This is a genomic window from Peribacillus sp. GL_122, from assembly GCF_057835005.1.
The window spans coordinates 1,502,847-1,618,189 of the sequence record NZ_CM174415.1 but is presented as its reverse complement, the minus strand read 5'-3'; the positions used below and the strand labels follow the sequence as shown (position 1 = coordinate 1,618,189).

The following is a 115,343-nucleotide window of genomic DNA, read 5'->3' as shown; positions in this document are numbered from 1 at the left end:
CATCTCCTAAAATCGAGCGATGCAAACCGGGATTTTCCAAAAAATTTCTGCCGACTACTTTGCTCAGTACCATCTGGTGTCCGATATGTTCTGATAAAGTTACGATGGCGACCGGTACCATGATGGCAATGACTTCCCATGAGAAGGACGGTGTATAGGTTACATAGGGAAACATGAATTCAGGCATTTCCCACCATTGTGCTGACTTGATCGGTTCATAATCTATTATACCTGCAACAGCCGAACAGCCGTAGCCGACTATGATTCCCATTAAAATGGGGATCAAGTTAATGAATCCCTTAAAGAACACGTTGCAGATGATGGTTACCGCTAAAGTGATCAGCGCTATCACTATATATGTGACGCTGTATTTATCTTGTGGATCATACATTGCCATGTCCACGGCCGTTCCGGCTAGGCTTAATCCGATTACGATAATCACCGGACCCACCACAACCGGAGGAAGTATATTCATCAACCAGCGCAATCCGACTTTTTGGATAATCAAAGCTACTATCCCATATATGAACCCTGCTGCAAAACAGCCGATCATGGCCGCTTCCGGACCTCCTAGAGCCTTAGCCGCGATGATTGGCGAAATGAAAGCGAAAGATGAACCGAGATAAGCAGGTATCTTACCTTTGGTTATCAATAAGTATGAAAGTGTGCCCAATCCGCTTGAAACCAGTGCTACCGCCGGGCTCAATCCTACCAAGAATGGCACCAGCACCGTTGCACCGAACATGGCGAACAAATGCTGGATGCTTAACGTAATCCACTGGCCAGCCTTTGGCACGTCCTCGACATCCAGTACGATGTCCCTTTTAGTTTCTTCCATTTCCGTATCCCCCTCATGAAAATTCCATCAAAACTGCAAAAACCCTCTTTGCAATATACAAAGAGGGTTTCTCAGAAGGCGAATGCCTATGCGTAGGCACAGCTCTCCCGATTGACTCCCCTTTGCCAGCCTCTCTGGACTGTCTTTAAAAGGGTAATATGAAATTTTCATGTTGTTTAGTTTTCTAATATAGTAACTTGATCTACTTCATCTACTTCTGTTAAAGTAACTGTAATTTTTTCAGATTGAGAAGTCGGAACGTTTTTGCCGACAAAATCCGCGCGAATCGGCAATTCCCTATGTCCCCTATCCACTAATACGGCGAGCTGGATCTGCGAAGGTCTTCCCAAATCCACTAGAGCATCCATTGCCGCTCTAACGGTTCTGCCTGTGAAAAGAACATCATCCACTAAAATCACTTTCTTGTCAGTGATATTGACCGGAATGTCTGAGCCTTTTACGATGGGTTCCCCATCATTGGTCTTTTTCGAAAGGTCATCACGATAAAGTGTAATATCCAGTTCACCAAGTTCTATTTCCTTGCCTTCTATTTGATTGATGCGCTTTGCAAGTCGGTCAGCGAGGAAAATCCCGCGAGTACGTATCCCGATTAAGACGCAATTCTCAATACCCTTATTTTTCTCAATAATTTCATGGGCAATTCTCGTCAAGGCTCTGCTAATGGCCTGCTCATCAAGTACTATGGCTTTCTCATTCAACACGTCGGCCACCCCGATTCCTTTTTTCTGATAGGTTAATTTCAACAAAAAATCCTCATGCCAAGAAGGCATGAGGATTTTATCGCCATGGGCATGGTTATCCCACTTTGCGTATCCGTTTCCTTCTCAGTCTCTCTGAACTGTGTTAAAGGTTCTTATTAAGTTGTTATTATAATATATCAGAAAAACGAATTTGTCAATCCTTACTTCTACGTAATTGATTAATTAGATTTTCAAACTCTTCCGGAATCGGAGCTTCGAATTCCATATACTCATTTGTACGCGGATGAATGAAACCTAGAAGACCCGCGTGCAACGCTTGTCCATCTAATTTCAGTGTCTTTTTCGGACCATATTTCGGATCTCCCGCCAGTGGGAAGCCAATGTATTTCATGTGTACACGGATTTGATGTGTTCTTCCTGTTTCAAGCTGGCATTCCACCAAAGTGAAAGCTTTGAAGCGTTCGATGACACGGAAATGCGTGACAGCATTTTTGGAATTCGAATCTGTGACAGTCATACTTTGGCGATCTTTTTTATCGCGGCCGATCGGTGCATCGATCGTTCCGAAGTCATGAGGGATCACACCATGAACTACAGCTTGATACTTACGGGTAACCGTTTTATCAACAAGCTGCTGTACCAGTTTCTCATGTGCCATATCATTTTTGGCAACCATCAATAAACCTGATGTATCTTTGTCGATCCGATGGACGATTCCAGGCCGCATGACTCCGTTAATTCCAGAAAGATCCTTGCAGTGAGCCATCAATCCATTTACAAGCGTGCCAGATACATGTCCCGGTGCCGGATGGACGACCATGCCGCTCGGTTTATTAACAACGAGTACATCTTTATCTTCATAATAGATATCCAAATCCATTTCCTCTGCTACCGCATCCAATTCCTCAAGATCAGGAATCGTCACTTCGATTGTATCGCCAGGAATAGCTTTGTAATTCGTCTTTATCGCCGTGCCATTTACCAAAACATGATCATCCTTAATCCATTGCTGGACCTGAGTACGTGACCATTCCTCATTCAAAGTGGAAAGAGCCTTATCAATCCTAACTCCTTTTAGTGTTTCATCGATGCTGTATAACCTTTTATCCATTATCTTTCTCCTTAGCGTTTTTTTCTTCTAAAAACATATGAATCACGAGCAGTCCGACACCAATTGAAAGCGCAGCATCAGCAACATTAAATACCGGGAAACTGTAGCTGAAAATATAGGTATGAACGAAATCCACTACTTCCTGACGAGCAACACGATCGATGAAATTACCAATCGCACCGCCTAGCATGAGAGCAAGTGCAACTCCAAGCAAAATGCTTTCCTTCGCCATTTTCTGAATATAATAGACAAGTCCAATAATGACAGCGATGGTGATGATGTAGAAAAACCACATTTGACCTTGTAGAATTCCCCATGCTGCCCCACGATTACGATGCGAGGTGATATATAGAAGGTTTTCAATAATTTCAATGCTTTCTCCGTACTCCATTTTTTTCACAATCATCCATTTTGTCAGCTGATCGATAGCTATGACCAAAAGGGCAATCAAATAATAAAACACATTTTTTCCCCCAAACTAATCAAATCTTCACTTTTGAATTGTAGCATAAACTAGAAATAATGACTAATCCGAAAAGCATAAGTCTGCTAACTGTACCTGAAGAATATCAGGAAGATTGGATAAAGGTAGAATTCCCGATTTGGGTTTTAGCTTTTATTCCCGCAAAAAGCCGGCCCTTTATAAAGGGACCGGCTTTTTTTGTGGGAATTATTGATTCACGTAATGCTCTTTCACGACTGTAGCACAACGCGGGCAAAGTGTTGGATGTTCTTCCACTTGACCTACTTCCTTCGAAACATTCCAGCAACGTTCACACGTTTCACCTTCTGCTTTTGTAACAAGGATCGCTATATCCTCAAGTTTAACCGCTTCTGCTGGGGCACTTGCCACATCGCCAGCGATTTCGAATTCGGATACGATGAATAGCTGTTCAAAGCTTTCCTTGATGCCATCAAGCAGATTCTTCGTTTCTTCATTAACATATACCATCACTTTAGCGTTTAGTGATTTTCCGATGACCTTCTGGTTACGGGCTTCTTCTAATGCTTTTAGAACATTATCACGGACATCCATGAACGCCGTCCATTTTTCTTCAATGACTTCAGCATCATCAACGGAAATTTCTTCAGGCATCAATGTCAACTGTACACTTTCTTCCGTTACACCCGGAATGAACGCCCATACTTCATCAGCTGTATGAGAGAGGATCGGTGACACCAATTTGGTTAAGCTGACCAATGATTCGTAAAGGACCGTTTGAATGGCCAAACGCTCTTTACCATTTGGAGCTTCACAATAAAGAATGTCTTTTGCATAATCAAGGTAGAACGAACTTAAATCCTGTGTACAGAAATTATTGACCATATTATAAATTGTAGCAAACTCATAATTTTCATAACTTAGCTTCGAATGTTTGATCAGTTTATTCAATTTAACGAGCATGTATCGATCGACTTCAGGCAATTCTTGGACTGCCACTTTATCGGTTTTTGGATTGAATCCATCCAAGTTCCCTAACAGGAAGCGGAATGTATTACGGATTTTACGGTAAACTTCCGAAACTTGTTTTAAAATAGGATCGGAAACCCTGACATCCGATTGGTAATCCACCGAAGCTACCCAAAGGCGTAAGATATCTGCACCAAGTTGGTTCATGACCTTGGATGGCAGTACAACATTCCCAATCGACTTACTCATTTTACGGCCTTCGCCATCCAATGCGAAACCGTGGCTAAGTACACCTTTATATGGCGCTTTGCCTGTAACTGCAACACCTGTTGAAAGCGATGAGTTAAACCAGCCGCGATATTGATCGGACCCTTCTAAATAAAGGTCAGCAGGCCGTTGCAAGTCGTCTCTTTCTTCAAGTACCGCTTGATGAGAAGAACCGGAATCGAACCATACGTCCATGATATCCGTTTCTTTCGTGAAGATACCATTCGGGCTGCCTTCATGTGTATAGCCTTCAGGCAGAAGATCTTTCGCTTCACGCTCAAACCAGATGTTTGAACCGTGTTCGCGGAATAGATTTGAAATATGGTTGATTGTTTCATCCGTAATGATCGGCTCGCCATTTTCTGCATAAAACACAGGAATTGGCACTCCCCAAGCGCGTTGGCGGGAAATACACCAATCCCCGCGGTCACGGACCATATTGAATAGGCGCGTTTCGCCCCAAGCCGGTACCCATTTGGTTTCTTCAATCGCTTCCAGAAGTTCACTGCGGAAGTCTTTGATTGACGCGAACCATTGTGCTGTTGCACGGAAGATCGTTGGCTTCTTCGTCCTCCAGTCATGTGGGTAAGAGTGCGTAATGAACGTCAAGTTCAATAACGCGCCTACTTCAGTTAATTTTTCGGTAATAGGTTTATTCGCTTGATCATAAAATAATCCGGCAAATTCCCCTGCCTCTTCCGTCATGACTCCTTTTTCATCTACAGGACAAAGTACGTCCAAGCCGTATTTTTGCCCAATGATAAAGTCATCTTCACCATGGCCAGGCGCAGTATGAACACAACCCGTTCCAGCTTCAGTCGTTACGTGCTCACCTAACATCACTAAAGATTCGCGGTCATAAAGAGGATGTTTGGCAACAGCACGGTCCAACTCGCTTCCTTTAACTGTTTTCAGGATAGACGGGTTTTCCCAGCCTAATGTTTCCGTAACCGACTCAAGCAGTGCCTCAGCAAGTAAGTACTTTTCATTTTCGACAGCCACCACTACGTAATTTAATTGCGGGTGCAATGAAATACCAAGATTAGCCGGAATCGTCCATGGTGTTGTCGTCCAGATGATGATTTTGACGCCCTCTTCGATTACACCTTTGCCATCTGTGACTTCAAAAGCAACATAGATGGACGCAGAACGTTTGTCTTGATATTCAATTTCTGCTTCGGCAAGAGCTGATTCACTTGACGGGGACCAGTAAACAGGTTTTTTCCCTTTATAAATATAGCCTTTTTTCGCCATTTCACCGAATACCTTGATTTGCTGGGCTTCATATTCAGGCTTCAATGTGATATAAGGATTATCCCAATCACCACGGACCCCTATTCTCTTAAACTGCTCACGTTGATTGTTAATCTGACCATAAGCATACTCTTCACAAAGCTTTCTGAATTCGGCAACGCTCATTTCTTTCCGTTTCACGCCTTTTTTTGTCAATGCCGTTTCGATTGGAAGCCCATGCGTATCCCAGCCAGGTACATACGGAGCTTGAAAACCGCTCATAGATTTAAATCGGACAATGAAATCCTTTAAAACCTTGTTCATTGCATGGCCCATATGGATATCGCCGTTTGCATACGGAGGTCCATCATGCAAAATGAATAAAGGACGTCCTTCCGTTTGTTCTTGCACTTTTTTATAGATGTTCATTTCATTCCATTTTTCTTGGATTTCCGGTTCACGTTTCGGCAAATTCCCCCGCATTGGAAATTCAGTTTTAGGCATCAATAAGGTATCTTTGTATTCCATCATTAAATCCTCCATCCGTCTTTACATAAATTCATTCGAACCGATGACTTGATATCCGGCCAAAATAAAAAGCCCTCTCATCCCTAAAAAAGGGACGAGAAAGCTTAGCTTCCCGCGGTACCACCCTGGCTAGAAAGATTCACAAAGTGAATCCATCCTCTCGAGCATTCGTAACGTGAATGAAACGCTTCATTTACTTACTGCAAAAGCAGGTTCAACTCAGAACTCAAGGGTGATCTTCAATATCTTCGCTTATTCCGGGCTTTCACCATCCCCGGTTCGCTAAAAATAAGTGTGTGAAGAATTTACTTTCCCTGTCATCGTCTAATTTCATAATGAATAGTATTGTTAAAAAATTATATGCGAAAAAAGTGTTCAAAGTCAAGGAATCGTTTAAATTTCCTCTTCCACTCTCTCATTTAATTCTATTTCAGTCGCATCCACTTCATAATCCAGAAGATGATCCCAATCGTCATTGTCCAGCAAATCGAGCTGTGCACCGACAAGCATTTTGAAACGCGTCCGGAATACTTTGGATTGCTTTTTCAAATCCTCAATATCCATCGCTATTTTCCTTGCTTTCACGAGTGACTCATTGACGATCCTGTCCGCGTTTTTCTCTGCTTCCTTTATGATCAGTTTCGCTTCTTTTTGGGCATTGCGCCTTAATTCTTCAGCTGCTTCCTGAGCGACAATAATCGACTTGTTAAGTGTACCCTCAATTGTCGTAAAATGTCCCAAACGATCAAAAGTCTCGTTCAGTTTATCTTCAAGTTCTTTCTTCTCCCTCAAAATCAGTTCATAATCTTTAATGACCTGGTCGAGAAATTCATTAACTTCATCTTCATCATACCCACGAAATACTTTGTTAAATTCCTTGTTATGTATATCTATCGGGGTTAAGGGCATTACGGCACCTCCAGAACGGTTTCTACTCTAGTATGTTAAAACTCTATATTCGACAATAAATTTATAAATCCTGCTTTTTATTGAATTATTTTTGTCTGCCTAACGAGATTCTCCACTTATCCTTCTTGGTTTTCCCATCGATTGAAGCTATTTTACATCTGCCAAAACCTCTGATGGAAAGTGTATCACCTTCACGGCATTCTTCCGAGATGTTTTCCGTTTGCTTGAAATTCACCTTTACTTTACCTGACGTTATCAAGGCCTGCGTTTTTTGACGGGACATGTTCAGGACGGACGATAGCACACTGTCAAGCCTAAGAGAACTGACGGTGGTTACTTGCTCTTCCCATTTTTCTTTAACTTGGACGATATCCTCGATCGGAAGCCGTCTGATGGAAACAGAAGCATTACCTATTTTCTCCAGATTCCCTGTGAGATATGAATCCATCTCCTCGGCAGCTATAAACTGAGTATGCTCCTCCGTCACTATTATATCACCAAATTTTTCACGTTTTACCCCTAGTGACATCAAGGTTCCAAGTATTTGCCTATGTTCAAGCGTAACAAACTTTTTTGGATAGGAGATATCGTATAAGGAGATATTGAAATCCGATGATTCAGGAGAGTAATAATCAGGGTAAATGAGCACACGTTTTCGCTCTACGAAATCGCCCCCGCCATTGAATTGCAGTTTCGCATCCGGATCATTCCCCAATAAGGAAGTAAGGATTTCCTGCTGACGCGGATCAAGAAAATCAGATAGTTTCGGAGCGTAGGAATTTTTAACCTGATCGATCCAATTCATAGCCTGGTCAATAAAATCTTTTTCCTCCGGCCTGAAATGCTGATAAATACTCATGATTGAATAAATGCTCCTTAGTTATCAAATTAATGGACGATCATAAGTAGTTGATTAAACGGCTCTGCGTTGCTACTACACAGCGGAGAATCATCCGACTGTGTAGTAAGATCATGTCAGGTTAGTTGTTGATCATCCTATTAAAGTCTGTAAGTAATTGATTCCATAACCGCTGGCAAAATTAAGTACCAGCAAAGCCACAAGAGGTGAAAGATCGATCATGCCAAGTGGCGGGATGAACTTTCTGAACGGTTCTAAATACGGTTCGCAAATCTTTTCCAGAAATTGACCAATCGATGTCTCCCTTGCATTGGGGAACCATGACATCAATATGTAACCGATTAATGCCATTGAATAAATTTCAATTAAATAATATAAACCCTGAAGCACTAAACCCATTAACCATTACCACCTCGCTTCTTCGTACTCCTCTTCGGCGGCGAAGCCGGTAATATTACCGGAAACATCGACGTTGTCCGGGGTACATAAGAATATATCTGTTCCGATTTTTTGGATATCCCCGCTGATTGCATAAACAGTCCCACTTAGAAAATCAATGATTCGCTTTCCTTGGTCATGCTGGATTCGTTGAAGGTTCACGACTACAGCACGCCTGTTTTTTAAATGGTCAGCTACCTCCTGGGCTTCTGCATAAGCACGAGGCTCCAATAATACTACTTTAGAAGATTTCTGTACGCTTTGCAAACTTACGATATTCTGATTGGCATGATTCCCTGCAGAAGCGGACTGATGCTGTTTAGCTGACTTCACGACTTTTGGTTCAGCCTCCTCTTCTTCCATCATTTCATCCTTGTACTCATACTCATCATCCAGCGCGAAATAAGATTTAAATTTTGATACGAACGACATCTATAGGGTACCTCCTTAAAATTATTCGCCTACAAGTGCTGTACCAATCCTGATCATTGTAGCGCCTTCCTCAATGGCAATCATGAAATCATTGGACATCCCCATGGACAACTCAGTACAGGGGGCATGCTTCAACTCTAAATTTTGTATTTCAACCTGGATGCCTTTCAGTTTGCGGAAGCATTCCCGCAAAACCTGTTCATCATCGGTCAGTGGAGCCATTGTCATCAATCCTGCAACATTCACCTTATCAAACTTGGATAATCCTTTGATGAAATCCATCGTCTCCTCAGGACCCAGGCCATGTTTTGATTCCTCACCAGAAACATTCACCTGCACTAAACAGTTTATCGGCTCATTTGCACGTTTTTGAATTTCTTCTGCCAAAGAAATGCGATCCAATGAATGGATATACGAAATTTTATCGATGACATTCTTTACTTTGCGTGTTTGCATAGAACCGATATAATGCCAGTTGGGCTTGTCCTTCAGCACTTCATATTTAGTCAAAAGCCCTTCGTCACGGTTTTCACCCAAATCAAGTATTCCCGCTTCCAATGCTTCATTCGCTCTCTCGACCGAAACATATTTCGTCACTGCGATCAACTTTATCGCTTCACGGTCCCTTCCACTATTCTCACATGCTCTATTTATCTTTTCTTCGATGTTTTTTAAATTGTCCACTACTTTCACTGTTACTCTAAATCCTCCTTCCAACCGATAAAACTCATCAATCTGCCTGTCTTCCCGTTATCACGGCGATGTGAAAAAAACAATTCATGATCACAGCTTGTACAGTATGATGTAACGTCGATCTGACTTTTTGGAATTCCTGATTTTTGAAGAATCAATGCATTAAGTTGCTTAAGGTCTAACTGATATTGTCCTTCACTGATTAAATTATAGGGCTTTTCGTCAATATCTACCAGCATATTCTGCACTAAATCCATGACATAATCATCAACTACATAGCACTTCGAACAAATCGACGGTCCAATAACAGCAAATATCTCACTTGCTCTTATACCCTCACTCAGCCATGCCTCAACCATTTTTCGTGCAATTCCATTAACCGTACCCTTCCAGCCGGCATGTGCCACCCCAATCATACCATGTGCCGGAGCAAGAAAGTATAAGGGCACGCAGTCTGCATAGCAAAGGGTCAATAGAGCGTTTTGGTCCTTCGTATAGAATCCGTCAGTCGCTTTAAAGGCTGAATCATAATCCGTAGCACCTCTCCCGCCATCGCGGCTGGTAACTTGATGGATTTTCGTTTCATGTGTCTGCTCGGCGCCTATCCATTCATTAAGCGGAAACGTCAGCTTATCAGCTATAATCCTGCGGTTTCCCTGTACATCTTCAAGTTTATCACCGACATGAAAACCGGTATTCAATGTTTGAAAATCACCTGTACTGACTCCCCCATTTTTTGTGGTGAAGCCCGCTACGAGCTGGAGATTTTTTTGTCTCCAGCTGTCAATGAGCATATATTGGTCTTTTATTAAAACAAATGGCTCTTTCATGCTATAAACCTCTTTATTTTTAGTCTAGTGTATCATATATTTGTGCCACGCACCTTTAAAACCGTTCATCTTTCACTTCGGCTTGAAAAACAGTCTGATGCTCAACAAGTATGACATCTGCACCGATTTTTTTTATTTTACGCCATGGGATCACAATATCCTGTTCCCTGCCAAAAAAACCCATCAATCTAGTTCCATTTGAAACAATGATGGCCTCTATTTTCCCCGTGGCCGTATTGATTTCAAGATCTGACATATTACCTAATTTCTTACCATCCGCTATATTGACGATATCCTTAATTTGAAATTCGGAAATCCTGGTCACATCACTCAGCTCCTCAAAATTTCATCATAGATGAAGGTCCTATTCCTATGTATATGACATGATGCGCTCAAGGATGAAGAATACGATAAATAAACGTCCATTCGATCACGATCCCTTCCGGAAGGGATTTTCAACAAAATAAAAAAGCCGCTATGGATAAGTAGCTTTAAGCGGGTATTGACATTTTTGCCCTACCCGCTTAAAGCTAACTTTTTCTCATGCTCAGCTTCTACTGTTGGATATTTTTATTCATTTGTTTGATTGCCGCTTTTTCCAATCGGGAGACCTGTGCTTGTGAAATGCCGATTTCCTCGGCTACCTCCATTTGCGTCTTCCCTTGGAAAAACCGTTTGCGAAGGATCATTTTTTCCCGGTCATTCAACCGTCTCATGCCTTCATTTATAGCTATTTCATCAATCCAGGTACTATCTTTATTTTTTTCATCACTTAGTTGGTCGAGTACATAAATCGGATCCCCGCCATCATTATAAATCGGTTCAAAAAGTGAAACTGGATCTTGTATAGCATCTAGTGCAAAAACAATTTCTTCATGAGGTACTTCCAACACCTTGGCGATTTCTTCAGCTGTCGGCTCACGAAGGGTCTGGCTTATGAGCTTTTCTTTTACCTGCAAAGCTTTGTAAGCGATGTCTCTTAAAGAACGGGATACCCGAATCGGATTATTGTCACGAAGATATCTTCTGATTTCTCCAATAATCATCGGAACAGCATACGTTGAAAACTTAACATTTTGACCTAGGTCAAAGTTATCTATCGACTTCATCAACCCTATACAGCCTACCTGAAATAGATCATCTACATACTCTCCCCGATTGTTGAAGCGTTGAATGACGCTTAGAACGAGTCGAAGATTCCCGTTTACCAGTTTCTCTCTTGCTGAAATATCGCCATCTTGCAGTTCTTTAAAGAGTTTTCTCATTTCTTCATTCTTTAAAACCGGTAATTTTGATGTATCCACACCGCAGATTTCAACCTTATTACGAGACAAAATTATTCCCTCCTCACAGGAGCGCTGTACAAAAAACAGTATTTCCGCGGGAGGAAAAAATATGCACATGGCTAGAACAGAAAATCCCCATTATTTTTCAATATAGCTACCAAAGTATTGATTTGATTGACATTTAAGCACTTTATTTTTTTACACCATTTTATTAAATTCTTTACGAAGCCTCTTAATAATCCTTTTTTCCAAACGTGAAATGTAAGATTGGGAAATCCCCAGCATGTCGGCAACGTCCTTTTGGGTTTTTTCTTCTCCGCCTGCAAGCCCAAAACGGAGTTCCATTATCTGTTTTTCACGTTCGGATAACTGTGTAAGTGCTTTTGTCAGCAGCTTACGGTCAACATTTGCCTCAAGGTCTTTCGTGATAATGTCATCGTCCGTTCCAAGTACATCGGATAACAGAAGTTCATTTCCATCCCAATCAATATTCAGGGGTTCATCAAAAGAAACTTCAGAACGGATTTTGTTATTTCTGCGTAAATACATTAATATTTCATTCTCGATGCATCTCGAAGCATATGTAGCGAGTTTTATTTTCTTCTCAGGATTGAATGTATTCACAGCTTTGATCAAACCTATGGTTCCAATGCTGATTAAATCCTCAATATTGATGCCAGTATTTTCGAATTTCCTGGCAATATAAACCACCAGCCTTAAATTACGTTCAATCAAGATCGAGCGTGCAGCTTCATCACCATTCGGTAATTTATTGATCAGTATTGCCTCTTCTTCCTTCGAAAGGGGCGGGGGCAGTGCCTCACTCCCTCCTATATAAAATATTTCGTCCGTTTTCAATCCGAGCTTGAACAATAGTTTGTACCAAAAATAAGTGAGCCGAAGAATGAATTTCTTCAAAATAATTCTCCCTTCTAATAAACGGATTATGGGTCAAATTAAAGAGTGAATTGATGGTTCAGGAGGCATTTTGCACCGGTATCCCGGTTAACATTTTCGGGTGAACGATAGATTGATAGCTATTGTCGGGAGAGAGTTGCTGAAAGGTAAACGAAACGAGACCCTGCTTGACATGAAATTCTTTTTCTCCTTGAATGATTTTAATGTAATCCGGTTTGATTGCGGTTAACAGCTGATGTTCATGGCCCACGACTTTATAAGGGATGACACGCATTCTTCCTGTCCATGAATATTCGGGCTGCGTTTCCTGACTAATCAGGTTATCAGGATTTTTAAAGAGTTCTAGCATATCGTCCGGAATTCCTGTTTCCCCTCCTGAAAGAGAGATGATCATGACTGGGGAGCGTGTAATCGGATCATATAGTTGATTGCCGCTATCCACCAATCCATGAAATTCCCCTTCAAAGTCAGAGATTTTAACCGAGACCGAAACCATTTGTTCATGTGTAAGCTTGGTCATCTCCATCCCTTCTAGTGTTCGCTTGGAAAATTGCCATGCGAGCGGGAACCCGATCATTACGAATATCCAGCTGACAGGGTCGCCAAAACGGTTGATTCCTGCATATTGACCAGGGTCCTTGGACACGATTTGGAATTCAAATAAGTAGTGAAGTCCCAGAAGGATTCCTCCCGATAAAAACGTCACGAAATATAAAGTGGCCACCGATTTCATGAAAAGTTTCAACCTATTAAACCCAAAGGTTGCCAGCACCATGACAAGGGATACTAAAATCTTCATGTACACTCGGTCGGCAATTGCATAAAAAGGAGTGAATGCCAATACGATAATGAAGGAACCAATCAACCCGCCGATGCATACCCGCCAAAGAGCTACCCTTCGTTTAAGAATGATTGCGGTCCAATATAAAAGGAGGCAGTCAAATAACCAATTCAACAACCAGATCACATCTAAATATAAAGTCAAACACCCTCCCCTCCTTTTATTAACAAACCTTCCACTAGCAAAAAGTATAGCGTACCTGCCCTTAGAAAGTGTGTCACTTTTTGTACTGAAAACTTAAGAGTTTTTCAGTCATTTTTACCCTTTTTGTAGAAAAACAGCCATTGATATTTTCAATACCGTCTTAGAGACTATCCTGCTCCCTTTTACTTCTGTCGATTTATGTTATAAAAGTTTAATAATTTATCATTTCCCTCCAGAAGACTCCCTCTTCAAGCGTGTGAAGGGCGAGAGTCCAACGGTAAGGGGAGATGAATGGCGGTTGGCATAATCCAAAGTAATCTTTTGACAAACATACGTTCCCTGAATGATAATAACTATAAAGGGGTGAACCAATGGTCGTAAACAAGGCTTATAAATTTCGAATCTATCCAACGAAAGAACAACTAGTTCTCATCAATAAAACGATCGGCTGCTCCCGTTTTGTCTATAACTTCTTTTTAGGCAAGCAAAATGAGAAAGATGCCTACTGGTATATCTGTGAAGAAATGAAGCAAAACGGCCAATTACCCTCTAATGAATGGAAAGGTTCTTTTCTGAATAAATACGCAACAATCAAAGAACTTCCAGCTTTAAAGAAAGAGTATTCTTTCCTAAAAGAAGTAGACAGTATAGCCTTACAGAAATCAGTAGAAAATTTAGCAGATTCCTATAGTCGATATTATAAAAAACAAAACAAGTCTCCACGCTTCAAATCGAAAAAGAATCCGGTCCAATCCTACACGACTAAACATACGAATGGAAATATCGGAATGTTTGGAAACCAAATTAAATTGCCAAAACTCGGTTTAGTTCGTTTTGCTAAAAGCCGCGAGGTCGAAGGGCGAATCATCAATGCCACAATCAGGCGGAACCCTTCGGGTAAATATTTCATTTCTGTTTTAGCGGAAACCAATGTACAAGTACGTCCTAAAACGAATCGTTCGTGCGGTGTAGATGTTGGTTTGAAGAATTTTGCCATTCTTTCAGATGGTACGGTTTATCAAAACCCAAAGTTCTTCGGAACGGTCGAAAAAAAATTGGCCAAAGCACAACGAATTCTTTCAAGGCGACAAGAAATAGCCTTGAATCAAAATAAACCATTGGCTGAAGCCAAAAATTATCAAAAACAAAAAAGAAAAGTGGCCATCCTACACGAAAAAATTTCAAATGCCCGAATGGATTACTTACATAAAGTCTCAACCGAAATCATCAAAAACCACGATGTTATTGGAATGGAAGACTTGCAAGTGTCCAATATGATGAAAGATCACAAACTAGCTAAAGCGATTAGTGAAGTATCTTGGTACCAATTCAAACAAATGTTGGAATACAAAGCAAAATGGTATGGTAAACAAATCGTGTCCGTATCTAAAACGTTTGCTTCTAGCCAACTGTGTTCTAGCTGCGGGTACCAAAATAAAGACGTTAAACATCTTAATCTTCGTGAATGGGATTGTCCTTCTTGTTCTACTCACCACGATCGAGATATTAACGCAGGACTCAATCTAATGAACGAAGCCATAAGGCTTCTAACCGTAGGAACTTCGGGGATAGCCTAATTAAAATTTGGCCAATAGGCTAATGTTCTTAGGAATCCCCCACTTCAATCAGACCGTAAGGTCGGTAAGCGGCGGGTAGTTCAATGCTCTCTCATCTTTTCACATTAATGAATGAAAGTGAACAAATGATGGGGACTCCCTTCTGCCAAGGCATTCCACCCAGTACAATTCCGTCTTCCAGCTCACAGGACATCCAGAAAAGATCATGGATCCAATAATGCAGATTTCATTTATCACTTCGGTCCGAGTGATAAAGCTCGAGAAACGCCCCATTATTATAAGGTCAATTGACACCAATTGCTTTTAAGAGTTCACATTATTAACGACAAAAAACCGTCCCCAAATGGGAACGGCATATGACGTCGGTATTAACGGCGTCTATTACGGTTACGGAGGAAGGTTGGAATATCCAGGGCCTCATCACCTTGATTGGCATTACGTGCAGGCTGTTCATTGACTTCTTCTCTCTTCACTTCACGCTTCACGTTTGGCTGTGGCGTTTGTTGTGTCTGAGGTCTTGATTGCTGCTGTTGTCCGAGTGTTGGACGTCCCGTAGGCCGTATTGAAGCTTCAACCTCGTTAAAGCCTGTTGCAATTACCGTAACGACGATTTCATCTTTAAGGTTTTCATTGATAACAGAACCAAAAATCATGTTGACGTCTTGATCGGATGCAGTAGCCACGATATCGGCCGCTTCCTGGACTTCAAAAAGACTTAGGTTCGTGCCACCTGTAATATTCATCAGTACGCCTTGGGCACCATCAATCGATGTTTCAAGCAACGGACTGGAAATGGCTTTTTTCGCCGCTTCCGCCGCACGGTTTTCCCCTGAGGAAATCCCGATTCCCATAAGTGCGGAACCTTTGTTGGACATGATTGTCTTCACATCGGCAAAGTCCAAGTTAATAAGACCTGGAACAGCAATTAAATCTGAAATCCCTTGTACACCTTGACGAAGTACATTATCGGCTTCACGGAATGCTTCAAGCATCGGCGTGCTTTTATCGACGATTTCAAGGAGGCGGTCGTTCGGAATGACGATCAGTGTGTCAACCGATTCCTTCATGGATGAAATGCCGCCTTGTGCCTGTGTTGCACGTTTTCGGCCTTCGAAAGTAAATGGACGTGTAACTACACCCACTGTAAGAGCCCCTAGATCTTTAGCGATGCCCGCTATGACAGGAGCAGCCCCTGTTCCTGTACCGCCGCCCATTCCAGCAGTTACGAAAACCATATCGGCACCTTTAAGCGCTTCTTCAATCTGCTCTTTGCTTTCTTCAGCAGCTTTTTTTCCTACCTCGGGATTGGCACCTGCTCCCAAACCACGAGTAAGCTTTCCACCGATTTGCATTTTGATTTCTGCTTTTGATAGATTAAGAGCCTGTGCGTCAGTATTGACAGAAATAAACTCAACACCCTGTACACCATGCTCGATCATTCTGTTTACCGCATTGTTTCCGCCGCCGCCAACACCTATTACTTTTATCGTTGCTAATTGTTCTAGATTAGAATCAAACTCCAACATGACAATCCTCCTATTTTGACGAAATTCCCGATTCTTAATGATTGTTATTCAAAAAAGTAACCCAGGATTTTTTTGAATTTAGATTCACCTTTTTCACCTTGTTTTTTAGCCGTGTTCTCTTTGTTTTTCTGAGAAACCTTCTGGCTGCGCTGGTCGTTATCTTCTTGAGCTTGTCCAGCTGCTACAGGAGTTTTATTAGCGGTGTTTTTTTGCATTCTCTCTTTCTTGCATGCGTGTTTAATCAAACCAACAGCTGTCGTGTATTGGGGCTCCCTGACACCGATGTAATTCGGTTCAGCTGTCCTTACTCGGTTTTGGAACACATATTGAGCTAGCTCCAGGACTCCCGGCATCTTGACGACGCCCCCGGTCAACACGAAACCACCCGGTATATCCTGGAAGCCAAGTCTCTTCAAATCATCTTGAATCAACTCGAATATTTCGGTCACCCGCGCTTCAATGATATCCGAAAGCATTAACTGGTTGCAGGTCTGTTGCTGATCGCTGCCGATGATCGGTATTTGGAATACTTCATCTTCAGACGCGTCATCATAAAAGGCATGTCCATGCTTTACTTTTATTTTCTCAGCTTCCTCCATCGTTGTCCTTAGAACGATGGAAAGGTCCTTCGTAAGTGTTTCCCCGCCTATAGGTATCACAGACGTATATTGTAAATAGCCTTGTTCGAAAATTGCCAGAGTCGTGGAACCACCGCCAATATCGACAAGTGCCACACCAAGTTCTTTTTCATCCTTGGATAAAACAAGGGAACCTGCGGCTAACGGCTGAAGCGCGATATCGGTTATTTCCAACCCTGCCCTTTCCACACAGCGCAGTGTGTTATGTAAAATTGTCCGAAGACCTGTGATTAAAATCCCTCTCATTTCCAACCGGACACCTATCATGCCCCTTGGATCACTGATTTCATCAAGTTCATCAACTTTGTAGTGAATCGGCACCACGTCGATGATTTCCCTGTCGGATGGTATCGTTATTAACTCCGCTGCTTCCCTAACACGGAAAACGTCATGCTCGGTAATTTCTTTATTGTCACTGGATACCGCTACTACCCCATGGCATGGCTGAAGCGTCACGTGATTTCCGCTTATGCCGACGATTACATTCTTTATCTCCATCCCTATCATCCGTTCTGCTTGCTCTATAGCCTTTTGAATGGATTGGACGGTTTCATCTATACCGACGATCGAACCCTTTTTGAGCCCTTCTGATTTAACATTTCCTACGCCGATTATATTTAATGTGTCATTGACCATTTCCCCAATGATAACTTTTACACTGGATGTACCGATGTCAAGACTTACGTATATTTCGTTGCTGTTCATTCCATGGCACCTCCTTCAGTTTTATACATGTATTAGTAGAATAACATTTTTATATCGAAGACTTATACATTATAGAATAACAGAACTGATTACAACAACTCGCGAATTTCATAGAAATGCGGTTCATTTAGTATTTCCCGAACAAAACTCGTAGATTTCCCACCTTATGGTGCTTATTGTTCGCTTCTCAACGAGACTGATACACTTAATAAACTAGATACTGCCATAAACTATTCGTCATTTATAACTTAATTCCCTTTAAAATTATAGATTTTTTTTCTGCTTTTTCCGGGAAATGGACCATTTTTCAATTAGGATCCTTCTAATCAGGGCGATATTTTGAAAGAGCCTTACACCGAACACAAAGATTGCGGCTAAATATAAGTCTACACCAAGATGTACACCTAGAAAAGCCAAACCTGCGGCTAAAACAATATTAAAGAAGAATCCTGTTACAAATACAACTTCATCATAAAGATTTTGCAAATGGGCCCGTATGCCCCCAAATAAGGTATCAAAAGCAGCAAGCACAGCAATGGAAAGATAATTTGAATATTCATGTGGAATATCAAAATCCACCAAAAAACCAAGGGTGATTCCAATCAATAGTCCAAAAACTGGAAGCCACATTACGATTCACCCCCATCCATAATGGGTTCCATATGTTCCACATTAATAGCATTTTGGTAAGCCGGCAATGTCAACTCACCGGAAGGCACATTGATCTGCACTTCAAAATTATCTATAAAGAAATCATCCATAAGTTCGGAACCTTCAATGCGTTGCTTCAGTTTCTTTGGATTAACGGTTATTGCCTGTATTTCGACCGGGTAATGAACAAGAGGATACCCGTCCATTTTCGGCTGCCCATTAATATCACGAATAACCGATGTTGATATATACCTTTGTCCTGAAATGGAAATTTCGTCAGCGCCATACCTATACATTTCATTAATGAGCCGAATGATCAAAACAGGTGAAATATACTCGACCCTCTCACCAAGAAGGAGATCTGCTTTGATAGGCTGTATAGATACGATGACCCCATTACCTTTAATTTCGGTCAAACCTGCATCTGTCTTTAATTCGGTCAGGGTGTCACGCAATACTTCTTCTTTACTCTCATTTTTCTTTGTTTCATAGGATGCTATTTTTCCCTCAAGCTTCCCTATACCCTCTATTAGATCCGCCTGGGTCTGCTGTTCTTTCAATAAATCATTTTTCAGCTCCCACATATCCCTTGTATCGGAAACGACAGGCTGATTCACCAAATTGAATTGAATAGCGAGCATGAAGCCAGCAATCAACGTAACCAAACTAAAAGAAAGCTTTTTTTTCATTTCCAGTTTCTCACCAATCTTTCATCGAATCCGGCGGTCTGATCACCCTCCAATAATTGGATCAAAAATGATATTCTTTTGTTTTTCCACTGTAAAGATAATATTCTCATTAACCAGCTGTTCCTTGATGCCACCGGGTAAGTCCAGTGAAGCACCCAGGACATCCGGGTCCCCAATCGCAGATATGATGAAGGGAGCAGGATGCTGATGGCCATCGATTGTAATCACAGGCCCATTACAGATTATGTATGAATCATGATTTAACCTTTGACCGTTAATCGCAACAGCCTCTGCACCTGATATGTATAGTTCATTGACGACCTTGAAGACATGCTGTTCATGGACGAGGTAATTATTAACATTGGCTTCTGAATCCATATCCGTACCATCTTCAAGCGTCACCTGCAGGCCTGAGCCTTTCACTTTCACTTTCCCGAGAAACATACGGTATTTTTCCGTATCCTTTGCCAAATTGAAAAAAAGCTGCTTTTCCTGCGCTAAGTCTTTTTCTATTTGGGATACATTTTCTTGCTTCTGAAGGAGTTCCTTCTGAAGTTCCCGGTTCTGCTTCTCCTGTTCGATCAGCTTCTGCCTCAGCTCATATTCCTGATCCCAGGCTTTGTCCTTCCCTGCACCTTCACCTTCTTTGGTCAGATTGTAAGAGAAGGCTATCATGAATCCGAGCACCACGCAAACCAGGGGTAAAACCACCCGCTTGCCATTAATTTTCCTCATTAGTGTCTTCCTTTTGATCAGCGTCTTCATATGCCTTAAAATAAGAACCCACTTCCAGATCGATGACTCCCTTTACATTTGGATCCAACTGGCTGACAATTGATGGATAGTGAATCATTTTCTCGTATAAAGTCCGGCTTGTCGCACTTACTTCAAACCCATCGTTCATATACATGACGATATGGTAGACATCAGTTTTGGTTGGAGCGTAATGAATTTCTGAAATGGCATTCTGAATCTCGATTGGAAGCTTGTCCAGCTCTTCTAAAAGCAACTTTAATGCTTTACCCTCTTTGAAACCAATTAAAACAGGGGCAAATACTGGAATTTCGCCTGTTGCCAACTCCTCTAAAACGGACCCGTTTTCCAAAATGGGTGCAAACTTCCCATTATTGGACAGATATGCCATCCTATTATGTTCCGAAACCGTAATTTTAATGGAATTAGGAAATATCGGTGTCACCTTAACGCTTTTTATTTCTTGATTTTTTTTGATATTGGCTGCAGCTTCCCCTGTATCAACCTTCCAGATGCTTCGATCCTTCTTCACCTTACTCAATTTAATGATCTGTTTGGAAGTAATATAACGATTCCCCTCTACCTGCACGGATTTCACATAGCTTAACGGAGATAAGAAATATAGCACACAAGCAACCAGAATGAAGAAAAGGGAAAGCAAAAGAACAAGCCGCCTGTTTGCTTTGCTTTTTCTTAATTGTTTTAATTTCGGGATGCGGTCCTCAATGGAAACGATTTTCCCCTTTTCCATCCCCTTCACCTCTTCCTGAAAAAATGGATGGTTCTTGACAGTGCGAAATCAAGACAAACTCTATATTTGGTTATTAACAAACTTTAAAAGGTAACACATTATATCACAATATTTGGATATTATGAATCCTATTATTTTCTGCCGATAATTTCCACTTCTGTTTCCATTTCAACTTCAAATTTATCATACACAGTATCCTTCACATGCTGTATCAACGCTTGAACATCCGCTGCACTTCCATTACCTGTGTTAACGATAAAGTTCCCGTGCATCGGTGAAATCTGAGCTCCGCCAATAGAATGTCCCTTCAGGCCTGCATTCTCGACCAATTTACCAGCATGGAGTGGAAGTGGATTCCTAAATATGCTCCCGGCACATGGAAGATTATACGGCTGGGTATCTTTACGATAATTCTTGTTATTCTGCATTCTTTCAACGATTTCGGTTTTATCACCCTCTGTCAATTGAAAAATTGCTTCCAGTACGATACCAGGTCTTTTCTTCTGAAGCAGAGAAGTTCGATAAGAAAACTCCATTTCTTCTTTCGAAAGCCAAGCCAGGGTTCCATCTTCAAAAAGAACATGTGCCTCCTTGAGAATTTCACTCATATCTGAACCGTGTGCACCAGCGTTCATATAGACTGCTCCGCCGACGGAACCAGGAATCCCACTGGCAAATTCCAATCCTGCATATCCTTTTTTACTGATTTGTACGGACAGGCTGACAAGTGATACCCCAGCTCCTGCTTTTATCTCCGGCCCATTTATCTCGAGATGATCAAGTCCTTTACCCAATTTAAGCACGGCACCTTCAATTCCGCCATCACTCACAAGTAGGTTAGAGCCCCTGCCGATCACCGTCCATGGAATCCCATTTTCTTTGATGACCTTCATTGTTTTTTCTATATTCTCAATGGATAAAGGCACGATGAATAAATCTGCCGGCCCCCCAATTTTCATAGTTGTATGATTTGCAAGCGGTTCCTGTTCAAGAACTTTGCCGATTTTCATTTCAGTTAATTGCTTTATCACATTATCCATGATAAACCTCCTTGTTGTTCCAAAAATTCCAGGTTATAATTTTCATTTCCTCTTCCATGAGGTCACTTATATTACAAGTTTAATAACGCCTTTTTAGCAGAAAAATGAACAGAAGCAAGCCCCAGTACGGCCTAACCCTCTTATACTATAGTCTAAACAAAGACGTATTGCCAATATTTATTGTGGATTCCTCAACATTCATACATGGTAATATTTAAGCGGCATTTCATTTATTTCTAAATTTCGGCAAGGCACCATCCAAAATCGTTTTCCTGCAAGGGTTTTCAACATAAAAAAAGGAAGCCTGCGTTTAACAGAACTTCCCTTTTGCCAAACCATATATTTCACTTATTTTCAGAACCTTGAATAACGGCTAATATTCAGGAGCACCCCAATCGCCATCAACATGAGCGTCAGTGATGAACCACCATAACTTAAGAGGGGCAAGGTGATACCCGTAACTGGCATCAAACCCGTTACCACACCTATATTGATCATCACTTGAATGGCGACCATTGCAATGATTCCCACCGCTACAAGGCTCCCATATAAATCAGGGGCACCAAGTGCAATCCGAATGCCCCGCCAAAGCATAAGCGCAAATAATAAAATGACAAGAGAACCCCCGATGAAGCCAAGCTCCTCGGAAAGTATGGCAAAGATAAAATCAGTCTGCGGTTCTGGTAAATAGAAAAACTTTTGGCGGCTTTGCCCGAGTCCCAATCCGAACAATCCCCCTGGTCCGATTGCATAAAACGATTGAATCATTTGAAATCCACTGCCCAAAGGGTCCTCCCAAGGATCCAGAAAAGACGTGATCCTTTTTATCCGGTAGGGCGCTGACAAAATCAGTCCGATAAAACCTGCTACCCCGATTAGCCCCAAGCCAACAAAGTGACTGATTTTTGCCCCGGATATAAAAATCATAACGATGCACGTTCCAACCATCACCGTTCCCGTTCCAAGGTCCGGCTGTAACATGATCAATCCAAATGCCAAAAACACTAAACCCAAGGATGGAAGCATCCCTTTTTTAAAGGAGGTGATCAGCTTTTGCCGTTCTGATAAAAACTTAGCTAAAAAAGCGATCATCGCCAGCTTCATGAACTCAGAGGGCTGCACCGAAAAGGCACCCACACCAATCCAGCTCCTCGAACCATTTCTCGCCATCCCTATACCTGGTACAAGCACAGCCAGTAACATAATGAAACAAATGATGATAAGGATCTTGGCCCATGTCCGCCACGTCCAGTAATCCACATTCATGATGAAAAACATGGCTATGACACCAACGCAGGCAAACAGCAACTGCCTTTTAGCAAAATAAAACGAATCATCAAATTTATATGTTGCCCAAATGGCACTCGCGCTGTAAACCATGATTAATCCAACAGTCAAAAGACTTAAGGTGACGATAATGAGAATGAGATCAGGATTCGATTTTTTTAATGGCACGGACATCCACCTCTAGGAAGTTTTTCGAGCCTGCGAATATAAACATCAATGCTGATTGCTTGTCAGCACTTTAGTCAAAAAAAAAGCGATAACGGCTCATTATCGCTTTTTTCCATGGTGTCAACGTAGAAGCAAGTTCACTTCTCTCTGCGAAAGCTCTTACTTAAGTTTATGCACGGCCTCCATAAACATGTCTCCTCTTTGCTCAAAAGTTTTATATTGATCCCAGCTTGCACAAGCAGGGGAGAGAAGAATGCAGTCGCCTTCATCTGATAATTCAAATGCAGCCGGCACGGCCTTTTCTACATTATCGACACGTTTTATATTCGCTATTCCTAATTCTTTGGCTACCCGTTCAATTTTTTCTGCCGTTTCACCAAAAGTTATCACGGCTTTGACATTTTTCATCGCCGGTTTCAGCTCATCAAATTCATTTCCGCGATCCAAACCGCCCGCCAATAAGATGACAGGTTCCGTAAAGGAAGTTAGCGCTTTGGATGCTGCAAGAATGTTCGTCGCTTTCGAATCATTATAAAATTTACGGTTATCGATCGTTGCCACAAACTGCAGACGGTGCTCCACACCATAAAATGTTTTGAGTACAGTCTGTATGGCTTCGTTAGCTACACCCTTCAGTTTGGCCGCTGAGATGGCAGCGAGCACATTTTCCAAATTATGCTTCCCAGGAAGGGCTATCTCTGAAACTTCAATGATTTTTTCTCCTCGGAAACTGACGGCACCATCTTCCACATAGGCTCCATTCTCATGTTTCACTTCAGCTGAAAAAGGAACAAGTTCAGCCTTGGTCTTTTTCGCCATGGACAAAACAAGATCTTGATCTGCATTATAAATCATGAAATCTGAGTCTATTTGATTTTTCGTAATGGCAGCTTTTGCTTCGACATATTCCTGTTTTGAACTGTGATAATCCAAATGTGCATCATACAAATTTGTCACGATTGAGATTTCAGGGCGAAATTCGTCTATTCCCATTAGCTGAAACGATGATAATTCAATGACAATCGAGTCATCGGGTTTTGCATTTTCAGCAACACCAGAAGCCACTGTCCCGATATTACCGGCAACCAGCGGGGATTTTTCACCGGTCTTCAACATTTCGTATATCAATGTTGTCGTGGTCGTTTTCCCATTTGTACCAGTGATCCCTATGAAAGGTGCTTCACTTATCTGATAGGCCAGTTCAACTTCCGTGATAACAGGGATCCCTTTTTCCAATGCCCCTTTTACGATAGGGTTCCGATAAGGGATTCCCGGATTTTTCACGATCAGCTCGAAACCCTCATCAAGAAGCTCGATCGGATGACTGCCGCAGATGACTTTGATTCCCTGTTCAAGAAGTCCTTGAGCCTCAGGATTTTCCGATAATGGCTTCATGTCATTAACCGTCACGAAAGCACCTAATTTATGTAGAAGCGAAGCTGCAATCACTCCGCTTTTTGCCAAACCCAATACTAATATCTTTTTCTCTGAATACTTTGCAGTCTCTTTCAATTATATCCACACCTCTAAATAGATTCCAAGTACCGCACACAGCAGCCCCACTGTCCAGAAAGTCACGACGACGCGCCATTCCGACCAGCCGGAAAGCTCATAATGGTGGTGAAGCGGACTCATTTTAAAAATACGTTTACCAGTCGTTTTAAAAGATCCTACCTGCAGGATGACCGAGAGCGTCTCAATCACGAAGACTCCGCCAATGATTACCAGTAGGATTTCAAGCTTCGTTAACAAGGCGATGGTTGCGATTGCTCCCCCAAGGGCCAAGGAACCCGTATCCCCCATGAAAACCTTTGCTGGATGTGCATTGAATACCAAGAACCCGAGTACTGCACCGACAACCGCCACCGAAAAAATAGCGACATCATATTGTGACTGACTCCAGGCCAAAATGGCAAAAGCACCAAAGGCAATGGCTGATGTTCCTGAGACAAGTCCATCAAGCCCATCCGTCAAATTGACGGCATTCGAAAAACCTACCAGCCAGAAAATAACGATAAACAGATAAAACCAGCCAAAATCAAAAGCAAAGTCAGTACCTGGAATCGTCAATTCAGGATTAAAACGGTCTGTCTGCTTAAAGACGAAGTAAAAGATGACAGAAATCACAATTTGTCCAAGCAGTTTTTGCTTGGAAGTCAATCCTAGGTTTCGCTTCATGACCACTTTGATGAAATCATCCAGGAAACCTAATAAACCAAAACCTAAAGTAACGAATAATAATAAATACGTTTCGGTTGAAGGTGCCGAAAATTTCAAAGTCATGACTAGTGTAGCGATGGTGACAGATAATAAAATGACCAAACCGCCCATGGTGGGTGTTCCAGTTTTCTTCAGATGCGATTGTGGGCCTTCTTCCCTAATACTTTGCCCGAATTTCAATCTTCTTAAAAACGGGATGAAAATCGGCGAAAGAAGAACGGTTACTAAAAACGCCACCAAAATCGTATAAAAAATCACTTGTTCCAACATTCCTTACTCCCTCATTCCTAACACAATTCAAATATAAAATTCTGCTTGATGTCTTTTCTTATTTGTTGCATGGCAATTTCAGCTTTGTTCAAACTGAACCCAAACGACTTTGAATCGCCTTTTCCGCTTCTTCACGGTCATCGAAGTGAAGCACTTCGTCACCGACCAATTGATAGGTTTCATGACCTTTTCCGGCTATTAATATAACGTCGCCCTCTTCCGCCTTGGAAACAGCGTAAGCAATCGCCTGCCTGCGGTCTTCAATAACCGTATATTCTTTGCCTGCTACACCAGCTTCCATATCCCGGAGGATCTGGGCAGCATCTTCACTGCGCGGATTATCCGAAGTGAAGATCGGGTCAGTCGCCAAACTGCATGCTATTTCGGCCATGATGGGACGCTTTGTCTTGTCTCGGTCCCCGCCGCAGCCCACTATCACGAAAATTTTCTTTCTAGCAAACTCACCAACAGTCTTTAGAACATTTTCTAAACTATCCGGAGTATGGGCATAGTCAACAATGACAGGGAAGTCCTGATTCGCTGTAATGAGCTCAAAACGGCCTGCAACACCTTTTATATCCTCTATGGATCTAATTGTCTCATCTAGATCGTTACCGGCGCACAAAGCAGCTGAGATTGCAGAGAGCACATTATAAACACTGAATTTACCAATTAGCTTCAGCTGAATGTAACGCTCTTCTTTACCTGCTGTCAAGGTGAACGATGTGCCATTAGCATCAATTTGTATATCCTTGGCCCTGATATCTGCTTCTTTGTCTATGCCGTATGTTACAACTGTAGCAGCAGTCGCTTTAATGAAATCAGCTGTTGCCTCATCATCAGCATTAAGCACAGCATATTTAGGACGATTTTCTATGTAAGCATTGCCTAGCTGTGAGAAAAATAAGGATTTTGCCTGCCTGTATCTGTCCATGGTTTTATGAAAATCCAAATGATCCTGTGTGAGATTCGTAAAGACGGCAATATCATAATCACAGCCATGGACGCGTCCAAGCTCAAGTGCATGTGATGAAACTTCCATAATGGCAGTGGTAACGGATGCTTCGGCCATTTCATGAAAAGCCTTCTGCAGCGTAACGCTATCTGGCGTCGTATTCTTAGTTTCATATACCGTATCGGCAATTTTTGTATACATCGTGCCAATCAAGCCTGTTTTTTCTTGTCGATCCTCGAAAACCTTTTCCAATAAGTGACTGGTCGTCGTCTTTCCATTTGTACCTGTAATTCCGATCAAGCGCATCTTCTGAGTCGGATGGCCATAGAATGCATCGGCAAGCACCGCCATCGCCCTGCTCGAATCCCTGACTACGATCACGGGAACATCGAGGTCAAGCGGCCTTTCGGCAATGACTGCTGCAGCTCCATGTTCTACAGCAAGTCGGGCAAAATCATGACCATCGACTGTATAACCTTTTATACAAACAAATAAACTTCCGTCTATGACTTTACGGTTATCATTTTCAATGGAGGTGATTTCAGGATTTTCTCCTTCATACGTAAATAAGGAGTGTAAATAAGATAGTAATTTGTGAAGCTTCATTTTTCCATCCCTCTCAACTTAATTTGAGGATTCATTATATGTGATTAGCCTTGGCTTGTCGAGAAACCAATTTCAATTATACGGGGTTATCCCGACTCCGTAAACAAAGCGGCTGATGATTCTTCAGCCGCTTTAACTATTCATATATTATATTATACTTATTCTGTATTTTCGCCAAGATAAATTCTTATTGTGGAGCCTTGTTTTACTTTAACACCTGGATCCGGGGCTTGATTTATGACTTTATCCCCATTTCCGGCAATATCCAGCTTAAGGTCGATCAGCTGGGTTTGCAACTCTTTTTTGCTTAGACCCACAACGTCAGGTACCTCGACCATGACAGGATCCGTCCAGACCGTTTCCTTCTCAATCTGGTTTTTCCTTGGCTTGACGCCCATGGCCCTAAGTGAATCCTCCATGATATTCCCAACGATTGGTGCGGCAACGACCCCGCCGAACTGTACCGTTCCTTTCGGATTATCCACAGCGATATAAACGACGATTTGCGGATCATCCGCTGGTGCGACCCCAATGAATGAGAGAATATAATTATTTTCAAGGTATCTGCCATTTTCAGCTTTTTGGGCTGTACCCGTTTTCCCGCCGACTCGGTACGACTCCACGAATGCTCCTTTACCGCTACCTTGGGCGACAACGGATTCAAGTGCTTCACGGACTTTCTTCGAGGTTGCTTCTGAAATCACTTTTTTCTTCGCCTGTGGGGTCTTTCGCATCAGCACTTCCCCATTTTTTGGATTCACAAGTTCCTTCGCGATATAAGGTGTATACAAAGTTCCGCCATTCACAGCCGCCGATACCGCTGTCACCTGCTGAATGGGCGTTACGGCTACACCTTGTCCAAACGCTGTCGTTGCCTGCTCAACCGGACCCACTTGATCCATGTTGAACATGATTCCTTTTCCTTCTCCTGTTAAATCAATCCCCGTCTTTTGCCCAAACCCAAAATCATTTATATATTTAAACAGCTTGTCTTTACCAAGCCGGTTCCCTAATTCTACAAAACCAGGGTTACATGAGTTCTCGACGACTTCAAGAAAAGTTTGGTCCCCATGTCCTCCGCTTTTCCAGCAATGCAGTGTAGACCCTGACACTTCCACATGTCCGGAATCATAAAAATGTTCCTTTTGTAAGTCGACCTTCCCTTCCTCAAGCGCCGCAGCAAGCGTGATGATTTTAAAAGTCGAACCTGGTTCATATATACTCCAAACTGGTAAATTACGATTATACACTTCTGAAGGTACATTTTGAAAATTGGCCGGGTCGAAGGTTGGCCTGCTTGACATTGCCAATATTTCCCCTGTATTCGGGTCCATTGCAATGGCAATTAGACCATCGGGATCATATGTCGCCTCCGCATTATCGAGCTCCCTCTCCACAATTGTCTGGATTTTGCTATCGATGGTTAGCTTCAAGTTATCACCATCAACAGGGGGCTTATAGTCATCGGCCATATTCTCAAGCCTTTTCCCTTTCGCATCGGAGTAAAATTTAACGAATCCTTTTTCTCCGCTTAGTTCCTTATCATATGACAATTCAATACCCATCAACCCTTGATTGTCAGAGCCTGTAAAGCCAAGAACATGCGAAAGGTATTCACCAAATGGGTAATGGCGCTTTGAATCTTCAGCTATATAAACGCCCTTTATCCCTAATGCTTTTATTTCCTTCGCCTTTTCATGAGATATCTTTCTGCCTTCCGGAATTCTGACGCTCATCGCCTGTTTCGTTAACCATTGATAAGCCTTTTCCTTTGTCATATCCAATATTGAAGCAAGCTGTTCCGCCGTCTCCCCAGGATTCTCAATCTGTCTTGGGATGACATAGACTGTTGGAGCAGATATATTCGTTGCCAGCTCAACACCATTCCGATCGAGAATTTCTCCTCGTTTGGCTTCAAAAGGAATATTCCTGCTCCAGGAATCTTTAGCCAGCCCCGTCAACTTATCCCCTAGATAAAACTGTACAATTCCCAATCGGATATCAATGATAAAAAAAACAACGATACCGATCGCCAATGCGATTGCCAGCCGTTTTCGGACAGTAACATTCGAAACACGCAAAAACAGGCACCTCCATTTCATACATGCTTCAATATATGCTTGTCTACTCGATGCTAGACTAGAAACTTTGTAAGAATTAAAGAGGGGATCCATTTGGATCCCCTCTTTATCTTCACTCTGTTGTCTCTTTTGTCGGTATATCTTCACCAGCCCCTTCAGGCTGGGATAATTCAATATCGAAGGTCTCTCCTTCCTTCACTTTTTTCCCGGCCTCAAGACTTTGTTTACTCACATATCCAGTACCTTCAGTTTTTAGCTCCAGTTTTGCAACCTTAGCCAATTTCATAACATCGCGCAGGGACCATCCCTTCATGTCAGGAACTTTCATTTCTCCTTCCGTCCTCAGGATTATCCTTTCACCCTGTAAAAGTATACTCCCCGCTTTTGGGGATTGATCGAGCACTTTACGCCCACTGCCGATCGTACTTACATCATAGCCAAGTTCCTTCAGTTCTTTTACAGCTGAACTTTCGGTTTGATTCGTATAGTCAACGATTTTATTTGCTTTTTGTTTTTTAACCTCAGAAGGCTTTATGTTTAGATATTGCAGGCTATTTTGCATGACAGGATTAAATATCTCTGACAATGGATCAGCCCCAACATAAGATACACCTAACTTCGGCTGCTTGACCGCCACATACATGACCAACTGCGGATCATCTTTTGGAGCCATACCTAAAAAGGAGAATACATAGTTATTTTTCCCTTCTAAATATCTACCTGTCGGACCAGGAATTTGTGCAGTACCGGTTTTCCCCGCTACTTCATACCCATCAATGGCATATTTTTTCCCTGTTCCTTTTTTCGCGGAAATTACCGTTTCCAAATAATCACGTACTTGTTTTGCAGTTTCTGCCGAAATCGGTTGCCCTGTCACTTTTGGCTTTGTCGTTTTCAAAATTTTTCCGGTATCTTGATCGGAAATGCTTTTTATCACGTACGGCTGCATCATTTTTCCGTCATTGGCTATTGCGGATGCAGCTTGGATTTGTTGAATCGGTGTAACGGTCGAACCCTGTCCAAAGGAAGTAGTAACTTTTTCAAGCTTATACTTGTATTGAATTTTTCCAGTTATCTCGTTCGGCAGGTCAATTCCCGTTTTTTTATCAAATCCGAACTTAGTCAAATACTCACGGAAAGTATCCTCTCCTATCTTATCCATTGCAAGAGTGGCAAAAGCGACGTTGGAGGAACGTTGAACCCCTTCAAGAAATGTCATGCTCTTCCCTCTTTCGATTCCGCTATGATCTCCGATTTTCCCCGATCCGGCTTTGTAGGTTCCAGCGACAAAGCTTTCATTCGGATTAAAGACCCCTTCCTCAACAGCCGCGGCAAGGGTGAATGTTTTCATGGTTGATCCCGGTTCGAAGCTTTCTTCAATAGCCAGGTTACGCCAAGTATCCGTAAGCCCGACTTTCGTTGTCGGGTGGAAGGTAGGCCTTTGCCCCATCGCCACAATTTCCCCCGTTTTTGGATTGGAGACAATCGCTATGATTTGCTCGGGATCGTATTTTTCCTGCACTTTGCTCATCGAATCTTCCAGGAACGTTTGTATTTTCTTGTCGATCGTAAGCATGACATCATTGCCATTATCCGGGGCAACCACCTTTTCCTTCGTATCCGGTAAAAGAAAGCCCCATGAGTCACTGTCATATGTCAGCTCCCCGTTCGTTTCCTGTAGTTCTTTATTGAGGTACTTTTCAATGCCGAACTTACCAGCCATTTCTTCCGTTTCTTCATCCTTTTCTACATAGCCAATCAGATGGGAGGCGAAAATTCCATTAGGATAAAAACGTTTATTCGTACTTCCGAATGTAATTCCCGGCAGTTCCATTTTTTCTATTTTCTGCTTGACGACCTGAGTCAAATCCTTGCCCGCACTGCCAAACTCCACCTGGTATGCCTTTTTTTTCGTAAGTCTTTCATAAATGTCCTGTTCATCCATGTCGATATATTTAGCTAGCTTACTAGCGGTCATCTCCGGATCCTTGACATGCTCCGGCTCCTTTTCACTGAGTACAGCCCTTAAGATATAGGAGGGAGTATCCTCAGCGATGACTTCACCTTTAGTATCGAGTATGCTTCCCCTTTTGGCTTCTAGGACCTGTTTTTTTTCATATTTCTTGTCGATTTTCGAAGCCAGTACCTCCCCGCCTGCTGTACCTGTCACCTGAATATACAAAAAGCGGCAGACTAATACAAAAAAGAGCAGGCCGAATAAGAAGAATAATCCGGCTGCCCCATGCTTCATATTTTTTTGTTTCTGCATTATCACTGCACACCCTTCACATTATTCTCATTTAACTTGAAGCCTAGCGCTGCAGCTTTTTTCCAAATTCTTTCGTATGTACTAAGTTCAGCAACCTGTACTTTCAAATCTTCATTCACTTTACCCTGTTTTTCAATCGACGTTTCCACTAGCTGGATTTCTTTATTCGTTTCATAGATGGCCGCTTGATTAGAGACTATTTTCACTCCCATAAAGGTAACCATGATAGCAAGGGCACATAGTAAGAAAACTTCACCAATGGATATCTTCGCTTTACGGATGACCACTGTTTGATGCGTCTGTTGCTGCTGTTGGTCTTCATATTGCTGTTCTTGTATTTTTTTGGCTATGGAACTCATTCATGTTCCCCCTCTACTGATTTTTTTCTGTGATTATTGCTTTTCGGCGATTCTTAACTTAGCCGACCGGGAACGATTATTCCCTTCCAATTCTTCTTCAGAAGGTAAAATCGGTTTTCTCGTAATTATTTTCATAGTTGGTTTGAATTCATCCGGGATAACTGGAAGTCCAGGCGGAAGGTCCGGCATGCTACTGGCTTTTTTAAATACCGTTTTACAAATTCTATCTTCTAATGAATGGAATGTAATGACAGATATTCTTCCTTCTTTATCCAAAAGCGATATGGCTTGCTCCAAGGAATCTTCAAAGACACCAAGTTCGTCATTCACAGCGATTCTTATTGCTTGGAACACTCGTTTCGCAGGGTGTCCGCCTTTACGTCTTGCCGGGGCCGGTATTCCATCCTTAATTAACTCCACAAGCTCGAATGTCGTTTCAATCGGTTTTATTTCACGTGCCGCTTCAATTTTCCTGGCAATTTGTTTCGAAAACTTTTCTTCGCCATATTGGAAGAAAATTCTCAGCAAATCATGGAATGACCAAGTATTCACGACATCATAGGCAGAAATGGCAGCACTTTGGTCCATCCTCATATCCAAAGGTGCATCATGGTTATAGCTGAAACCACGCTCTGGTGTATCCAATTGTGGGGATGACACACCTAAATCATAAAGGATCCCGTCCACTTTCTCGATTCCCCGGGCATTCAACTCTTCTTTTAAGTATTTAAAATTATTAGGAACAAGAACAATACGTTCGCCATAGCTTTCCAATTTTTCCTTAGCATTCCGAATCGCCGTTTCGTCCTGATCAAAAGCATAAAGCCTACCCTTGTCAGAGAGCTGTGAAAGTAAGTATTCGCTGTGACCGGCTCCTCCTAAAGTACAATCCACATAAATTCCATCAGGTTTGATGTTCAATCCATCAACCGTCTCTTTTAATAACACTGTTGTATGTTGAAACATGCTAGACATCCTTCCAATCGGTTATTGAGTGACCCTATTTCTGGGGGCAGCCTTAAATATCAAAGCCAATCATATTTTCTGCTATCTCAGCGAAAGAATCCTCAGAAGCTGAAAAATAGTTTTCCCAAAGGGATTTGCTCCAAATCTCAATACGATTGGTAACACCAAGAATTACACATTCTTTTTCCAATTGGCCATATGAAGTAAGCGGCGTGGGGATATTAATTCGCCCTTGTTTATCAATTTCGCACTCTGTAGCTGCAGAAAAGAAAAAACGGGTAAAGGCTCGGGCATCTTTTTTTGTTAAAGGTAGGGCTTTCAGCTTTTCTTCAAGCAGCTTCCACTCTTCCATAGGGTAACCAAATAAACATTGATCGAGTCCGCGGGTAAGGACAAATTGCTCCCCGAGATTTTCCCTGAATTTCACTGGGACAATCAAACGGCCCTTTATATCGATGTTATGATGGTACTCTCCCATGAACATACCCACAACCCCCACATTCTAATCTCAATGTACCACATTCCCCCACCTTTCTCCACTTGTTTTTACTTTCTCCTTCTAAGTAAAAATTCCCTTCTTTTCTACTTAAGTTTATTTAGCCAAATTATTCACAGAAACGTGCAATTCCCTCGAATGGACTCAGACTAAGACGCAGTCCCACCATTACTGTCGAAGCACTACCTGACAATAGCCCAGAAAGCAGAAAAAAAAGACAGGCTTTAGCACCTGTCTTTTTTACACTTTTTAATCCCTCCGGCAGGATTGGTTTGTGGCAACCCTATTCAAATTGAAGTGTCCGCCACTTTTCCCCAAAACGGATGGATTTTCTAAATGAAAATCAATTTATGCTGATTATTGAACCGGTATTCCAGTTTCATCATATCCCGTACGAACTCTGGCCCGTATTGATTCAAGTAATAAAACACATTCCAAATCCTCTCCTGAGGTGATCCAAGAGGGTACAGTGAATTTGCAATCCGTTCATATTTTTTCAATATGACCGAATGCCGTTCCTTTGTACGGTCACCGATTTTGCCATACATGAAATTCAATTGCTTTTGAATGAATTCGATGTTTTTGTTCAACATCGGCTCAAGTCCTCTATCTAAAGAGACAGCGTGGGCAAATAGCTTTTCATGGTTCTCTTCAAGCTGTGATTTCAGTGTCCCGAACAGAGTGTCAATCGTCTCATCTTTCACCGAATCAAGGTAACTTTTCACAGCATTAGCGGTTCCTTCAGTCAGAACAGTTTCCAAACCGAGTTCCATTTCTTCAAGGTCGCTATGGATACTGCGCTCTACCAGCGTGATATTCAACCTAGGAATGATTGGCGGCATCTTCATGGAAAACAACTCAAATGCCTTTTTTAATTCTGCCCAATAAGCTATTTCCCCAGGTCCAGAAACGAAAGCCAATACAGGGAAAAGCATTTCCTGCATGAGCGGGCGTGTAATGACATTGTTGCTTAATCGTTCAGGATGATTTTTGGCAATCTGCAAGAGTTCCTGCCCGGTAAATGATACTTCACCGTTTTTTCCGCTGAAACCACCTTCTACACGTTCGAGTAAACATCGATCTTTTTTTTCTGGATCATAATAAAATAAATTAGCTGCCCGTTTATCCATTTCAATCATTTTTGCATACCCTTTCGCATGCATGAATGATTGCTGTTCCTCGACCACTTCAGCAATCCGTTCACTTTCATTGACCATCGATTCAAAGTATGCCTTCTCAATTCGCCTTAATTCCGGATCACCGGCATCGACTAGTAAAAGGCCATATTCTTTGAACCATTCATGAATCAGTCTGGCGAAGAAATCGACGAAAGTATTCGATTGCTTAATGGTTTCCTTCATATCAATCAGGAGTTTATTCGTAAAGGCCGTTTCGCCATAAGTTTCAATGATTTCCTCAAGCCATTTCTCAGCCTTATCCGTTTCCAGCTCTACATCAGAAACCATTGTTTTATACGGCTGATAGGAAGGATAGGTTTTTTTATCGGGTTTACCGTTTTTCATAACATAAACATGATTGACTTCAGCCAAATCATGATCTTCTCCAGCTATCCAAAAAACTGGAATGACTGGCTGCCCAAGTTCTTTTTCCTGTTCTTCCGCAAGCTTAATGATCGAAATCACTTTATGAATGGTATACAGCGGCCCTGATAATAACCCTGCCTGCTGCCCTCCAATTACCACCACGGAATCATCCCTGCGCAACCTTTCAATATTCCCCTTAACTGCCTCACTGATTGAAAAATGGGACATGTATTGTTGTATGTAATCCGACAATTCATCACGTAAAAAAGAGCGGTTCATCAATTCATTATATCTATTGAGATAAATGTCAGGCTTAGACAAGTCATAGTGAAAATAATCCTCCGTTTCAAGACGGTTTTGTAAATAGTCCGATGCAAAACGGTTTAAAGATGGTAACGCGAGATCTTTCATCTCCATTTCTGTTCTCCCTTTCTCTGCAACTACAATTCTTTTTAGAGTATAACATTCCGGTTTAAGAAAACAAAAGAAGTTGCCCAGCAGCAGAAAATTGATGCGATATTCTATGTTATGTAGTCAATATCTTCGTAATACTTGTAATTATGCCAATGGAAAATAATAGAAGGTAAGCTACAAAAAAGAAGGCGAAGTTCACTCTCCAAAAACCCTTTAATACCTTATGGAAAATGATTTCCTGTTTTACCTTGTAATGGACAAGGACCACCACGAATGCGTTGATGATCATGATCAGCATGATCACCCAAAGAATTTGCTTATCCCAAATCGTAATGATCAAATAATGGACGGATAATATGAACAGCAGCGTACTCATGTCCATTGCAAATTGAACGGAGCGCCTATGGTTTCCAGTGTATTGTTTGGCACTTATAAAAAAAAGTAAATACCCTACGAAAGGCAAGGTAATAAATATCGCGGCAATACTTGAAACTACGTACGGCACATGCTCATCCCCCCTGAGACTCTTTTCCTTTGACCATCTTATATAGAGAAGATGTCAGGCAATCACTTTTCCCTTTACTCTTTGCCTCCGAGAGGATATGACCCAAAATAGCATCAATTTCCGTTTTACGGCCATTTTCTATATCTTTTAGCATTGACGATCGATTTTCTGCAGTTGCCATACAAACGGATTTCACATGTTCAAAAGACTCATCCTTATTTTGAACTTCCAAAATACCGGAGATTTCTTCAAAAAGATCTTGAAATAATTGGTAGTAATAGGAGTTAGTGATTAAACCGCCATTTTCCACATCAAGTATCGCCGTTAACGGGTTTATCACTGCATTAACGACAAGCTTATCGATCAGCATCGAGTGAAAATCCTCGCTCTTCGCAAAAGGAAAATGATCGATCCTTTCATTCACTAACGATAGTTGCTCAAGTTCCCCTTTAAAGGAAGCGATCCTTGTAATGCCGTGCCCTGTATGCTCCACGGTATTCCCGTCATGTTTCAATGCCCCATGCTCCACTACCCCCACATATATGGTCGGGGATTGAAGCTGCTTTAAATAAGAAATATGACCATAGCCATTCTGCAAGAATAGCAATGGAACCTGAATACCTTTTATCCTAGGCAGTATTTGCGGCAGATGATATTGCTTGACGGCCAATATTAGAAGATCCACATCCGATATCCCATCATCCAGGCTCTTGGAAATGATGCCTGTCAGCAGCCTGCTTTCACCATCCGCAATAAGACGGATTCCATCACGTTGGATGATGGACGCCTGATCCGCAGTATGAGTATAGAGTGTCACACTATGTTTTCCACTTAAATAAGATGCAAACAGCAGCCCTATGGCCCCTCCCCCAATGATTCCAATTCTCATAATACCCTTCCTTACTTATTGAAATATATTCACTATTTTATCACATTATCTTTTTTATCCTGCATCAATTTTCCCATCGTTGGAAAACGCAGCACAACTGATTGAATGAAATTGAACTGCCATTAACAAGGCTCGTCATAAAATACCAATGAAAAGAATTATTAATACGCCATTGAAGATATATTTTCTTCTTTAAGCGTTAATTTAATGGTATATTAGATACGAAAAGCTTAGCCATTTTGAATACTTTTAGGAACAAAAGATAACTCCAAACTCAACCCGCGAGAAATTGAAGGGAAAAGGGCGGGGGATAAAAGGCTATAAGCATTTAGACAGCTAGGATAAGTCGATGATGTCATACTAGATTTGACCTTAGCTGGAATTCCACATCGTAAAGATCAGTGGGATGACTTTCAAAGGGTACTATCGAAGAGGTTTATCAGAATTAAGGGGGAGCTTTTTTATGGAATACAAGGTGGAACGATTACTTGTAAATTTTAAAACGCTTGAGGAATTCAAAAAATTCAAAGAATACGGGATACAGGAACTGTCAATGCTAGATGATTTAGAGGGTAACATCATCGAAAATGACAGCCAATCACCTTTTTACGGAATCTTTTATGGCGACAAACTGGTAGCCCGCATGAGCCTGTATAAAAGAAGTGCTAAATTCGACCAGTATTTTGACAAGTCTAGGGACTTCCTTGTTCTTTGGAAACTTGAAGTCCTGCCTAACTATCAGAAAAAAGGTTATGGAAGCGCTTTGGTCGAATTCGCCAAAAGCCTGAACACGCCTATCAAAACCAATCCAAGAGTTCATTCACAAGACTTTTGGAAAAAGATGGGTTTTTCTGCTGTTTCCTACGATTTGGACAGGGACCTCGGAGAAAACCCGCTGATTTGGAGCCCATTTGACATACAAGATAATAAAGAAATAGATACACAAGAATAAGGAAGCATCAAGAAAATGCGGGCGGATTTTCCCACCCGCATTTTTTATTTATTGACCCTTTCTAGATTACCATTCTTATCCATTTGGAAACTCACCTTCGGATTAGTCTTTTCGTCCTCTTGTACACTAAGTTTTCTCGCGCGCTCCATAATCTGCATTAACGCACGGTAATCTTCCTCAACAGCTTTCAGGTTTTCTTTAAGCAATACATTTTCTTCCAATAATCGGGCATTTTCCCGTTCAAGAAATAGGGACCGCTCAGAAATCCGTTCTTTTTCCTTATTATCAAGCTGAAAGAATTCATCCATTTTAGTTAAATATAATATAACTTCCTGAAGGGTAATAGATTCTTTATCTTCATGCTCGGGCGTTTTTTCTTCAATCGTGACATTCTCCGCCACTGCAACCGAATCCATTTCCATTTCAGGATTATTGACTACCTGTTCTTTCCTTTGTTTTTTCGCCAGCTCTATCCCAGACTTATATTGCTTCCTTACAAATGAATTCCAACGGAACCCACAAGCAGCAGATGTCCTCGATAACTGTTTCCCCACTTCTTCAAACGCCTTTAATTGTGTACTGCCTTCTCGTATATGCCTCAGTACCACTTCAGCCAACAACAGATCCTCATCATGATTCCATGCATCTTGTCTCGCAATCGTCATCTCTCTACCTCCCAGCAAGTTTTAATTCATAATATGCACATGCTAGGAAAGATAGAAGATATATAGAGCGTGTAATATTTATTTTTTCTTATTTAAAAAACGATCGACTGCAGCATGATGCTCATCTCTCGCCCACAGTTTAGAACATTCCCGGATTTCCGCATCCATTCTTCCTTTAAGCCCGCTACCCTGCCATTTATGGACCAGCAATCGTTTATAGGCCATCAACACCCCTGTCTCATGGCGAAGAAAATCTTCTGCGAACATTTCCCATCCATCCGTACCTTCTCCGACTATCTCATCTACGAAACCAAATTCCTTTGCTTCCTCAGCTTTATGTATTTTTGCATCCAATAATAGCTTTAGCGCTTTTTGCTCTGGTATTTTTTCAAGTAAAAGTGAAGCTCCGCCCCAGCCTGTCGTTATTCCCAGTGTACCTTGCACAAACCCTAGCTTGACTTCACTCTTTGCTAATCTGAAATCACAAGCTGTCGCTATTTCGCATCCACCGCCGAAAGCACTTCCATTGATGAGCGCTATTGTTGGTTTTGGGAAAACTGCTAGTTTATACAGAATTTCACCCATTTTCGATAACATAGCAAAGGCCTCTTCTTCTGTGTGCAAATCCTGAAATTCCCTTAGATCCCCACCTGAACAGAATGCCTCAGATCCCGCCCCTGTCAGGACTAGCAACTTAACTTCATCATCGTATGCAGCTTCTGACAATATCAACTCAAGTTCGTCCATCAATTGATAATTCACTGCATTCCTTTTCTCCGGTCTATTAAATAGGAGCTTCATGAAACCGCGTTTATCCTTTTCAACTTCAATCACCTGATCCATGTAAACACCTTCTCCAAAATCATCGGCAAACATAGATGATTCAAAATATTCTGCCAAATATATTTGTAAAAAAAGCACAGAGAAAAATCCCTGCGCTTTGATTAGCGTGTTGCATCAAGAAAGCAAAGCTCTCAAGTAGGTCAAGAAATTATTTTGCGACAACTTCTTTTCCTTTATATGTTCCACATTCTTTACAAACGTGATGTGAAAGAGTCATTCCACCACAGCTTGGGCATTCTACCATACCAGGTACTTGAAGCTTGAAGTGCGTACGACGTTTTCTTTTTACAGTTTTCGACGTTCTTCTAAAAGGTACAGCCATTATTCCCACCTCCTTAAAAAATATAAAAAAGCTGGAAAAATCGGATTAACGATTTTTCGTTCCAATCAAGATTCTTTATTGTTGTCAAAAAAGTCGGCAAGCTTTGCAAATCTCGGATCAACCTTATGCTCATTTTCCTCTTCAGAAATAACAGCCCAGTCTTTTCCGGATTGAGGAGCAGCTTCGTTCGAATCGACATCCTCACAAAAAACCTGCATCGGAATTTCTAGCAATAAATTTTCTTTAATTACCGGTATTAGGTCTACAACTTCACCTTCCACAACAGTGACATCATCTCCGTAGAAATCAGCGCCATCTGCCTTTAAAAGAAAGGTTTCCTTTGTATCAATATCAATCGGATATTTAACGTCTACCAGTGTACGGGAGCAAGGTAATGTTAATTCACCTGAAAGATGCAAGTGAAAAGTAATCTCGGTCGAGCTGATATCAGCTCTTCCTGCTACTCTGATCGGAGAAACATCGCGAATTTGCGGGTCTCTTTCTCTAATGTCCAAGACATCCACCAGTTCATCAAACCGTAAATCTTTGTCCCGAATTTTTTGAAGTTGACTAATCGTCCATTTCAAATGAAATCACCTCAAGGCAACAAAAATAATTATAGCTTTCAATTATAAGTTTGTCAATATTTTTTCTTTACACTATAATGTAGTCATCCTAACTGATTGTCTAAGTTTAAGAATCATTTCAAACAAAGAATCCGGACGATTACTTATAGTAATTTTACTTGAAATACTATTTTAGCACTAAGTTGATAAAATACAAAGTTTTTCTCTGAGGTGAACGAATGAAAGCTTGCGGTTTAGTAGTCGAATATAACCCTTTTCACAATGGACATGTTTTACATGCAAGAGAAAGTAGAGAAAAAACAGGGGCAGATGTTGTGGTCGCTGTTATGAGCGGGCCCTTCTTACAGCGTGGCGAGCCCGCTATCGTCAGCAAGTGGACACGTGCCGAAATGGCCTTGAACGGCGGCATAGATCTTGTCATTGAGCTACCCTATGCTTTCGCGACACAGAAGGCGGAAATATTTGCAAAAGGATCTATTTCTCTTTTGGAATCCCTTGGCTGTGACTCCTTTTGCTTTGGAAGCGAGGATGGCAGAATTGAACCATTCATCACTGCCCACAGAATTCTATCGGATAATTCCGTTGCATTCGATGCCGCAATTAAATCGGCTATGGATGCCGGTAATAGTTATCCGGCCAGTGCTGCCCAGGCTTATCGATCGATCATCAATGGTGATGCCGGATTGGATTTGACTAAGCCAAATAATATTCTTGGAAAGGAATATGTAAGTGCTGCACTTTCAAACGGCTACTCCATTCGCCCTTATACGATTCAAAGGGTCGCTGCCGGATACCATGAAACAAAGTTGTCCAAAGACCCTATTGCCAGTGCAACGGGGATACGAAAAGCCATCCATGAACACCAGGAGTTAAATTCTGTTTCCAGTTATATTCCTCAACCGACGATGAATGGTCTTGAGCAATATTTAACGCACTACCATGCCTTGCATGACTGGGAAATGTATTGGCCCATGTTGAAATACCGAATCCTTTCTTCCTCTTTAACCGAAATAGCAGGGATATACGAAATTGAGGAAGGCATTGAACACCGGATAAAGGAGATGGCCAAACAATCTTCGAGCTTTTCTGGATTCATGGCAGCCCTGAAGACAAAACGCTACACATGGACACGACTACAACGGATGTGTGTCCATATATTGACCCATACATTAAAGGAACAGGTGATTCACAATGACCAACCAGCCTATATCAGACTTCTTGGCATGAATGGCCGGGGACAAGATTATCTTCGCACTGTAAAAAAAGGCTTACCCCTCCCGCTCATCTCTAAACTTTCGTCCTATCAGAAACAGGATATCGATACGGACTTGCGAGCGGCACAGGTGTATGCATTGGGCTTGTCGGAACCATATCAAGCTGCATTGATGAAACGGGAATATGAATCTCCCATCATTTTCAAATGAAGAATCGTTTAAGCTTGGCCCGTCCATCCTTAAGAGTAAAAATCAAATCATCAAAAAAGCGCAAACAGTAGATGACTGCCTGCGCTTTTTTTCATTTTTCTTTTCCTTTTAGCTTGGTTAAATAGTCTATTGCATCATCAAAGTTGTCCACCGGCACGATCTTCATGTCCGTGTCGATATCCTTTGCTGCAATAAGTGCATCTTCATAATTCGAACCTGCTGCTCCGTTTTCATTCGGGGCAAAGAATATTTCGGCTCCTGACTTATCGGCTGCAACTATTTTCTGTTGAATTCCGCCAATTGGACCGACTGTCCCATCGTCGGACATCGTTCCTGTCCCCGCTATGTCATATCCATTTGTAAGATCGCCCTTTGTTAATTGATTATAAATTTCCAATGAAAACATTAAACCAGCCGAAGGACCGCCTATTTGTTCTGAATCTATGGAAATCGCCGGTTTTGTGGTCACTTTTCGATTATCATCCAGCGAAATGCCTATTCCTACCCTATTTGGGTCATTTTTAAAAGGCTGCAAAGAAAGAACGGCCGTTTTCTCCGTCTCTTCCCGCTTATAAACTATTTTAACTTCGTCTCCAGCCTTCTTTCCGTTAATATAGTTCATGAATTCCTGTGCTGACTTGAATTTAACATCATCGACCTGAATGATTTGATCGCCCGCTTTCAGCTCTTTAGCTGCCGGCATTCCTTTTAGCACGTCCAAAACATATACACCCAGGTACTCGTATTCGACTTCTTTCCCTGCTTTTTCATATGCGATCTGAATGGCATTATTTTTAGAACCATCCATTAAGTGCAGCTGCCTGATATTATATTCTTCATCTGTTTCATCTTCGCTTCGAATGGAGGTTTCCGGATAAAGTTCCTGATATTTGCTCCACTTCGCCAGCATGTAGGAATATACATTCGCCCGGCCCATCCTTACAGTGGTTAACATAAAGCTTCCTTTTGCTTCATCTCCTCCGGATACCTCAATGATTGGCTCCAATTCTTTAGCCATTCCTGGTTTTGATACATAAAAAGGTAGGGAATAAAGGGCTGATGCTATGAGAAGTATAGCCACCACCAGGAAAGTGCGTACATACATTTTACGGCTCATCTTCAAAGGACTCCTTCCAAGTAACAATACTCTGCTTAATTTGATCTATCTTTCCTCTTGCAGCTTCTTCTCCAATACTAATTATTTCCTGAACGTTTGTAAATGATTTCGAGCTGTATTTCTCCACCCTGGGGCGTATCATGACGTCTGAAGCAAACTCCCTGCTTTTAACCAGCTCCATTTGCAGGATATCAAGGCTTTGCATGATGACGTCATAGATGGAGTTTATCTCCATATCCTGTTTCACGTGGGCTACATCCACACCAATTATGATGTCTGCTCCCATATCCTTCACGACTGAAACAGGAACCCTGTCAACAACGCCTCCATCTACAAGCAGTCTGTTCCCGATTTTTTCGGGAGTGAAAATACCGGGAATGGAGATGCTTGCCCTTACAGCCGGTGCGATGGGACCTTCCTGAAAAATGACTTTTTCCCCCGTTTTTATATCAGTGGCGACCACCGCCACAGGAATATCAAGTTCTTCAAATTTCTTTCCATATGTAAATACCCTGATTAAATCCTTTGTCCGTTTACCCGAAATGAAGCCCATTTTAGGTATGGTGAAGTCTAAATAATACTTTCGCTTAAATGCACGGGACAACTTATACAGCCTCTCGATATCCGAACCCGCTCCATAAAAGGCAGCAACCATAGCCCCCATGCTGCTTCCGGCAATCATATCTATCGGAATGCCTTCTTGCTTTAATACCTTTATCACGCCAATATGTGCAAACCCCCTAGCTCCTCCTGACCCAAGTGCAAGCCCGACCTTTGGTTTCGACAAAGATATCCCTCCCGCTGTAACTAGTTCAAAATATTGAAATAACACTCATTCAAAGTTATGGTCTTAAACGGATTTATAGAAGCATATTATTTATATTGACAGTGAAACAAGCATGGCGGATATAACCTATGTAGCCAATAAAGTGAGGTCTTCATTGATATTCCATTGTGCGGATCATCCTCATTTATACATGTCGGTACAATCCATATTCCATCATGCGCTTACTTTTCGAGAAAAGGAAGTTCATATTTTATTATATACGAAACGAACTGCCCTTATTTAGAAACCTTCAAGAGGAGGATGAATTTTGCTAAAATCAAAATCAAAAACAGTACTGTTAGCTACCTCCGTCACGATGATGGCAGTTGGCTTGATCATCTTCCCCCAAGAATCCTTTGAAGCTTCCAAAGGCGGACTGAATATTTGGTGGACAATTGTTTTTCCTTCGCTTCTACCTTTCTTGATTCTCTCGGAGTTATTAATCAGTTTTGGTGTTGTCAGGTTCATTGGCGTCATGCTCGAACCATTTATGCGTCCCTTATTCCGTGTACCAGGAGTGGGCGGTTTCGTTTGGGCGATGGGACTTGCATCAGGGTTTCCAGCTGGAGCGAAATTCACTGTAAGGCTTCGTCAGGAAGAACAATTGACACGCATCGAAGCTGAGAGACTCGTTTGTTTTACTAATTCATCCAATCCATTGTTCCTGTTCGTTGCCGTTGCCGTTGGGTTTTTCCACAATCCTCATTTAGGGATCATCCTTGCACTTTCCCACTACTTAGGAAATTTTTGTGTAGGCATCATCATGCGTTTTTACCGTTGGAAAGAAGAAAAATCCCATACAAATGTAATGGCCAAGCTCCCCTCCATAAGACAAGCCTTTAGCCAAATGCATCGAACCAGAATAAAAGAAACAAGACCATTTGGCAGTTTACTTGGAGATGCGGTACTCTCATCCATTCAAACCCTATTAATGATCGGGGGATTCATCATTCTCTTTTCGGTGGTGAACAAGCTTTTATTTCATATGAACATAACCGGATTGCTGGCATCAGGGGTCAGAGGAATTTTACATATTTTCAATTTCCCCGATTCCTTAAGCCTCCCCTTCATATCAGGCATGTTTGAAATGACTCTTGGTTCAAAATTAACCAGTACGGTCGAAGATGCGACACTCTTTCAGCAAACAGTAATGACAAGTTTCATCTTAGCTTTCAACGGTTTCAGCATTCAAGCGCAAGTTGCCAGCATCATTGCCGCAACAGACATTCGTTTCACTCCCTTTTTTCTGGCAAGGATAGCACATGGCCTTCTGGCATCCATTATTACCGTCTTACTTTGGGGACCATTATATAAAGGCAATATGTACAGCGGCAGCCCGATAAATGCATTCCCAGTCAGCGGTTCCGGTGAACACGTGAATTCCCTATATCAGAACATGCTTGATTTCGGACCCATTCTGACACTCGTGTTTTTGATCCTATACATCATCATATTTACCAAAAGGCTATTCAAAGGCCTTTCGTAAACCGAAAAAAAGAGCATTGCGCGTTGGCAATGCTCTTTTTTCTATCCTTTCAGTTCCTCGTATTTTTTGGCCAGAGCTTTCTCGACGACGCTTGGCACTAGTTCGGAGATATCCCCGCCATACTTCGCAACCTCTTTCACGATACTTGAACTCAAGAAAGAATATTGATTTTTCGTCATGATAAAGAATGACTCTATTTTATTGTTAAGGAATCGGTTCATCGAAGTTCCCTGCATTTCATATTCAAAGTCGGAAGTCGCCCTCAATCCCCTAATGATGGCATTCGCGGAAACGCTTTCAGCATAGTCGACCGTCAATCCCTGATAGAAATCCACTTTAACATTCGGCATATGAGCAGTCGCTTCAGTAATCAATTCCAGTCTCTCCTCCACAGTAAAAAGTGAATTTTTCGCTGAATTGTTCACGATGACCACATATACCTCATCAAAAACATTCGCTCCCCTTTGAATGATATCAAGATGACCAAATGTTATTGGATCAAAACTCCCCGGACAAATCGCTATTTTGGACATTCATAGTTCCCCCTGTTCGTGTACGTTTCCCCATTGATAAATCGTAACGGCAATGACGCCATAAACTTCTTTTCTCTTAACGGTAAAGTCACCAACTTTTTCTGGCAATGTAACATCATGGCCATGCTCACAAACAATGTATCCCATATCGTTTAGCAATCGGTATTTATGTATTTCTTCAAGAATCTCGACAAGCTTTTGTTTCTTATAAGGTGGATCAAGAAAAATCAATTCAAAAGTCATTTCCCTTTTCACCAAAGCCTTCAGTGCACGCTCTGAATCATTTTTATAAACTTCTGCACGGTCTGAAAACTTGCATAGTTCCAAATTGGCCTTAACCGTTTGATTTGCTTTAAAATCCCGGTCGACAAATATGGCTTTATCCATGCCTCTGCTTAACGCTTCAATTCCCAGTCCACCGCTCCCGGCAAACAAGTCGAGGACCAGCCCTCCTTCGAAATAAGGACCAATCATGTTGAAAATAGATTCCTTGACTTTATCAGTAGTCGGCCGGGTTCCTGTACCCGGTACAGCCTTAAGTGGTCTTCCTTTGCAAATTCCGGAAACGACCCTCATCATCCTCACCACATTTTATGACAAATTTCTGTTACTTTCCTATCCTAACATATTAGAAAAAGCTAGCCAATATTTAAACCGATTTGGCTTCACTTCCAAGATGAAAATCGACTTATCATTTCGGACCATAAAGGAAGATATCCATTCTTTTTATAAATCTTTTACATTTTGAATAATAAAGTGGTTTTTGGCAATAATGTGAATAACAACATTCCTTTTTAGGTGTTGTTGCCAACCGCGGAGAAGGCTTACGTTTCCCCATAAGTTCTTCCTCCGGTTTCTCCTCTCCCTTTGCCTTCTGGTCCTTAGTTAGACATAGAAGGACCCTGCATATTTTTGCAGGGCTTTTTTTTTTTGATAAACCTCTGATATCTAATTTTCTTTGTCATGATTCGTCAATGAAGTTGTCCTTCTCTTTTATGAGGGATAATGATAAAGTAATGAATAATAAGTTAGTTAGGAGAGGTTTAATTGATTCAACGTTTTATTGAAATTGGACAAGGATATTCCGATATATATGAGTTGCTGGAAGTAGGCCGCAATCAGAAACATCGAGTTGCAAGGCTTTTGGCTATGCATTCTACTATTGATGATAAAAAGGTAACATCATTGGTTATCGTCATGCAGCCCACAGATCCCGGGAAATTCCAGCCACTTTACATTTGCCGTGAAGGTATACCGAACCCTCACGCCACCAAAAACAAACGCTATGAGCTTTTTGAGAACTTGGCGGAGGAACTGGATAGACCAATTATTGAAATCGACGTGAAACCTTCGGTGCTCTTTGCAGAAATCGAGTTGTACTACCAACACTTAATCGGCATTTTGCGAATGAATAGATATTTGCCCCCATTAGGTTGAAAGATGTTGATGCCAGAAATTGAAAAAAGCTGACTCCGCATGAGTCAGCTTTTTTCAAATTCCCATTTTATAATCATATTCTTTCGCTTTATCCGGTTTGGAGTTTTCGAACTCCACCTTCAAAAAAGGCTTGTAAGAAAGGTCCACTTTTTTAACGAACGAATAATTATTCAGCTTTTCCACTAGTGGTTCCACTTCATCCATATTCGTATAAAGAACTACATATTTCAACTTTTTTGAAACATAATGGATATTTCCAAATTTCCTAAGCATTTTGGCTTGTTTTAATGTATGTAAATAGACGATGATTCCCTGTCTCGCTCCAAGCATATCAATAACTCCCTTTTATAAAGGTTTTAACTAAGTGTAGCATAGCAGAATCTTTACTTTCAACCAAGAAAAAAAGATTATAAACGAAATTATCTCACTATTATGAATATACACACTGTGAAGGGAGACAAACAACGATGGATTTAAACCAAATTTGGAGTCAATTTATTGATCATCTATTAGATAATGATGAAATTACCCAAGCTTCGATAAAAAAGTTCACAGGTATACCATTTATATATATCCATTATCATCCGGCACAAAATGGTAATAGTAAGCTTTCCTTCTTAATAAAAAAAGCTGCAAGCCTTTCAATGCGTGGCAAGCAGCTTCATTGTGAAACCATTTTCGTACGACAGGAAGAACATTTATATGTATTCCGGCATCGTTTTTATGTGCCGCAGCAAAAGATGTTTTGCTGTGGCAACCTATGTCCGGATTGTATCTTATATCGCAGTTAATCACTTTGTAACGTATCAGGTTGACCAACTGTCTCGTTGAAGATTCCTTACATGACACAGCCACCGAACTCCGTAGCAATATCGAATTTCGGTGGCTGCATGTTCTTATATAGCGGCCTGAATGTTCACGATTCTTGCCATTACTTTAAGCAGAGCATCCACAACTTCCGCCGGTTCCGCAGCTTCCCGTTGAACATCCACCTGATGAAACAAAAAATGGATTCCCCGCTGGGGTTTTGACCTGTTCAGAAACGGCTCGGCCAATTCTTCCGCTTATTTCATCAAGAACGGATTGTAATTCGGTCTCCGCCAGCTTAAACCTTGCTACGGCAGGATGCATATCCATGTCTCGTTTAGCTTGCCTGGTTTCTAAATTGATGCGTTTATAATCCGGATGATATTTACCGAACCTCTGAACATCTTCAAATAGATCCTTTAGCGAAGTAAACTTGGAAATTTTCCGCTGTGCCTCTTTGTCGCTTTGTAATTTATATAAACTAAGAAGGTATTCTTCCCCTATTTCAGAATGAAGGATCATTTCAGCTAATCCATCAGCCTGTTGTAAAATGTTGATGATTTCCATAGTAGCAAGCATTAACAAGCTCACCTCCACAACCATTTTACCATTTCTCCCTTTTAGATGCTAATGGTTTGATTAAATCGAGGAAGTGATATGTACCTCAATCTCTTTTTGCAACCCTGTTTTTTCACCTGAACTATTCAAGACTTCCAGCTTAATTTTATGCATGCCATTCGGGACTTCCTTTAAGATAAAGGCTGCCGTTTTCATATCGACTTTCTTTTGATTATCAATAAATACGGACACAGTTGCCAATTGTTCAGGATTTGATTCAGAAAAACCATAGTTTTTCAAGTAGCACTCGACATAGACAGAGTTGCCTTTTACAAAAGTTTTTACCCGAAAGTCCTCATCTGAGTTTCGGATGCTCGATACAGTGGTGGCAGCTTTATGTGTAGAAACATCTTGCATGGCTACTCCTGAATTTTCAGGTTCCGGTATTTTCTTTCCACAACCCGACGCTGCCATCAACACTGTGAGAGCCAAAATCAACTTTCTCATTCCATCGTCCCCCTTTTGCCTTTATTGTTCGCCAAAAGGAGTAATTTACTCTTATTTTCTTCATTCACCTGAAGCATTCATCGCTTGAAACATATGAAGCATCATTGAGGCAACCTGAACGCTTTCCGAAAATTTAGAGACCCGATGTGGAATCGACTTCTCAAAATAATATTTCGCTTCGGTTTCAAACACATCCACTTCATGGGGATTACGCATTAACCTTTTGTACCATGCAGGCTGAATCCTCAAGTAATTACGCATATCTTCGTTTGTTTGAATGAATTCATATATATTCTGACGCATGAAAAACCCTCCTTAATCTTTGGTGAATAAAAAAGGGTTAGCTCTCTGCTCTTTTTCTTTTGGGGGAGGACTGGTATCACCTGACTTATTCCCTTGGAAAGCAGATAGCACTCCTTGGATTGCACCGATGGCCTGATTGGCATTCGTAATATATTGTTGAATCTGCCCCATATCCATATTTTTAACTGCACTCATTAACGAACCGATCAACTCAGTGCTTTGGTCTCCCTTTTCAACCGGCGGTGATGGGGACCCTGTATTCACTCTGGACTCGCCCACACTGCCGTTAGCCTGCCAGCGTGGATGATCTTCTCCGAGTAAATACCACTCTTCAAAAAGTTCCTGCCATGTTGCTTGTTTGCTTCTCACTTCATTCACTAAATGAGGATGTTCCTTTACAAACTCCCGAAATCCATCCACGGAGGGCCGCTTTCTTTTTGCCATTACTCTCACCTCACACTTAGACATCGCCTATTGCACCATATGCTAAAGGTAAATAAAAAGTGCATAACATTCCTTTTAAAATGCAATTAGATGATTTGGGGATGAGTACCCTTATAGTTCCAAAAGGGTATGCTGCCGTGACTGCGGATATCCAAGTTCTTTATGTAAACCCCTCCATTGGCGATCGATTCCGTGCAAATTAATACTTAGGCATACAATCATCATCAAGGGAAAGGTCAACCGTGTTGATGGGGAACTTGCGCTACAAAGACAGGGACCTTTTTTATTTTCAAAATATAATCCAGAACAAGAAAACGGACCCAAATCGGATCCGTTTTTTTATCTCTTTATGAAATTCTGGGTGTAGTACTTTTTATATACCCCGACGCCCAGACCTGTAAATTCCTCGTTCAGCATCGCATCCCGATGCCCTTTGCTATTTAGCCAACCTTCCATGACTGCAGCTGCGTCAACATAATTAGCCGCTATATTTTCACCTGCTGACCTGTATTTTACATGGCCTGCATCGAGACGCTTTTCCAAATCCCCCTTTGTTTCAGTAACATGGGTTCCTTCAGGTGCGTCCGTCATTTCCCGGCTATGAAGGTAAGCAACCTCTGCAGTTGGCGCATCCCATTCTAAAGGCTTCAAATCAAACCTGCTGCGCATTATATTCGTAATATCGAATATTTGCTGCTCATTGCCCTCTTCCACTTTCGCCAAGTCTTCATCAGAAAGGTCCTTAACTGTCACAAGTTCACCATGATAGGTCAACTCATACGGCTGTTGTTTCAATAAGGCGGAATCATTCAAAAATCGGATGCTTGAAACAGTCCCGGTGAATTTATCCAAATATAGCTGAACATTAATATTCCCTAAATCAATCAACGGCCTCATGTTCATATCTTCCTCCGACAATTCAAAACGATAGGAACTGTGACCAACTTCAATATCAACAGTGGGTTCCACATATAAGCTGGAATAGATGGCATCAATCGATTGTCCAATTTTAAAAGGAGCGACATTGACCTCATCACCGATTCCATAAGCAGATACCACTTTTTCATTTTCAACGGCTAATTGGAAATAATTATCATAGTCCTTTTTATAAACCCACCATTCATATCCATAGGCGGACATATCAATTCGATCTGGCTTACCATATTCCTTTTCTATCTCTTTTGCATTTTTCCCGATCGTTACCGCCAGACCTTCTGTCACTTCAGTAACCCCTTCCTTTTCAGAGGAAGGGCTTTTTTCATTTATATGTCCATTGGGGTTAACACCTTTGTTACCATCAATAAGAGGGTTTCCTTCATCTTCATCGCCGATATTAAGATAAATACCTATTACGAAAAAAATAATAATTAACACCAACACCTTACCTAAACCGCGCAGAGGAACACTCCCTCTCTCTATCTAATTTATGTATCCAATGCAAAAACCTTTCTTACCTGATTATATCACTGTTCAATCATAATTTTCTAATTTACGATAGACTGTCCCTTCATTAAATTTATTTAAAAAATGGAACTTTTGCGAATGATTAAAATACCATGGTTGAGTTCATTGCAACTTCCACCATTTCGTACTATTATAAAATATAGGATAAAATGGTATATTATAAACATACTTGGAGATTTTTAATATATTCATGTACATAATATTTTCCCGGTATGTCATTTTAATTCTCAATAGTAAACATAGGAGGTACTACTCGTGAAATTTGAAAGCTTTGGAATCGAAAACATCACAGCCGACTTAAACCGATTAGATGACCTAATGCCGCAATATGGTTTAATACGTGCAGAACAATGGGATTACGAAAGAGTTAGTTACGATCGTAAGTTCGACTTAAAAGAAGGCACGTTTTACCTGAGAATACTTGGCTATGCTACAGAGGGTGATGTAGGCGCTCACAGGGCCGTCATCAAACTAATGGTTCCTCTATTAGGAAAACACTATTATCCACATGGAGTTGAATATGGTGAAGGAGAGGATTTCCCTGCATCACTAGTTAAACAAAGTGAAAAAATCCTCGCTCAAATTAAAGAAGAACTTACACAATTCAACGGCCTGTAAAAGCCGTTAGTGAAAAGTAGGTACAAAGAGAGAGGATCATGTGTGATGCTCTCTTTTTTTATATCCATTACAAAAGCCTGATGCTTATTTTGCACCAGGCTTTTTCGTTATTTTAAAATCCTAGGATTGCCTTTATTAATGATGTTGTTTCGCCGCCATGATAAATGACATAAAGCAGGATGTAAACAGCTACTCCAGTAATCCCAGTGAAAAACCAAATGATGCTTGTCGCAGGCCCAATTTTTTTATGAATGGCGAATTTACCTTTAAACCCAGTGGTAAGCATGATGATCCCCAAAACAGCTCCAGTTGTTGCAAGCGTTATATGGAAAATCAAAAAAATCGTATAATAAATTTTAATGTCAGCGGGTCCGCCAAATGACGTACTACCGATGAAGACCGTCCGGGAAAGATATATAGTGAAAAAGATTACCGCAAAAACCGCAGCTGCCATCATGGTTTTTTTATGGGTCTCGATTTTGCGTTGTTTAATTTGATACCAGCCTATTGCAACAGTGATGGCACTTAATACAATGAAGGCTGTACTTATCGTTGGAAGGATTGGTAAAGACATATGAATTGTAGTCCTCTCTATATTTATTAATCAACTACCATTTTATAAGAGGCAATCATAAAATTCAATAAAATCAAGGATTATTAACAGAATGCTCACTTTTATAGAATAGGCAAGTCAAATCACTGGCTATTTGGTTTAAATCGAAAATCAGGCAAAGGCAGATAAAAGACTTGTCCGCCCCAAGACTAGTCTTTTATCGTACAATTATTCTACAGTCTGAAAATCCGAAGGTATCGGATCGATATCATTTTGGCCGCCATTCTCCTTTTTGAACCAAGCAAAGAAAATGACACCCAATACATAGCCTAAAACGATTTCTTGAATCACCTTCATCAAAACCCCGCCAAGCTGTTGATCTTCAAGCAGTGGCAGTCCATTGAACATTTCTGGGCCACTGAGCGTTAAACCTGACAGTGCTGAAGCCGGAACGCAAAGTTCCATGGCACTGGCCCAAGATTCCGCATTGGTGAATGTATCATACATCGGATCATTAGCAAAAATGATTAAAGCGCAGGCAGGGGTCATTAGAATGCCACTCCCGAATATATAAGCTACTTTTTTCACACCTGATAGACTTTCACGTTCGGGCAGCTGATTGACAAGCGGGAACCACATCAAAACAGCAGTCGTAAATAAAAGGATCGTGTAGCCGGCATGAATCCACATCCCCGTTTTGATATAGTCGAACACTAACGGGATATGGTACAGCGAGAATAGAACATTAAATAGTAAAAGGGCGACAAGAGGTCTCGTAAAAAATTGAAATAACGCCTTCACTCCCCTTGAATTTATGAAAGTCCTCATAAGCCAATCTGGAATCGCAATGATAAATAAAGGCGGAATCACGAGATAGAGCAGTGCCATTTGAAACATGTGTGCACTGAACATGATATGGCTCAATAAATCCAGTGGGGATCCTTTTACCACATAAAGGAGGAACATGGCTATCAAAAAATAAGTTGCCTGTTTAACGGAAGGCGATGAACTGCCCGGAAACTTCTCCCCTTTTTTTGTCACCAGCCAAAAATAGCCTACGGTTATAAGTACGAGGGCGGCAAAATAATAAGGACTCCACAAAGCGCGAAATCCGAAAATATCAATAGACAAAAAAATCACCTCGTTCATAAACTTTTTCTTACTTTCATTATACCTAAAATGAAACATTGTAACAAATATAGATAAACTTGGATTGTTTTTCTGGAAAATCACCACATAAAGAAAAACCGGCTATCATTCAATAGCCGATTTTCTTTATGGTTTATAACCAAACAATCGTTGTGAACACAAGGACAGTTATCAAGCCGACTGCAAGGCCGGAAAATAAGAACAATGCAATGGTGCCATGCCCTTTATGCTTCATGTGCATGAAATAATACAATTGGAAAATCACTTGTACAACTGCCAGCAGCAAAATGACTGGCTTAATGAACCAATGTGAAAAACCCTCAATTCCTACTGCAGCAAAAGCAAGTAATGTAAAGAAAATCATAAGTGTAAATGATATCACTTGGTGTTTCATCTCTTCAGCATTTTTCTTACGGCGATATTTTAAATCGACATTCGGGTTCGCTGAATTTGATTGTTCATTCGCCATCAGTTATCCCACCATTCCCATTAAGTATACGACAGTAAAGATAAACACCCAGACTACGTCAATGAAATGCCAATAAAGACTCGCAACGAAAAATTTAGGAGCGTTATACAAATTCAAGCCCCTTCCTGCATTACGCACCATAAGACAAATGATCCAAGCCAAACCGAATGCAACGTGCCCTCCGTGAAAACCAACTAAAGTATAAAACGCTGAGCCGAAGGCACTGCTCGTAAATGTATGATGGAATTCATGAACATAGTGATTAAATTCATAAATCTCGAGTCCAAGAAAACCTAAGCCAAGTGCAACCGTAATGACAAGCCAAGCCTGCATTTGTTTAAAGTGGTTATTTTTCATATGGTACATCGCATACACACTAGTCAATGAACTGGTCAATAACAGCATGGTTGCTACAAAAGTAAGGGGTAATTCGAATAAATCTTTAGCTAGGGCTGCATCACCATTTGGAACTTTATCCTTCAATGCTAGATAAGTTGCAAATAATGAGGCGAATAATACCGTCTCTCCACCAAGAAACAACCAGAATCCCAAATACTTATTTTTACCTTCTAAAGTCGCTTTCTCGGGAGAAGCAGGCCAGGTAGCATCCGTGAATCTTTCATCTGTCTGCATTATGCCTTACCTCCCTTGTCTTTATCGTCCATAAGGTCTTCTTTATGAATATGGTACCCATGATCGTCTTTAACGGAACGGATAAACATTGAACCAAATGTTACCAAAAGTCCCACTATCATTATAGGCAGGGTCCAAGTCTTATCATCCATATGGTATAAAGCACCGAATGCGGCGATAAATAAACCGGAAGCAATCGTTAAAGGAAGAATGGATGAATTAGGCATATGGATATCCCCAAGTGGTTCTGCAGGAGTCATTTCCTTTTTCCCTTCCATTTTTTCAACCCAGTAAGGATCTAATCCCCGGACTAACGGAAGCTGTTTAAAATTATAAAAAGGCGGTGGTGATGGAATGGCCCATTCCAGCGTACGGCCATCTCCCCAAGGATCATTTCCGACTTTTTCATTCTTCACAGATGTAATGATGATATTGATGACCATAACCAAGACACCAAATGCCATCAAAAAGGCTCCAACAGTACTAATCATATTACCTGTATTGAAACCTTGATCGTCCAAGAATGTAAATACGCGACGAGGCATCCCCATCAAACCTAAGAAATGTTGAATGAAGAATGTTAAATGGAAACCAATCAAGAAAGTCCAAAATGTGATCTGCCCCAATTTTTCGCTTAACATCGTTCCAAACATCTTCGGCCAATAGAAATTGATTCCAGCCAGTAAACCTAATACAACCCCACCGACGATTACATAGTGGAAATGAGCAACAACGAAATAACTATCATGGTATTGATAATCAGCAGGTGCAGATGCGAGCATGATGCCTGTTACGCCACCCATTGTAAATGTAGGGATAAAGGCAACTGCATAAAGCATCGGAACCGTGAACTTGACGCTTCCTCCCCACATCGTAAAAATCCAGTTGAATATCTTAATACCTGTCGGTACAGCGATAGCCATGGTCGCAACGGCAAAGATTGCATTTGCGATCGGACCTAGACCAGTGGTAAACATATGATGCGCCCAAACCATGAAACCTAAGAAACCGATTAAAACGGTTGCAAATACCATCGATGAATAACCAAACAATCTTTTTCTGGAGAATGTAGCGAAAATTTCGGAAAAAATACCGAACGCCGGAAGAATCAGGATATAAACTTCCGGGTGACCGAATATCCAGAATAAATGCTCCCAAATAATCGTATTTCCCCCTGCCGCTACATCAAAGAAATTCGCGCCAAACATCCGATCGAACATCATTAACACCAATCCCACGGTAAGCGGAGGAAAAGCGAATAATATCAATGCAGAAACGACGAAAGTTGACCAGGTAAACAGCGGCATACGCATATATGTCATACCAGGCGTACGCATATTAATAATGGTTACAAGGAAATTGATCCCTGCAATTAGTGTTCCAAAACCTGATATTTGTAATCCGAGGACGTAAAAATCAATGCCATGTCCTTCGGAGTGCAGGGAAAGTGATGCATAAGATGTCCAGCCTGCATCTGGAGCCCCCCCTAAAAACCATGAAAGATTCAGAAAAATTCCGCCAAAGAAAAACAACCAAAAACCTAACGAGTTCAAAAATGGGAACGCAACATCACGTGCCCCTATCTGTAATGGTACAACCGCATTCATTACAGCAAACACTAACGGCATGGCCGCCAGAAATATCATAGTCGTACCGTGCATGGTCAAAATTTCATTATAAAATCCGGCACTTACGAAATCATTGTTTGGGATTGCCAGCTGGATACGGATAAACATCGCTTCCAAACCGCCGATTACAAAGAATAACCCGCCAGAGATAAGATATAAAATGGCGATTTTCTTATGGTCTACCGTCGTCAGATAATCCCAAACCGTAGCGCCAAATCCTTTTTTATTAGCGTACGTACTCACGATTTAACCTCCTTAATCAATATTCTATTTGTCTTCCACCTTAAGCTCCAATAGATAAGCTGCCAGTGCATTAATATCTGAATCTGAAAGTTCGCCGTAAGTACCGGTCATCGTGTTGCCCGGTTTATACTTCTCAGGATCCTTGATCCATTTTTTCACATTCTCTTCCGTATGATCCAATACGCCAGCTACTTTTTGACGCTCACCGAATGTAGCCAGATTCGGAGCCTGACGAGCTGCTTCAGGCCTGCTGTCATTTGGTGTCACCGCATGGCAGCCTATACAGCTTTTATTAAAGACATCTTCACCCTGTTTGGCTAGATCACCTTCAACGACAGGTTCCTTCGCGGCTTTCATATCTTTAGTCCACGCTTCAAAATCGCTTTTAGACTTCGGTACGACCTTAAAATCCATCAAAGCATGTGAAGGACCGCAAAGTTCAGCACATTTTCCGTAGAACAAGTTGTTCGAATCTTCTGCCTTTTTACTATCGAATTCTAAGAAAAACTGATTGACCCCTTCTGTATTTGTATCCATCTTTCCTCCGACAGACGGTACCCAGAATGAATGCTTAACATCTGAAGCAGTTAAGTTGAAGTACACTTTTTGATCTGTTGGCACAACCAAATCCTGACTTGTTACAACGCCGAGGTCTGGATATTCAAATTCCCACCAATAAAGGTTTGCCCTAACATTCACGACAAGTGCATCCTTCGTTTTTCCATCCTTATCTTTCTTATCCATTGCCTTTGTGTCGGCTAAGTCGAAAGTCGTGACGACGGTCGGAACAGCCAAAACAATTAAAAGAAGGATAGGAATAACAGTCCAGATAATTTCGAGTTTATGACTTCCTTCAATTTGTTTCGGTATTGTTTCGTCGCCTTCCTTCCGACGGAAGCGTAGTAAAACTACAACGAACAAAATAATCACAACAATAATAACCAGTACCATGATTAGTGTACTCAATATCAGTAAGTCATACTGAGATTGCGCAACATCACCTGCTGGCTTCAGGGCGGATAGAAATGGTTCGCCGCAGCCCGAAAGGACAAGTCCTACAATACCCAGCAGAGCAATCAGGCGCCATTTGTGCAGCCTTTTTTTCATAGCTTCAGAAACCCCTCTTTCGTCAAAATTTTCTCACAAAAATAAAAATGGGCGCAATTGCGAATATTCTCTCTATGTCAATTTCTAAAAAAGAAAGAATCCCTAATCCAAGGAATTATTAAGATGATTCATGTAACCGCTCTTATGTATGACCCCGTTGGTTCCGTTAATATGTATGAATGGCGGTCAGTGCATTATTTATCAGTAAGCTGGAGCCTGTAAAAGAACAGGACGCCAGCTTATTTAAACCAAAACTAGATGAGAGTGACAATGACCATCGCTACAAATAAAATGGTCATATAATTTAAAGAATATACAAACATGGATGTTGCCCATTTAACATCATCTTTCTTTTTATACCCCTTAATCCCCAAAATAAGCCAACCCGTACTCAATAATGCAGCAAGAATAACTAGCGGAGTTCCTAATGGAGTTAAAAAGAAAGGAATGAACATTAAACAGACGATCCATAGCATAATCGATCTTTTTGCCGCCTTGAACCCTTTTACTACCGGAAGCATGGGTACCCCAGCTGCACGATATTCTTCGACACGCCTCATTGCAAGTGCATAAAAATGAGGAGGCTGCCACAAGAACATGATCGCGAACAGGACCCAGGCGATCTTATCAAGGCCCGGGTCGACTGCAGCCCACCCGATAAGTGGAGGCACCGCTCCGGATATACTGCCTATAATCGTATTCGAGACAAATCTACGTTTGAAAACCATTGTATATAAAACAACATAGGCGAAGACGCCGAATGCTCCTAGTATGGCAGTTGTCATATTAGTCAATGCAAGTAAAATCAGCCCTGCAGCAATTAAACCGAAACTTAATGCCAATACCTTTGAAGGCTGTACTTTCCCAGTTACCGTTGGACGGTTTTTCGTTCTTTCCATTAAATGATCGATATCACGGTCATAATAATTATTGAAACTGCAAGATCCCGCCATTATGAGCGCCGAACCTGCAAGTGTATAAAACACTACATCTAGATTGTGTAAGAAGCTAAGCCCCGAAAAATGAAGAGCTAACCACACGCCGGTAAAAGCTGTAATTATATTTGAATTGACAATCCCCACTTTTATAAGTGCGAGAAAATCCTTCCAAGCTGTTGTTTCAGGTATATCCGATTGAAGGGCGGCTTTACTGTCCTCCATGACAGCTTCTGACAAACCCCTTGTTTCTGACATTTGTTTTCCTCCTTTAAATCATTCAAAACAGACGCAAATGCAAAAAAAAACTTACATATGCTATAGAACATTATTTCATACTTTTTAATATTTGTAACCAAGGAAGCGTAAACAAAAAGTAAATTATTTACCAATGACCGTTGTCAATGGAATCCATCGAGAGCTTTCATTCTTAAATATCATGCTTAATAACAGTAAAATTTAGTAAAATCATTTCTTCAATATATTAAAACACATTTTTGGAAGCTTTTGTGAAATTTTTTCGGATATTTTTTGACCAATTTGTGTCTCAATAATTTACTTCTCTTGTATGATGTTCATCAAGAACATGAATAATATGCTATTATCATCATCCCCTAGGCTCTATCCCTATTTTGCTCCTACTTGAAGGTTTACACTCCCTTTATTTCTATCAAAGTCTTTAGTAACTTTCAACTATTTCAGGCATTTTAATTAATAGTTATAATATTAACTGAACTTGTAAAATCATTCTATTTTGTGTAATATCGAGGAAGTTCGACAAATATTATGAAAAACCTTATGCTATTATTAATTTTATGGAACAACCCTAATTTGCTACAGAGAAAAAGGTGGGGCTACTAGTGAAATCGTCTCTTAAATGGTTTGCTGTTTTAACAACGGTTGTAATGCTTTTCATCTTACTTGGTGGAGCTTTAGTCACGAAGACGGATTCCGGCATGGGATGCGGCAGGTCCTGGCCATTGTGCAATGGCCAATTGATCCCGGACAAAATCACGATTGAATTGGTCATTGAGCTTTCCCATCGACTCGTTTCAGGAGCTGGAGGTTTCCTTGTTTTAATATTATCGTATATGTCTTGGAAAAAAATCGGCCATATCCGTGAAGCACGTTTCTTATCCGTCCTTTCTTTTGGTTTTCTGTTACTACAAGGGTTGATCGGAGCCGCTGCCGTCATTTGGTCACAATCCGATTTCGTCCTTGCCCTTCATTTTGGCATATCGCTCATTTCCTTTGCTGCCGTCTTTTTACTGACACTGTTGATTTTTGAAGTGGATAAGAAATTCGAAGCAGAAAAACTTATCGTTGACAAACGAATGAAATTCCATATTATTGGCGTATTGATTTTTTGTCTGGTGGTCGTATATACAGGTGCTCTTGTAAGGCATACAGAATCCAGTCTTATCTGTAAGGATTGGCCTTTATGCGTAAATGACAGTCTTGCACTACCCTCCAACCTTTATGAATGGATTCAGATGGGGCACCGTGCAATGGCAGGCGCTATTTTTATTTGGGTATCATATGTGGCTTATATCGCAAAAAAACATTACAAAAATCAAAAAGTGTTATATGGCGGTTGGATTGCTGCATTCATTCTCGTATTTTTACAAGTTACCGCTGGTGCCTTTATCATTTTCTCAAGGCAAAACTTATATATCGCACTGACACACGCATTATTCATTGCCTGCTTTTTTGGTGTAATGAGCTATTTGATGCTATTGACATCAAGAAGCAAAAAAAATGCCCTCGCCAAGCAAAAAAGGAACTCCGCGCACTCTGTCAAAGGACAGGATGAACAGGATATAACGCCAACGGTACCCGCCCGTTAATGTCTGATTGTTCAATCAATAATATAATAAGATAAAACAAAACCACCATTCCCGGGAATGGTGGTTTTGTTTTATCTTATAGGGAAGTTCAATGACCGTACATTGCCTAAAAAGAGGGGATAGGGCAGCTTAAAACCTCAAGCCTACCCCCATATACCCCAAATCATTCACAAGGTCACAGTCAGCGATATTACTTAGTTATTTCAATCAATAAGTCTCCAGTACTGATCGCTTCTCCATCTTTTACATAAATATCCTTAATGGTCCCGGAGAATGGTGCTTGCACGGTCGTTTCCATTTTCATCGCTTCCGTAATGATCAGGTGATCACCCTGCTTGACCTGATCGCCTTTCTCGACCACTACACGAATAACCGTACCTGGCATTGTCGCACCAAGTTGTTCTTTATTTTTAGGGTCAGCTTTCATTTTTGATACAACGGAAGATTTAATGTTTTCATCCTTGATGATCACTTCACGTGATTGACCATTCAACTCAAAATACACAACCCGTGTTCCATCAGCCAATGGCTGACCGATTGAAACCAATTTTACGATGAGCGTTTTACCCTTTTCAATTTCAACTTCGATCTCTTCCCCTAGCCTCATACCATATAAGAAAGTTGCGGTATCGAGGTTGGAAACATCACCAAACAGCTCATTCGTTTTATTGTAGTCCAAGAATACTTTTGGATATAAGGCATATGCAAGCACATCGAAATCGGTGACTGCCCGTCCCAATTCCTTGAATAATTCTTCTTTAAGAGCTGCAAAATCCACTTCTTCCAATAATTCACCCGGTCTTACTGTTATAGGTTTCTTCCCTTTCAGGATAACTTCCTGAAGCTCTTTAGGGAATCCCCCAACTGGCTGACCTAGATAACCTTCGAATAACTCTATGACTGAATCAGGGAAATCGATGGATTTGCCTTTTGACAGAACATCTTCTTCAGACAGGTTATTTTGTACCATGAATAAAGCCATGTCCCCAACAACTTTGGATGAAGGTGTTACTTTAACGATATCGCCGAACATTACATTGACACGCTGGTACATTTCTTTAACTTCATGCCAGCGGTCCCCCAGCCCCACTGCTTTGGCTTGCTGCTGCAGATTGCTATATTGACCGCCTGGCATTTCGTGTTTGTAAACTTCGGTATGAGGTGCATTCATGCCGCTTTCGAAGTCATGATAGAATTTCCTGACCTCTCCCCAGTATTCTCCTAAACGCTCTAGTGAATCGACTTCCAATTTAGGCTGTCTGCTTGACCCCTCCAACGCATAATGAAGTGTTTGTACACTTGGCTGCGAAGTCAGTCCAGCTAAAGAACCAATCGCCGTATCAACGATATCCACACCAGCTTCGATCGCTTTCGAATACATGTAAATTCCATTCCCGCTTGTATCATGAGTATGCAGATGGATCGGAAGGGATGTCGTTTCTTTCAGTTCCGATACAAGGCGGTATGCAGCATCAGGTTTCAAGAGGCCGGCCATATCCTTGATCGCTAAAATATGGGCACCGGCATGTTCTAGTTCCACGGCCATTTTTTTATAGTAGTCGATATTATACTTACTGCGTGATGGATCATTCAAATCCCCGGTATAACAAATGGCCGCTTCCGCAATTTTGCCGGATTGACGGACTGCATCAATAGCCAATTCCATCCCTTTAACCCAGTTTAAACTGTCGAAGATACGGAAAACATCAATGCCTGCATCCGCTGATTTCTCTACGAATTCACGAATGACATTATCAGGGTAATTTTTATAACCAACTGCATTCGAAGCCCTTAAAAGCATTTGTAATAGGACATTAGGTGCTTTTTTCCTGAAACTTATCAGCCTATCCCAAGGATCTTCTTTCAAGAATCGATATGCGACATCGAAAGTTGCCCCACCCCACATTTCCATTGAAAATAAATCAGGAAGTAGTTTTGCTGTAGGCTCAGCGATATCAAGGATATCTTTCGACCTAATTCTCGTCGCCAGTAAAGATTGATGTGCATCGCGGAAAGTCGTATCGGTGATCAATACCTCTTTCTGTTCTTTGATCCAATTGACCAGTCCCTCTGCACCTTGCTCTTCAAGTATATTTTTTGTACCCGAGATAAGCGGCAGGCCACCAACATTCGGAATTGGAGCTGGATCAAAAACAGGTTTTTTCTTTTTCTCGACTCCCGGGAATCCATTCACGGTCACATTTCCGATATATGAAAGCATTTTTGTCCCACGGTCTTTTCTAATTGGGAAGCTAAATAATTCCGGTGTTGAATCAATGAATGATGTATCATATTCCCCATTTATGAATTTTTCATGTTTTACAACATTTTCAAGGAAGGGGATATTTGTTTTAATACCACGAATCCTGAACTCCTTAAGGTTACGAACCATTTTGGAAGCTGCCTGTTCAAATGAAAGCGCATGAGTAGAAAGTTTAACGAGAAGGGAATCATAATATGGTGTGATGACCGCACCTTGGAATCCATTCCCAGCGTCCAGACGAACACCGAATCCCCCACCGGACCGGTAAACCATCATTTTCCCGGTATCAGGCATGAAATTATTCAATGGGTCCTCAGTCGTCACCCGTGATTGAATCGCATATCCATGTGTTTTGATTCCTGACTGTTCGGGAATCCCGATCTTTTTGCCATGGAGTTCATGCCCTTCTGCTACCATGATTTGGGATTGAACAATATCAATGCCCGTAATCATTTCAGTAATGGTATGCTCAACCTGAACCCGTGGATTGACTTCAATAAAGTAAAATTCGCCATTTGCGACAAGGAATTCGACCGTACCAGCGTTTACATAATCAATATTTTTTGCCAACTTGACGGCTGCTTCACAAATCCTTTCCCTTAAATCCTCGGAAAGGGAAACGGAAGGTGCCACTTCCACAACTTTTTGATGCCTTCTCTGAACGGAACAGTCACGTTCATATAAATGGACGATATTCCCATGAGTATCAGCCAAAATCTGAACTTCGATATGCTTCGGATTTTGTATGAATCTCTCTACATAGACTTCATCATTACCAAAAGCTGCTTTAGCTTCTGATTTTGCGCGATCATAAGCCTCTTCAACTTCTTCGATTTTTTCGACAATCCGCATTCCGCGTCCGCCGCCGCCTAAAGAGGCTTTTATGATAATTGGAAAACCGTATTGTTTACCAAATTCCTTTACTTCTTCAACACTGGTCACCGGTCCATCGCTACCAGGGATAACCGGAATATCAGCCAGTTCAGCTTGTGTTCTGGCTTTTACTTTGTCACCAAACATATCTAGGTGTCTTGATTCTGGTCCGATGAAGATTATGCCTTCTTCCTCACAACGTTTCGCAAATTCAATATTTTCTGAAAGGAAACCATAACCGGGATGAATCGCATCGACACCGCTCATTTTAGCGATCGCAATTATGCCTTCAATATCCAGGTATGCATCAATCGGCTTTTTGCCTTCCCCAACCAAATATGCCTCATCCGCTTTATATCGGTGATAAGAACCATAATCCTCCTTTGAATAGATTGCAACTGTGTGAATGTCTAATTCCGTACATGCCCGAAAAATCCGTATCGCTATTTCTCCACGATTTGCCGCAAGTACTTTTTCTATACGTTTCCCCATTGCTACCACCCTAATCAATATGTATTTTTATTGAATATATAGAAAAAAAGCGTGAAAGACTTTCACCACTCTTTATTCAAGAATTTATTTCCCAACTAAGGAGACCATTCTGATCAAGCTCATTTTATTGCGGATGTAATTATTTCGATATATTTTATATTTTCGTTTTTTACATCCGATAGAGACTAAAAAGAGCTCTGCACCAATAGCAAATGAAAATTTAGCTATAATAATATATTATCAATTTGATTTAACATTCAATTAATATAACCATAATACTAAAATTAACTGAATACAATAAAAAAATAAAAAATTACATATATTCGTATATAAAAACAAGGAATTAGCTCTGCCTTTCCGACTTACGATCCCATTGTTAATCAAAGGCATTCGATTGGAAAATCCCACATATTTAATGATTGATAGAGAAATTTGAAATGTGAAGATAACCACTGAACATTTCATCGAAAATTCAAAAAATAAAAAAAAACAAAAAAATAAAAAACACAATTGAGCTTCTACGAATTAATTAGTATGTCACTATTGAATATAGTATAACACTATTGATTAATTATCAAATAAAAAACTCAAACAATCATCGAGATTTGTTTGAGTTAGTATGTTTTATCTATTATTTTTTTAATGATGCTTCATGCAAAACTGACAATTCCTGTTCAAGGGCCTCCAAAAGGGATTTACCCTCGGTTTCCTCTACCAAACCTAATCGTACGGCAAAATCAATTTCTCGTGATAGGCCGAACATTTGTGTATCAAGTACCTCTTCATATAAAGGACATTGAGGCATTGTGAGATTTTCCATTTGAACTTTTATCAGTTTTAGAATCTTGTCAGCATCTGCTTTTAATAAAGCATAAGCTTTTTCTCGATGATTGACAAGCATATCAGATGCCATGTTAAATCCCCCCGCTCAGAGCGATTAAATCTTATCTCTAAATTCTACCTTTAGTTTTGTGAAAAAGCAAGGACATTGACAAACAATTTGCCATTGGGATATCACTGCCACCTCTCAAATGAATATATCCAGCCATGGAAATTGTTCACCATCGTGTAGATGTGACATTTCAATTATAATTGATTATAATCATTAAAGAGCAACAGAAAGGAATGAGATATTTGGAACCTATCGTATTTATAAATGGAAAAGTGAAATATCCAATTACGCTAGATCCTGGAGTATGGATTTTTGATGACCGTAAAGTTGAAATCGATACATATTTCCACGCTGAAAGAGTCCAAGTCAATGAATTAGAAGAATATACGATTGCCGCCTCCAAACATTGGCAAAAAGAAATACAGGAAGGCGCAATAATGCCACCCACAATAAAAACGGAACGAAAGTTCGAGAAGCAAAGATTGCTGGAAGGGACTTTCGGCATCCCTTTTGAACCTTTTTTAAAAAATGCCGAACCTGAAAATGGGGTAACTGAAGTCATCGTTACAACCGATAATGAGGAGCTTACATTCCCGTTGGAAACGGCACTTGAATTTTTCCTGGGCTTTTCCAAGGATGGAAAGCCGCTTAAAATATCTGATGGCGGCCCTATGGAAATTTATTTCGGAGACGCTTCCAACATCAATGATCCGATAAAAAATGTACGGTCTTTCACTGTTAAATAAGACTTAGTCCATTCTTACCGAAATCTTTAGAGCAATCGGCAAGGGACATCCCTTGCCGATTGGATTATAAAAGCGTAGCTGCGAGTTGGGCCAATCCAGATCTTTCCCCTTTTATCAATTTAACATGGCCGGCAATGCGCTCTGTCTTGAATTTTTCCACCACATAGGTCAAACCATTATTATATTCATCTAAATAAGGATGATCTATTTGCTCCGGATCCCCCATTAATACAATTTTGCTTCGCTCCCCGACTCTCGTTAAGATGGTCTTGACCTCATGTTTTGTTAAGTTCTGCGCTTCATCGATGATGATGAACTGATCCGGGATGCTCCTTCCCCTGATATAGGTCAGGGCTTCCACTTCAATCGAACTCATGCCAGCTAGAATGGCATCCAATTCCCCAGGTTTTTTCGTATTGAATAAAAATTGGAGATTATCGAAAATAGGCTGCATCCAAGGTCTTAATTTTTCTTCTTTTTCCCCTGGCAGATAACCAATATCTTTACCAACAGGAACAATTGGCCTGGCAACCAGAAGTTTCTTATATTGTGACAAATCTTCAGTTTGCATCAATCCTGTAGCCAATGCCAATAAAGTCTTGCCTGTCCCCGCCTTACCAATGAGCGTCACAAGCTGGATATCCGAACGAAGCAATAAATCAAGGGCCATCGTCTGCTGGACATTTCTCGGTTTAATTCCCCAAATATGTTCCCCTTCATACATCAATTTCTTGACTAGCCTGCAGTTCTCATCCACTATCCCAATCGCAGAAGCTGAACTCCCCAGCGTGTCCTTCATCAACAGGAATTGATTTGGGTAATATGAATCTTTTGTCAGTTCCTCCAGTGCCAGAAAACTTTTTTCATAAAACTTATTCAGATTATCAATCGATACAAACACTTCTTTGTGCCCAGCGTATATATGGTCCAGTTCTACGACACGATCATTTAAAAAGTCCTCTGCCTCAAGTCCGATGGCATCGGCTTTAACCCTGACGAGAGTATCTTTGCTTACCAAAATGACCGTTTTTCCATCTTCCTTCGTCTCTTCTTCCAAAGATAAATTTTTCGCGACTGCCAATATCCTGTTATCATTCGTTTTCTCCACAAAAATTTCCTGAAGCTTATGAAATGAACGGTGGTTGAGTTCAATCCTTATGCTGCCTCCATTATGAAGCGGAACGCTCTGATGAAGCTTCCCTTTTTCACGAAAGCTATCGATCAATTTCGATACTTGCCTGGCATTCCTTCCGATTTCATCCATATACCGTTTTTTCGAATCCAATTCTTCTAATACGACTGCCGGAATGACAACTTCATTATCTTCGAATGAATAAATCGAGTACGGATCCTGCAACAGGACATTCGTATCTAAAACATAGATTTTTTTCCCCAATATGACGCCTCCTGCCTGCTCTTTAGGATATGCCTTACCATTTACTACACTCAGAAGTTATGTAGCGGACGAGACTGTTGATAAAATATATGTTCATTTGCATAAAGATAGAAGAACATTTACAGACTATAAAGAAAACTTCCAGCAAAAAATGCTATCCCCAACATTGAAGACAACATGTTTGGCTGCATTTTATACTTACATGAATCAGACTTGGGCAATGGTGGACAGGCTGGAACCAACAAAAAACATTAAGGAGGTTGCACTTTGCAAAAATTCATATTGTCGCTCGCTGCTGTTCTGTTGATGACAGGTTGCTCAATGAATAATAAAAATGAAGTGTCTGAAAATAATGCGAAAAACAATTTAACGAAAGTCAATAACTCGACCATTAAGGAAGCAGACAGAAATACAGGTCAGCAAACAGCGGAAAGACTCACAGGTTTGGCTAAATCCATACCTGAGGTGAACGATGCCACCGCAGTCGTACTTGGCAAATATGCCATCGTCGGAATAGATATCGACCAAGATATTGAGCGTTCACAGGTCGGAACGATAAAGTACTCAGTTGGAGAAACTTTAAAACATGATCCTGAAGGTGCATATGCCCTCATCGTCGCTGACCCGGATATAAATGAGCGGATCAGGGAGGTAGCCAGAGACATTAAAGACGGTAAACCGGTAACCGGGATACTAAATGAACTGGCTGACATCACAAGCCGGGTCATTCCTGAGGTTCCTGGTGATATTTTAACCCCAACGCCGTCCAAGAACATTGAAAAGGAAAAAAATAAACTTGATGATGAAACGGAAAGAAAAGAACTCGATAAAGAGCAAAATGATCAATCCAATCACTTTAAAGAATGAATACTCCTAACCCGAAGTCAATCTTCGGGTTTTTGTCTTTATCCGCCATGAACCAAGTAACGTTAACGTTCATATGTTAGTTTCACTTTATCCTCGTTTTACCATAAAAATATTGGTATACTTAAAAGCATATTCAAATTGAAGTGAGGTTCAACTAATATGAAGGTAAAATGTGTAATATGCGACCAAATTGAATCTATACCTGATGATAGCCCAGAAGCTAAGAAACTTCGCAACCGACCTATACATACCTATATGTGCAATACATGCAACCAACGCATAGAAGAGCGTACGAACGAACGGATTGCAACCGGAAACTTCCGTCTTTACCGGACAATCAAAAATGAAGATGAATGGTAGAATAAATTATAAAGTTTCCCTGATTGGTCTCACCAATGGAATTCTGCTTGGATTGATAATGAAGTGGGTCGAATTGTTTTCCGGTAAACAAGTTTATAAGCTCCTATTGAATGTGGATTTCCTTCCTGTAATCGGATCTGTTTCCTGGAGCGAGGCAACATTGTTCTTTTTCCATCTCCTTTTCTCACTGGCAATTACGTTCAGTTACGTTTATATTCTTCGTCCTTTGAAGATTTTCAGGAATTGGAACAAATACACACTTGCATTTTTCACGATCATGCCGGCAATCATGCTTTACTTCCCATTATCGACGCTGTCGAAAACAGAAGCTGTCCTTCCTTCTGATTTGACAGCTTTCTTTTTGTGGACAATCTTACATCTTTTTTACGGATTTTCCCTCCCCAAAGCACTATAAAAAAGAACCATGCGTATATCGCACGGTTCTTTTTATCATTACTCGATATTTTTATACTTATCTGGCTCTAACTGTATTTGGTCTAACATGATATCAATCAATTCAATCGGATAACGCTGCTTTTTCATTTCGTCCCCCAAAAGATACTCGACGAAATAAAAAGGTTCTGTTTTTGAAACCGAATCGATTATCACCTGATGATCATCTTTCAACATCTGCATAAAGAACATTTCTGTATCACGCGCAGCTGTATCATCAGGCCTTGCATCACAGACAACTTTGATCGTCAACCAATTGTATAAAGCATCCTGTAATGATTTCATCATCTTAAGCCTGTTCTTCTTTTCTTGAATTATGAAGACGGAATCTATAGATCCCAAGAACAAGTGAAGCGATGACTAATGCTTCCCCCATAGGAAGAAACACCGCAAAGAAAGAAAGAAGGGTACATCCAAGTGCCATTACCGCATAAATGACCACATTTTTTAGCAAAGGTAACTTTTTGGCAAAACCTAACTGATAGACAAGGATGCATAATCCAAAGATCGTCAAATATAAATACCACATTCCTGCTTCAGGATTTTCATCCACTCGGTACAATGCTGCAAAAAATGATAATCGCTCTTGGATATCCAATCTTTTCTCCTCCTCTTGCTATTTATTTTTCTTCAACAGCAACTTTTTTTCTTTTAGCTGCTCTTTCACGTTCGTTTTTATCAAGAATTTTTTTACGAAGACGGATTGAGTCCGGAGTTACTTCACAGTACTCGTCATCGTTCAAATATTCTAGAGCTTCTTCAAGTGACATGATTCTTGGTTTTTTCATGGAAGAAGTTTGGTCTTTATTTGCTGAACGCATATTTGTCATTTGTTTCGCTTTAACGATATTGACAGTTAAATCGCTATCACGGTTATGTTCCCCGACGATCATGCCTTCATAAATATCCGTACCTGGCTCAACGAAAATAACCCCGCGGTCTTCTACTTGCATAATACCATATTGTGTAGTTTTTCCTGATTCCATGGATACAAGAACACCTTGACGTCTTCCGCCGACTTGACCTTGGGCCATTGGTTGGTAGCTGTCAAATGAATGGTTCATGATACCATATCCACGTGTAATCGTTAAGAACTCAGTTGAATAGCCAATAAGTCCGCGAGCTGGAATCGTGAACAATAAACGAACTTGACCGCTTCCGCTATTGATCATATCCAACAATTCACCTTTACGGGCTCCCATTGATTCCATGATCGAACCAGTGTGCTCCTCAGGTACGTCGATTTGTACACGTTCAACTGGCTCACAACGGACACCGTCAATCAAGCGAACGATAACTTCCGGTTTAGAAACTTGCAGTTCATAACCTTCACGTCTCATGTTTTCGATCAGGATGGAAAGGTGAAGCTCCCCACGACCTGAAACAATCCAGACATCCGGAGAATCAGTATTTTCAACTCGTAAGCTGACATCCGTTTGCAATTGGTTTTTCAAACGCTCTTCAATTTTACGAGCTGTGACGAATTTACCTTCACGGCCTGCGAATGGGCTGTTATTTACAAGGAAAGTCATTTGTAATGTTGGCTCATCGATACGTAGAATTGGAAGGGCATCAGGATGTTCAGTCGGACAAACCGTTTCCCCTACGTTAATATCCTCCATACCTGAAACGGCAATTAAATCACCGGCAACGGCTTCTTGGATTTCAACTTTCTTCAAGCCAATATAACCAAAGATTTTCGTTACACGGAATTGTTTAACCTTCCCATCAAGTTTCATTAATGAAACTTGTTGACCTACATGCATTTTACCGCGGAATACACGGCCAACCCCGATACGTCCTACATAATCATTATAGTCAAGTAAAGCCACTTGGAATTGAAGCGGTTCATCTGAGTTATCAATTGGTGCTGGGATCGTTTCGACGATTGTTTCGAAAAGTGGGGTCATGTCTTTTTCTTGTTTAGTAGGATCTGAATCCAGGCTTGCAGTACCAGCAATACCTGAAGTGAAGACAACTGGGAAGTCTAACTGTTCTTCTTCAGCTCCTAGTTCGATGAATAAGTCAATTACTTCATCGACCACTTCATTTGGACGTGCAGAATCTTTATCGATTTTGTTCACGACAACGATTGGTGTAATCTTTTGTTCCAATGCTTTTTTCAACACGAAGCGAGTTTGCGGCATACAGCCTTCATATGCATCAACAACAAGAAGAACGCCATCAACCATTTTCATGATCCGTTCCACTTCACCACCAAAGTCGGCATGACCAGGTGTATCCAAAATATTGATTCTTGTATCTTGGTATTGAACTGCTGTATTTTTCGCAAGAATCGTGATTCCGCGTTCTTTTTCAATCGCATTAGAATCCATCGCACGTTCTTCCACATGTTCATTTTCACGGAAAGTACCAGATTGCTTAAGCAACTGATCCACTAACGTCGTTTTACCATGGTCAACGTGGGCAATGATGGCTATATTACGAATATTTTCTCTTAATTTCAAAAAATTCACTCCTAAAAAAGTTTGTGTAAAACGTATCACTAGTATTAGCTTACATATTATATCACAAACATACTAGAAACAAATACAGAAATTATGTACAATAGATATATTAGGGGTGATATTAATGAACATTAAATGGAATTTCTTAATATTAGCGGTACTGGCAACATCCAGCATTGGCTCCATTGGCATCTTCATTGCTGAGAAGAGCTTGATTGGAATATTAGCTGCAATCGTCATTCTTTGCGGAATCATGGGGTTCGGTTTCACTCAGAAGAAGAAATTGCGCGAAGCCGGGAAGTTATAATATAAAAAACTCGCTGACAGACAGCGAGTTTTTTTTGTTAATTATTTCATAATGAACATTTTAATCCATCCGCGCCAAACTTTGGTACTGCCTTCAATTAGGCCTTGATACTAATGACTGGAATTTCCTGATAAGTATTTATCGAATACTTCTTTATGGAGCCCTGGTTTAGATACGAAAAGTGAGTCACCTTTTAAGAAATCCAATTTGTCACCTTTAATATTACTAACTTCCCCGCCCACTTCCTCAACCAGTAAAACTCCTCCGGCAAAGTCCCAAGGCATGAGTCTCATGGTTATGTATGCATCAATCCTTCCAGCTGCGACGAAAGCCAGCTCCAATGCTGCGGAGCCATAAGAACGTGTCCCTCTTGCATCCCGAACTAGCGGTGCCAAAAGATTCGGATCGATTCTTCGGTTTTCCGTTACCCAGCTTGCATTAATGGAAATTATCGCTTTGCTTACTGATGCCTCTTCAAGAGATGGCAGCCTTTGATCATTCAGAAATGCTCCTTGCCCCTTAATCGCATGATATAATTCATCACTAAAGACATCATAAACCATGCCGATTTTTCCGATGCCATCCACATAAACCCCAAGGGAAATTGCAAAATTCCTCTGTTGATGAATGAAATTCAACGTTCCATCTATTGGATCGATGATCCACACAGTACCTTTTAGGTCTTTAATATCATTGCCCATTCCCTCTTCCCCGAATATGCGGTGTTCAGGGAAAACTTCGTTGATTTTTTCGCAAAAAAACTTTTCTATCCCCTTATCCATATTAGTAACCAAATCATTCGGATTCGTTTTCATTTCAATATTCAACTTGGTTTTAAAGGACGCCCTTAGCCTAGTACCCGCTTCTTTCATCCATAACTTCGCATATGTATCCATTTCCTTGACCGATGCCATTATAATATCCCCGTCCTTTGTGATCAGAAACTACATTAAAATGATCCTTTTCTAAAGATTAAAGCAAATATAGCTTGCCTTCAAGTTTTTAACACCTTAAATTTTCCATTTTTTTAACATGAGGAAAGAAGATTCCTTGACCACCTATCCATTAATCGGTTTTCGCAATTATGAGCTAGCCAGCACAAATACTTTCAAACCACTTTGAATTTACGTTTCCCTTCCTTATTAAAGGGACCCGGACTAAATAAAATACTACCTTATATATTATATTGGACATTTAATGAAAAACGGACACATTATTTTTTAATAAAATAAAGTGTCCGCTCATCTATAATAAAATTCCTTGTATTGAAATTGATTCATTTCCTTTATTCATTCTCCTTCAAGATCTCTGCAGCCAATCAGTTACAAGGCTTTCAGTTTCAACAATTCCAAGCGGATGCGTTCTAGCCTTTGCTTGCATTGTGACCTCTTTTGGTCATTTTCTTCACCGATTGCTTCAAAAAGGGTTGCTAATTCATAGTCCATTTCCATCCTTAACACTGCAGCTCTATGTCTTTCAACTTCTTTAGCTTTTAATGCTTGGTTCATGACTTGTTTCATAATTAACATTCTCCCTTCATCAATTAACGTAATTTTCTGAATTTATTTTATCATATGACTTCCTACCTCAAATAGCAACTAATTTGTGCTATAACCTAAAAGGAATTTTACATGCCAACCCAAATCGTATTTTTTTATATTTTACTTTTACTTATGCTACAATATGTGCAGATATTACGGCAGGAGAGATGAAAATGAATATAGCAAGTTTTACAGCAGATGATTTTGATGTTTTTAAAATTGATGGATTGGAACCGCGCATGGATGCTTTAAAAGAACGGATCCAGCCCAAATTACAAGCACTTGGAGAGTACTTTTCTCAAAAACTGTCAGTTATGACCGGCGATGAAATGCACCCTCATGTTGCAAAGCATGCTAGACGGTCAGTGAATCCTCCTAAAGATACTTGGGTTGCTTTCGCTGCCAATAGCAGAGGTTATAAAATGATGCCGCATTTCCAAATCGGGTTATGGGAAACGCATATGTTCATCTGGTATGCCGTGATTTATGAAGCCCCTAATAAAACTGAAATCGGAAAGAAACTGGAGCAGCAGGCAGGCCGATTAGTCAATAGCATTCCCTCCCATTATGTTTGGTCAATTGACCATACAAAACCTGATGTCATCAATCATGATGGTCTTGGAGTAGATGATTTGAATTCAATGTTCACTCGTTTGCAAACTGTAAAAAAAGCCGAAATCCTTTGCGGTATAAAAATTTCCCGTGATGACGCTATTAAGTTAAAAGATGATGATTTCATTCAAACCATTCAAGATGCGTTTGAACATCTTTTACCCTTATATCAATTAAATTAAACACAGTTGCTTCGTATTCGGATTGAATATCGGGTGCCTTCAATTATTAAACTGGTTAAGAAAAAAGGAGAGCCTTAATGGCTCTCCTTTCCTCATTTTTGCACTACTCCTTTGCTTGCTTGTATCAAATCACCAATTTGATCTTCCTTACCTGTCTCGAAGCATTCGATGATCTTGCTGCCGACAATGACACCATCGCAGTATTGTATTGCATCACGGACATGATCTGGCGTCGATATGCCGAACCCAGCAAGAACGGGAACCGGACTTATCTCTTTTACCTTCTTTAAATAGCCTCCAAGTTCTTCCCCAAAGGCGTCACGGGCACCCGTAATGCCTTTGACTGTAACTGCGTAGATGAATCCCTCCGCCCCTGCAGTAATCTCAGTGATACGCTCTTTCGAAGACGTGAGTGTCACAAGTCGGATAAGAACGATCCCTGCAGTTTTGATTGATGAAAAGATGGCTTCTTCTTCAATCGGTAAATCGGGGATGATGCACCCGGAAATCCCTGCATTGAGACAGTCATTCGTAAACTCTTTAAGTCCATATGCCAGGATCGAATTCGTATATCCCATTAAAATAATTGGGATGGTCACTTCATTTTTGATTTCCATTACTTTTTTCAGGACATCTTTTAAAGTTGTTCCATTTTCCAAAGATCTGATGCCGGCTTGTTGGATAACCGGTCCATCAGCGACAGGATCAGAGAATGGTATACCTAGTTCAACGGCAGTCGCACCGCTGTTTTCAAGAAAAAGAAGCTGGCTCTTTAACCGTTCAAGCCCTCCATCCCCTGCCATAATATAAGGGATGAATGCTTTTTCCTTCTTTGTTTGACATTCTTCAAGCGCATTTGTTAATTTATTCATGTTCACTACCCCCCATCAATGATTGGACCGTTTCAACATCCTTATCACCACGGCCGGACAGGCAAATCACCAGTCCTGTTCCTTTCTCCATTTCTTTAGCAAGCTTTAAACCGTAGGAAATGGCATGTGAACTTTCTAAAGCAGGGATGATCCCTTCCTCCCTTGAAAGCATCGCTAGAGCTTCCAAGGCTTCATCATCGGTTACGGAAGTATATTTCACCCGATTTGTATCTTTTAAGTAACTATGTTCAGGCCCTACCCCTGGATAATCCAGCCCTGCAGAAATTGAATGTGCCTCCTGGATCTGACCGTCCTCGTTCTGCAGTACATACATGAATGCCCCGTGGAGCACCCCAGGTTTCCCCTTAGTCAAACTTGAAGCGTGTAATGGTGTTTCAAGTCCATGCCCTGCCGCTTCCACTCCGTATAATTTTACCGTTTCATCCTCAATGAACGGATAAAACATTCCCATTGCATTACTTCCTCCGCCTATGCAAGCAACTACTGCATCCGGTAGGGAGTGAACCACCTCCGAATATTGACGCTTTGTTTCATTCCCTATCACGCTTTGAAAATCACGTACAATAACGGGGAATGGATGCGGACCAAGAACTGATCCCATTATATAATGGGTGTCATCCACATTCGCCACCCAATATCGTAACGCCTCATTCACTGCATCCTTCAGTGTCCCGCTTCCTTGTGATACAGATATGACCTTGGCTCCCAAAAGCTCCATCCTGAATACATTCAATTTCTGTCTCCTGATATCTTCTTCTCCCATAAAGATGATGCATTCCAACTTCAGCAAAGCACACACAGTCGCCGTTGCAACCCCATGCTGTCCTGCACCCGTTTCGGCAATCACCTTTTTCTTGCCCATTTTCTGAGTCAGCAATGCCTGACCGATCGTATTATTTATTTTGTGGGCTCCGGTATGATTCAAGTCTTCTCGCTTCAGATAAATATCTGCACCACCTGCAAGCCTCGTTAAGTTCTCCGCAAAATAAAGTGGTGTTTCCCGACCGATATACTGTTTCAGGTAATAATTTAGCTGCCTTTGGAATTCAGGATCATTTTTAGATTGTTCATATACTTCTTCAAGCTCCGTAATCGCCGCCATTAAAGTTTCCGGAACGAAACGGCCTCCATATGCTCCAAAATGTCCAGTTTTATCAGGCTGTGTATAAGTGTTCATCAATTCATTCCTCTTTTCCGGCTGTATATTTTGCCTCATTAATAAATGCCTTTATTTTTACGGCATCTTTTAATCCGTTTGTTTCAACGCCGCTGGCTACATCAACTGCGAATGGTGAAACGGCATTAATCGCTTTTCCGACATTTTCCGGAGTCAGCCCACCCGCTAGAATTACCTTCCCCAGTGGCAGATCCGCTTTTCGGATCATATCCCAATCCAAAGTCAATCCCTTTCCAGATGAACTCTTAGGAAGATCTACTAATAGATAATCTGCTGGGTATTCATGAAGGTTTTCAAGGTCTTTCTCTGAATTGACGGCAAAGGCCTTGATAACCGGTAGGGGCATTCTGCAGGCAAAGCTGGCAGACTCGTTACCATGAAGCTGAATATAATCCAATCCTGCAATTTCAGCACTTTTTATCACTTCTTGTTCAGTTTGATTAGCAAACACTCCGACCTTTTTAACCTGTCCAGCTAGATTCGCTCCGAATTCTCCTACTATCTCTGGCTCAACCTTCCTGCTACTCTCGGCAAAAATGAAACCAATGAAGTCTGCTCCGGAACTAACAGCAGTCTGAGCGGCTGCCAATGTCTTTATCCCACAGATTTTCACTAACATATTAATCTCCTTATATACTCATTTGCAATTCGGCCATCGTGTGCGGAAGATTTGATGCAGTCATCAGTGTCTCCCCGACTAAAATCGCTTTTGCACCAGCTTCCTTCACACGCATCACGTCTTCTTTTGTTTTGATTCCACTTTCACTGATAATGATATGGCGTTTAGGATCAAGTAACTTCGCCAGTCGTTCCGTTACAGCCAAATCCACTTTGAAGGTCTTTAAATTTCGATTGTTAATCCCTATTAACTCTGCATTCAGCTCTAGAGCCCGTTCCAGTTCGGCTTCATCATGGACTTCCGTCAATACTTCAAGCCCTTTTCTTTTTGCATATTGATATAATTCATGAAGGCGTTCTTTAGAAAGTGCTGCCACAATCAATAGAATGATAGTGGCACCAGCTTGATGGGCGCGATCGATTTGGATTTCATCGATGATGAAATCTTTGCACAACCTGGGAATCCGTATGGCCTCGCTTACGATTCTCAAATCTGCAATTGATCCTTTAAAGAAAACCTCATCCGTCAATACGGATATCGCTGCCGCTCCGCCACTTTCATATGAAAGGGCCTGCTCGATCGGATTTACATTGATTTTAATGTCCCCTTTTGAAGGGGAAGCCCGTTTTATTTCCGCGATAACCGCCATCGATTTAGCCGTTTTCAAATTTTCCACTAAAGATGGTCTGACTATGTTGATCATGACCGAATCGTCTAAGCCCCTTTCTTTTAATTTTGCGACTTCCACCTTTTTCTGTTCGATGATTTTCGTTAAGATATTTTCCATTACATGACCACCTTATTTCTATTGCCATAAGCAATCAGATTTTCTAACTTTGCAAGAGCCGATCCGCTATCAAGGCTTTCTTTAGCCATGGAGATTCCCTTTTTGATCGTTGCTGCCGTACCATGTGCGTATAATCCCAATCCAGCATTCAATAAAACGGTATCACGATAGGCCCCTTTTTCCCCTTTGAGAAGCCTAAGCATGATATCGGCATTTTGTTTTGCGTCACCGCCGCGGATGGCATCATTTCCGTAAACCGGCAGATCCACTTCTTCAGGGTGCAGCGTAAATGGGATAATATCCCCTTGCTCCAAAAGCACGAGTGAATTTTCTCCCTGCAGGCTCGCTTCATCCATAAACCCGGCACCATTTATCACGACCGCGCGTTTCCTGCCTAATTTATGTAGGACTTCCGCAAAAAGCTCGAGCATATCACGTCGATTAATTCCCATTAATTGCGTGTCGAGTTGGACTGGATTTGTCAGAGGACCGATTAGATTAAATATCGTCGGGATTTTCAGTTCTTTTCTCACTTTCATTATCCGTGCAATATTAGGGTGGACCGATGGAGCAAATAAGAATGTGATCCCATTTTCCTCCAACAGTTCTTTTAACATGTCAGGCTCCAAGTACAAATTAACACCTAATTCTTCCAATACATCCGCACTCCCCGTTTTGCTTGAAATGCTGCGGTTTCCATGTTTGGCAACCTTGACACCGGCCCCGGCAAGAACGAATGCTGATGCTGTACTTATATTGAAGCTTTGTGACCCATCTCCTCCCGTTCCGCAATTATCCATAACATTAATAGAGCTTGTTCGTACACTTCTTGCTTCTTTTCTCATGACTCTGACAAGGCTTGCTATTTCACCTGCGGTTTCCCCTTTGGATTTTAGGGCAATGATGAAAGCTGCCATCTCGCTTTCGGTTATATCTTTAGAAAATAACGCTTGGGCTGCTCTGCTCATCTCTTCTTCCGTCAATGTTTGACGCTCTGCTAACTTCGCTAAATACTCCTTCACCGCTAACTCCCCCAGTCGTTTTTTTATAAGATGGATTGTTCCTTCTCAGATTGGAAGGTTCCCGCAATCTCATAAAATTGATGTAATAATTCCTTGCCGATTTTCGTCCCTATTGATTCAGGGTGGAACTGTAAACCGTAAAGCGGGAAATCTTGATGTTTCAGGGCCATAATCTCCCCATCATCCAGTGCTACTGCCGTCACAGTCAGTTCATCTGGCAAACTCGCCCTTTCAACTACAAGGGAATGGTAACGCATTACCGGGAATTGTAAGTCCTGTTTGGCAAATACACCTGTTCCATCATGTTCGATAACCGATGTTTTCCCATGCATGATTTGTTTCGCTCCAACCACATTCGCACCAAAAACCGCCCCAATGGCCTGATGCCCCAAACAAATGCCTAATAGCGGAACCTTTTCATAAAAATTACGGATGATTTCCATACTGATACCAGCATCTTCCGGCCTGCCGGGTCCCGGGGAAATGACGATTGCCATTGGATTCAGTTCCTCAATTTCCGCAAGGCTGATTTCGTCATTCCTTTTTACTATGATTTCTTTTTCCACTTCTCCTAAATATTGATAAAGGTTATAAGTGAACGAGTCATAGTTATCAATTAATAAAATCATTTTGTGTGAACCTCCATTAAAGCGCGTGCTTTATTTTGTGTTTCTTCAAATTCCGTTTTTGGATCTGAATCATATACAATTCCTGCCCCTGCCTGTACATAGGCCTTGCCATCTTTAATGATCATCGTCCGAATGGCTAATGCCATATCAAGATCCCCTCCAAAACCTATGAACCCTATCGAGCCCGAATACATCCCCCGTTTACAATTTTCCAGTTCATTGATCAGCTCCATTGCCCTGATTTTTGGAGCACCTGAGACTGTTCCGGCAGGGAGGCAGACCGTCAGCGCATCTAAACTCGTGAACCCTTCCCTAAGCTTTCCGCTAACCTTCGAAGCAATATGCATGACATGCTGATATCTTTGAATTTCCATTTCCTCGGTAAGGTGGATTGAACCGATTTCGCAAACCCTGCCAAGATCATTCCTACCCAAATCAACAAGCATCTTATGCTCGGCAAGTTCCTTTTCATCCATCAGCAGGCTTTTTTCGAAGCCTTTATCTTCTTCATCCGTTTTCCCTCTCGGTCTTGTACCGGCAATGGGATTAACATGAACCATTCCTGATGAAACACTGATCAAACTTTCTGGAGACGACCCAATAATTGTATAGTCACCAAATTCTATATAAAACATATAAGGAGAGGGGTTGGCTAAACGTAAACGACGGTAGGCATCGAAAGGCTCCCCATCGAAGTCCGCTTTGAACCTTTGTGATAAAACAACTTGGAACACTTCACCAGCTATAATCGCTGATTTAACTTCAAGGACCATTTTCTCGAATTCATCCTGACTGAAATTCGATTTGAATTCCAAATATTCCGACGATATTTCCTTTGACGGTTTGCTTGCCTGATTGATTTTTTCCTTCATCCCCAATAAACTTTTTTCACTATCTTCTTCCGCAGTCAAAAGATGGATCTTCTGTAGAACATGATCGAATATATACAGTTCTTTATAAAAGAGAAAATGAGCATCAGGCATTTGCAGAGAATCAGGAGGCACCGGACCTATATTTTCATACAGACGAATGATATCATAGCCCATATATCCGATTGCACCACCGTTAAATGGCGGAAGATGTATGGGAGCCTCTCCTATCTCCACTAGTAATTCGTTTTTTAGAAACTCGATGATATTGATGTTCTTTACAATTTGATCACCTGTTTCAGTATCTTTCACATTTACTTGGCCAGCAAGTGATGTCACTTCCAGATAAGGTTTTGAACCTAGATAGGAGTAGCGGCCGTTGTCATGATGCGAATTTGAGCTTTCCAATAAAAACTTCTGGTCACCATCTAATTTCTGAAATATGGCAATGGGTGTGTGGATATCCCCTTCAATTGTGTCCATTTTGAAACGGAGTATTTTTTTTTCATCCAAATTATTCATCTCTCAATTCCCTCCCGATTCTTATGCGCTCTTATAAACCCCTGGAAGGGAAAACCCTTTTGGCCAAGTGCCGGAGTTTTCATTTCCTCTGGTTTTTTGATTTTTTCTCTAAAAGGTATATATATTGAAATCCCAATAAAAAAATCCCCCGCAAACACAAATATGTGTCTGCAGAGGACGGTAAACCGCGGTGCCACCTCAAGTTGGAAAAACGCATCATTTTTCCCTCTCAAGCAAGAAATGAAAAATTCTTGCGATTACCCTTTAACGGTGGCAGCCGAGTTTCCCTACTTATTTCAAGAAACCACTCATAAGTCCATTCATCTTCTTATATCGTACCGGTTTCCACCTATCCCGGCTCTCTGTTACGCATCTAAAAAGATTACTACTCTCATTCATAGATTTAATTATCATTTCCATAAAAACGCAAAAAGGCCCCTCATCCAAAGGACGAGGAACCCGTGGTACCACCTTAATTAGCTAAATTAGCTCACTTTTCGGCATTAACATGCCTATCTCCACTAACGATGAGATAATCGCCAAAGCCTACTCCGTTCATCCGTTTCGGTTTGGGGCTCGGAAGTCCATTCGCTTAAATTCGTTCACCAGTTTTCAGCAACCACTGGCTCTCTGCAGAACATCATTAAGGTACTCTTCTTCGTCACTGCCTTTATCATTTTCTTGCTTATTATGTTAAAACAATCTTTTCAGTAAGTCAATGGAGTTTTCTAAAAATATTTTTAATTTTTCATTTTTATCCATTCCCCGTCATCGATTCCTTTTGCCTTCTTAATAACAAGATAGGCTGAATAAGTGCTGACTGATTCAAACTCATCCGTATACTTTTTTTCATCCGCCTTACCGGGGACTATTTCCTTGAATCTTCGGTAAGCCTTCATAAATTCTTCCTTTTGTATTTTATTTTCATAAGCCTTTTCTACAGCTTCAAAGAATTTGATCACATCTACGATTTCTTCAGTAGACCAATCAAGATCCATTGGATATTGATAATCCATACCCTAAACACGCTCCTTCTAGATAGTTTTTCATGCTGTCCGGCAGACCATGCATCATCAGTCTGCCCATTTTGAGCGAATTGCTTCCGCCTGGTCGATAATCCGACTGAATAGTTCAGCAGTCGATGGTACATCATGAATCAGCCCCATCACTTGTCCAGCCCAAGCAAAGCCTTCACCTTCGACACCGTCATGGATATAACGCTGATTCGCTTTTCCGCTTATGTAATCCTTCAATTGTTCATATCCGCCGTTTTCTTTTTCTATTTCAAGGATCTTATCGGTCCAGCTGTTTGCAATTACCCTTGCTGGTGCACCAATGGAACGCTTGATGACAACCGTATCATTTTCTGTGCCGGAAACCAAGGCATTTTTATATAATTCATGTGCATGAACACATTCCTTGACTGCTATGAATCGTGTTCCCATCTCGATTCCTTCGGCACCAAGTGCCAATGCTGCCATCAAACCTCGTCCATCGCCAAAACCACCCGATGCGATGACTGGAATATTAACGGATTCCACAACTTGAGGAATTAACACAGAAGTTCCGATATCATCACGGCCTAAATGTCCTCCACCCTCCTGACCAACTACCATCACCGCATCTGCCCCAAGCTGTTCAGCCTTCATTGCCTGCCTTCTTGCAGCAACAAGCACGAGTTTTTTCACCTGGGTTCCTTTGACGTAATCAAGAAATGGTGCAGGGTTGCCGCCGGTTACGGAAACAGCTGCGATATCCTCTTTCAAGGCTGCTTCCAGCATGTGTTCATAAGGTCTTCCATGCTGACCGATTGCAAAGTTCACACCAAACGGTTTATCCGTCAATGATTTGGTTTTTCTAATTTCATCTGTCAGTTGCTCCGGGTTGTCCAAGGACATGGCCGTTACCTGCCCCAGCCCTCCTGCATTCGAAACTGCCGCAGCCAGGTCTGCATATGCTAAATGGGCCAATCCCCCTTGTACGATTGGGTATTGAATACCTAACAAATCGGTCACACGCGTTTTCCACTTCAAACTCCTCAGCTCCTTTTTCATTTTATGTGGTTTGTTTATTTAGCTCTCAAAAATCATTAGTTTCATTATGGCAAATATTGTTTAACCGTTCAATTTTTAAACTCACCTACAATATTAATAAAGGAAGAATTCTTGAGTAAATCCAGTAAATACTAGGAAAATGGACATTTATAATCTGCTGATAATTTTATTGAGCCCCTTAACAACAAAGACATATATAAATTGTTTAAGTCAGGACATTAAAGTCACTCTAGGCATTTATTATAAGACGTGCTATAATTCATATGTTTTATGTCTATCCACAAGTTTACTAACCATACGATGGAATCGGAGAAACATACGATCATTAATAGAAAGGGAGTATGTACTCCCAAATATTACGTACCTATTTTATTGAAAAGGGGCCACAAAGAATTGTCACAGAATGAAACACCCTTATACACTGCCTTATTGCAGCATGCAAAAAAAAATCCCGTTCAATTTCATATTCCAGGTCATAAAAAAGGAAAAGGAATGGACGCTGATTTCCGTAATTTCATTGGAGAAAATGCATTATCTATAGATTTAATCAATATCGCTCCACTCGATGATCTCCATCAGCCAAAGGGGATCATTAAACAAGCTCAGGATCTTGCCGCTGAAGCTTTTGGGGCGGATCACACATTCTTTTCCGTTCAAGGAACAAGTGGAGCAATCATGACGATGGTCATGACAGTTTGCGGACCTGGGGACAAAATCATCGTCCCAAGGAATGTACATAAATCCGTAATGTCTGCCATTGTATTTTCCGGAGCTGTTCCCATTTTCATCAATCCTGAAATAGACAAAGATTTGGGCATCTCACACGGAATCACCGTAGATGCCGTCGAAAAAACTTTAAGGGAACATAGCGATGCAAAAGGATTGCTTGTCATCAATCCAACCTATTTCGGCATTTCGGCTGATTTGCAAAAAATAGTGGAAGTTGCTCATTCCCACAAAATCCCAGTACTGGTAGATGAAGCACATGGTGTCCATATACACTTCCATGAAGACTTGCCGATGTCAGCCATGCAAGCTGGAGCGGATATGGCTGCAACGAGTGTTCATAAACTGGGCGGTTCACTAACGGGAAGTTCCATATTAAATGTAAGGAATGGATTGGTTTCCGCAAATCGTGTTCAAGCCATATTGAGCATGCTCACAACCACCTCAACCTCCTATATCCTTCTGGCTTCCCTGGATACGGCCAGAAGACAACTTGCGACGGTAGGCAGGGAAATGATTGATGAAGCAATCAATCTCGCAGGGTATATCCGTGAGGCCGTTAATGAGATTCCTTATCTTTACTGTGTCGGCAGCGAAATTCTCGAGAGTGAGGCAGCCTTTAGTTATGACCCGACTAAATTGATCATATCCATCAAGGAATTGAATATTACCGGATACGACGTTGAGAAATGGCTTCGTGAAAAGCATAATATCGAAGTGGAACTTTCTGACTTGTACAATATCCTTTGCCTGATAACACCTGGAGACTCAAAAACAGAAGCGGACCTTCTGATTACTGCCCTTAGAGACTTGGCCGATGAGTTTAAGGAAATGGCGGCTGAACATGAAAAGATCGAAGTCCTGCTTCCTGATACACCACCATTGGCTTTATCACCAAGGGAAGCATTTTATGCAGAAACCGAAGTGGTTCCCATTGAGGAATCTGTCGGCAAAATTAGCGCTGAGTTCATCATGGTTTACCCGCCTGGAATCCCAATCTTCATACCAGGTGAATTGATTACTGAAGATAATATCAATTACATCCGGAAAAACATCGAGGCCGGCCTTCCTGTTCAAGGCCCTGAGGACCCAGAAATAAAATATTTACGTATCATTAAAAATTGATTGATCCCATCAAACCAGAGCGAAGTGCTGCTCTGGTTTTTTTGCCCCCTTTATTATTGAGCATGTAGCTCCCGATAAACTGAAGATTTTCGCTTCATTGACTTCTATAAAAAGGGTGCTCCAGGTTACAATCCTGAAACACCCTTAAATTCTATTAATCTTATAATCCTGTTTCGATTTATTTTTCAGAGGCAGCTGTATCACAGCTTTGGCAGTTGTGATTGTGTGTATATAGTACACTTACTTTTTCATCTTCAAAATGTTCAATCGTGCTATTGCAAGTTTGACATACGATAGTTCCCATTTTTACAACCCCTTCCTCTATATTGTATGCATCAATGACGTAATGTAACCGCTTTATATGAATTATAATATAACACATTTATTATTTCAAGCTAAAAAGTATAACATATATACTTTTTTCCTATTTAATGAACCCTCATGTAGGAAGCAATTGACTCCAATCGTTCGTTAGACGATTCCTTTTTGGGCCCTGGCGCTCATTTCATCACACCTCTTGCTTTTGCATAGCAAGGTGAAAAAGGAATTTCGTCTTTTAATTTACATATAGATATGTATATAATACATCCATAAAATGTTAATATATTCTTACATCCTATCGATTTAAGGGGGATCCACATGACTGAAAATGCCTATATCAAACTTGTTCCTGAGTCCGTGAAAGGGACTGTAACCATCGAAGACGTGAAAGAACTGCTGAACTATTATCAAATGATCACAGCGAAAACCGGAAAGCAACTGGATTGGGACTATGATAAGAAAGCATTTCCTTATGAAATGAAAGAACCAGAAAAGATGAAAGATAAGGCCATATATCTCCAATCCAAAGAAGATCGATATCACATGATATTGATAGGCGTTGACCAAGAAGTCGTTAAGGATGAAGACGGATCAGAGCGGATTCAATCCTATATCCAATTTACCCTCCCTGAAACAGCAACTTTCGGTGATAAGGGGAAAGCTAATGAACTGTGCAAGTTCCTTGCAAAGAAATTACGGGCGCAGCTACATCTCTTCAATAAACGGGTGATGTATTATTATCCAAGGAAATAAAAAACCTGCAGAAGCCGGAATTGGCTCATGCAGGCGTTTCAATTAACTTTGGATCAAGAATCTCATAACCATTCTTTTGAAAACCTTTCACGATATCCTCAATGGCTTCACTCGTCCATTGCCGGTCATGCATCAGTAAGTTCGCACCATTTCCTAAATAAGGGCTGTTCAACATGATCTCCCTTAAAGCTTTTTTATCCTGATACTCTTTTTCCCAGTCGTATCCATATGTCCAATTCATGACCAACATTTTTTCTTTCTCAGCGACTTTTTTTGAATGCTCGGTATTCGATCCAAATGGCGCCCTGAAGTACTTAGGGCGTACCCCTGTAATGCCTTCTACCAAATTGTTCAATTTTACGATTTCCCGCTCTTGTTCCTTTTCGGTTAACTGTTTTAAATTCACATGGGAATAAGTATGATTACCGATAGAAAAACCCATTTCATGAATTTCTTTTAGCACCGCTTTATTTTCATCATTTTCAAGAAAGTGACCGTTCACGAAAAAAATCGCAGGTACTTCAAGGCGCTTCAGCGTCTGGGCGATTTTCAGAGAATATTTATCAGGTGTATCATCAAATGTTAACAGCACAACTTTCGGATTTGCATCCCCAATTGGTTTAAATGACCAATATTCTTTGTCCACCCGATATTCTGCCTTTACATGCCCATCGACAATTGTTTTTGACGTTTCGTTTTTCAGATCTTTCTCTTGCTGGCTTTCATCTTGGACCGTTGTTGTCGTTTCCACACTTTTTTGATTATCATTTTCCGTTCGACTGGAACTCGGACCATTGCATGCCATCAATAAAAATGATACTAATGTGAATAATGCTACTCCTTTGTTAATCATGGTTCCTCCGTGGTTTCTTGTGTCATTGCGGCTTGCTTAAAAATTCAATAAACGGGTACTAGCATTTCCAAAAGGATTTGCAAAATACCGTAGCATAATAGACTTATCACGGTAACAAGCATTGTTCGCCTATTGGATTTTAAAATCATTTTACCAATGTAAATGGCTAGATAGGAAAAGACCAGAAACATGAATACTTTGAAAACGAAACGATCGTTAACAGACAGCCATTCAACTAATGTATACCCACTCCAAACGATTAGTTGAAAGAGGATTACCAGATAATTTTTCAAGTGATCCACCCCATTTTGATATGAATATATCAGCCATGATCTTTTTATTGGCAAAAAATATTCCTTTAACATATCGCTCATCTTATTTTTTTATCCTTTATTACCTTTTTCAAACCCTTTCAAGGAAAAAAGTAAGAAGTCCTTTTATAGCTTATGCCCTTTTTACCCTTTTCATTTAACAAGCGTGAAGAAAATCATGACTGGGGAGTCATCCTTCATATTTGTATATCTGGCAAACAAAAAAAGCGTACTGCATTAGGCAGTACGCTTTTTTATAAAAATCAATTACTTGATGATGTGAATAGGAGTTCCAAGGGCAACTTCAGCAGCTTCCATTGTGATTTCCCCTAAAGTTGGATGTGCATGGATTGTCATTGCGATATCTTCGGCAGTCATTCCTGCTTCGATAGCCAAACCAAGTTCTGCAATCATATCAGAAGCGTTTGGTCCTGCAATTTGTGCTCCTATAACCAATCCGTCTTCTTTGCGAGTGATAAGCTTCACAAATCCGTCCGTATTATTTAAAGAAAGAGCACGTCCATTTGCAGCGAATGGGAATTTAGAAGCAAGCGCTTCGATTCCAGCTTCCTTCGCTTCTTTTTCATTATAACCGACAGAAGCAAGTTCCGGTTCAGAGAATACAACAGCCGGAATAGCAAGATAGTCGATTTCAGATGAATGTCCTGCAATGGCTTCAGCTGCAATTTTACCTTCATAAGAAGCTTTATGAGCCAACTGAGGTCCAGAAACGATATCACCGATTGCGTAAATGTTTTTTACGCTTGTACGGCATTGTTTATCCGTTTCGATCAAACCACGATCAGTCATTTTGATTCCGACTTGCTCCAGGCCGATCTCTGCCGTATTTGGACGACGTCCAACTGTTACTAAAACGTAATCGGCTTCAACTTTTTTCTCTTCGCCTTTTACTTCATAAGTAACGGTTACACCTGTTTCAGTTTCTTCCACGCCTTTAGCATTTGCTTTAGTAACAATTTCAGCACCCTTGTTTTTAAGGTTACGCTTAACAAGTGCTGCCATTTGTTTTTCAAAGCCTGCAGAAAGGATTTCTTCCGTACCTTCAAGGATGGTAACTTTAGTGCCGAAGCTTGCGAATGCTCCGCCAAGCTCAGTTCCAATGTAACCTCCGCCGATTACCACGATCGAACTTGGAACTTCTTCCAAAGCAAGAGCACCAGTGGAATTAAGTACACGTTTCGTATATTTAAATGACGGAATCTCGATTGGCGATGAACCAGTGGCGATGATTGCGTTTTTAAATGTATATGTTTGGGCTGAGTCTTCATTCATAACACGGATGCTGTTTTCGTCAACGAAATAAGCTTCTCCAGTTACAACATCAACATTATTACCTTTTAATAGGCTGCTTACACCGCCTGTTAATTTTTTAACAACAGAACCTTTCCAAGCTTGTACTTTAGAAAAATCAACAGAAACTTTTTCTGCAAAGATACCCATATCTTCTGAATGCTGAGCTTCATGGAAACGGTGTCCAGCCGAAATTAAAGCTTTCGATGGGATACAGCCTACATTCAAACAAACTCCGCCGATTGTTCCTTTTTCAACGACCGTTACTTTCTGTCCAAGCTGTGCTGCGCGAATTGCGGCAACATATCCCCCTGGGCCTGAACCGATCACTAAAGTATCTGTTTCGATTGGAAAATCTCCTACTACCATTGTTTACGCCTCCATTAACAATAATTCTGGGTCGTTCAATAACTTTTTGATATGATTCAATGCATGTTGAGCTGTTGCTCCATCAATCATGCGGTGATCAAAGCTCAGTGATAATGCCAGAACTGGAGCGGCGATAATTTCCCCGTCGCGTACAATTGCTTTTTCGGCAATGCGTCCAATCCCTAGAATGGCAACTTCTGGATGATTGATTACAGGTGTGAACCATTGACCGCCTGCGGAACCGATATTCGTAATGGAGCAAGAAGCACCTTTCATTTCGTTAGGAGCCAATTTGCCGTCACGGGCTTTCGTCGCTAATTCATTAATTTCTTGTGAAATAGCAAAAGTTGATTTACGATCTGCATCTTTTACAACTGGAACGAGCAGTCCTTTGTCTGTGTCTGCCGCAATTCCGATATTGTAATAGTGTTTATGGATAATCTCACTAGCCTCATCATCAAATGATGTGTTAAGCATAGGGAATTCACGCAATGCACTTGTTAACGCTTTAACAACATAAGGTAGGAATGTAAGCTTGATTCCTTTTTGTGCAGCAATTTCCTTGAATTTCTTACGGTGAGCAACCAATAGCGTCACATCGACTTCATCCATTAATGTAACATGCGGAGCTGTCTGTTTGGATTTCACCATTGCTTTGGCGATCGCTTTTCTCATGCCGCTCATTTTTTCGCGAGTTTCAGGATATTGCCCTTCTGGAATTGAAACTTTTTGTTTTTCGGTTGTTTCCGTATCATTTTGTTGTGAAGCTTCACTTTGAGCTGCCGGTTGCTGTGGAGCAGTTTCGCCGTTTTTGAAAGCATCTATGTCATCTTTCATGATGCGGCCGTTATCCCCAGAACCAGAAATCTCACGAATATTTACCCCTTGTTCGCGTGCATATTTCCTAACAGAAGGCATGGCGATGATACGTCGTGAAGGATCTGCCTCAACTTGTGGTTGTGATCCCGCGCCCGTTACACCATTATTTTCTTGAACCGGAGCAGCCTCTTTCTTGACTTCCTGTCCAGCTTCAGCAGTTGCTTGAACCTGGGCCTCCGTATTCTTCTCACCTTCTGCCTTCGCTTCTTCTCCATGATCCCCTTTAAACTGAAGATTTTCATAACCTGGAGCATCGAAAGTTACAAGTACATCGCCAACAACGGCAACCGTTCCTTCTTGAACAAGGATTTCTTCAACGGTACCTTCCACCGGTGATGGGATTTCAACAACGGCCTTATCGTTCTGAACCTCGCAAAGCACGTCATCTTCTTGAATCTTATCTCCTGGTTTTACAAACCATTTCACTATTTCACCTTCGTGTATACCTTCTCCGATATCAGGGAGTCTAAATTGGAATGCCACTGAGTTCAACCTCCTATATTAAATCATACTTAGTGCTTTGAATAAAGTCCTTTATCTTGCATTACCGTTAATGCGATATTACTTTCCCAAGCAGGACATTCATTCCCATTACTTAAGATTGTTAAAACTTCAAGACTTTAGTCGCCGTTTCAATAATGTCTTTATAATTAGGGAGCCATACTGTTTCAGCTTGTGAAAACGGGAATACCGTATCAGAAGCCGCCACTCGCAACACTGGAGCATCCAAGCTCAAAATGGCACGTTCGTTAATTTCCGCTACGACATTCGCTGCTATACCAGCTTGCTTTTGTGCTTCTTGAACAACGATAGCGCGTCCAGTTTTTTCTACAGAAGCAATGATTGTATCGATATCCAATGGAGATACAGTCCGTAAGTCGACTACTTCGACGGAATGTCCTTCCTTAGCCAATTCCTCAGCTGCCTTGATGGATTCCTGTACCATCGCACCATACGTAATAATGGATAAATCCGTTCCTTCTCTTTTCACATCCGCTTTTCCTAATGGAATTGTATATTCTTCTTCAGGAACTTCCTGACGGAAAGAACGGTACAATTTCATGTGCTCAAGGAAAATGACAGGGTCATTATCACGAATAGCTGAAATCAATAAGCCTTTTGCATCGTAAGGAGTGGAAGGGATAACTACCTTTAACCCTGGTTGCTGAGCCATTAAACCTTCCAAGCTATCAGCGTGCATTTCCGGAGTATGCACTCCGCCCCCAAAAGGTGAGCGAATTGTAACCGGTGCACTGTAACGTCCGCCTGAACGGTAGCGCATACGAGCAAGCTGACCGCTTACGGAATCCATTACTTCATATACAAACCCGAAGAATTGAATTTCAGGAACAGGACGGAAACCTTGTAAAGAAAGACCGACCGCTAATCCACCGATTCCAGATTCAGCAAGAGGTGTATCGAATACACGATCTTCACCGAATTCTTTTTGAAGATTTTCCGTTGCACGGAAAACTCCTCCATTAACACCAACATCTTCCCCAAAAACGAGTACATTCTCGTCATTTTTAAGTTCTGTACGTAATGCTTCTGTAATTGCTTGAATCATCGTCAATTGAGCCATGGCTTACTTCGACTCCTTCTCTTTATAAATTTCATATTGTTCTTTTAAGTTATAAGGCATTTCTTCATACATGTTTTCAATAAGGTCTGTAACCTTTTGCTTAGGTTCTGCATCTGCCAATTTGATTGCTTCTTTAATATCGTCTTTTGCTTTTTCTATCGTTTCGTTCTCTAATTCTTCATTCCAAAGTTTTTTGTTTTCCAAGAACTTACGGAAACGAACCAATGGATCTTTCAGTTCCCACTCGTTATCCATTTCGGAAGTACGGTAACGTGTCGGGTCATCCCCAGCCATCGTATGTGGACCATAACGGTAAGTTAATGTTTCAATCAATGTAGGGCCTTCACCATTAATTGCACGTTCACGTGCTTCTTTAACTGCTGTATAAACAGCCAACGCATCCATACCATCAACCTGGATGCCAGGAATACCTGCAGCCACACCCTTTTGGGCTAATGTTTTTGATGCTGATTGCAAATCAACCGGAGTCGAGATTGCGAAACGGTTATTTTGCACGATGAAGATAGCCGGCGCTTTAAATGCACCTGCAAAGTTAATTCCCTCATAGAAGTCACCTTGTGAAGTTCCACCGTCACCCGTATATGTGATGGCTACAGCTTTTTTCCCGCGTTTCTTCAACCCAAGAGCCACTCCGGCAGCTTGGATATATTGAGCCCCGATAATGATTTGTGGGGAAATTACATTGACGTCTTCAGGAATTTGATTTCCTTTAAAATGTCCCCGAGAGAATAAGAATGCTTGCCAAAGCGGCAGGCCATGCCAAACGATTTGTGGAACATCACGGTAACCAGGCAGAATGAAATCTTCTTTTTCCAAAGCATACTGGGAAGCGATTTGAGAAGCTTCTTGACCGGCAGTCGGTGCATAGAAACCTAATCTGCCTTGACGGTTCAGTGATATAGAACGTTGATCCAAGATGCGTGTATAAACCATACGACGCATTAATTCTTGCAATTGTTCATCACTTAAATCAGGCATTGCCGCTTCATTAACGACTTCTCCCTCTTCATTTAAAATTTGAAAAGTTTCAAATTGTTCTTCTACTTTCTTAAGCTGATCCTGAACATTAAATTTAGCTTGTTTAGTTTTTTGAGCCATTTGGCACCTCATCCTTTCATTAAAAAGGTTCGCTATTATTATTCTATAAAGCAAAAATAGTTTGCTTTTTAGTTTCTTCAACAATTCATTCTTTTATTTTTCCCTTAAGACCAATCCTCAAACGTGGATATGCTTAATATGTCTCAATCTTATTCTGTACCATAAAAAAAATCAAGGAAAATGATACAAGAATTTTTATAGATTAAGTTTACAAGATGAATTAACATCAAGTCAATCACTTGGAGTTCCTTATAATTTTGATTTTATAGAATTTCCAATACTCATACTTCTTCTCTGTATTAGTTTTGACTTTACAACTGTACTATTAAATTTCCCCTAATTTTCAATTTAAGGATGGTAAAGGATAACATTTAAATCCCCCAGCATATCGGATCAATTCCAAAACCGCTTTAACTATAGGCATTTGAGCCTTCGGAATAATATTCCAAAAAAATTTTCAAACGCTTTCATATAAGTCTGCTGTTAGAATTTTGATTATCGTTTTTTTTTAGTACAGGTATGAAAATTCCCCTCAAGCTGGTTGCACAAAAAAGGCTATTCTAGAATTTCCCAGACCCTAAATGAACTGGATTGAACAAAAATATGGGCTGTGAGTGAGAATCACAGCCCATCATTATTTATATTATTTTGTTGAATCAGCCATTTCTATGCCGGAACTATCATAAAAACTTTCTTTTTTTTGATTTGATTTTTCCGTTAATGCATTAAATTCCTCATTCGCTTTCAAAACCTCTGTATAAGAGGTATTTATTTTCTCGATTTGCACTTGTAATTCATCCATTTTCAAATCCTCTTTTTTAAATAGTTCATATAATTCACGATCATAAGCCAGACTTTGTTGATATGCATCATATAAATTATCGTAGGTGCTATAGCGCTCACTCATGACCTTTTTCATTTCAGTCGCTTCTTTTTTTATTTTTTCATCCTCTATTTTCCCGATTTGTTCATCTATCTGATTGAATTGTTCTTTTGAGGATTGCATACTGCTTTGTTCCTTTTCAATTATTTTTTCCCTTTGGTCGATATTCTTGGTGGCTTCATCTGAAAGCTCGACGATCTGTTCATAATCATCCAATCCAAGTTTAATTATTTTCTCATATTTTTCTTTTTCTTTTTTCTCCAAATCATTAAGTGGCTCTTGATGCTCGGTGAAATCACTTTCCTTTTCTGCAGTTTTCTCTAGGATTTTGTGGATTCTTTCTTCCGGCGAACCATTAAAACAACCAGTCAAGATCACTAAAGAAAGAAGTAAAATAACATATGGACCAAAACGATTCAACATAGACAGCTCCTTCTGATAGTACTTCGAAGATTCATATTTCTCTAATTTCCCTTATTAGCCGCAAACACTTGTTACATTCATATTCCGAACAGGTTTTTTTCATTACTGGGCGCTAGCCTACACCCTTTAAGCCATACTGCATAGGCTGTAGGGACCGTTTCAAATCAGAGTGGTCAGCATTTTAATAATACAAAAAACGGAGGTATGAAATTATGTATGGAGGTTACAACCAGGATTGTTGTTATCCGGTTTCCGTTGCACCCAGCTATGGTTATGGTGATGGTGGAGGCGGCTGCGGCTTTGGAGGCGGCTTCGCTCTAATCATTGTCCTGTTCATTCTGTTAATCATTGTCGGCGCGTGCTTTTGCTAACCAGATAATTACTATTACCTTTACCCGAAAATGTTAACTATTTACCCTAATTCACAAAAAATGATTTATTTTTTTAAATAGACCTCAACACGCAAATAATATAATGGCTGGGATAGGAATTAATGACTTGATTCCATCCCTTCCATTTTTCTTTCATTAGATCATCCATTAACTTTCAGTATTTTTTTTGTTAAAATAATCCTATACATATTATAAGAATTTTTGTGGGGTGAAAGATTATGCTTACCATGGATGATTTTGTTAATGAAGACGATCCAATCTTAAGGCAAGTCGCGGTAGAGGTTCCGCTTCCGGCATCAAATGAAGATAAGCAACTTTTAGCCAGCTTGATGGAATATGTCCAAAACAGCCAGAAGCCCGATATTGCTGCACTATACGGGTTAAGGGCAGGAATTGGCTTGGCTGCACCACAGGTGAATGTTTCAAAAAGGATGATCGCGGTTCATTTGAAAGAAAAAGATGGTCAACTGTATAGCTATGCACTTTTCAACCCTAAACTCATCAGCCATTCAGTGGAAAAAGCATATTTGACATCCGGAGAAGGCTGCCTTTCCGTAAATCGTCCCGTTTCCGGCTATGTGCCCCGTTATGCTCGAATAACGGTTGTGGGTACGGACCTGGAAGGAAAATCAGTTCAGCTCCGCCTGAAAGGCATCGCAGCCATTTGCTTTCAACATGAAATCGACCACCTTAATGGAATCATGTTTTATGATCATATCAATCCGGAAGACCCCTATGCCATACCGGAAAATTCAATTGCGGTGGAAAGGTAACGTAATAAGCAAAACCCCCGTCTGTTGGTTGACGGGGGTTTTGTTTTTTATATCAGTTCAAGTTCCTTCAAACCAAAAAGTATGCCATCATCATCGACATCCTTGGTTACAAAGTCGGCCTCTTGCTTCACAAGTTGACCGGCATTCCCCATTGCCACGCCATATCCCGCTACTTTTAACATCTCTATATCATTTAAGCCATCTCCAAAGGCGTAAACATCCTCCAGAGCAAACCCGACTTTTTCCATTAATATTTTAATGCCTTCAGCTTTTGAACCCCCGAATGGAAGAACATCCGTTGAATACTCATGCCATCTAATGAAATGGAAGTCATCATATTTCCCAACAAAGTTCCCTTCTTCATCTTCCGAACAGAATAATAAGGCTTGGTATATATCATGGTCCTCATAAAAATCTGCCACATGTTCAGGGTGGGGAAACTTCAGGCTGCTTAATGCTTCTTCAATTCTGCTATGATGTGGAACACTCGATTTCATTGTCTCCTCATTCATGAAAACGATCGGTATTTCATTTTTTTCAGAATGTTCGTGGAGCCGTTTTATCTCAGGTATGCTCAAAGGGTTTTTATAAACGACTTTCCCTTCAAAAACAACGTATTGTCCATTGAAACTTACAAATGTATCGATACCAAGCTCTTCCCTTAAAGATTCGAACATAAACGGAGCCCTTCCTGTGGCAATCGCTACAAAAACCCCGCTATCCTGCAGTTGCTTAATGGCTTTTTTTGTTGAAGCAGGTAACTTTTTTTCATGATCAAGCAACGTTCCGTCAATATCAAAGAATACGATTTTCACTAACGATTCACTTCCAATTCATTCATTTTTTCCTTTTTTAATATGTACCCATTTAATAATTGTCATCAAGATAAGTCAAGTAACACAACCGGATTCCACTCAATTTACGTTTTTTATTCACGAATGGGCATATACTATTCTTAATAGAAAAACAACTCAGGCTTCTTAGATTACTTCTCCCATCCTTCTTGCCTCCAAAAATCCCAGCTGCTTGTTTGAATGAGCCTTTTTTTTCAAAAATGGGCCAAGGACCTGTAAAGACGTATTTACATTATTGAATAATCCTATACAATAATAATTAAGGGAGCGTGATCGCCATGTTAAAAAAGCTTCGTAAAAAGCTTGCTAAACAATGGAATGATCTTTTAAGAAAAAAATCTATCGCATAATTTGCCACTCATTCCTGCCTTGGCCGTCATCCATATGCGAATTTTTTTCGGACAGTCCTTCAAAAACTTGCGGAGGGCTTCTTCCTTGTTGTAAAGTTCTTGTTAAGCATTCTTTCTTTCTATCTTGGCTTTTATATGGTCAGGTGAATACATATTTCAATAAAGATATGAGTCGTAGTGTTTTCATGAAACGCTGCACACAGTCGTACTGTATTAATTAGAAAGAAATCGTTTACGAAAAAAAAGATCCCATGATTTAAGTTTTACACATGGCAAAAACGGATAGGATATAAGATAGAGGAAGACACAATTGGATTGATACCAGAATCGGCCATCTATTTTTTTATATACTTTTATACATTGGTATATTTAATTCATCAAACCCCTTCCGTTTTTATGGCGGAGCTGGGTTTATTTTTACATGATGTTGAAAAACATGAAAAAATTGTTGTTTTTATATATAATGAAAAAAGCAATGCAAACAAGTGAGGAGAGATTAAAATGGTTTTTAAGGTATACTATCAAGTAACCATATCAGAGGTTCCCATCAGGGAGAATACTAAAACAATGTTTGTCGAAGGTGAATCCGTTCGTGACGTTCGTTTAAAATTAAAAAAGGAACCTTATAACGTAGAAATCGTATTACCTGTAACCGGAGCATATTTAGAATATGAAAAACAAAATGAAGATTACAAAGTATTGGAGCTATAATTTATGAAATTTGTAAAAAACGATCAAACAGCTGTATTCGCCCTGGGCGGTTTAGGCGAAATCGGTAAGAACACATATGCTGTTCAGTTTCAAGATGAAATCATCATCATTGATGCTGGAATTAAATTTCCTGAAGATGAGCTTCTCGGTATTGACTATGTGATTCCAGATTACAGCTATTTAGAGAAAAATGTAGATAAAATTAAAGGTGTTTTCATTACTCATGGCCATGAAGACCATATTGGCGGGATTCCTTATTTACTTAGAAAAGTGAATGTCCCTGTGTACGGCGGAAAACTGGCACTTGGACTGCTTCGTAATAAATTGGAAGAACACGGCCTTTTACGTCAGACAACCATGATTGAAATCAGTGAAGATGAAGTGATCAAGTTCCGGAAAACGTCCGTCTCATTCTTCCGCACAACTCACAGTATCCCTGACTCTTATGGAATCGTTGTAAAAACACCACCTGGACAAATTGTCCATACTGGTGATTTTAAATTCGACTTCACACCAGTGGGCGAGCCTGCAAACCTGACCAAAATGGCTGAAATCGGTAAAGAAGGTGTATTGTGCTTACTCTCGGATAGCACAAATAGTGAAGTGCAGAACTTTACTATGTCCGAAAGCCGTGTCGGCGATACCATTCATGACATTTTCCGTAAGGTTGACGGCCGGATTATTTTTGCAACGTTTGCATCGAACATCCATCGCCTTCAGCAAGTTGTAGAAGCAGCCGTGGCTAACGGCCGTAAAATAGCCGTTTTTGGCCGAAGCATGGATTCAGCCATATCAATTGGACAAGATCTTGGTTATATCGTAGCGCCTAAAGATACATTTATTGATGTACAGCAATTGAATCGTATGCCTGCGAATAAAGTAACCATCCTTTGTACAGGGAGTCAAGGTGAACCAATGGCAGCATTGTCGCGCATAGCGAATGGCACTCACCGTCAGATTCAAATCATTCCTGGTGATACTGTAGTATTTTCATCTTCACCTATCCCAGGTAACACAATCAGTGTTTCCAGAACGATCAATCAATTATATCGTGCAGGAGCAGACGTCATTTCAGGTCCTTTGAATGACATTCATACATCAGGACATGGCGGACAGCAGGAACAAAAGCTAATGCTTCGTTTGATTAAACCAAAATTCTTCATGCCAATCCATGGTGAATACCGTATGCAAAAACTACATGCCCGCCATGCAGTCGATTGCGGAGTTCCGGAAGAAAATTGCTTTATCATGGATAATGGTGAAGTTCTATCCCTAAGTGAAAACACAGCACAAATTGCTGGTAAGATCCCTTCAGGTTCGGTTTATATCGATGGAAGCGGCATCGGGGATATCGGTAATATCGTTCTCCGTGATCGTCGAATCCTTTCCGAGGAAGGCCTTGTCGTTGTCGTTGTCAGCATCAATATGAAGGAATTCAAAATTGCATCCGGACCTGACATCATCTCACGCGGATTTGTTTATATGAGAGAATCTGGAGACCTTATCAGCGATGCTCAATCCTTAATAACTAAGCATTTAAATAAGGTGATGGATCGAAAAACTACACAATGGTCTGAAATTAAAAATGAAATTACAGACACTTTATCTCCATTCCTATATGAAAAAACTAAACGCCGTCCAATGATCCTGCCGATCATCATGGAAGTCCAATAATAAAAAAAGCCCAGCCATCATTTGGCTGGGCTTTTTTTGTTTAGATTTGTAAATCTCGAACGTTGAATTCCACTCCAGGCACTCGCTTTCCGCGGGCGGTCCGGGAGCCTCCTCGGCTCCTTAGTGCCTGTGGGGTCTCCCTTGGACGCGTACTCCCGCAGGAGTCTCGAACACCCATTCCAATCAACTTTGTTTTAACAGTTAGATAGAACTCCTTTTGCCTACAGGCTTTTTTGTTTTAAAAAAGGAGTATTAAAACTTGAGGTGATAAGGATGCTTGAATAGATTTTCTATCGTATCTTAATGGAAAGCTTCCAAAAGTAAACTGATAAGAAGCATATATTTGTTGATTCCACACTGTGGAAAGCCAGTGCCGGAAACACGAGTTTATCAAGTACGCCTTCAAGAAGAACTAAATCAAAATAGAGAGTACAAATCATCCAAACCTATTTGTGCGACTTGTTCACTTTTATCACAGTGTACGAAAGTAAAGATCATTTGTGTCATTATGTAGATGTAAAATCTATATATGCGAAACGCAAAGAAACAATATTGCGTGTACTCGCAGATGTAAAAGAAAAGAATGGTTTTCGTAGGACTACTTAAGGGAATTAAAAAATTGTCGATGCAGGCAATTCTCTATAACTACTTCAAATCCAATAAAAAAACAAAAAGGGTTTCGGAATGAGACCATTCCAAAACCCTTTTTGTTTTCCTTTGATAAAAGCGCTGCTCGATTTTAGCATGACACTTACTTATTCTACAATCTTTTTTTCAAAACGATTGATGTCGGAATCTGCTCCAATGACGATCAATATATCGCCTTTATGAATTAAATCGTTTGCCTGAGGAGAAACATTGATTTCATTCCCTCTTTTGATCGCGACTATATTCAGCCCATAATGAGCACGGATATCAAGGTCAAATATCGAGTTTCCATTCATCTTTTGGCTTGCAACAATTTCGACGATGGAGTGTTCATCAGAAAGCTCTAAATAATCGAGAATATTATTGGAGACGATATTATGGGCAATCCTTCTCCCCATATCTCGTTCGGGGTGCACGACATAGTCGGCCCCGATTTTACGAAGAACCTTCTCATGATAATCATTTTGCGCTTTAACCGTAACATTTCCGACACCCAATTCCTTAAGCATAAGAGTCGTCAATATACTAGCTTGAATATTCTCGCCAATCGCTACAATGACGTGATCAAAATTCCGAATCCCTAAGTTTCTCAGTACATTTTCATCTGTCGTATCCCCTACTACGGCATGTGAAGCTATTCTGGCAAATTCATTCACTCGATCTTCGTCAGCATCGATAGCCAGAACCCCTAATCCTTCTTCAGCTAATGTCTTGACTATGCTGCCGCCAAAACGGCCAAGTCCAATCACCGCAAATTCTTTTTTCACAATAAGCCCTCCAACGTCATTCGTTCTCTCTTTAGAGCATGTTCTGTACTGAAAAGCATTTTTTACGCTTCGCTTCCTTTAAACGTTATATAGTCCGTTAAGTGATTGATCGCGAGTTCAATCGCAGTTTCATCCGGACTTAACTTAGCGTGGTGCAATCCGTAATCCGATGAAACCCCCAGCCAGAACATGAATCCTGGAATCTCCTTTAACATATAACCAAAATCTTCACCAGTCATCGCTTCCGTACAGCGATGCAAATGAACAGCAGTTGACTTCTCTGTAAATTCCATGAATTCCCGGGTCAACCGTTCTTCATTATACACCTGGTGATACATCGCACCATAGTCGATTTCAGCCAAGCACTCATATCCCACTTGTATGCCATCCACAAGCGCTTTTATTCTTGACTTGACCTTTACCATCGATTCGGGGTTAAGGGTGCGTATTGTGCCTTCTAACCGCGCTGTCTCCGCAATAATATTTTGAACGGTGCCACCAGTAATCTTCCCAACTGTAATGACAGCTGAATCAAGTGGATTGACATTCCTGGAAACGATTGTTTGCAGCTGCCCTACAAGCGAGCATGCCGCAATGACCATGTCATTTGTTTCATGCGGGTAGGCTGCATGCCCTCCTTTCCCCCTCAAATCGATGAATAATTCAGATGTATTGGCAAATAGAAGCCCTTCTTTAACGGCAATCGTCCCAACTGGATACTCTGGAGCAATATGTAATGCAAGAATCATATCCGGCTTCCATTTTTTCATCGTTTCCGATTTAAGCATTGGTTCAGCTCCGCCAGGACCCTCTTCTGCGGGCTGGAAGATGAATAGCAAGTCATCATCGATTGGATTTTCGGTGAAATATGTCAATAATCCCAAACCTATGCTCATATGAAAATCATGACCGCAGGCATGCATATATTCCTCGTGGTTGGATGCGAACGGCAATCCGGTTTCCTCTTTTATCGGCAGACCGTCAATATCAGCCCGGTAGCCAATTGTTTTCCGCGGGTTCATTCCCTTCACTTTCACGAATATCCCAGTCCGCCAAGTTTCTATTTCCATTCGCTCCGGGGCCAGTTTCGTTATGTAATTCAGTAGGTATTGCTGAGTCTTGAATTCTTTGAACCCTATCTCCGGTATTTGATGCAAATCACGCCGGATCTCGGCAAAAGGATTTATTTTCACATTATTTCCTCCTATACAGAAAGCGTGGATATATTTATCCACGCTTCAGGCAATATTCACTAAAGAAATTAAAGTTGACGAAGTTCTTGCATGATTTCTGTTTTTGATTTTGTTTTTTCGTCAATTTGTTTAATGACCCTCGCCGGGATACCAGCAGCCACGGAGTAAGGAGGAACGTCTTTCGTTACAACTGCACCAGCCGCCACAACAGAACCTTGACCGATTTTCACACCTTCTAGTACGACCGCATTGGCTCCGATTAAAACATCATCTTCCAAAATGACCGGTTGTGCGGAAGGCGGCTCGATGACACCTGCTAAAACGGCACCTGCACCTACGTGACAGTTTTTACCCACTGTTGCACGCCCGCCCAGTATTGCGTTCATGTCGATCATTGTGCCTTCACCGATGACAGAACCAATATTGATTGATGCACCCATCATGATTACTGCGTTGTCTCCAATGGATACTTGGTCACGGATTATTGCGCCAGGCTCGATACGGGCTTTGATGCCTTTTAGGTCCAATAAAGGAATGGCAGAGTTTCGGCGATCATTTTCAACTACATAATCCTCGATTTTTGTTCCTGCTGCCTTGATTGCTTCTTCGACTTCAGACCACTCACCGAATACAACACCTGTATTTCCTGTTATGAAAGTTTTAGAAGCTGGACCAAAATCCATGCCTTCTAAATCGCCTTTGACATATACCTTTACAGGTGTAGATTTTTTACTATTTGAGATAAAAGAAATAATTTCGTTTGCATCCATTTTATTCATTCCGGGTAAACCTCCTAAATATGTATCATTACTCGTTTTAAATTTACCAGACAACTGCCGGCAAGACAAGTTGAATGTCACTCTTATATATTATTCTCCCCTATTGACATTTTCGTCAGCGGACCTATAACATTCCTTGGTCACGAATATGCTCTTTTACCACTTCCGTGAATGCCTGGACTTGCTTTAACTGAAAGGCAGATTCATAGCCGCAAAGCCATGTATCTCGTTCGATTGAGTGGTTATGCCCATCCAAAAGAGGGATTTTAAAAACATTCGTATCTTTATCATGTAAAGTGATGGCTGGCAGGATCGCATATCCTATACCATTAAACACCATTTGTTTGCATGTTTCGATTTGATCCACGACTATGGTGTTTTTTGGTGTCGTTTTAAATTGCCGATGCCACCAGTCCTGAATTTCCTGATAATAATTCGAATCGCTTTTAAACTGAATGAATGGCCGGTCCGTTTCGAACACTTGATTCAGTTCCTTCATTTCAGTATCCACCAAATAAAGCATATCTGTAAATAAATGCTGTTTTACCCCTTTCCAATCCGGGGCTCCCCTTATGATGCCAATATGTACTTGTCCTTCATACAAAGACTTTAAAATCTCACTGCTCCAGCCAGTGATTAAGGAAATTTTGGCATACGGATATTTTTGGACGAACTTTTTCAATACTTGCGGCAGCCAATTTTGACCGACAATCGAGGCACAGGCTATTTTCAAAGTGCCATATACTTCATGGTCCATAGCTTGAATACTTTCCCTGACCTTTTCCTCTTTTTCTATAACCTCATTGGCTAAACGAATTACCGCTTCACCTGCAGGTGTCAGTGACAGCCCTTTTTGTGAACGCAGAAACAGTTTCGAGCCCCAATCCTTTTCTATTGATTGTAAACGCTGGGATAAAGCCGGCTGGGAAACGAACAACCTCTCAGCTGCTTTTCTCATATTCATTTCCTGAGCAAGCACGGATAATAAATGAAATTCTGAAAATGACATACACACCAACCTCTTGATAATTAATTCTTATCATGATGATTTAATTTATTTAATTTTTATTATCAACAAAGTCGACTTATAATACAAGAGAAAAGAAAAGGAGTGAATATCCTTTGACGTTCATTTTATTGCTTGTCATCAGTTTTGCAGCATCCTTTGTCGGCACATTGGCTGGGAGCGGCGGTCTTATCGGCATGCCATCCCTTCTTTTGATAGGTTTACCCATCCACCAGGTTATTGGTTCAGTCAAATTTTCCAACATGTTTTCTTCTTTTCCAGTTTTTATATTTTATTCAAGAAAAAACAGCTTAAATTGAAGTATGCCCTCCAGTTAATCCCATTTGCCCTTTTCGGTGGCTTATGTGGTGGTCGAATTCATTCTCTGAAAAGGCAATGAATTTGTTAGCCATCTGTCTTTTGACTGTCGCTTTGATCATGAATTTCATTAAAAAACGAAAACCTTCCGATGAATCGGATTGGCATCTCCCAAAAAAAGTTTATCCATCCCTATTCGGAATCAGGGTCTATGACGGAATGTTCGGACCGGGACAGGCAACCATGCTCATGTATACCTTTTTAAGAAATGGTGCCACCTACCTTCAATCCCTGGCCTTTACTAGATTCCAAACTTTCATTAGCTGTACAGCTGCATTCATTACCTATTTCATTGCCGGTACATTGCATGGGGGATTGCCATTTATTACACGATCGGGTCCCTTATCGGATCACAACTGGACTTGCGTGTGGCTCAAAAAATCTCCACTCGACAGTTGAAATTAATTTTACATGCGGTCACGATCGCATTATTGATTCAATTGGTCATCAGAGTTGCGTTTCCTTAAATACAAAGGCAAACTCCATTTAAAGAGTCTGCCTTTTTTAAGCATTCTTATTCTTATTCTTTCTTAGTCTCGTAAGTAACAGGAAGCTGATTACAGCGAAGCCTAGAACGATGAGATAAATCGTCTGTAAAGACAATGTAAGTCCTTCCTGTAAAACCTTTACCACATTTTCAGGAAGCGACATGCGTTCTTCACTGTTCAACAGTTTATTTGCCGTATCTATCGTCACTCCCGAGCCGGCTGGCGCATGTTCATTCAAGTAGGCTTGAAGCCTCATATTCATGATTCCTCCAAGTAATGCAGCACCTACAGTATTTCCTAAATTACGCATGAACATATTGGAAGCTGTCGCAATGCCCCTTCGTTCCCAGCTGACGGTTTTTTGAATGACGACAATGAATGAGGTAGAAGTCAAGCCCATGCCTACACCGACAAAGAAGGATCCCATGGCAGCAATAATCGGCCCAGCCTCCGGCTTCATCCACACCAGGATCAAGCTCCCAAGGATCAATGAACACCCTCCAAGGAGGGAGGTTGATTTGAATCCTATTTTCATCAATAACCTGCCAGAGACCATTGATGCAATCGGCCAGCCAATTGACATGGCTGTCAATGTAAAACCAGCTACCGTAGGCGAGCGTTCCATCACCCCCTGAACGAATGTCGGGAGGAAACTTGATAATCCGATCATCATCACCCCTGTCGTCAGGGATACAAGATTGGCAATCAGAATGGAACGCTCCTGCCAAATTTCAAATGGCATCATCGGTTCGGCCGCTTTCTTTTCCTGAAGAATGAATAAGATGAAGGTGATGATGGCCACTAATGCCAAGGATATAACTGGAGCTGAAGCCCATGACCATTTCACTCCTCCTTCTACGAGTATCACCATAAGAGTGGATATGGATAACGTCAATAGCGTTGCACCTAGGTAATCGATATCACGTTTTTTCTTTTCGATATTTTCATGAAGGAAAAACCAAATCCCAATAAAAGATAATAAGCCCAAAGGGATATTTATCCAGAAGACAAGCTTCCAAGTCAGGGACTCAACGAGCAAGCCGCCCAAAGCTGGCCCCATGACCGCTGAAATTCCCCAAACGCTCGATAGATACCCTTGAACGCGTGCCCTCTCTTCATTTTTATAGATATCACCAACAATCGTCGAAGCTACAGGAGCTACAGCCCCCGCCCCAAAACCTTGTACAAAGCGATATATGATGAGTTCCGTCATAGAATTGGCAAAACCGCAAAGAAGGGAGCCAATTAAAAAGACAATGATTCCAAATAATAAGACAGGTTTTCTCCCGAGAATATCCGATAGCTTTCCATATATCAAGACCGTTACGGCGTTCATTAACAAATAACCTGAAAACACCCAGCTGTAAAGTGAAAAACCACCTAAATCACTTACAATGGCTGGCATTGCCGTCGAAACGATCGTTCCTTCAATAGCATTCATAAACATAGCCAACATGATGGCAGCCAATATAAAGGGACGTTTCAATTTTTTATTCTGCACCTTAGCACTATTCACCTCTTGGCCCAATTTCAGCATCCTCCCCTAATAGACCCTACTGTTTATAGAATTTACCACTAGCTGGATTAAATATGTAAAAACAAGAAAACTCGCCAACTGGCGAGTCTTGAGGTTAACTTCATGTTAAGCCGTACTTATTTATCAGGCGTATTTTGTTTAAATACTTTTTTCAAGATTGCCCTTCTCGTTAAGATACCTTCAAATACATGTTCGTCATTCTCTACACAGACAAACGGATGGTCAATCAACAATTCCACACCCTTGGTCAATGTATCTTCAATATGCAGGCGAGGTATTTCTATATTCATTATTTCGGAAACTTTTTTATTCTCAAGATTATCAAATTCAATTCGTTCCAGTCCCAAGATTGAATCAAGAATGACTGGTGTGCTAATTAAACCATGCAGTTTATACATCGGATCTAACACAGGAATGGCCGTATAACCGCTCTTTGTTAATACCAATAGTGCATGTTCTAAGTTATTGGTTACCTGCACGTGGGCCACGCGTTCAGAAGAAATCATTAAGTCTTTAACGCTGGATTCCAATAAATCCCCATCATGAGTACCGATCATTTTAAAACCCCTTACCATATGTTTTTATATACAGCTCTTTCTATAGTTTAACATATGTAAGCAGAAAAGGCTCATTCCTAGACCAATAAAATCCCAAACGGCGGGATTCACAAGAGACCCTTAGCCCTTACTAGTTTTGATGTTAACCTGTTTAAAACCGCATTCCGGGCATTGATAAATCACATTTTGGTTGGATTGTGCCGTTAATACATTTTCCATTTCCCTTTCCTCACCGCATTCCGGGCAAATTACCATTGGATTTTTCATTTACATCCCTCCAATTATTAAGATGTCGTAAAAATCACTACTTCATTCAAGTAAAAATTGACCGAAATTCATTCACAATAAAAAAGCCGCTTCCAAAGGAGGCGGCTTTTCGTAATTTTTTTAAGATTGAAGAAGATCAAAGATTTCAATGGTAATCATATCAATATTATCGAATTGATATTTGGATGATTTCCCTTTATCACTGTATACTTCAAGCTCGAACATTTCTGTTTTGCTGAAATATGTAACCTGGCACTTTTTCACACCATCTATTTCAAAAAAACGTTGAGCAGATTCAGATTCCTTCGCTTGCTCTTGAAGACTTTTCAATCTGGTAAGGATGCCCTGTAATTGAGACATACTCCCTCTCCTTTCTGAATAAAACCTTTTCGATAGGTTTCACTATACCATACTTTTCTATCCAGTAGCCACGCTGAAATAAATTCAGAATAATTTAAAACTTCATTCTTTACATGGCACTATTAACAGAATAAAATAAGGAATGGATTTTGTACATGAAAAATTTTTTGGGGGTAGATTCTGTTGCAAAACATTAGTGAACTTGGTTATCGCATTTCATTGATTGATGGTTTTGATTTGGATAGAAGAAATCGTACAGGTACATATGTAATTGCCGATGAAGACATCACATTAGTCGAAACTTCCGCCAGCCCTTCCATCCCCCACTTAATGAAGGGGCTCGAACATTTGGGAATCGCCCTCGAAGATATTACATATATCATTCTTACCCATATTCATTTGGACCATGCAGGTGGAGCAGGACTTTTTTTACAGCATTGCCCGAACGCCAAAGTGATCGTCCATCCAAAAGGTGCACGTCATCTAGAAGATCCAACACGTTTGATTGCTGGGGCTAAAGCAGTCTATGGTGAAGAATTCAACAAGCTTTTCGATCCGATTTTACCTATTCCGTTTGAAAGAATGCTGATTAAACATGATCGGGAGTCCCTGCAAACAAGTGATAATTCAAAGTTGACCTTTTATGACACTCCCGGGCACGCAAACCATCATTTAAGCATATTCGATTCGGTTTCAAAAGGGATGTTTTCAGGTGACACCATAGGCATCTATTATCGTGAACTCGATGAAGAAGGTCTGGAATTTTACTTACCTTCCACATCGCCAAACCAATTTAACCCCGAAGCGATGCTTGCAGCAGCGGAATTGTATGAAAGCATCGGCGTCGAACGTATATATTTTGGTCATTATGGGGTTTCCGAAAACCCTAAGGAAGTATATAAACAACTTCATTACTGGCTGCCTAAATTTGTTGCGACTGCCAAATCGGCATATAAGGAATATGCGAGCTTTGAGGAACGAGTGGCAGCGACAAGTAAAAATATTTTCACGGAAGTCGCCTTTCATTTAGGCGAAAAAGGAATCACCACAGATCATCCTGTTTTTGAAATCATCGCCATGGACCTGAATGTTTGTTCCATGGGATTGATAGACTATCTGGTAAAACAGGAAAAAGGTAAGTAGAACGGTACTTGGGGTGTTTTCCTATTCAAATGTCCTGGCATCCTCTATAATGAAAAAATAAACCTTACCTAAAGAATACATGGAGGATTGAAATGAAAGACGTTACGCTATATACCCAACCTGATTGCCCTCCCTGCAAAATCATGAAAATGTTCTTTGATGATAATAATGTCGTTTACAAAGAAAAGGATATTAAAGCAGATGGACAAGCCCGAAAAGAATTAACGAATAAATACGGTGCCTATTCCACACCTACGGTCGTCATCGATGGGAAAGCCATTGTTGGTTTTGAATTGGACGAAATAAAAAAAGAACTGAATATATAAAAAAAGTCTAGAGAAGGCTGTGACCTCCTCTAGACTTCTTCATTTCAACTCCATATTTTTCAATTTTAAAGAACTTTCCTTATTTCATTTTATCACTTTCATACTTTACATCCATTACCTTCCAAACGCCATTTTCCTTTTTCAAAGTAACTGATTCAACATGTTTTTCCATCGATACCGGTCCGTCCCCAGTGTCCTGGAACTCCTCCTGAACATAAATGACATCACCGTTTTTCCCATATACAATTTCCGTATTCTTGTCATAACTGAAAAAAGGGATATAATACGGAGCGAAATCTGATCCAAATGCGGTATAACCGCCATCGACTTTCACTACATTCGCTTGGACAAACTTCTTGATGAAATCACCTGTGAAATGTTTATCCAACTTCCCTTCTATCGCTTCCTTAGTACGTACTTTCTCACTGATCGAACCTTGGTTCTCCATGGCATCCTGTACCAAAGATAGTACTTCCTCTCTATGTAAGCCCTCCGCTGAAGCAGTGAACCCTCCACTTAAAAATAAAAGGACACTGGCAAGACATGCAACTAGATACTTCCTCATTACAATCATCTCCTTGTTATAGAGTTTCTCCTAATGGTTATGATTTTTGCCTATGCCTTTCAATACCCGTCAAAATCAAAGCCAAACTACAAAATCAAATTCTTCGGGATACCTTGATACCATTACCCATTCTTCACAATAAAAAAGGAGATTTCATGATATTGAAATCTCCCTCTCACAATTATCGAAAAGCATAGTAAAAAATAAAACCGGCAACCAAAATCGTCCCGACGAAAAGGGAAACGAATACCGGGTTCATTAAATAAGGATGTTCTTTAACGGAATCATCGATAGTCGAATCATATCTGGCCTTCACTTTCTGTGCCCTTGCTACAGAATAAGTATAAAAGAGCAGATATAATGCCATGATTGTAACGATTATGATTAGAATCCAGATGTACGTGCTCAAAATATGTCTCCTCCAAGCGCATCATTTCTGCTTATCGTTACACATTTAAAGCGATTATATTCATGAATCGATTTTTATAATAGTGCTTCATTTTCATATAAATAACTATAAGAAAGATCACAGAAAATGTATTCCTTATTATTCAGGGGATATGAAAAGGTCCGTATAGTTTCCCCCGTTTCGATATCACTGTATAAATCGGATAGTATTCCTTTTTTCTCATTGCGCATCTTTACGATATTTTCGAGAAAATAAGGTCTCCAGCTCCAATTTTTATTCATATAACTGGGTTGGACTAACCATTGCCCGTCCTTATGTAGGATATTGGGGGATTTTTGATATCCCTCTTCATCACAAATATAAAGCCGGAAACATACAGAATCCAACTTTTTCGCCAAAATACCGAGAAAATCTTCATGGGAGCCGTTCCGCTTTTGCTGTTTTAAGAAATTTTGCATATTCTCGTTGAATTGCAAAGTCTTTTGATAAACGGCTTCAAGCTTCTTGGTCTCTAAAGAAATGAAGGACTGACATTCTTGATGGAATTTTTCACGAAGTAAATCTTTATTAATGAATTCGCCTTCCGGTTTCGCCAAAAAATACCCTTGATAATATCGTCCCCCATTCTTCCATGCAAAACGAAGCTGGTATTCGGACTCAATGTTCTCAAATAGTAAATTGGCGCCGATTTTTCGTGCAAGCATGCTTAGAGAAAACAGGATTACCTGATAGGCATCTCCACCTGAAATGCGAAGCTGGTCCAGGTTAACTTTTAAAATATTCGGAGAAATCTGTGCGATTCGGTCCAATTGCGTATCTTGTCCTAAATGATCTAAAGCTATCTTAATCCCATATGTTCTAAAGTAAGCAAGCACATGCTGCAAAGGATCTAAGTTTTCCGGGCTGATTGTGTCTGATAATTCCAGTACGATCCGGTGCATTTCCTCCGGTTGAAAATGACGATGTAAAATCTCCATGAATTCTTCGCCATGATCCAGCATAAGCAAATTAGGATCCCTGTTGATAAAGATAAGAAAATCTTCACCATAGTCTTTTATTCTCTCCAAAGCAATTTCAAGTACGTAATTATCCACTTCCACCCTATACTCTTCCGGCACTGCAGAATTGTGAAAAAAAGGTCCAAGGCTTTTATATTCCGATTGTTCCTCATAGCGCCCTAGAATTTCATACCCGATTACCTGATGTTGATCTGCACTGAAAATCGGTTGAAAGAATGGTGTCACCCTGTCTAAATTCTTTAATATCTTTTCTGTATCCATGATGCATCTTCCCCCTAATTACGAAAACACCAATATGCCAAAATTATACCATTAGTTTCTTGCATTGATAATAAATATTTTAATTCCTACTGCATAACTCTTTTTTCAGAACCACATTCATCCAATCCATTTGAAAAGAAACACATTGAAAAAGCATTGTCCATAAATGGAACAATGCCTTATGTCTTATCAAAAAGGGAAGAACCACGGGATCGTGATCACCATGATAACGCCAATGAAGATCTGTATGGATATCCCGATCATGATAAAATCTTTATGCTTGTAATCACCCGCCGTCATCACAAGCGCGTTGGTAGTGGCAACCCTTGGAGTCGATAACGCCAAACTGCCAGCAACGGCAAGGCATATAAACACAGGTAGGGGATCGATGCCTTGATTCACCGCAGATGTCAGTGCAATGGGCGTCATGATTACCGCCGCGGCTCCATACGGGATGAATTGGCTCAGGATCAGTGTCAGGAGATAAAAGACCGCTAATATGCCGTGTGCCCCGATATTACTGAATAAAACGGCCAGCCAATCACTTATCATCCTCACTCCGCCCGTATTATCCAATGCAGCCGTTATTCCGAACATGGCTGCAATCAAAAGAACAGGTTCCCAGTTAATCTTTTGGTAAGCATCCTCCATCGAACGGACACAGCCAGTGATCACCATCAACAATGCGGCCGTCAATACCGATAGTACGGCAGGGACGGACTCCATCGATAATAGAATGACCATCAATGCAGTGATTCCCAAGGCAATCCATGCTTTGCCCTTGGAGTTGACCGGAGAGCCATCTTCCGAGGTACTTCCAATAACGATGACATCCTGTAAATCCGAGGAAATCCTCTCAATGTTCTCCCATTCCCCATGTATCAGGATTGCATCCCCCGGTTTAAGGCGTTCCGTTCCGACATCGGCTTGAATATATTCGCCATTCCGATTGATTGCAAGCACATTACATTGGTATTTCTCACGAAAATGCACATCAATCAAGGTTTGATTTTCATAATCCGAGTTCGGGACGATCAATATTTCTGTCAATCCAAATCTACTGCTAAGAAAATGTTTCTTTATTTGTTCGGTATTGAAATGTTTAAACTCCAGTTCATAGTTAAGTGCCAATCTCTCAACTGCTTCTTCTTCCCCAAACACCAAAATGATATCTTCAGGATGAAGAACCTCATCCGCCCTTGCTGAAATCGTCAGCTGTCTTTGCAACAGCGGTAATTGCTTATCCTTTGGCTTCCGCTGGATTTCAATCAAAGTCAATTCATACTGAATAGGAAGCTGGAGGTCAGACAGCCTTTCTCCAACAATATCGGAAGTAGCGGGTATATGCAGATAATGCAATCTGTCATATACTTTGTACATGCCTGCAAGCTCCCCTGCCGACAGTCCCTTGACACTATTGTTCGCGGCAATCGTCTTCTCGGGAAGCAACAGGCGTCCGAGTGTCAACATGAAGAATAACCCTGCTGCAAAGGCGATCAAGCCCACGGGTGTAAAGTCAAAAAACTCTAATGTCCCTATTCCGTTTTGCCGTAAGACATCAGCAACGATCATATTGGAGGGAGTACCTGTCAGTGTTAATAGCCCTCCAATACTGCTTGCATAGGCAAGTGGCAATAAATACCTTGTCGGACTTGTTTTTTGTTTTAAGGCCATGCTCATAACGAGCGGAAGCAGTATGGAAACAATTCCTGTTCCGCTTAAAAAGGCACTTAATATTCCTGCTGTCAGCATGACGATAAGCAGCGATTTCCATTCACTGCCCCCACATAAACCCAACAACTTATTTCCTGCCTTTTCCACGATTCCTGTATTTAACAGGCCGGCACCGACTATAAATAGCCCAGCCAGCATGATGACCACTTGGTTCGCAAACCCGGCCACTAGTTCATCCAATGTAAGAATCCCCAGTAAACCCAGAATGGATAGTGCACTAAGTGCAATTAAATCTGCTCGAAATTTCCCTTGTATAAAAAGCGCGATCGCGCATAGAAGTATAATCAGTGTAATAAACATTGGTTCGGTCATCATGTTACCTCCGTATAGATGTTCAATTTCAAACCGGATACGGTTTCATCAAACCCCAGTTTACATGTTTTTCATATGCTCATAGAAGATATTTTCTTCATTTTATGTATATTGTTTGTTAGTATGAGGAAGTAACATTTTTATATTAGATAGGTTGATTAATTTGAATAAACCCATATCCAGAAGAACATTCTTAAAAAAAAGTTTTGGTACATTGGCTACCTTAACCGGTTTAGGTATTGGCGGAAACTATTATGCCCATAATTTGGAACCTAAGTGGTTAGAAATCAAGCATAAAATCATCAGCCACCCGCTTATCCCAAAAGGTTTTCATGGCATGAAAATGGTCCAATTCAGTGATACGCATTTAGGCTTTCAATTTCAGCTTAAAGATTTACAAGCAATTGTCAATAAGATAAACCAACTGGACCCTGATGTTATTTTATTTACCGGAGATTTGATGGACCAGCCTAATAAATATAAGGATTACCAGAAAATCCCTCTCGTTTTAAATCAGCTCAAAGCGCCACTTGGAAAGTTCAGCATCTACGGTAACCATGATCATGGGGGATATGGCTCAGAAATTTACAGCGATATCATGGAAAAATCCCATTTTACCATGTTGCAAAATACCTCAACTAAGATTACCTTATTAACGGCTGAAGAAATAGTCATTGCCGGGGTTGATGATGCCATGCTAGGAAAACCTGATTTTGAAAAAGCACTATCTGGCATTCCTGAAGAAGTGTTCACCATTATGCTTTCGCATGCCCCTGACCTTGCCGACACATCAAGGACTTATGACATCCAGTATCAAATAAGCGGTCACAGTCACGGAGGACAAGTACAAATCCCCTTTGCCGGTGCCCTTGTAACTCCCCCATACGCTGAAAAGTACCGGGAAGGCACGTATGAAATCGATTCATTAACGTTACATGTTAATAGAGGGCTTGGCACTACCCGTCTCCCATATCGTTTCCTTTCACGTCCGGAGTTGACAGTTTACGAATTCCAATCCGAAAAATGATAGGAAAAGAATACAGGGGAAAACCGCCAGACTTTTTAACAAAACCTGTGCGAATAAACGACTTGTTGCCATAAATCATGTGTAATGGACTCCTATGAATTATAGCATTAGAAGTATATCTGAGAAAACCAGGTTTTTTTTACCAGTCCCAAATGGTAGTTGCCATAAAGGTTATACCATACTTAAATAGCCGCACAGGAAAGTTCCGATACACCCTAAAACAGACACCGTTATATAGATAAGGCTATCTATATAACGGTGTTTCCTAATAAGTTCAAGTGTTTCCATGCTGAATGTTGAAAAGGTCGTAAAAGCACCCAGGAAACCTATTGTCAGAAAAACCTGCAAAGATAAAGCCCAGCTTTCTTTCTGTGGAAGCGCAATTCCAAGCCCAAAGGAACCTATAAGGTTAATCAGTAAAATGCTAATGGGTATCGAGACGGCTGGCAATAGCCTATTAAAAATAATCTGCAAGACATATCTTGAGGCCGCTCCCAAAAAGCCTCCTATAAATACCGAAAGAACCTCAATCAAAGGGACTCACCTCTCCGTCTATTAAAAAGTCCCAGTCCGAAGAAACCAGCAACCAAACCAAAAAAAAGCGTGGCACCAATATACAGTCCCGCCAATGCCAGAGAAGTCTGCAGTAGATCCACCACTTCTTGTGAAAATGTGGACATCGTGGTGAAACCGCCGCAAAACCCGCTGCCCAGCGCTAAAAAAACAAGCGATCTCTTTTTCGAGGCGAAATAGCCATTGATCATTCCAAGTAAAAAGCTGCCTACTATATTTATTAAGAGGGTTCCAAACGGGAAGAAGGAATGACCAGCAGTCAAGATTACGCAATATCGCAATATCGCTCCAGCCGCTCCTCCAAAACCGACTGCAAAAATGCTTTTAAACCGATCCATCAAGGTCCCCCCAAATTATTCTCATAAGTAGATTCATTATAACAGATTAAGATGAAACAGGCTCTTTTCTTAAAAAAATCCATACTATGTAAAGAATTTGAGAAAAGGAGGCAAATTATGCAAACACAGTATTTTCCTTACTACCACTATCCGCAGACCATTATGCTACAGAACGATTACAGAAATGCATATGGGAATGAATATGGACCTGAATATTGGAATGACGAGCGCTTCTTTCCTTTCTTTCCGCTATTGGCGCCTGTAGCTTTTGTTGCAGGATTGGCAATTGGACCGTTGCTATTCAATAACCGTCCACCTATCTATCCAGTCTATCCTCCATATCCTCCTCCATACCCGCCCGCTTACCCTCCTTACCCCGCTTATCCAGCTTACCCTTCTTATCAAGGCTTTCAGGGTAACCAGCAACAATTCGGCGCACAGGCTGGGGTATCTGAAAATATCAATATATACACTAAATAAGGGTTGGAAAGAAGGCGACAAAAGCGCCTTCTTTTTCTTGGACTAAAAGGCGTCGGATTGAATTTTACTTCCCTATATATTTTGAAGTGGTATAATATGAAAATGAATAGATGGTAAAGTGTTGGGAAATGATGGTCATACCCTAGAGATGTACATGCATTATTTTTTCACTTTTTTCTGCCTGGTTGCACACACGTCTCTATTTCAACCAATATATAAAAACGGGTTTTTACTGAAGGAAGTCTATTTATAACGTCCTTCTAACCTCATTAAGAAAAGGAGTTTCCACAATGAACCAAACGAAAGGACATTCTGAAAGGGATGAGTTTTCGATAAACTCCCTTGCCCAAGCCGTGTTTATTGTCAATAAACATGCAAAGACTGCATTGGAGCCCAAGAATTTATATAATTTAAAACGACTCGCATTAAGCAAGCTTATGCAAGAAGGAAAAGCGAAGAAGATTGGACTTCATTTCTCTGATAACCCTCGCTTTGCAGCACAACAATCCGACGTCATTGTCGAATGCGGATCATATGTTTTTCATTTACCTCCCACAAAGGAAGATTTGAAAAAGCTACCCCACCTCGGCAGCCGGGCAGCTTCCATACGGAACCCTAAAGCCGCGTTGTCATTATCCAAGGCAAAACAGATCTTGCAAACTTACGTTGGACAAGCAGGTGAAAAACAACCGAACAATACCAACATCGAGAAAAAGGCTCACGGACGTGGGTCGGTCAAGCAACCTTTTCACAATCCATTCCCATCCTCCTTTTTAGGAAAAGGTTCCAAGTATTAATCATTGATAAACCAAACGGGCCGTGAGGTAACGCCTCATCGGCCCGTTTTCACATTCATAATACCAATCTGTCTATCAACTTTATAAGCTCTGCAATTTCTGGCTTGCTGATTTGTGCGTTAGCCCCTACGACCTGACCTTTATGACGAAGGCTGTCAGTAATCAAAGAAGAGAAAATAATCACCGGCAACCCAGCGAGTTCCCCGTTTTCCTTTATTCTTCTAGTCAAATGATGTCCATCCATTTGAGGCATCTCAATATCGGTAATTACAAGATGCACTTCATCTTCAACCACTTTTCCTGATTCAATTAAATTCTCCAGATAATTAAATGCATCAAGTCCATTTTCATAAAACTCCAAGTACTTGAATCCCGCTTCTGACAATGTATCAAAAAGCAGCTTTCTCAGTAATGGAGAATCTTCTGCAATCAGGATTCTCTTGTCTGAATTTTGCCGGGTACCAAGCTTTTTAACCTGTTGGATGTTTATTCCTGATTCTGGATTGATTTCGACCACTATTTTTTCAAAATCAAGTAACAGTAACATTTCTCTATTTAATTTTATTACTCCGATAATCTGACTTTCAAGGCCTTGATACATATCCGAAGGCTTTTCGATTTGGGACCAGGAAATACGGTGGATCTGTGTTACGGTATGGACATGGAAAAC

The 115,343-nt window shown here is 40.8% G+C and carries 123 protein-coding genes and 2 other annotated features (2 of these 125 cut by a window edge); of the genes, 27 read left to right on the top strand and 96 right to left on the bottom strand.

Going from position 1 to position 115,343, the window contains the following annotated elements; translation table 11 throughout:
• From AC3ISB_RS07910 to spoIIGA, 15 genes are all read right to left on the bottom strand, one after another.
• Positions 1 to 838: the 5' portion of a solute carrier family 23 protein gene (locus AC3ISB_RS07910; protein WP_098371067.1), read on the bottom strand. Its footprint begins 452 nt before the window's first position; the window shows 838 of its 1,290 coding nt (coding positions 1-838); the start codon lies at positions 836 to 838; its stop codon lies off the left edge, out of view.
• A gap of 176 nt (positions 839 to 1,014) precedes the next feature.
• Positions 1,015 to 1,557, bottom strand: a complete 543-nt coding sequence (gene pyrR, locus AC3ISB_RS07905) for a bifunctional pyr operon transcriptional regulator/uracil phosphoribosyltransferase PyrR (RefSeq protein WP_098371383.1) — start codon at positions 1,555 to 1,557, stop codon at positions 1,015 to 1,017.
• Positions 1,558 to 1,753: 196 nt separating this feature from the next.
• Positions 1,754 to 2,671 (bottom strand): RluA family pseudouridine synthase, encoded by a 918-nt coding sequence (locus AC3ISB_RS07900; RefSeq protein WP_076366639.1) that lies wholly within the window; start codon positions 2,669 to 2,671, stop codon positions 1,754 to 1,756.
• Positions 2,664 to 3,134, bottom strand: coding sequence for a signal peptidase II (lspA, locus tag AC3ISB_RS07895; RefSeq protein ID WP_098371069.1), 471 nt, complete (start codon positions 3,132 to 3,134; stop codon positions 2,664 to 2,666). The genes AC3ISB_RS07900 and lspA overlap by 8 nt, the downstream gene beginning before the upstream one ends.
• A gap of 207 nt (positions 3,135 to 3,341) precedes the next feature.
• Positions 3,342 to 6,110, bottom strand: a complete 2,769-nt coding sequence (gene ileS / locus AC3ISB_RS07890; protein WP_141992230.1) for an isoleucine--tRNA ligase — start codon at positions 6,108 to 6,110, stop codon at positions 3,342 to 3,344.
• Positions 6,111 to 6,503: 393 nt separating this feature from the next.
• Positions 6,504 to 7,019: a DivIVA domain-containing protein gene (locus AC3ISB_RS07885; protein ID WP_034313857.1), complete on the bottom strand. Its 516-nt coding sequence runs from the start codon at positions 7,017 to 7,019 to the stop codon at positions 6,504 to 6,506.
• An 85-nt stretch (positions 7,020 to 7,104) separates the two neighbouring features.
• Positions 7,105 to 7,878: a YlmH family RNA-binding protein gene (locus AC3ISB_RS07880; protein ID WP_489275976.1), complete on the bottom strand. Its 774-nt coding sequence runs from the start codon at positions 7,876 to 7,878 to the stop codon at positions 7,105 to 7,107.
• A 132-nt stretch (positions 7,879 to 8,010) separates the two neighbouring features.
• Positions 8,011 to 8,277 (bottom strand): YggT family protein, encoded by a 267-nt coding sequence (locus AC3ISB_RS07875; RefSeq protein ID WP_063596305.1) that lies wholly within the window; start codon positions 8,275 to 8,277, stop codon positions 8,011 to 8,013.
• Positions 8,278 to 8,283: 6 nt separating this feature from the next.
• Positions 8,284 to 8,748 carry a cell division protein SepF gene (locus AC3ISB_RS07870; RefSeq protein ID WP_063596306.1) on the bottom strand — a complete coding sequence of 155 codons (465 nt, stop codon included), beginning with the start codon at positions 8,746 to 8,748 and terminating at the stop codon, positions 8,284 to 8,286.
• A gap of 21 nt (positions 8,749 to 8,769) precedes the next feature.
• Entirely contained in the window at positions 8,770 to 9,441 is a 672-nt protein-coding gene (locus AC3ISB_RS07865) for a YggS family pyridoxal phosphate-dependent enzyme (protein WP_063596307.1), read from the bottom strand.
• Positions 9,442 to 9,443: 2 nt separating this feature from the next.
• On the bottom strand, positions 9,444 to 10,271 hold the full coding sequence (gene pgeF, locus AC3ISB_RS07860) for a peptidoglycan editing factor PgeF (RefSeq protein ID WP_141992213.1): 828 nt from the start codon (positions 10,269 to 10,271) through the stop codon (positions 9,444 to 9,446).
• Positions 10,272 to 10,326: 55 nt separating this feature from the next.
• Positions 10,327 to 10,596: a YlmC/YmxH family sporulation protein gene (locus AC3ISB_RS07855; RefSeq protein ID WP_076366653.1), complete on the bottom strand. Its 270-nt coding sequence runs from the start codon at positions 10,594 to 10,596 to the stop codon at positions 10,327 to 10,329.
• A gap of 229 nt (positions 10,597 to 10,825) precedes the next feature.
• A complete protein-coding gene (gene sigG, locus AC3ISB_RS07850) occupies positions 10,826 to 11,605 on the bottom strand; it encodes an RNA polymerase sporulation sigma factor SigG (RefSeq protein WP_034313871.1) in 780 nt (259 codons plus the stop codon).
• A gap of 150 nt (positions 11,606 to 11,755) precedes the next feature.
• Positions 11,756 to 12,475, bottom strand: a complete 720-nt coding sequence (gene sigE / locus AC3ISB_RS07845; protein WP_034313874.1) for an RNA polymerase sporulation sigma factor SigE — start codon at positions 12,473 to 12,475, stop codon at positions 11,756 to 11,758.
• A gap of 58 nt (positions 12,476 to 12,533) precedes the next feature.
• On the bottom strand, positions 12,534 to 13,460 hold the full coding sequence (gene spoIIGA / locus AC3ISB_RS07840; RefSeq protein ID WP_098371074.1) for a sigma-E processing peptidase SpoIIGA: 927 nt from the start codon (positions 13,458 to 13,460) through the stop codon (positions 12,534 to 12,536).
• 371 nt (positions 13,461 to 13,831) lie between these two features.
• Between spoIIGA and tnpB the strand changes: the two genes are divergently transcribed.
• Positions 13,832 to 15,037, top strand: coding sequence for an IS200/IS605 family element RNA-guided endonuclease TnpB (tnpB, locus tag AC3ISB_RS07835; RefSeq protein ID WP_141992214.1), 1,206 nt, complete (start codon positions 13,832 to 13,834; stop codon positions 15,035 to 15,037).
• A gap of 368 nt (positions 15,038 to 15,405) precedes the next feature.
• Here tnpB and ftsZ read toward each other — a convergent pair whose 3' ends face one another.
• The 19 genes from ftsZ to AC3ISB_RS07740 all read right to left on the bottom strand — a co-directional run bounded on the left by ftsZ (position 15,406) and on the right by AC3ISB_RS07740 (position 36,819).
• On the bottom strand, positions 15,406 to 16,563 hold the full coding sequence (gene ftsZ / locus AC3ISB_RS07830) for a cell division protein FtsZ (protein WP_098371076.1): 1,158 nt from the start codon (positions 16,561 to 16,563) through the stop codon (positions 15,406 to 15,408).
• Between the two features lie 44 nt (positions 16,564 to 16,607).
• Entirely contained in the window at positions 16,608 to 17,906 is a 1,299-nt protein-coding gene (ftsA, locus tag AC3ISB_RS07825; protein WP_098371077.1) for a cell division protein FtsA, read from the bottom strand.
• A gap of 264 nt (positions 17,907 to 18,170) precedes the next feature.
• On the bottom strand, positions 18,171 to 18,536 hold the full coding sequence (locus AC3ISB_RS07820; protein ID WP_098371078.1) for a small basic family protein: 366 nt from the start codon (positions 18,534 to 18,536) through the stop codon (positions 18,171 to 18,173).
• A complete protein-coding gene (locus tag AC3ISB_RS07815) occupies positions 18,536 to 19,246 on the bottom strand; it encodes a DUF881 domain-containing protein (RefSeq protein ID WP_098371079.1) in 711 nt (236 codons plus the stop codon). Before AC3ISB_RS07815 ends, AC3ISB_RS07820 begins: the two co-directional genes overlap by 1 nt.
• A 42-nt stretch (positions 19,247 to 19,288) precedes the next feature.
• Positions 19,289 to 19,981 (bottom strand): DUF881 domain-containing protein, encoded by a 693-nt coding sequence (locus tag AC3ISB_RS07810; RefSeq protein WP_098371080.1) that lies wholly within the window; start codon positions 19,979 to 19,981, stop codon positions 19,289 to 19,291.
• Positions 19,968 to 20,750 (bottom strand): cell division protein FtsQ/DivIB, encoded by a 783-nt coding sequence (locus AC3ISB_RS07805; protein ID WP_098371081.1) that lies wholly within the window; start codon positions 20,748 to 20,750, stop codon positions 19,968 to 19,970. Before AC3ISB_RS07805 ends, AC3ISB_RS07810 begins: the two co-directional genes overlap by 14 nt.
• Positions 20,751 to 20,881: 131 nt before the next feature.
• Positions 20,882 to 21,790 (bottom strand): UDP-N-acetylmuramate dehydrogenase, encoded by a 909-nt coding sequence (gene murB / locus AC3ISB_RS07800; RefSeq protein WP_489275972.1) that lies wholly within the window; start codon positions 21,788 to 21,790, stop codon positions 20,882 to 20,884.
• A gap of 354 nt (positions 21,791 to 22,144) precedes the next feature.
• Positions 22,145 to 23,251, bottom strand: a complete 1,107-nt coding sequence (gene spoVE / locus AC3ISB_RS07795; protein ID WP_245406448.1) for a stage V sporulation protein E — start codon at positions 23,249 to 23,251, stop codon at positions 22,145 to 22,147.
• Between the two features lie 153 nt (positions 23,252 to 23,404).
• Positions 23,405 to 24,757: a UDP-N-acetylmuramoyl-L-alanine--D-glutamate ligase gene (murD, locus tag AC3ISB_RS07790; protein WP_141992216.1), complete on the bottom strand. Its 1,353-nt coding sequence runs from the start codon at positions 24,755 to 24,757 to the stop codon at positions 23,405 to 23,407.
• Entirely contained in the window at positions 24,758 to 25,735 is a 978-nt protein-coding gene (gene mraY, locus AC3ISB_RS07785; protein ID WP_034313901.1) for a phospho-N-acetylmuramoyl-pentapeptide-transferase, read from the bottom strand.
• Between the two features lie 88 nt (positions 25,736 to 25,823).
• A complete protein-coding gene (locus AC3ISB_RS07780; RefSeq protein ID WP_489275969.1) occupies positions 25,824 to 27,296 on the bottom strand; it encodes a UDP-N-acetylmuramoyl-L-alanyl-D-glutamate--2,6-diaminopimelate ligase in 1,473 nt (490 codons plus the stop codon).
• 158 nt (positions 27,297 to 27,454) lie between these two features.
• Positions 27,455 to 29,377, bottom strand: coding sequence for a stage V sporulation protein D (locus tag AC3ISB_RS07775; protein WP_098371086.1), 1,923 nt, complete (start codon positions 29,375 to 29,377; stop codon positions 27,455 to 27,457).
• 112 nt (positions 29,378 to 29,489) lie between these two features.
• Positions 29,490 to 31,646, bottom strand: coding sequence for a penicillin-binding protein (locus AC3ISB_RS07770; RefSeq protein WP_489275967.1), 2,157 nt, complete (start codon positions 31,644 to 31,646; stop codon positions 29,490 to 29,492).
• Between the two features lie 2 nt (positions 31,647 to 31,648).
• Positions 31,649 to 32,005 (bottom strand): cell division protein FtsL, encoded by a 357-nt coding sequence (gene ftsL / locus AC3ISB_RS07765; protein WP_076366682.1) that lies wholly within the window; start codon positions 32,003 to 32,005, stop codon positions 31,649 to 31,651.
• Positions 32,006 to 32,038: 33 nt separating this feature from the next.
• Entirely contained in the window at positions 32,039 to 32,971 is a 933-nt protein-coding gene (rsmH, locus tag AC3ISB_RS07760) for a 16S rRNA (cytosine(1402)-N(4))-methyltransferase RsmH (RefSeq protein WP_034313911.1), read from the bottom strand.
• Between the two features lie 52 nt (positions 32,972 to 33,023).
• A complete protein-coding gene (gene mraZ / locus AC3ISB_RS07755) occupies positions 33,024 to 33,455 on the bottom strand; it encodes a division/cell wall cluster transcriptional repressor MraZ (protein ID WP_034313914.1) in 432 nt (143 codons plus the stop codon).
• A gap of 344 nt (positions 33,456 to 33,799) precedes the next feature.
• Positions 33,800 to 35,428, bottom strand: a complete 1,629-nt coding sequence (bshC, locus tag AC3ISB_RS07750) for a bacillithiol biosynthesis cysteine-adding enzyme BshC (RefSeq protein WP_141992218.1) — start codon at positions 35,426 to 35,428, stop codon at positions 33,800 to 33,802.
• 109 nt (positions 35,429 to 35,537) lie between these two features.
• Positions 35,538 to 35,930 carry a DUF3397 domain-containing protein gene (locus AC3ISB_RS07745; protein WP_377447389.1) on the bottom strand — a complete coding sequence of 131 codons (393 nt, stop codon included), beginning with the start codon at positions 35,928 to 35,930 and terminating at the stop codon, positions 35,538 to 35,540.
• A 4-nt stretch (positions 35,931 to 35,934) separates the two neighbouring features.
• Positions 35,935 to 36,819 (bottom strand): 2-dehydropantoate 2-reductase, encoded by an 885-nt coding sequence (locus tag AC3ISB_RS07740; RefSeq protein WP_489275964.1) that lies wholly within the window; start codon positions 36,817 to 36,819, stop codon positions 35,935 to 35,937.
• Between the two features lie 463 nt (positions 36,820 to 37,282).
• Here AC3ISB_RS07740 and AC3ISB_RS07735 point away from each other — a divergent pair, with 463 nt between their 5' ends.
• Positions 37,283 to 37,771: an N-acetyltransferase gene (locus AC3ISB_RS07735; RefSeq protein ID WP_098371091.1), complete on the top strand. Its 489-nt coding sequence runs from the start codon at positions 37,283 to 37,285 to the stop codon at positions 37,769 to 37,771.
• A gap of 44 nt (positions 37,772 to 37,815) precedes the next feature.
• On the opposite strand, the gene AC3ISB_RS07730 is transcribed toward AC3ISB_RS07735, so the two are convergent.
• From AC3ISB_RS07730 to AC3ISB_RS07715, 4 genes are all read right to left on the bottom strand, one after another.
• Positions 37,816 to 38,436: an RsfA family transcriptional regulator gene (locus AC3ISB_RS07730; RefSeq protein WP_098371092.1), complete on the bottom strand. Its 621-nt coding sequence runs from the start codon at positions 38,434 to 38,436 to the stop codon at positions 37,816 to 37,818.
• A 78-nt stretch (positions 38,437 to 38,514) separates the two neighbouring features.
• Positions 38,515 to 39,279 carry an enoyl-CoA hydratase/isomerase family protein gene (locus AC3ISB_RS07725; protein ID WP_480339150.1) on the bottom strand — a complete coding sequence of 255 codons (765 nt, stop codon included), beginning with the start codon at positions 39,277 to 39,279 and terminating at the stop codon, positions 38,515 to 38,517.
• A gap of 148 nt (positions 39,280 to 39,427) precedes the next feature.
• A complete protein-coding gene (gene rpmF, locus AC3ISB_RS07720) occupies positions 39,428 to 39,601 on the bottom strand; it encodes a 50S ribosomal protein L32 (protein WP_034313929.1) in 174 nt (57 codons plus the stop codon).
• 65 nt (positions 39,602 to 39,666) lie between these two features.
• Positions 39,667 to 40,188, bottom strand: a complete 522-nt coding sequence (locus tag AC3ISB_RS07715; RefSeq protein ID WP_141992222.1) for a YceD family protein — start codon at positions 40,186 to 40,188, stop codon at positions 39,667 to 39,669.
• A 218-nt stretch (positions 40,189 to 40,406) separates the two neighbouring features.
• On the opposite strand from AC3ISB_RS07715, the gene AC3ISB_RS07710 reads away from it, so the two are divergent.
• Positions 40,407 to 41,612: a nucleotidyltransferase gene (locus AC3ISB_RS07710; protein WP_489275962.1), complete on the top strand. Its 1,206-nt coding sequence runs from the start codon at positions 40,407 to 40,409 to the stop codon at positions 41,610 to 41,612.
• Positions 41,613 to 41,703: 91 nt separating this feature from the next.
• Here AC3ISB_RS07710 and AC3ISB_RS07705 read toward each other — a convergent pair whose 3' ends face one another.
• Both AC3ISB_RS07705 and AC3ISB_RS07700 read right to left on the bottom strand, forming a co-directional pair.
• Positions 41,704 to 42,729, bottom strand: a complete 1,026-nt coding sequence (locus AC3ISB_RS07705) for a SepM family pheromone-processing serine protease (RefSeq protein ID WP_098371095.1) — start codon at positions 42,727 to 42,729, stop codon at positions 41,704 to 41,706.
• Positions 42,719 to 43,516 carry a patatin-like phospholipase family protein gene (locus tag AC3ISB_RS07700; protein WP_098371096.1) on the bottom strand — a complete coding sequence of 266 codons (798 nt, stop codon included), beginning with the start codon at positions 43,514 to 43,516 and terminating at the stop codon, positions 42,719 to 42,721. Before AC3ISB_RS07700 ends, AC3ISB_RS07705 begins: the two co-directional genes overlap by 11 nt.
• Before the next feature lie 307 nt (positions 43,517 to 43,823).
• Between AC3ISB_RS07700 and ylbJ the strand changes: the two genes are divergently transcribed.
• Positions 43,824 to 45,041 (top strand): sporulation integral membrane protein YlbJ, encoded by a 1,218-nt coding sequence (ylbJ, locus tag AC3ISB_RS07695; RefSeq protein WP_098371097.1) that lies wholly within the window; start codon positions 43,824 to 43,826, stop codon positions 45,039 to 45,041.
• A 41-nt stretch (positions 45,042 to 45,082) separates the two neighbouring features.
• On the opposite strand, the gene coaD is transcribed toward ylbJ, so the two are convergent.
• Together coaD and rsmD are read right to left on the bottom strand one after the other, a co-directional pair.
• Positions 45,083 to 45,574 carry a pantetheine-phosphate adenylyltransferase gene (gene coaD / locus AC3ISB_RS07690; protein ID WP_098371098.1) on the bottom strand — a complete coding sequence of 164 codons (492 nt, stop codon included), beginning with the start codon at positions 45,572 to 45,574 and terminating at the stop codon, positions 45,083 to 45,085.
• Positions 45,575 to 46,150 (bottom strand): 16S rRNA (guanine(966)-N(2))-methyltransferase RsmD, encoded by a 576-nt coding sequence (gene rsmD, locus AC3ISB_RS07685; protein ID WP_034313946.1) that lies wholly within the window; start codon positions 46,148 to 46,150, stop codon positions 45,575 to 45,577.
• A gap of 471 nt (positions 46,151 to 46,621) precedes the next feature.
• Here rsmD and AC3ISB_RS07680 point away from each other — a divergent pair, with 471 nt between their 5' ends.
• Positions 46,622 to 47,011 carry a DUF7147 family protein gene (locus tag AC3ISB_RS07680; RefSeq protein WP_098371100.1) on the top strand — a complete coding sequence of 130 codons (390 nt, stop codon included), beginning with the start codon at positions 46,622 to 46,624 and terminating at the stop codon, positions 47,009 to 47,011.
• A gap of 54 nt (positions 47,012 to 47,065) precedes the next feature.
• Here AC3ISB_RS07680 and AC3ISB_RS07675 read toward each other — a convergent pair whose 3' ends face one another.
• The gene (locus AC3ISB_RS07675; protein WP_048684554.1) at positions 47,066 to 47,341 is read right to left on the bottom strand and encodes a YlbG family protein; all 276 of its coding nucleotides are present in this window, start codon (positions 47,339 to 47,341) and stop codon (positions 47,066 to 47,068) included.
• Between the two features lie 137 nt (positions 47,342 to 47,478).
• Between AC3ISB_RS07675 and AC3ISB_RS07670 the strand changes: the two genes are divergently transcribed.
• Complete coding sequence (locus tag AC3ISB_RS07670) at positions 47,479 to 47,802, top strand: hypothetical protein (protein ID WP_098371101.1); 324 nt, start codon at positions 47,479 to 47,481, stop codon at positions 47,800 to 47,802.
• 145 nt (positions 47,803 to 47,947) lie between these two features.
• Here the strand turns inward: AC3ISB_RS07670 and AC3ISB_RS07665 are convergent, their stop codons facing one another.
• The 5 genes from AC3ISB_RS07665 to AC3ISB_RS07645 all read right to left on the bottom strand — a co-directional run bounded on the left by AC3ISB_RS07665 (position 47,948) and on the right by AC3ISB_RS07645 (position 51,004).
• A complete protein-coding gene (locus AC3ISB_RS07665) occupies positions 47,948 to 48,397 on the bottom strand; it encodes a YlbF/YmcA family competence regulator (RefSeq protein ID WP_098371385.1) in 450 nt (149 codons plus the stop codon).
• 60 nt (positions 48,398 to 48,457) lie between these two features.
• A complete protein-coding gene (locus AC3ISB_RS07660) occupies positions 48,458 to 48,883 on the bottom strand; it encodes a hypothetical protein (protein ID WP_098371102.1) in 426 nt (141 codons plus the stop codon).
• 60 nt (positions 48,884 to 48,943) lie between these two features.
• Positions 48,944 to 49,186, bottom strand: a complete 243-nt coding sequence (locus AC3ISB_RS07655; RefSeq protein ID WP_076366714.1) for a YlbE-like family protein — start codon at positions 49,184 to 49,186, stop codon at positions 48,944 to 48,946.
• A gap of 12 nt (positions 49,187 to 49,198) precedes the next feature.
• Positions 49,199 to 49,630 carry a YlbD family protein gene (locus tag AC3ISB_RS07650; protein ID WP_480339153.1) on the bottom strand — a complete coding sequence of 144 codons (432 nt, stop codon included), beginning with the start codon at positions 49,628 to 49,630 and terminating at the stop codon, positions 49,199 to 49,201.
• A gap of 339 nt (positions 49,631 to 49,969) precedes the next feature.
• Complete coding sequence (locus AC3ISB_RS07645; protein ID WP_430098046.1) at positions 49,970 to 51,004, bottom strand: CAP domain-containing protein; 1,035 nt, start codon at positions 51,002 to 51,004, stop codon at positions 49,970 to 49,972.
• A gap of 345 nt (positions 51,005 to 51,349) precedes the next feature.
• Here AC3ISB_RS07645 and AC3ISB_RS07640 point away from each other — a divergent pair, with 345 nt between their 5' ends.
• Complete coding sequence (locus AC3ISB_RS07640) at positions 51,350 to 51,712, top strand: YugN family protein (RefSeq protein ID WP_076366720.1); 363 nt, start codon at positions 51,350 to 51,352, stop codon at positions 51,710 to 51,712.
• A gap of 112 nt (positions 51,713 to 51,824) precedes the next feature.
• On the opposite strand, the gene AC3ISB_RS07635 is transcribed toward AC3ISB_RS07640, so the two are convergent.
• The 7 genes from AC3ISB_RS07635 to cyoE all read right to left on the bottom strand — a co-directional run bounded on the left by AC3ISB_RS07635 (position 51,825) and on the right by cyoE (position 58,687).
• Positions 51,825 to 52,286 (bottom strand): DUF420 domain-containing protein, encoded by a 462-nt coding sequence (locus tag AC3ISB_RS07635; protein WP_179891037.1) that lies wholly within the window; start codon positions 52,284 to 52,286, stop codon positions 51,825 to 51,827.
• A 207-nt stretch (positions 52,287 to 52,493) separates the two neighbouring features.
• Positions 52,494 to 53,396, bottom strand: coding sequence for a cytochrome c oxidase assembly factor CtaG (ctaG, locus tag AC3ISB_RS07630; protein WP_098371106.1), 903 nt, complete (start codon positions 53,394 to 53,396; stop codon positions 52,494 to 52,496).
• Positions 53,397 to 53,547: 151 nt separating this feature from the next.
• On the bottom strand, positions 53,548 to 53,883 hold the full coding sequence (gene ctaF, locus AC3ISB_RS07625) for a cytochrome c oxidase subunit IVB (RefSeq protein ID WP_048684534.1): 336 nt from the start codon (positions 53,881 to 53,883) through the stop codon (positions 53,548 to 53,550).
• A 3-nt stretch (positions 53,884 to 53,886) separates the two neighbouring features.
• A complete protein-coding gene (locus tag AC3ISB_RS07620) occupies positions 53,887 to 54,516 on the bottom strand; it encodes a cytochrome (ubi)quinol oxidase subunit III (RefSeq protein WP_098371107.1) in 630 nt (209 codons plus the stop codon).
• A complete protein-coding gene (ctaD, locus tag AC3ISB_RS07615; RefSeq protein ID WP_098371108.1) occupies positions 54,516 to 56,387 on the bottom strand; it encodes a cytochrome c oxidase subunit I in 1,872 nt (623 codons plus the stop codon). The genes AC3ISB_RS07620 and ctaD overlap by 1 nt, the downstream gene beginning before the upstream one ends.
• 24 nt (positions 56,388 to 56,411) lie before the next feature.
• Positions 56,412 to 57,494 (bottom strand): cytochrome c oxidase subunit II, encoded by a 1,083-nt coding sequence (gene coxB / locus AC3ISB_RS07610; RefSeq protein ID WP_098371109.1) that lies wholly within the window; start codon positions 57,492 to 57,494, stop codon positions 56,412 to 56,414.
• Positions 57,495 to 57,748: 254 nt separating this feature from the next.
• Positions 57,749 to 58,687: a heme o synthase gene (cyoE, locus tag AC3ISB_RS07605; protein WP_098371110.1), complete on the bottom strand. Its 939-nt coding sequence runs from the start codon at positions 58,685 to 58,687 to the stop codon at positions 57,749 to 57,751.
• Between the two features lie 602 nt (positions 58,688 to 59,289).
• Here cyoE and AC3ISB_RS07600 point away from each other — a divergent pair.
• Positions 59,290 to 60,276: a COX15/CtaA family protein gene (locus AC3ISB_RS07600; protein ID WP_098371111.1), complete on the top strand. Its 987-nt coding sequence runs from the start codon at positions 59,290 to 59,292 to the stop codon at positions 60,274 to 60,276.
• A gap of 190 nt (positions 60,277 to 60,466) precedes the next feature.
• Here AC3ISB_RS07600 and pyc read toward each other — a convergent pair whose 3' ends face one another.
• Positions 60,467 to 63,904, bottom strand: a complete 3,438-nt coding sequence (gene pyc / locus AC3ISB_RS07595) for a pyruvate carboxylase (RefSeq protein WP_098371112.1) — start codon at positions 63,902 to 63,904, stop codon at positions 60,467 to 60,469.
• A gap of 631 nt (positions 63,905 to 64,535) precedes the next feature.
• Positions 64,536 to 64,817: an Fpa/YlaN family protein gene (locus AC3ISB_RS07590; RefSeq protein ID WP_098371113.1), complete on the bottom strand. Its 282-nt coding sequence runs from the start codon at positions 64,815 to 64,817 to the stop codon at positions 64,536 to 64,538.
• Between the two features lie 221 nt (positions 64,818 to 65,038).
• On the opposite strand from AC3ISB_RS07590, the gene AC3ISB_RS07585 reads away from it, so the two are divergent.
• On the top strand, positions 65,039 to 65,542 hold the full coding sequence (locus tag AC3ISB_RS07585) for a hypothetical protein (RefSeq protein ID WP_098371114.1): 504 nt from the start codon (positions 65,039 to 65,041) through the stop codon (positions 65,540 to 65,542).
• 64 nt (positions 65,543 to 65,606) lie between these two features.
• Here the strand turns inward: AC3ISB_RS07585 and AC3ISB_RS07580 are convergent, their stop codons facing one another.
• Positions 65,607 to 66,938 carry a PhoH family protein gene (locus AC3ISB_RS07580; RefSeq protein ID WP_141992427.1) on the bottom strand — a complete coding sequence of 444 codons (1,332 nt, stop codon included), beginning with the start codon at positions 66,936 to 66,938 and terminating at the stop codon, positions 65,607 to 65,609.
• A 267-nt stretch (positions 66,939 to 67,205) separates the two neighbouring features.
• Between AC3ISB_RS07580 and AC3ISB_RS07575 the strand changes: the two genes are divergently transcribed.
• The 3 genes from AC3ISB_RS07575 to AC3ISB_RS07565 all read left to right on the top strand — a co-directional run bounded on the left by AC3ISB_RS07575 (position 67,206) and on the right by AC3ISB_RS07565 (position 68,580).
• Positions 67,206 to 67,805, top strand: a complete 600-nt coding sequence (locus AC3ISB_RS07575) for a YhcN/YlaJ family sporulation lipoprotein (RefSeq protein WP_141992428.1) — start codon at positions 67,206 to 67,208, stop codon at positions 67,803 to 67,805.
• A 159-nt stretch (positions 67,806 to 67,964) separates the two neighbouring features.
• Entirely contained in the window at positions 67,965 to 68,165 is a 201-nt protein-coding gene (locus tag AC3ISB_RS07570; RefSeq protein WP_072272690.1) for a YlaI family protein, read from the top strand.
• Positions 68,149 to 68,580, top strand: coding sequence for a hypothetical protein (locus tag AC3ISB_RS07565; RefSeq protein ID WP_480339154.1), 432 nt, complete (start codon positions 68,149 to 68,151; stop codon positions 68,578 to 68,580). Before AC3ISB_RS07570 ends, AC3ISB_RS07565 begins: the two co-directional genes overlap by 17 nt.
• 38 nt (positions 68,581 to 68,618) lie before the next feature.
• On the opposite strand, the gene AC3ISB_RS07560 is transcribed toward AC3ISB_RS07565, so the two are convergent.
• The 3 genes from AC3ISB_RS07560 to typA are packed head-to-tail and all read right to left on the bottom strand — an operon-like array spanning position 68,619 to position 71,086.
• Positions 68,619 to 68,903, bottom strand: coding sequence for a hypothetical protein (locus AC3ISB_RS07560; protein ID WP_076367911.1), 285 nt, complete (start codon positions 68,901 to 68,903; stop codon positions 68,619 to 68,621).
• A gap of 4 nt (positions 68,904 to 68,907) precedes the next feature.
• Positions 68,908 to 69,216 carry a YlaH-like family protein gene (locus AC3ISB_RS07555; protein ID WP_141992430.1) on the bottom strand — a complete coding sequence of 103 codons (309 nt, stop codon included), beginning with the start codon at positions 69,214 to 69,216 and terminating at the stop codon, positions 68,908 to 68,910.
• A 22-nt stretch (positions 69,217 to 69,238) separates the two neighbouring features.
• Positions 69,239 to 71,086, bottom strand: a complete 1,848-nt coding sequence (typA, locus tag AC3ISB_RS07550; RefSeq protein WP_141992431.1) for a translational GTPase TypA — start codon at positions 71,084 to 71,086, stop codon at positions 69,239 to 69,241.
• A 124-nt stretch (positions 71,087 to 71,210) separates the two neighbouring features.
• Between typA and AC3ISB_RS07545 the strand changes: the two genes are divergently transcribed.
• Entirely contained in the window at positions 71,211 to 71,393 is a 183-nt protein-coding gene (locus AC3ISB_RS07545) for a YlaF family protein (RefSeq protein ID WP_034314013.1), read from the top strand.
• Between the two features lie 110 nt (positions 71,394 to 71,503).
• On the opposite strand, the gene AC3ISB_RS07540 is transcribed toward AC3ISB_RS07545, so the two are convergent.
• Both AC3ISB_RS07540 and AC3ISB_RS07535 read right to left on the bottom strand, forming a co-directional pair.
• Complete coding sequence (locus AC3ISB_RS07540; RefSeq protein WP_098371119.1) at positions 71,504 to 72,307, bottom strand: inositol monophosphatase family protein; 804 nt, start codon at positions 72,305 to 72,307, stop codon at positions 71,504 to 71,506.
• A 408-nt stretch (positions 72,308 to 72,715) separates the two neighbouring features.
• Positions 72,716 to 72,913: a hypothetical protein gene (locus tag AC3ISB_RS07535; RefSeq protein ID WP_034314018.1), complete on the bottom strand. Its 198-nt coding sequence runs from the start codon at positions 72,911 to 72,913 to the stop codon at positions 72,716 to 72,718.
• A gap of 194 nt (positions 72,914 to 73,107) precedes the next feature.
• On the opposite strand from AC3ISB_RS07535, the gene AC3ISB_RS07530 reads away from it, so the two are divergent.
• Positions 73,108 to 73,728, top strand: coding sequence for a YktB family protein (locus tag AC3ISB_RS07530; protein ID WP_480339156.1), 621 nt, complete (start codon positions 73,108 to 73,110; stop codon positions 73,726 to 73,728).
• Between the two features lie 92 nt (positions 73,729 to 73,820).
• Here the strand turns inward: AC3ISB_RS07530 and trpA are convergent, their stop codons facing one another.
• From trpA to AC3ISB_RS07485, 9 genes are all read right to left on the bottom strand, one after another.
• Positions 73,821 to 74,600 carry a tryptophan synthase subunit alpha gene (trpA, locus tag AC3ISB_RS07525; protein ID WP_098371121.1) on the bottom strand — a complete coding sequence of 260 codons (780 nt, stop codon included), beginning with the start codon at positions 74,598 to 74,600 and terminating at the stop codon, positions 73,821 to 73,823.
• Complete coding sequence (gene trpB / locus AC3ISB_RS07520) at positions 74,593 to 75,798, bottom strand: tryptophan synthase subunit beta (protein WP_098371122.1); 1,206 nt, start codon at positions 75,796 to 75,798, stop codon at positions 74,593 to 74,595. The genes trpA and trpB overlap by 8 nt, the downstream gene beginning before the upstream one ends.
• Positions 75,799 to 75,802: 4 nt before the next feature.
• Positions 75,803 to 76,417, bottom strand: coding sequence for a phosphoribosylanthranilate isomerase (locus AC3ISB_RS07515; RefSeq protein ID WP_480339158.1), 615 nt, complete (start codon positions 76,415 to 76,417; stop codon positions 75,803 to 75,805).
• 10 nt (positions 76,418 to 76,427) lie between these two features.
• Positions 76,428 to 77,204, bottom strand: coding sequence for an indole-3-glycerol phosphate synthase TrpC (gene trpC, locus AC3ISB_RS07510; RefSeq protein ID WP_480339159.1), 777 nt, complete (start codon positions 77,202 to 77,204; stop codon positions 76,428 to 76,430).
• The gene (trpD, locus tag AC3ISB_RS07505) at positions 77,204 to 78,226 is read right to left on the bottom strand and encodes an anthranilate phosphoribosyltransferase (RefSeq protein WP_098371125.1); all 1,023 of its coding nucleotides are present in this window, start codon (positions 78,224 to 78,226) and stop codon (positions 77,204 to 77,206) included. Before trpD ends, trpC begins: the two co-directional genes overlap by 1 nt.
• Positions 78,227 to 78,249: 23 nt before the next feature.
• Complete coding sequence (locus tag AC3ISB_RS07500) at positions 78,250 to 78,855, bottom strand: anthranilate synthase component II (protein ID WP_098371126.1); 606 nt, start codon at positions 78,853 to 78,855, stop codon at positions 78,250 to 78,252.
• Positions 78,852 to 80,246, bottom strand: a complete 1,395-nt coding sequence (gene trpE / locus AC3ISB_RS07495) for an anthranilate synthase component I (RefSeq protein WP_098371127.1) — start codon at positions 80,244 to 80,246, stop codon at positions 78,852 to 78,854. Before trpE ends, AC3ISB_RS07500 begins: the two co-directional genes overlap by 4 nt.
• Before the next feature lie 170 nt (positions 80,247 to 80,416).
• Positions 80,417 to 80,654, bottom strand: a binding site (T-box leader).
• A 35-nt stretch (positions 80,655 to 80,689) separates the two neighbouring features.
• Positions 80,690 to 80,920: a binding site (T-box leader), on the bottom strand.
• A 66-nt stretch (positions 80,921 to 80,986) separates the two neighbouring features.
• Positions 80,987 to 81,262: a UPF0223 family protein gene (locus tag AC3ISB_RS07490; protein ID WP_098371129.1), complete on the bottom strand. Its 276-nt coding sequence runs from the start codon at positions 81,260 to 81,262 to the stop codon at positions 80,987 to 80,989.
• 57 nt (positions 81,263 to 81,319) lie between these two features.
• Positions 81,320 to 82,300: an NAD(P)H-dependent flavin oxidoreductase gene (locus tag AC3ISB_RS07485; RefSeq protein ID WP_489275955.1), complete on the bottom strand. Its 981-nt coding sequence runs from the start codon at positions 82,298 to 82,300 to the stop codon at positions 81,320 to 81,322.
• A 393-nt stretch (positions 82,301 to 82,693) separates the two neighbouring features.
• Here AC3ISB_RS07485 and AC3ISB_RS07480 point away from each other — a divergent pair, with 393 nt between their 5' ends.
• Positions 82,694 to 84,151 carry an aminotransferase class I/II-fold pyridoxal phosphate-dependent enzyme gene (locus AC3ISB_RS07480; protein ID WP_141992434.1) on the top strand — a complete coding sequence of 486 codons (1,458 nt, stop codon included), beginning with the start codon at positions 82,694 to 82,696 and terminating at the stop codon, positions 84,149 to 84,151.
• Between the two features lie 178 nt (positions 84,152 to 84,329).
• Here the strand turns inward: AC3ISB_RS07480 and AC3ISB_RS07475 are convergent, their stop codons facing one another.
• Positions 84,330 to 84,455, bottom strand: a complete 126-nt coding sequence (locus AC3ISB_RS07475; RefSeq protein WP_072272684.1) for a GapA-binding peptide SR1P — start codon at positions 84,453 to 84,455, stop codon at positions 84,330 to 84,332.
• A gap of 335 nt (positions 84,456 to 84,790) precedes the next feature.
• Here AC3ISB_RS07475 and AC3ISB_RS07470 point away from each other — a divergent pair, with 335 nt between their 5' ends.
• The gene (locus AC3ISB_RS07470; RefSeq protein ID WP_098371132.1) at positions 84,791 to 85,225 is read left to right on the top strand and encodes a DUF1885 family protein; all 435 of its coding nucleotides are present in this window, start codon (positions 84,791 to 84,793) and stop codon (positions 85,223 to 85,225) included.
• Between the two features lie 25 nt (positions 85,226 to 85,250).
• Here the strand turns inward: AC3ISB_RS07470 and AC3ISB_RS07465 are convergent, their stop codons facing one another.
• From AC3ISB_RS07465 to AC3ISB_RS07435, 7 genes are all read right to left on the bottom strand, one after another.
• Entirely contained in the window at positions 85,251 to 86,078 is an 828-nt protein-coding gene (locus AC3ISB_RS07465; RefSeq protein ID WP_144550150.1) for a polysaccharide deacetylase family protein, read from the bottom strand.
• A 44-nt stretch (positions 86,079 to 86,122) separates the two neighbouring features.
• Positions 86,123 to 86,380 (bottom strand): hypothetical protein, encoded by a 258-nt coding sequence (locus AC3ISB_RS07460; RefSeq protein WP_311608312.1) that lies wholly within the window; start codon positions 86,378 to 86,380, stop codon positions 86,123 to 86,125.
• A gap of 276 nt (positions 86,381 to 86,656) precedes the next feature.
• Entirely contained in the window at positions 86,657 to 88,069 is a 1,413-nt protein-coding gene (lpdA, locus tag AC3ISB_RS07455; RefSeq protein ID WP_098371134.1) for a dihydrolipoyl dehydrogenase, read from the bottom strand.
• 3 nt (positions 88,070 to 88,072) lie between these two features.
• Entirely contained in the window at positions 88,073 to 89,431 is a 1,359-nt protein-coding gene (locus AC3ISB_RS07450; protein WP_141992436.1) for a dihydrolipoamide acetyltransferase family protein, read from the bottom strand.
• Positions 89,432 to 89,552: 121 nt separating this feature from the next.
• Positions 89,553 to 90,530, bottom strand: coding sequence for an alpha-ketoacid dehydrogenase subunit beta (locus AC3ISB_RS07445; protein ID WP_098371136.1), 978 nt, complete (start codon positions 90,528 to 90,530; stop codon positions 89,553 to 89,555).
• A 3-nt stretch (positions 90,531 to 90,533) separates the two neighbouring features.
• The gene (gene pdhA / locus AC3ISB_RS07440; protein WP_141992437.1) at positions 90,534 to 91,649 is read right to left on the bottom strand and encodes a pyruvate dehydrogenase (acetyl-transferring) E1 component subunit alpha; all 1,116 of its coding nucleotides are present in this window, start codon (positions 91,647 to 91,649) and stop codon (positions 90,534 to 90,536) included.
• Positions 91,650 to 92,292: 643 nt separating this feature from the next.
• Positions 92,293 to 92,955 carry a YkyA family protein gene (locus AC3ISB_RS07435; RefSeq protein WP_144550148.1) on the bottom strand — a complete coding sequence of 221 codons (663 nt, stop codon included), beginning with the start codon at positions 92,953 to 92,955 and terminating at the stop codon, positions 92,293 to 92,295.
• Between the two features lie 212 nt (positions 92,956 to 93,167).
• On the opposite strand from AC3ISB_RS07435, the gene AC3ISB_RS07430 reads away from it, so the two are divergent.
• Together AC3ISB_RS07430 and def are read left to right on the top strand one after the other, a co-directional pair.
• Positions 93,168 to 93,326: a YjcZ family sporulation protein gene (locus AC3ISB_RS07430; protein ID WP_098371139.1), complete on the top strand. Its 159-nt coding sequence runs from the start codon at positions 93,168 to 93,170 to the stop codon at positions 93,324 to 93,326.
• A gap of 239 nt (positions 93,327 to 93,565) precedes the next feature.
• A complete protein-coding gene (gene def / locus AC3ISB_RS07425) occupies positions 93,566 to 94,120 on the top strand; it encodes a peptide deformylase (protein WP_098371140.1) in 555 nt (184 codons plus the stop codon).
• A 47-nt stretch (positions 94,121 to 94,167) separates the two neighbouring features.
• On the opposite strand, the gene AC3ISB_RS07420 is transcribed toward def, so the two are convergent.
• Complete coding sequence (locus AC3ISB_RS07420) at positions 94,168 to 94,935, bottom strand: Cof-type HAD-IIB family hydrolase (RefSeq protein WP_452451088.1); 768 nt, start codon at positions 94,933 to 94,935, stop codon at positions 94,168 to 94,170.
• A gap of 890 nt (positions 94,936 to 95,825) precedes the next feature.
• On the opposite strand from AC3ISB_RS07420, the gene AC3ISB_RS07415 reads away from it, so the two are divergent.
• A complete protein-coding gene (locus tag AC3ISB_RS07415; protein ID WP_034314070.1) occupies positions 95,826 to 96,035 on the top strand; it encodes a DNA-dependent RNA polymerase subunit epsilon in 210 nt (69 codons plus the stop codon).
• Positions 96,036 to 96,038: 3 nt separating this feature from the next.
• Positions 96,039 to 97,709 carry a ribonuclease J1 gene (rnjA, locus tag AC3ISB_RS07410; RefSeq protein WP_063231995.1) on the top strand — a complete coding sequence of 557 codons (1,671 nt, stop codon included), beginning with the start codon at positions 96,039 to 96,041 and terminating at the stop codon, positions 97,707 to 97,709.
• A 755-nt stretch (positions 97,710 to 98,464) separates the two neighbouring features.
• Here the strand turns inward: rnjA and AC3ISB_RS07405 are convergent.
• From AC3ISB_RS07405 to ccpC, 4 genes are all read right to left on the bottom strand, one after another.
• Positions 98,465 to 99,124, bottom strand: a complete 660-nt coding sequence (locus AC3ISB_RS07405) for a potassium channel family protein (RefSeq protein WP_098371142.1) — start codon at positions 99,122 to 99,124, stop codon at positions 98,465 to 98,467.
• 62 nt (positions 99,125 to 99,186) lie between these two features.
• Complete coding sequence (locus AC3ISB_RS07400; protein ID WP_377409578.1) at positions 99,187 to 100,311, bottom strand: N-acetyldiaminopimelate deacetylase; 1,125 nt, start codon at positions 100,309 to 100,311, stop codon at positions 99,187 to 99,189.
• Positions 100,312 to 100,385: 74 nt separating this feature from the next.
• Positions 100,386 to 101,096, bottom strand: a complete 711-nt coding sequence (gene dapD, locus AC3ISB_RS07395) for a 2,3,4,5-tetrahydropyridine-2,6-dicarboxylate N-acetyltransferase (RefSeq protein ID WP_141992439.1) — start codon at positions 101,094 to 101,096, stop codon at positions 100,386 to 100,388.
• 124 nt (positions 101,097 to 101,220) lie between these two features.
• Entirely contained in the window at positions 101,221 to 102,105 is an 885-nt protein-coding gene (ccpC, locus tag AC3ISB_RS07390) for a transcriptional regulator CcpC (protein WP_063231999.1), read from the bottom strand.
• A 113-nt stretch (positions 102,106 to 102,218) separates the two neighbouring features.
• Here ccpC and AC3ISB_RS07385 point away from each other — a divergent pair, with 113 nt between their 5' ends.
• Both AC3ISB_RS07385 and AC3ISB_RS07380 read left to right on the top strand, forming a co-directional pair.
• Entirely contained in the window at positions 102,219 to 102,422 is a 204-nt protein-coding gene (locus tag AC3ISB_RS07385; RefSeq protein WP_286178560.1) for a TSUP family transporter, read from the top strand.
• A 43-nt stretch (positions 102,423 to 102,465) separates the two neighbouring features.
• Positions 102,466 to 102,879: a TSUP family transporter gene (locus AC3ISB_RS07380; protein WP_489275950.1), complete on the top strand. Its 414-nt coding sequence runs from the start codon at positions 102,466 to 102,468 to the stop codon at positions 102,877 to 102,879.
• Positions 102,880 to 102,984: 105 nt separating this feature from the next.
• Here AC3ISB_RS07380 and AC3ISB_RS07375 read toward each other — a convergent pair whose 3' ends face one another.
• From AC3ISB_RS07375 to AC3ISB_RS07360, 4 genes are all read right to left on the bottom strand, one after another.
• Positions 102,985 to 104,496: an MDR family MFS transporter gene (locus AC3ISB_RS07375; protein WP_489275948.1), complete on the bottom strand. Its 1,512-nt coding sequence runs from the start codon at positions 104,494 to 104,496 to the stop codon at positions 102,985 to 102,987.
• A gap of 125 nt (positions 104,497 to 104,621) precedes the next feature.
• Positions 104,622 to 105,062 carry a cyclic-di-AMP-binding protein CbpB gene (cbpB, locus tag AC3ISB_RS07370; protein WP_063232001.1) on the bottom strand — a complete coding sequence of 147 codons (441 nt, stop codon included), beginning with the start codon at positions 105,060 to 105,062 and terminating at the stop codon, positions 104,622 to 104,624.
• Positions 105,063 to 105,182: 120 nt separating this feature from the next.
• Positions 105,183 to 105,329 carry a hypothetical protein gene (locus AC3ISB_RS07365; RefSeq protein WP_094246583.1) on the bottom strand — a complete coding sequence of 49 codons (147 nt, stop codon included), beginning with the start codon at positions 105,327 to 105,329 and terminating at the stop codon, positions 105,183 to 105,185.
• Between the two features lie 120 nt (positions 105,330 to 105,449).
• Positions 105,450 to 105,689, bottom strand: a complete 240-nt coding sequence (locus AC3ISB_RS07360) for a YkuJ family protein (protein ID WP_034314086.1) — start codon at positions 105,687 to 105,689, stop codon at positions 105,450 to 105,452.
• Between the two features lie 183 nt (positions 105,690 to 105,872).
• Here AC3ISB_RS07360 and AC3ISB_RS07355 point away from each other — a divergent pair, with 183 nt between their 5' ends.
• Together AC3ISB_RS07355 and AC3ISB_RS07350 are read left to right on the top strand one after the other, a co-directional pair.
• Entirely contained in the window at positions 105,873 to 106,832 is a 960-nt protein-coding gene (locus tag AC3ISB_RS07355; protein WP_489275945.1) for an MBL fold metallo-hydrolase, read from the top strand.
• Between the two features lie 92 nt (positions 106,833 to 106,924).
• On the top strand, positions 106,925 to 107,158 hold the full coding sequence (locus AC3ISB_RS07350) for a glutaredoxin family protein (RefSeq protein ID WP_076366808.1): 234 nt from the start codon (positions 106,925 to 106,927) through the stop codon (positions 107,156 to 107,158).
• Positions 107,159 to 107,237: 79 nt separating this feature from the next.
• On the opposite strand, the gene AC3ISB_RS07345 is transcribed toward AC3ISB_RS07350, so the two are convergent.
• The 4 genes from AC3ISB_RS07345 to AC3ISB_RS07330 form a co-directional block, all read right to left on the bottom strand.
• Positions 107,238 to 107,723, bottom strand: coding sequence for a DUF3993 domain-containing protein (locus tag AC3ISB_RS07345; protein ID WP_179891038.1), 486 nt, complete (start codon positions 107,721 to 107,723; stop codon positions 107,238 to 107,240).
• 181 nt (positions 107,724 to 107,904) lie between these two features.
• A complete protein-coding gene (locus AC3ISB_RS07340; RefSeq protein WP_098371149.1) occupies positions 107,905 to 108,132 on the bottom strand; it encodes a hypothetical protein in 228 nt (75 codons plus the stop codon).
• A gap of 74 nt (positions 108,133 to 108,206) precedes the next feature.
• On the bottom strand, positions 108,207 to 109,412 hold the full coding sequence (locus AC3ISB_RS07335; RefSeq protein WP_141992443.1) for an EAL domain-containing protein: 1,206 nt from the start codon (positions 109,410 to 109,412) through the stop codon (positions 108,207 to 108,209).
• Between the two features lie 189 nt (positions 109,413 to 109,601).
• Positions 109,602 to 111,461, bottom strand: coding sequence for an SLC13 family permease (locus tag AC3ISB_RS07330; RefSeq protein ID WP_141992444.1), 1,860 nt, complete (start codon positions 111,459 to 111,461; stop codon positions 109,602 to 109,604).
• Between the two features lie 160 nt (positions 111,462 to 111,621).
• Between AC3ISB_RS07330 and AC3ISB_RS07325 the strand changes: the two genes are divergently transcribed.
• Positions 111,622 to 112,485: a metallophosphoesterase gene (locus AC3ISB_RS07325; protein WP_098371152.1), complete on the top strand. Its 864-nt coding sequence runs from the start codon at positions 111,622 to 111,624 to the stop codon at positions 112,483 to 112,485.
• 171 nt (positions 112,486 to 112,656) lie between these two features.
• On the opposite strand, the gene crcB is transcribed toward AC3ISB_RS07325, so the two are convergent.
• Both crcB and AC3ISB_RS07315 read right to left on the bottom strand, forming a co-directional pair.
• On the bottom strand, positions 112,657 to 113,019 hold the full coding sequence (gene crcB / locus AC3ISB_RS07320; protein ID WP_489275941.1) for a fluoride efflux transporter CrcB: 363 nt from the start codon (positions 113,017 to 113,019) through the stop codon (positions 112,657 to 112,659).
• Positions 113,016 to 113,396, bottom strand: a complete 381-nt coding sequence (locus AC3ISB_RS07315; RefSeq protein ID WP_098371154.1) for a fluoride efflux transporter FluC — start codon at positions 113,394 to 113,396, stop codon at positions 113,016 to 113,018. The genes crcB and AC3ISB_RS07315 overlap by 4 nt, the downstream gene beginning before the upstream one ends.
• A 117-nt stretch (positions 113,397 to 113,513) precedes the next feature.
• Here AC3ISB_RS07315 and AC3ISB_RS07310 point away from each other — a divergent pair, with 117 nt between their 5' ends.
• Together AC3ISB_RS07310 and AC3ISB_RS07305 are read left to right on the top strand one after the other, a co-directional pair.
• Complete coding sequence (locus tag AC3ISB_RS07310; protein ID WP_480339167.1) at positions 113,514 to 113,876, top strand: hypothetical protein; 363 nt, start codon at positions 113,514 to 113,516, stop codon at positions 113,874 to 113,876.
• 290 nt (positions 113,877 to 114,166) lie between these two features.
• Positions 114,167 to 114,673 carry a YkyB family protein gene (locus AC3ISB_RS07305; protein ID WP_098371155.1) on the top strand — a complete coding sequence of 169 codons (507 nt, stop codon included), beginning with the start codon at positions 114,167 to 114,169 and terminating at the stop codon, positions 114,671 to 114,673.
• Between the two features lie 55 nt (positions 114,674 to 114,728).
• Here the strand turns inward: AC3ISB_RS07305 and AC3ISB_RS07300 are convergent, their stop codons facing one another.
• Positions 114,729 to 115,343 carry the 3' portion of a chemotaxis protein gene (locus tag AC3ISB_RS07300; protein ID WP_480339168.1) on the bottom strand. The gene runs 291 nt beyond the window's last position, so the window shows 615 of its 906 coding nt (coding positions 292-906); its start codon lies off the right edge, out of view — the gene reads right to left on this strand; its stop codon occupies positions 114,729 to 114,731.

Coding starts and splice junctions, on each gene's coding strand:
- mraZ (WP_034313914.1), bottom strand. CDS start 33,455: ATGTTCATGGGAGAGTACCATCATAACATCGATATAAAGGGCCGTTTG.
- cbpB (WP_063232001.1), bottom strand. CDS start 105,062: ATGATCGGTACTCATGATGGGGATTTATTGGAATCCAGCGTTAAAGAC.
- AC3ISB_RS07670 (WP_098371101.1), top strand. CDS start 47,479: ATGGATTTAAACCAAATTTGGAGTCAATTTATTGATCATCTATTAGAT.
- trpC (WP_480339159.1), bottom strand. CDS start 77,204: ATGGAAAATATCTTAACGAAAATCATCGAACAGAAAAAGGTGGAAGTC.
- cyoE (WP_098371110.1), bottom strand. CDS start 58,687: ATGTCAGAAACAAGGGGTTTGTCAGAAGCTGTCATGGAGGACAGTAAA.
- rsmD (WP_034313946.1), bottom strand. CDS start 46,150: ATGAGGGTCGTTTCCGGAATTTGCAAAGGAAGACCACTTAAGGCTGTA.
- AC3ISB_RS07875 (WP_063596305.1), bottom strand. CDS start 8,277: ATGGGTTTAGTGCTTCAGGGTTTATATTATTTAATTGAAATTTATTCA.
- AC3ISB_RS07435 (WP_144550148.1), bottom strand. CDS start 92,955: ATGTTGAATCGTTTTGGTCCATATGTTATTTTACTTCTTTCTTTAGTG.
- AC3ISB_RS07415 (WP_034314070.1), top strand. CDS start 95,826: ATGGTTTTTAAGGTATACTATCAAGTAACCATATCAGAGGTTCCCATC.
- AC3ISB_RS07470 (WP_098371132.1), top strand. CDS start 84,791: ATGACTGAAAATGCCTATATCAAACTTGTTCCTGAGTCCGTGAAAGGG.
- lpdA (WP_098371134.1), bottom strand. CDS start 88,069: ATGGTAGTAGGAGATTTTCCAATCGAAACAGATACTTTAGTGATCGGT.
- AC3ISB_RS07635 (WP_179891037.1), bottom strand. CDS start 52,286: ATGTCTTTACCAATCCTTCCAACGATAAGTACAGCCTTCATTGTATTA.
- ccpC (WP_063231999.1), bottom strand. CDS start 102,105: ATGTCATTTTCAGAATTTCATTTATTATCCGTGCTTGCTCAGGAAATG.
- AC3ISB_RS07530 (WP_480339156.1), top strand. CDS start 73,108: ATGAATATAGCAAGTTTTACAGCAGATGATTTTGATGTTTTTAAAATT.
- AC3ISB_RS07725 (WP_480339150.1), bottom strand. CDS start 39,279: ATGGATCAGGTGATTGAAGTTGAAAAGGATAAACGCGGTTTCATGAAG.
- dapD (WP_141992439.1), bottom strand. CDS start 101,096: ATGAATAAAATGGATGCAAACGAAATTATTTCTTTTATCTCAAATAGT.
- AC3ISB_RS07620 (WP_098371107.1), bottom strand. CDS start 54,516: ATGCAGACAGATGAAAGATTCACGGATGCTACCTGGCCTGCTTCTCCC.
- ftsA (WP_098371077.1), bottom strand. CDS start 17,906: ATGAACAGCAACGAAATATACGTAAGTCTTGACATCGGTACATCCAGT.
- ileS (WP_141992230.1), bottom strand. CDS start 6,110: ATGGAATACAAAGATACCTTATTGATGCCTAAAACTGAATTTCCAATG.
- AC3ISB_RS07485 (WP_489275955.1), bottom strand. CDS start 82,300: ATGAAAAAGGAGCTGAGGAGTTTGAAGTGGAAAACGCGTGTGACCGAT.
- AC3ISB_RS07430 (WP_098371139.1), top strand. CDS start 93,168: ATGTATGGAGGTTACAACCAGGATTGTTGTTATCCGGTTTCCGTTGCA.
- bshC (WP_141992218.1), bottom strand. CDS start 35,428: ATGGAGATGAAAGATCTCGCGTTACCATCTTTAAACCGTTTTGCATCG.
- AC3ISB_RS07360 (WP_034314086.1), bottom strand. CDS start 105,689: ATGTCTCAATTACAGGGCATCCTTACCAGATTGAAAAGTCTTCAAGAG.
- AC3ISB_RS07650 (WP_480339153.1), bottom strand. CDS start 49,630: ATGGCAAAAAGAAAGCGGCCCTCCGTGGATGGATTTCGGGAGTTTGTA.
- AC3ISB_RS07560 (WP_076367911.1), bottom strand. CDS start 68,903: ATGAAATCATTACAGGATGCTTTATACAATTGGTTGACGATCAAAGTT.
- pdhA (WP_141992437.1), bottom strand. CDS start 91,649: ATGGCTCAAAAAACTAAACAAGCTAAATTTAATGTTCAGGATCAGCTT.
- tnpB (WP_141992214.1), top strand. CDS start 13,832: ATGGTCGTAAACAAGGCTTATAAATTTCGAATCTATCCAACGAAAGAA.
- AC3ISB_RS07815 (WP_098371079.1), bottom strand. CDS start 19,246: ATGAAAAAAAAGCTTTCTTTTAGTTTGGTTACGTTGATTGCTGGCTTC.
- AC3ISB_RS07730 (WP_098371092.1), bottom strand. CDS start 38,436: ATGACGATTGCGAGACAAGATGCATGGAATCATGATGAGGATCTGTTG.
- AC3ISB_RS07710 (WP_489275962.1), top strand. CDS start 40,407: ATGAAAGCTTGCGGTTTAGTAGTCGAATATAACCCTTTTCACAATGGA.
- murB (WP_489275972.1), bottom strand. CDS start 21,790: ATGGATAATGTGATAAAGCAATTAACTGAAATGAAAATCGGCAAAGTT.
- def (WP_098371140.1), top strand. CDS start 93,566: ATGCTTACCATGGATGATTTTGTTAATGAAGACGATCCAATCTTAAGG.
- AC3ISB_RS07675 (WP_048684554.1), bottom strand. CDS start 47,341: ATGCTTGGAGCGAGACAGGGAATCATCGTCTATTTACATACATTAAAA.
- AC3ISB_RS07335 (WP_141992443.1), bottom strand. CDS start 109,412: ATGGATACAGAAAAGATATTAAAGAATTTAGACAGGGTGACACCATTC.
- AC3ISB_RS07655 (WP_076366714.1), bottom strand. CDS start 49,186: ATGCGTCAGAATATATATGAATTCATTCAAACAAACGAAGATATGCGT.
- mraY (WP_034313901.1), bottom strand. CDS start 25,735: ATGTTGGAACAAGTGATTTTTTATACGATTTTGGTGGCGTTTTTAGTA.
- AC3ISB_RS07805 (WP_098371081.1), bottom strand. CDS start 20,750: ATGGAAAAGGGGAAAATCGTTTCCATTGAGGACCGCATCCCGAAATTA.
- AC3ISB_RS07345 (WP_179891038.1), bottom strand. CDS start 107,723: ATGAGGAAGTATCTAGTTGCATGTCTTGCCAGTGTCCTTTTATTTTTA.
- coxB (WP_098371109.1), bottom strand. CDS start 57,494: ATGAAAAAAAGGCTGCACAAATGGCGCCTGATTGCTCTGCTGGGTATT.
- AC3ISB_RS07810 (WP_098371080.1), bottom strand. CDS start 19,981: ATGAGGAAAATTAATGGCAAGCGGGTGGTTTTACCCCTGGTTTGCGTG.
- AC3ISB_RS07490 (WP_098371129.1), bottom strand. CDS start 81,262: ATGGATTATCAATATCCAATGGATCTTGATTGGTCTACTGAAGAAATC.
- AC3ISB_RS07570 (WP_072272690.1), top strand. CDS start 67,965: ATGAAGGTAAAATGTGTAATATGCGACCAAATTGAATCTATACCTGAT.
- AC3ISB_RS07500 (WP_098371126.1), bottom strand. CDS start 78,855: ATGATTTTATTAATTGATAACTATGACTCGTTCACTTATAACCTTTAT.
- coaD (WP_098371098.1), bottom strand. CDS start 45,574: ATGTCCAAAATAGCGATTTGTCCGGGGAGTTTTGATCCAATAACATTT.
- AC3ISB_RS07350 (WP_076366808.1), top strand. CDS start 106,925: ATGAAAGACGTTACGCTATATACCCAACCTGATTGCCCTCCCTGCAAA.
- AC3ISB_RS07540 (WP_098371119.1), bottom strand. CDS start 72,307: ATGGCATCGGTCAAGGAAATGGATACATATGCGAAGTTATGGATGAAA.
- AC3ISB_RS07565 (WP_480339154.1), top strand. CDS start 68,149: ATGAAGATGAATGGTAGAATAAATTATAAAGTTTCCCTGATTGGTCTC.
- rpmF (WP_034313929.1), bottom strand. CDS start 39,601: ATGGCTGTACCTTTTAGAAGAACGTCGAAAACTGTAAAAAGAAAACGT.
- trpB (WP_098371122.1), bottom strand. CDS start 75,798: ATGAACACTTATACACAGCCTGATAAAACTGGACATTTTGGAGCATAT.
- AC3ISB_RS07885 (WP_034313857.1), bottom strand. CDS start 7,019: ATGCCCTTAACCCCGATAGATATACATAACAAGGAATTTAACAAAGTA.
- spoVE (WP_245406448.1), bottom strand. CDS start 23,251: ATGTCCGTGCCATTAAAAAAATCGAATCCTGATCTCATTCTCATTATC.
- ctaF (WP_048684534.1), bottom strand. CDS start 53,883: ATGGCGAATGAACAATCAAATTCAGCGAACCCGAATGTCGATTTAAAA.
- AC3ISB_RS07870 (WP_063596306.1), bottom strand. CDS start 8,748: ATGTCGTTCGTATCAAAATTTAAATCTTATTTCGCGCTGGATGATGAG.
- AC3ISB_RS07535 (WP_034314018.1), bottom strand. CDS start 72,913: ATGAAACAAGTCATGAACCAAGCATTAAAAGCTAAAGAAGTTGAAAGA.
- AC3ISB_RS07705 (WP_098371095.1), bottom strand. CDS start 42,729: ATGAGCCGTAAAATGTATGTACGCACTTTCCTGGTGGTGGCTATACTT.
- AC3ISB_RS07660 (WP_098371102.1), bottom strand. CDS start 48,883: ATGAGAAAGTTGATTTTGGCTCTCACAGTGTTGATGGCAGCGTCGGGT.
- AC3ISB_RS07475 (WP_072272684.1), bottom strand. CDS start 84,455: ATGGGAACTATCGTATGTCAAACTTGCAATAGCACGATTGAACATTTT.
- AC3ISB_RS07465 (WP_144550150.1), bottom strand. CDS start 86,078: ATGATTAACAAAGGAGTAGCATTATTCACATTAGTATCATTTTTATTG.
- AC3ISB_RS07310 (WP_480339167.1), top strand. CDS start 113,514: ATGCAAACACAGTATTTTCCTTACTACCACTATCCGCAGACCATTATG.
- trpE (WP_098371127.1), bottom strand. CDS start 80,246: ATGAATAATTTGGATGAAAAAAAAATACTCCGTTTCAAAATGGACACA.
- AC3ISB_RS07515 (WP_480339158.1), bottom strand. CDS start 76,417: ATGTTAGTGAAAATCTGTGGGATAAAGACATTGGCAGCCGCTCAGACT.
- AC3ISB_RS07665 (WP_098371385.1), bottom strand. CDS start 48,397: ATGCTTGCTACTATGGAAATCATCAACATTTTACAACAGGCTGATGGA.
- AC3ISB_RS07770 (WP_489275967.1), bottom strand. CDS start 31,646: ATGCAGAAACAAAAAAATATGAAGCATGGGGCAGCCGGATTATTCTTC.
- trpA (WP_098371121.1), bottom strand. CDS start 74,600: ATGAATAAATTAACAAATGCGCTTGAAGAATGTCAAACAAAGAAGGAA.
- AC3ISB_RS07380 (WP_489275950.1), top strand. CDS start 102,466: ATGTGGTGGTCGAATTCATTCTCTGAAAAGGCAATGAATTTGTTAGCC.
- pyc (WP_098371112.1), bottom strand. CDS start 63,904: ATGGGGAAACGTATAGAAAAAGTACTTGCGGCAAATCGTGGAGAAATA.
- AC3ISB_RS07365 (WP_094246583.1), bottom strand. CDS start 105,329: ATGAAAAATCCAATGGTAATTTGCCCGGAATGCGGTGAGGAAAGGGAA.
- AC3ISB_RS07445 (WP_098371136.1), bottom strand. CDS start 90,530: ATGGCTCAATTGACGATGATTCAAGCAATTACAGAAGCATTACGTACA.
- ftsZ (WP_098371076.1), bottom strand. CDS start 16,563: ATGTTGGAGTTTGATTCTAATCTAGAACAATTAGCAACGATAAAAGTA.
- ftsL (WP_076366682.1), bottom strand. CDS start 32,005: ATGAGTTCCATAGCCAAAAAAATACAAGAACAGCAATATGAAGACCAA.
- rnjA (WP_063231995.1), top strand. CDS start 96,039: ATGAAATTTGTAAAAAACGATCAAACAGCTGTATTCGCCCTGGGCGGT.
- AC3ISB_RS07590 (WP_098371113.1), bottom strand. CDS start 64,817: ATGGCATCTGATATGCTTGTCAATCATCGAGAAAAAGCTTATGCTTTA.
- AC3ISB_RS07900 (WP_076366639.1), bottom strand. CDS start 2,671: ATGGATAAAAGGTTATACAGCATCGATGAAACACTAAAAGGAGTTAGG.
- AC3ISB_RS07880 (WP_489275976.1), bottom strand. CDS start 7,878: ATGAGTATTTATCAGCATTTCAGGCCGGAGGAAAAAGATTTTATTGAC.
- AC3ISB_RS07315 (WP_098371154.1), bottom strand. CDS start 113,396: ATGGATCGGTTTAAAAGCATTTTTGCAGTCGGTTTTGGAGGAGCGGCT.
- rsmH (WP_034313911.1), bottom strand. CDS start 32,971: ATGTTTCAACATACAACAGTGTTATTAAAAGAGACGGTTGATGGATTG.
- AC3ISB_RS07330 (WP_141992444.1), bottom strand. CDS start 111,461: ATGATGACCGAACCAATGTTTATTACACTGATTATACTTCTATGCGCG.
- AC3ISB_RS07740 (WP_489275964.1), bottom strand. CDS start 36,819: ATGAGAATTGGAATCATTGGGGGAGGGGCCATAGGGCTGCTGTTTGCA.
- AC3ISB_RS07735 (WP_098371091.1), top strand. CDS start 37,283: ATGGAATACAAGGTGGAACGATTACTTGTAAATTTTAAAACGCTTGAG.
- AC3ISB_RS07780 (WP_489275969.1), bottom strand. CDS start 27,296: ATGAAGCTTCACAAATTACTATCTTATTTACACTCCTTATTTACGTAT.
- AC3ISB_RS07305 (WP_098371155.1), top strand. CDS start 114,167: ATGAACCAAACGAAAGGACATTCTGAAAGGGATGAGTTTTCGATAAAC.
- AC3ISB_RS07820 (WP_098371078.1), bottom strand. CDS start 18,536: ATGTGGCTTCCAGTTTTTGGACTATTGATTGGAATCACCCTTGGTTTT.
- AC3ISB_RS07545 (WP_034314013.1), top strand. CDS start 71,211: ATGAACATTAAATGGAATTTCTTAATATTAGCGGTACTGGCAACATCC.
- pgeF (WP_141992213.1), bottom strand. CDS start 10,271: ATGAAAGAGCCATTTGTTTTAATAAAAGACCAATATATGCTCATTGAC.